Origin of the sequence: Streptomyces sp. TRM70350, from assembly GCF_019219825.1 — a bacterium.
In the GTDB taxonomy this organism is placed as follows: Bacteria; Actinomycetota; Actinomycetes; order Streptomycetales; family Streptomycetaceae; genus Streptomyces.
The window spans coordinates 1-113,684 of sequence record NZ_JAHUXH010000002.1 but is presented as its reverse complement, the minus strand read 5'-3'; the positions used below and the strand labels follow the sequence as shown (position 1 = coordinate 113,684).

The following is a 113,684-nucleotide window of genomic DNA, read 5'->3' as shown; positions in this document are numbered from 1 at the left end:
CTGGGACCGTCGGAGGTGCCCTGACCGCCGGTGCCGTGGCAGCTGGCGCAGCCGACGGCGTAGAGCTTCTTGCCCTCTTCGATGGCGAGGGACTGGGCGGTGTCATCGGCCTGCGCCTTACCCGCAGGCGCGAGCGCGGTGTACAGCACCCCCGTGGCCGCCAGCGCGAGGAGTAGGACGACGACCGCCGCCAGCGGATGGCGTCGTCGTGCGGAGAGCTTTTTCACGGATTACCCCGGTGTCAGGATCTTCTGCGTCGAGTCTTCTGGATTGCGCGGGAACGGGTCCCGGGCTACTTGATCATGTAGATCGTGGCGAAGAGGCCGATCCAGACGACGTCGACGAAGTGCCAGTAGTAGGACACGACGATGGCGGCGGTCGCCTGCTCGTGGGTGAACCTCCGGGCCGCGTAGGTACGGCCGAGGACCAGCAGGAAGGCGATGAGTCCGCCCGTCACGTGCAGGCCGTGGAAGCCGGTGGTCAGGTAGAAGACCGAGCCGTACGGGTCGGAGGAGAGCGTGAGGCCCTCGTGCTTGACCAGCTCGGTGTACTCGAAGACCTGACCGCCGATGAAGATGGCACCCATCACGAACGTGACGATGAACCACATCCGGAGCTTCTTGACGTCACCGCGCTCGGCGGCGAAGACGCCCAGCTGGCAGGTGAGGGAGGAGAGCACCAGGATCGTGGTGTTGGTCGCCGAGAACGGGAAGTTCAAGGCGTCCGCCTTATCACTCCAGAACTCGGGCCCTGTCACCGATCGCAGGGTGAAGTACATCGCGAAGAGGGCCGCGAAGAACATCAGCTCGGAACTCAGCCAGATGATGGTTCCGACGCTGGTGAGGTTCGGCCGGTTGACCGACGGGTGCGCGTGCCCGGTATCTACTGTCGTTGCTGTCGCCACGACCGACATTATGTCGGTCGCTTATCCCGCCCTCACCCCGGGGGGTGCCGTTCGGAGTGTCTCCTCGCTTCGGACTGGTGTTGACGTGGTGTTCAAGGGAGTAGCATCCGCGTCACGGGCCTTGCCGTACGACGCCGAAGTCACGGAGGAACCATGCAGCCGACCGCCACCGTGCTGGTCTACAGCGACGACTCCAACACCCGCCAGCAGGTGCGGCTCGCGACCGGCCGCCGGCCCGCTCCGGACGTCCCCGTGGTGGAGTTCGTCGAGTGTGCGACTCCGGGCGCGGTCATCAGGGAGCTGGACAAGGGCGGGATCGATGTCTGCGTCCTGGACGGCGAGGCCGTGCCCATGGGGGGCATGGGGGTGTGCCGGCAGATCAAGGACGAGGTGTTCGACTGTCCGCCGGTGCTGCTGCTCATCGGGCGGCCCCAGGACGCGTGGCTGGCCACGTGGAGCCGGGCCGACGCGGCGGTGACGTTGCCGGTGGAGCCGGTGGAGTTCGCTTCGGCGTTGGCTGGGTTGTTGCGGTCCAAGAGGCTTATGAGCGCCTGAGGGGGCGTTTCGGCCGGTTGTGTGGCGACTGCGGCCTCTGGGGGTCCCTCGCGCGGTTCAGACGCTCTGCGGTCGTAGTCTCGCCCTCTCCACCTCCGTGGGTCCCTCCGGGTCGCCGGTGACCAGGGCGCTGCCCTTGCGCCATTTCGCCCAGTCGACGTTCCAGTCGCCGAAGCCGTTGCCGAACGGTTCCATCGTGTGGCCGGAGGAGTTGACCACCTTGACGATGTCGCCGGGGCGGACGGTCTCGTAGAACCAGGCGGCGTTGCTGGTCCTCATGCCGATGCAGCCGTGGCTGACGTTGGCGGAGCCCTGGTCGCCGACGGACCAGGGGGCGGCGTGCACGTACTCGCCGCTCCAGGTGACGCGGGTGGCGTAGTAGACGGGCAGGTCGTACGACTCCGAGGTGCCCGCGGCGATGCCGACCGTGGTGCCGCGCATGCGGACGAAGTACTCCTTGCCGATGACCACCTTGATCCCGTTGCGGGTCTCGAAGCCGGGCTTGCCCATGGTGATCGGAATGGTGTTGATCTCCTTGTCGTTCTTGTAGACGGTCATGTGGTGGCTGGAGGCGTCCGCGACGGCGATGATGCGGTCGCCCGTGGTGAGCTTCAGGGGCTTGGCGGTGCCGCCCCACAGGCGGTCGTTGATCTTGATCCCGTCGAGGTTGCTGAGCACCTGGATGGTGGCGTTGGTGGGCCAGTACTCCTTCGGCCGGTAGTGGAGCTTCTTGTCGTCGACCCAGTGCCAGGAGCCGTCCACGACGGGGCTGGAGACCACCTTCAGGCCACGTTCCACGATCGCGCGCTGTGCCTTGTCCTTGACGGGCTGGCTCAGGTCGGCGGTGACGGGCTGGCCCACGCCGTACTTGCCCGCCTGGGGGCCGAAAGTGACGTTCAGCCGCTGCTTGGCACGGGGCTTGCCGGTGTCGAAGGTGACGACCCGGCGGCCGGGCGCCCCGTCCTCGTCCTCGGTGCTCACCCGGACCGTGTAATGGGCATCGGCGGCCAGCGGTGAGGTGCTGTGCCAGCGGCCGCCGTCGGCGGAGAGTTCGCCCGAGACATGGCGGCCGACGGCGTCCGTGGCTGTGACGTCCGTGATCCGGCCCTCGTCGCCCTCGACGGTGATCTCCAGGGGCTTGTCCGGGTCGGCCTTCTGCCCGGCCTTGGTGGGGCCGTTGAAGGAGATCTGCTCCGCCGCGTCGTACGGCGTGGCGGACAGCGGGTTGCCGTCGCTGCCGCAGGCGGTGACGCCCACGCCGAGGGCGATCACCACCAGCGTGCAACCGGCGACTCTGCTGGTGCGCGATGAGTGGCTCATGCCTTCACGCTAGGAAGGTTCGTCAAGCTCGGCGCGGTGAGTCATCCGGACGAGTGATTCGTATGGGGAAACTTACAGAACGAAGAAGCCCGGACCCTCCTGACGGAGTGTCCGGGCTTCTGGAGCGCTCGGCGCTGCTTACTGGGTGCGGTTCTCACCGCGGTAGTACTCGAAGACCCAGCCCCAGAGACCGATCAGGAGCAGCGGGACGGAGAAGTACACCAACCACCAGCCGACCGCCACCCCGAGGAAGGCGAGGGCGCCGCCGATGCCCAGGGACAGCGGCTGCCAGCTGTGCGGGCTGAAGAAGCCCAGCTCGCCCGCGTCGTCCGCGACGTCGGCCTCCGTGTTGTCCTGGGCGCCGGTGTCGACCCGCTTGGCGGTGAAGCCCAGGTAGAAGCCGATCATGATGGCCAGGCCGAAGGCCAGGAAGAGGGCGGTGGTGCCGGCCGGCTCCTTCGACCACAAGCCATAGACGATCGCCATGGCGAGGATGAAGACGCTCAGCCACATGAACATCTTGCCCTGGATCTTCACTTGCCGGCCTCCTTGCCACCCGCGAGGGCGCTGGCACCGTGCCCGCCGTGGTCGAGTTCCTCAAGCGCGGCGATGTCGGGGTGGTGCAGGTCGAACGCCGGGGATTCACTGCGGATCCGCGGCAGGGTGAGGAAGTTGTGCCGCGGCGGCGGGCAGGAAGTGGCCCACTCCAGCGACCGGCCGTAGCCCCACGGGTCGTCGACGCCGACCGGCTTGCCGTACTTGGCCGTCTTCCACACGTTGTAGAAGAACGGCAGGATCGACAGGCCGAGCACGAAGGAGCTGATCGTCGAGACCGTGTTCAGGGCGGTGAAGCCGTCGGCCGCCAGGTAGTCGGCGTACCGGCGCGGCATGCCCTCGGCGCCCAGCCAGTGCTGGACCAGGAAGGTGCCGTGGAAGCCGGTGAACAGCGTCCAGAAGGTGATCTTGCCGAGCCGCTCGTCGAGCATCTTGCCGGTCCACTTCGGCCACCAGAAGTGGAAGCCGGAGAACATCGCGAAGACGACGGTGCCGAAGACGACGTAGTGGAAGTGCGCCACCACGAAGTACGAGTCGGAGACGTGGAAGTCCATCGGCGGCGAGGCCAGGATGACACCGGTCAGACCACCGAAGGTGAAGGTGATCAGGAAGCCGGTCGCCCAGAGCATCGGCGTCTCGAAGGACAGCGAGCCCTTCCACATCGTGCCGATCCAGTTGAAGAACTTCACACCGGTCGGGACGGCGATGAGGAACGTCATGAAGGCGAAGAACGGCAGCAGCACACCACCGGTGACGTACATGTGGTGCGCCCACACCGTCACGGACAGACCCGCGATCGCGATGGTGGCCGCGATCAGACCCGTGTAACCGAACATCGGCTTGCGGGAGAAGACCGGGATGACCTCACTGATGATGCCGAAGAACGGCAGCGCGATGATGTACACCTCTGGGTGGCCGAAGAACCAGAAGAGGTGCTGCCAGAGCAGCGCTCCACCGTTGGCCGAGTCGAAGATGTGCGCGCCGAACTTGCGGTCCGCCTCCAGTGCGAACAGCGCCGCCGCGAGGACCGGGAAGGCGAGCAGGACCAGGACACCGGTCAGCAGCACGTTCCACGTGAAGATCGGCATGCGGAACATGGTCATGCCGGGGGCGCGCATGCAGATGATCGTGGTGATGAAGTTGACCGAGCCGAGGATGGTGCCGAAGCCGGAGAGGGCCAGACCCATGATCCACATGTCGGAGCCGATGCCCGGCGAGCGGACCGCGTCCGACAGCGGCGAGTAGGCGAACCAGCCGAAGCTCGCCGCGCCGTTCGGAGTGAGGAAGCCGCCCACCGCGATCAGCGAGCCGAACAGGTACAGCCAGTAGGCGAACATGTTCAGCCGCGGGAACGCCACGTCGGGCGCGCCGATCTGCAGCGGCATGATCCAGTTCGCGAAACCGGCGAACAGTGGCGTCGCGAACATCAGCAGCATGATCGTGCCGTGCATCGTGAACGCCTGGTTGAACTGCTCGTTCGACATGATCTGCGTACCCGGGCGGGCGAGCTCGGCGCGCATGAGGAGCGCCATCACGCCACCGATGACGAAGAACGCGAACGACGTGACCAGGTACAGCGTGCCGATCGTCTTGTGGTCGGTGGTCGTCAGCCACTTCACCACGACGTTGCCGGGCTGCTTGCGCCGGAGAGGCAGTTCGTTCTGGTAAGTGCCGGCCTCGGCCGCGCCTGCGGGTTCGTTGACGATACTCACAGGATGTTCACCTCCCGGTTCTTCTCGTGGTCCGTCTGCTCGGTGCCGGCGGGAACGTAACCGGTCTGGCCCTTGCGGGCGAGTTCCTGAAGGTGCTGCTCGTAGCGCTCCGGAGAGACGACCTTCACGTTGAACAGCATCCGGGAGTGGTCGACGCCGCACAGTTCGGCGCACTTGCCCAGGAAGGTGCCCTGCTTGTTGGGGGTCACCTGGAAGGCGTTGGCGTGGCCGGGGATGACGTCCTGCTTCATCAGGAACGGCACCACCCAGAAGGAGTGGATGACGTCACGCGAGGTGAGGACGAAGCGGACCGTCTTGCCCTCGGGGAGCCACAGCGTGGGGCCGGGGTTGCCGGTCTGCGGGTTGCGCTCACCGGGCGTACCGCAGGTGTAGACACCGCCCGCGTTGTCCGGGAAGTCCTTCTTGTAGCGGTCCGGGACCGCGTCCAGTTCCTCGGCGGTCTTGGCGTCGCCGGTGGAACCTTCGACGTTCTCGATGTAGTTGAAGCACCAGCTCCACTGGAAGCCGACCACGTTCACCGTGACGTCGGGCTTCTTGGACATGTCCAGGAGCTTCGACTCGTCGCGGGCCGTGAAGTAGAAGAGGACCGAGACGATGATGATCGGAACCACCGTGTACAGCGCCTCGATCGGGACGTTGTACCGGGTCTGCGGAGGGATCTCGACCTTGGTGCGGCTGCGCCGGTGGAAGATCGCACTCCACAGAATGAGGCCCCACACCAGCACGCCGACGGCGAGCGCGGCAGCCCAGGATCCCTGCCACAGGGAGAGGACGATCGGCGCCTCTTCCGTGGTGGGGGTGGGCATACCAAGGCGGGGGAAGTCCTCCCATGTGCAACCGGTGGCGGTCGCCAGGACCAGGCCCGCGGTCAGTGCCTGCAGCAGCTTCCGCCGCATCGGGCGCCGCGGCGAGCGGTCGGAGCCGTTGGGACTCACGTAGCGCCTTCCCGAGAGTCTCGCCCGCGCTTGTTGGCTGCGGCCTTCTCGCTGGTCGGTCGCCGCCCTGCGTCGGGCAGGGGTTTGGATGTTTATGCGGACCAAACCCTAGCCGACGCCCTCCGGGGGTTTGCGAGGAGGGGTGCCTAGTAGCTCGGGTGGTTCGCTGGTTTGGCGGCTGCGGGTTCGCTGTGGCGTGTCGCGCGGTTCCCGGTGCCCCTGAGGGACGCCGATCCACACGGCGTTCTAGCGTTGGCGTATGGCTTACTTCGACGCCGCCTCCGCTGCTCCTCTTCATCCTGTTGCCCGGCAGGCGCTGCAGGCCTCCCTCGACGAAGGGTGGGCCGACCCCGCGCGGATGTACCGGGAGGGGCGGCGGGCGCGGATGCTGCTGGACGCCGCTCGGGAGGCCGCCGCCGAGGCTGTCGGGTGTCGGCCGGACGAGTTGGTGTTCGCCTCCTCCGGGACGCGGGCCGTGCACACCGGTGTCGCGGGCGCGTTGGCCGGGCGTCGGCGCGTCGGGCGCCACCTGATCGTGTCAGCGGTCGAACACTCCTCGGTGCTCCATGCGGCCGAGGTGCACGAGGCGGACGGCGGTACGACCACTCAGGTGGCGGTGGGCCGCGAAGGCGCCGTGCGTGCGCAGGCGTACGCCGAGGCGCTGCGGCCCGAGACCGCGCTGGCGTGTCTGCAGTCGGCCAACCACGAGGTGGGCACCGTGCAGCCGGTGGCCGAGGTGGCGTCGGTGTGCCGTCGGGCCGGGGTGCCGCTGCTGGTGGACGCGGCGCAGTCGCTGGCGTGGGGGCCGGTGGAGGGTGACTGGTCGCTGCTGACGGCGAGTGCGCACAAGTGGGGCGGGCCGTCGGGGGTGGGGCTGCTGGTGGTGCGCAAGGGGGTGCGGTTCGCGCCGCAAGGGCCCGCGGACGAGCGGGAGTCGGGGCGGGCCGCCGGGTTCGAGAACATCCCGGCCATCGTCGCGGCGGCGGCTTCGCTGCGGGCCGTACGGGCCGAGGCCGCCCAGGAGGCGGTACGGCTGCGGGAGCTGACGGACCGGATCCGGGCGCGGGTTCCGGAACTGCTGGGGGATGTCGAGGTGGTGGGCGATCCGGTGCGGCGGCTGCCGGGGATCGTCACCTTCTCGTGTCTCTATGTCGACGGGGAGACGCTGCTGCACGAGTTGGACCGCGCCGGTTTCTCCGTTTCGTCCGGGTCGTCCTGTACCAGCAGCACGCTGACGCCGAGCCATGTGCTGAAGGCGATGGGGGTGCTGAGCGAGGGCAACGTGCGGGTGTCGCTGCCGCTCGGGGCGGCGGAGGAGGACGTCGACCGGTTCCTTCAGGTGCTGCCGGGGTCGGTCGCGGCGGTGCGGGAGAAGCTCGGGGCGCCGACGCCCAGCACGGTCGCACGGGAGGACGCGCTCGTCGTGGACGCGGTCGGCAAGCTGTGCCCGATCCCGGTGATCGAGCTGGCCAAGGTCATCGGGGACGTGCCGGTGGGCGGGACGGTGCGGGTGCTCGCGGACGACGAGGCGGCGCGGCTGGACATCCCGGCGTGGTGCGCGATGCGCGGGCAGGAGTACGTGGGTGAGGAACCGGCGGACCACGGCGTCGCCTACGTGGTCCGCCGACGGGCGTAGTCAGCTCAGTTCAGGTGGGCCCGGACCTCGGCGGCGGCGTCATGGCCGTACGCCTTGGTGAAGCGGTCCATGAAGTGGGCGCGGCGCAGCGCGTACTCCTGCGTGCCGACGGTCTCGATGACGAGCGTGGCCAGCATGCAGCCGACCTGGGCCGCGCGCTCCAGGCCGACGCCCCAGGCCAGGCCGGACAGGAAACCGGCGCGGAAGGCGTCGCCGACGCCGGTGGGGTCGGCCTTGCGCTCCTCCTCCGGGCAGCCGACCTCGACCGGGTCCTCGCCGGCCCGCTCGATCCGGACGCCCCGGGCGCCGAGGGTGGTGACGCGGTGGCCGACCTTGCCGAGGATCTCCTCGTCGCTCCAGCCGGTCTTGTTCTCGATGAGGCCCTTCTCGTACTCGTTGGAGAAGAGGTACGTCGCCCCGTCCAGCAGGATGCGGATCTCCTCGCCGTCCATGCGGGCGATCTGCTGGGAGAAGTCGGCGGCGAACGGGATGTTGCGGGAGCGGCACTCCTCGGTGTGCCGGAGCATCGCCTCCGGGTCGTCGGCGCCGATCAGGACGAGGTCGAGGCCGCCGACGCGGTCCGCGACGGTCTTCAGCTCGATCAGGCGGGCCTCGCTCATGGCGCCGGTGTAGAAGGAGCCGATCTGGTTGTGGTCGACGTCCGTGGTGCACACGAAGCGGGCGGTGTGCAGGGTCTCGGAGATGCGCACGGAGGCGGTGTCGACACCGTGCCGGTCCAGCCAGGCACGGTACTCGTCGAAGTCGGCGCCGGCGGCGCCGACCAGGATCGGCCGGGTGCCGAGCTGGCCCATCCCGAAGGCGATGTTGGCGCCCACGCCACCCCGGCGGACATCGAGCTTGTCGACCAGGAACGACAGCGAGACCGTGTGCAGCTGGTCCGCGACGAGCTGGTCGGAGAAACGGCCGGGGAAGGTCATGAGGTGGTCGGTGGCGATGGAGCCGGTGACTGCGATGCGCACGGCGTGGAATCTCCCGGGTGGAGGGGGTTGGCGATCCACGCTACCCGGTTGCGGCGGTGGCGCTGAAGCGGATGGCCGGATGGTGTGGGGGGACGGCCAGGAGTCGGCCAGGTGTCGACAAAAGGACGGCGGACGACTGCGAAGCCGCCAAAACTACCCGATAGTAGATCTTTCTTCGCCCGCCCCGGCGTGCCTACGGTGCCGCTATGACGAAACTCGACGACCCGGCCCCCACCCCCGCCGACCTGGAAGGCGACCTGGCCTCGCTGCGCGGCGACTGCGCCCGGATGGTCCCGCACTGGTCGGCCCCCGAACGGGGCGCCACCCGCCCGGTCCCGCCGTCGCTGATCCACGGCGTGACCGTGCCGCCGAAGTCGGCCCGGCTGCTGGACGCGATGTCGGACTACGGCGACTGAGCCGACCGCTCCGGGAACCGCGCGCTCCCCCGCTGCGTCCCATCGCTGTCCCCCGTAAAGGGGATACGGGATACGACCCACCAGCGTGAGCTGTGCAGCCGAAGGAGCGATGCGGTGAACACCGAGCGACCCGACAACGACGACGACGTCGCGGGCGGGACCGGCGCCGCCGAGCCGACCGACGACGGGCGGGACAGCCCGCGGACCTCCCCGCGGGGCTCGAAGGACGCGCAGGGTTCGGGGGGCGCGCAGGCGCGGGGAGGCGCGCAGCCCTCGGAGCAGACGCAGGGCTCGGAGCAGACGCAGGCGTCGGGAGGCGCGCAGCCCTCAGAGCAGACGCAGGGCTCGGAGCAGACGCAGGCGTCGGGAGGCGCGCAGGCCTCAGAGCAGGCGCAGGGCTCGGAGCAGACGCAGGCGTCGGGAGGCGCGCAGGCCTCAGAGCAGGCGCAGGGCTCGGAGCAGACGCAGGGCTCAGGCCAGGCGCAGGCGCCGGGAGGCGCGCAGCCCTCGGAGCAGACGCAGGGCTCGGAGCAGACGCAGGCGCCGGGAGGCGCGCAGGCCTCAGAGCAGGCGTCGGGCTCGGGGGACGCGGGGTCTTCACGGGACGCCGAAGCCTCCGTCGGCGTGCAGGCCTCGATCGGCGCGCAAACCTCCATCGGCGCGCAAGCTTCAGAAGGCTCGCAGGCCTCGGAGGAGGCGCAGGCCTCGGAGGATGCCGAGGAGGGCGTCGACCGCGACGAGCCGGACGTCGCCCGCGGCGAGCGCGGCGAGCGCGGCGCGGCTCGGGACGAGCACAGCGCGACTCAGGACCAGCCCGGCACGGCTCAGAACGAGCACAGCCCAGCTCAGAACGAGCACAGCCCAGCTCAGGAGCAGCCCGGCACAGCTCAGAACGAGCACAGCCCAGCTCAGGACCAGCCCAGCGCAGCTCAGGACCAGCCCGGCACAGCTCAGGACCAGCACAGCGCAGCTCGGGGCGTCGCCCGCACGGGCGAGGGCGACGCGCCCGGCGCCCGCCGCCCCGTCCGCCGCCGCTCCCCCGCCGTCATCGCCTCCGTCGCCGCCGCCGTTCTGCTGGTCGGAGGCGGCGGGGCCTACCTCACGGCGTCGGCCGGGGGCGGCTCCGGCGGCGGTACGGGGCCCGGTGCCCCGGCGGGGAACGGCACTCCCCCGCCGCTCGCCCTCGACGGCTACTCCTCCGGCGCCCCGAACGGCATCGCGCCCGGCGAGCCCGACCCGAACGGCGTCACCTACTGGGCCGACGACCGCCTCCCCACCGGCCCGCGCTCGGCGGCCGTGCACTGGCCGCAGGGCGAGGTCACCAAGGAGGAGGTGGCGCGGCTCGCCGAGGCGCTCGACCTCGCGGGGACGCCGGTCGCCGAGGGGCAGGCCTGGAGGATCGGGGGCCAGGACGGTCAGGGCCCCGGCCTCCAGGTGAACCGGCAGGCGCCCGGCACCTGGACCTTCCACCGGTACGCCCCCGGCACCGACAACTGCCAGGGCACCACGGCGTGCGCCAAGAACCCCTCGGCCGGTTCCGCCGATCCGGTGAGCGAGGAGGCGGCGAGGAAGGCGGCCGCGCCGATCCTGAAGGCGGTCGGGCAGGACTCCGCCAAGGTGGACGCCGGCCAGGTCATGGGCGCGCGGCGGGTGGTGAACGCCGATCCGGTGGTCGGCGGGCTGCCGACGTACGGCTGGCCGACCGGGGTCACGGTCGGCGCCCAGGGCGAGGTGGTGGCCGCGAGCGGCCAGTTGACGGCGCCGGTGAAGGGGGCGACGTACCCCGTGCTGAGCGCGGAGCGGACGCTGGAGCTGATGAACGCGGCGCAGGCGCCCACCCCGCGCGGCGGGATCGGCGGCTGCACCGGGCCCGTACCGCTGGAGGAGGACGAGCCCTGCGAAGAGGCGCGCACCGCGCCGCCCCCGCGGGAACGGATCGTTGTCGAGGACGCGGTGTTCGGGCTGGCCTCGCACACGGTGGACGCCCGGCCGGCGCTGGTGCCGTCCTGGCTGTTCGAGGTACGGGCGCCCGGGGCGCAGGACGGCTTCACGGTGACGTATCCGGCGATCGACCCGAAGTACCTGACCCGGTGGGGCGGGGAGTCCAGTCCGCGGCCGTCGGATCCGGGGGACGCGCCGCGTACCCGGGACGTCCGGGTGGAGGGCTACACCGCCGAGGGCCGGGAGCTGACCGTGAGCTTCACGGGCGGGGTATGCGCCGACTACGAGGCCAAGGCGGTCGAGGGGCCCGACAAGGTGACCGTGACGGTGACCGAGAAGCCGTGGCCGGACAAGGTCTGCATCCTGATCGCCAAGGTCCACTACCGGACCGTGCAACTGGACGAGCCGCTCGGTGACCGGAAGGTGGTCGGCTCGGACGGCGAGAGCATTCCGCTGCTGAAGCCGGGAGCCCGGCTTCCCGGGTAGCCGGCACGGCAGCACGAAGGCGGCGGCCCCGCACAAGGGGGGCCGCCGCCTTCACTGTGGGTCGCGTGGCTCGGCTGAACGCGTGGCTCAGCTGAAGGAGTCGCCGCAGGCGCAGGAACCCGTCGCGTTCGGGTTGTCGATCGTGAAGCCCTGCTTCTCGATGGTGTCCACGAAGTCGATGGTGGCGCCGCCCAGGTACGGAGCGCTCATCCGGTCGGTGACGACCTTGACCCCACCGAAGTCCTTCTCCACGTCGCCGTCGAGCGAGCGCTCGTCGAAGAAGAGCTGGTAGCGCAGGCCGGAGCAGCCGCCGGGCTGGACGGCGACGCGCAGCGCGAGGTCGTCGCGGCCTTCCTGGTCGAGCAGCGCCTTGACCTTGGACGCGGCGGCGTCGGTCAGGATGATGCCGTCGGTGACGGTGGTGGTCTCGTCCGATACGGACATCTACATCTCTCCCGGGTTGTACGGAGACTGCTTGCCGACGGTTGCAACCGGCGGGGCCGCGGATTCATTCCGGGGCGGGCCCGTGTCTTTTCTCCTTGGCGTCCTCTTCATGCTCGCACATGCCTCCGTGAGCGCACAGCAGCCTGTGGACAACCGGACAACGCCGTACGACTGGGAGGTGTCAGGATTCACGTCACATCGACGCTATGGCCATCGTCAAACTGACGTGAAGCGGTTATGATAGATAGCGTCATTTCGACGAAAAGTCGAAAAGGTGTCCCGTATGTCCCGCCGATCCGGCTCCCCCCGGGTCGGCGAGCCGCAGAACAGAAAGGGTGCGTGTCGTGACCACCGCCCAGACCCAGGAGCTCGACGTACAGCCGACGCCCCTCGCCCTGCTGCTGCTCGGCCGCGAGGCCGACCCGAGGAGCGAGCGCGGCGTCGAGTGTCCCGGCGACCTGCCCTCGCCGTCCGACCCCGACCTGGTCGAGCGCGCCCGGGCGGCCAAGGAGAAGCTGGGCGACAAGGTCTTCGTGCTCGGCCACCACTACCAGCGCGACGAGGTCATCCAGTTCGCGGATGTCACGGGCGACTCCTTCAAGCTGGCCAGGGACGCGGCCGCGCGCCCCGAGGCCGAGTACATCGTCTTCTGCGGCGTGCACTTCATGGCCGAGTCCGCGGACATCCTGACGTCCGACGACCAGAAGGTCGTGCTGCCCGACCTGGCCGCCGGCTGCTCGATGGCCGACATGGCGACGGCCGAGCAGGTCGCCGAGTGCTGGGACGTGCTGACCGAGGCCGGGATCGCCGAGCAGGTCGTGCCCGTCTCGTACATGAACTCCTCCGCCGACATCAAGGCGTTCACCGGCAAGCACGGCGGCACCATCTGCACCTCGTCCAACGCCAAGCGGGCCCTGGAGTGGGCGTTCGAGCAGGGCGAGAAGGTGCTGTTCCTGCCCGACCAGCACCTGGGCCGCAACACCGCCGTGCGGGACATGGGCATGACCCTCGACGACTGCGTCGTCTACAACCCGCACAAGCCGAACGGCGGCCTGACCGCCGACGAGCTGCGGGCCGCGAAGATGATCCTGTGGCGCGGCCACTGCTCGGTGCACGGCCGCTTCAACCTCGACTCCGTCAACGACGTGCGCGCGCGCATCCCCGGCGTGAACGTGCTGGTCCACCCCGAGTGCAAGCACGAGGTGGTGTCGGCGGCGGACTACGTGGGCTCGACGGAGTACATCATCAAGACCCTGGAGGCGGCCCCGGCCGACTCCAAGTGGGCCATCGGCACGGAGCTGAACCTGGTCCGCCGCCTGGCGAACCGTTTCGCGCCGGAGGGCAAGGAGATCGTCTTCCTCGACAGGACGGTCTGCTTCTGCTCGACCATGAACCGCATCGACCTGCCCCACCTGGTCTGGGCCCTGGAGTCCCTGGCCGAGGGCAACCTGGTCAACCGCATCGAGGTCGACAAGGAGACGGAGGCCTTCGCGAAGCTGGCGCTGGAGCGGATGCTGGCACTGCCGTAGCCTCCGGCGGTGCACCGCGTGAAGAGGGGGCCGCACCTGAGGTGCGGCCCCCTCCGGCCTGGTCACTTGCGCTCCGGCCGCATTGCAGACAGCTCGGGGTCAGTCCACCCTTGGACGAACCAGCCCCGACTCGTACGCGATCACCACCAGTTGCGCCCGGTCGCGGGCGCCCAGCTTGGCCATGGCCCGGTTGACGTGCGTCTTCACCGTCAGCGGGCTGACTTCCAGACGTTCGGCGATCTCGTCGTTGGAGTGGCCGCCCGCGACCTGGACGAGGACCTCGCGCTCCCGGCCCGTCAGCGCGTCCAGCCGCTCGGAGCGGGCGAGGTCGCGGTCGGTGTCGTGGAGGTCGCCGCCCTGGGCGAGGAAACGGGCGATCAGGCCCTTGGTGGCGGCCGGGGACAGCAGCGCCTCGCCGCCGGCCGCGACCCGGATGGCGGTGAGCAGCTCCTCCGGTTCGGAGCCCTTGCCGAGGAAGCCGGAGGCGCCCGCGCGCAGCGACTGCACCACGTAGTCGTCGACCTCGAAGGTGGTCAGGATGACGATCCGGACGTGGGCGAGTCCGGGGTCGGAGCTGATCATGCGGGTGGCGGCGAGCCCGTCGGTGCCGGGCATCCGGATGTCCATCAGGACCACGTCGACGCGCTGCTCCTTGGCCAGCCGTACCGCCTCCGCGCCGTCGGAGGCCTCCCCCACCACTTCCATGTCGGGCTCGGAGTCGACGAGCACACGGAAGGCGCTGCGCAGCAGCGCCTGGTCGTCGGCGAGCAGGACACGGATCGTCATACGGGGTCCTTCGCTGGGGCGGTGCGGGTCTTGACCGGAAGGATCGCATGCACGCGGAAGCCGCCGCCGTAGCGGGGACCGGTGGTGAGGGTGCCGCGCAGGGCGGTGACGCGTTCGCGCATGCCGAGCAGTCCGTGGCCGCCGCCGGAGCCGGGGCCGTCGTCCTCGCCGGAGCCGTTGTCGAGGACCGTGATCTCGATGTTCGGCCCCACGCGGACGACGCTGACCTCGGCCTTCGCCGCCGTACCGGCGTGTTTCTGGACGTTGGTGAGGGCTTCCTGGATGACGCGGTACGCCGCCAGGTCGACGGCGGCGGGGAGGTCGGTGCCGTGGTCGGCGCGGGCGACCTCGACGTGCAGGCCGGCGCTGCGGAAGGTGCCGACCAGTTCGTCGAGGCGGTCCAGGCCGGGGGCCGGTTCGGTCGGGGCCTCGGGGTCGTCGGACTGGCGGAGCAGGCCGACGGTGGCGCGCAGTTCGTTGAGCGCGGAGCGGCTCGCCTCGCGGACGTGCGCGAGGGCCTCCTTGGCCTGGTCGGGCCGCTTGTCCATGACGTGCGCGGCGACCCCGGCCTGCACATTGACCAGGGCGATGTGGTGGGCGACCACGTCGTGCAGGTCGCGGGCGATGCGCAGCCGTTCCTCGGCGACCCGGCGGCGGGCCTCCTCCTCGCGGGTGCGTTCGGCCTTCTCGGCACGCTCGCGGATGGCGTGCACGAAGTCCCGGCGGCTGCGGACCGCGTCGCCGCCGGCCGCGGCCATGCCGGTCCAGGCGAACACGGCGAGGTTCTCCTGGGCGTACCAGGGCAGCGGTCCGGCGAGCATGGCGGCGCCGGTCAGCAGGGTCATGGTGAGCAGGCCGACGCGCCAGGTGGTGGAGCGGTCGGTGGTGGCGGCGACCGTGTAGAGGGCGACCACGGCGGACATGGCGACGGGGGCTCTGGGGTCGCCGGTGACGAACTCGACGACGCAGAGGGTGCCGGTGAGGCCGAGGACCCGCATGGGGGCGCGGCGGCGGAACACCAGGGCGGCGGCGGCGAGCCCCATGAGGACGAGACTGAGGATGTCCGGGGTGCGCAGCACCCAGTCGACGCCGTGCTTGCCGTGCGGGTCCACGAGGGAGCCGGCCACCATGCAGACCAGTACGCCGGCCGCCAGCGCCGCGTCCAGCGCCGTGGGGTGTGCCTTCAGCCCGCGCCGGGCGCTTTCGAGGGTGCTCACGGCTGTCAACCGTACGGGGTTGTCAGCCGCCCGGGATCAGGCCGTCGTCGCTCAGCATCTCCCGGACGTCCTCCAGCGTCGCGTCGGGGGACGGCAGGATGAGGTCCGAGGGTTCGAGGGAGTCGTCCGGGAGGGGCTCGCCCATTTCGCGGACCTTGGTGAGGAGGTCCTGGAGGGTGCGGCGGAAGCCGGGACCGTCGCCGTGCTCCATTTCCGCCAGGAGCTCGTCGTCCAGCTTGTTCAGCTGGGTGAGGTGGCTGTCGGCCAGCCTCACCTGCCCCTCCCCCATGATCCGTACGATCATGTCGCCCTCCGGTGGGTGACTACTGCTTGTCGAAGCGCGGAGTGTCCTGCGGCTGCTGCTGGGACTGCGTCTGGGACTGGGACTGGTCCTTGCCGCCCTCGATGGCCTGCTGGCCACCGGTGCCTCCGGCCAGCTCCGCCTTCATCCGCTGCAGCTCCAGCTCTACATCCGTACCACCGGAGAGCCGGTCCAGCTCGGCCTGGATGTCGTCCTTGGCCATGCCGGTGGGGTCGTCGAGCGCGCCGGAGGCGAGCAGTTCGTCGATCGCGCCGGCCCGGGCCTGGAGCTGGGCCGTCTTGTCCTCGGCCCGCTGGATGGCCATCCCGACGTCGCCCATCTCCTCGGAGATGCCGGTGAAGGCCTCGCCGATCCGGGTCTGCGCCTGGGCCGCCGTGTACGTCGCCTTGATCGTCTCCTTCTTCGTGCGGAAGGCGTCGACCTTGGCCTGGAGGCGCTGGGCCGCCAGGGTGAGCTTCTCCTCCTCGCCCTGGAGCGTCGCGTGCTGGGTCTCCAGGTCCGTCACCTGCTGCTGGAGGGCGGCCCGGCGGGAGAGCGCCTCACGGGCCAGGTCCTCACGGCCCAGCGCGAGCGCCTTGCGGCCCTGGTCCTCCAGCTTGGTCGACTGGGTCTGCAGCTGGTTCAGCTGGAGCTCCAGGCGCTTGCGCGAGGTCGCCACGTCCGCGACACCACGGCGGACCTTCTGGAGCAGCTCCAGCTGCTTCTGGTACGAGTAATCGAGGGTCTCGCGCGGGTCCTCGGCCCGGTCAAGGGCCTTGTTCGCCTTCGCGCGGAAGAGCATCCCCATACGCTTCATGACACCGCTCATGGGCTTCGCGCGCCCCCTTCTGACGGACTTCCAGCTCACAGCTCTGCGACAGAACCCACAGTACGGGCCCTGCATCCATTACCGCACTGTTCGGGGACGGATGCGCTCATCCCCAAGGACGACTGAGTGCGCTCCTGCTCCGGCCTAGGGAGTAGGTGACCCCTGGGTATGACCCGAGGGCCCGAAGGCGTACACATCGTCCCCTCTGTCCCCTTAGAGACGACTGGTGTTGCGGGATCGTTCCCCGCGGGACTGGGGTCCATGCCCCGGGACCCCGTACCCTTGGGTTTTGTGTTCCGTAGCCGTGCCAAAGAAGAGAAGGCCGCCGGCGCCGCCCAGGCGCAGCTGACCGACTCCAAGCAGCCCCGTGACCCGCAGGCCCCGAAGGGCCGGCCGACGCCCAAGCGCAGTGAGGCCCAGTCCCAGCGCCGCAGCGTCGCCAACACGTCGATGACACGCAAGGAGGCCGCCAAGCGGCAGCGCGAGGAGCGGCGTGCCGCGCTGGAGCGGCAGCGTAAGGCGCTGGCGGGCGGTGACGAGCGGTATCTCCCGGCGCGCGACAAGGGTCCGGTGCGCCGGTTCGCCCGCGACTTCGTCGACTCGCGGTTCAACATCGCGGAGTACTTCCTGCCGATGGCCGTGGTCATCCTGGTGCTGAGCATGGTGCGGGTGCCGGCGCTGCAGAGCATCGCGCTGCTGCTGTGGCTGGTGGTGATCGTGCTCATCGTCCTGGACTCGTTCGTCACCGGGTTCCGGCTGAAGAAGCGGCTGGCGGAGCGCTTCCCCGACGAGAACAGGCGCGGCGCGGTCGCCTACGCGCTGATGCGCTCCCTCCAGATGCGCCGACTCCGGCTGCCCAAGCCGCAGGTCAAGCGCGGAGAGCGGCCCTGAGCGCGACGTCTTTCCCGGGGGGTGCGGCGGACGCCCGGCTGAGCGGGCTCGGCGGGTTGCGTGACGTCGTACGGCAGGAACTGGTGGCCCGGCAGCTCGACGAGCAGATAGCCGGGCGGTTCCCGGTCGGGCAGCGGCTGCGGGTGCTCGACGTGGGGATGGGCCAGGGCACGCAGGCGCTGCGGCTGGCCCGGGCCGGGCACCAGGTGACCGGCATAGAGAAGGACGCGACGATGCTCGCGGCGGCGCGGTCGGCGCTGACGGAGGAGCCGGAGGGGATCCGGGAGCGGGTACGGCTCATCGAGGGGGACGGCCGGGACACGGGCGTGCACTTCCTGCCCGGCAGCTTCGACGTCGTGCTCTGTCATGGCGTGCTCATGTACGTCGACGATCCCGATCCGCTGCTGGCGGGGCTGGCGCGGATGCTCGCACCGGGCGGGCTGTTGTCGCTGCTGGTGCGCAACGGGGACGCGCTGGCGATCCGTCCGGGGCTGTCCGGCGACTGGGCCGCGGCGCTCGCCGCCTTCGACACCACGGCGTACCGGAACCGGCTGGGCCTCGACGTCCGGGCCGACCGGCTGGCCGCGCTGACGGCCACGCTCGCCGGGATCGGGGCGCCGCTGCACGCCTGGTACGGCGTGCGGGTCTTCACCGACACGGCGGCGGACGGGGCGGACGTCCCGGCCGATGTGGAGACGCTGCTGGCGGTGGAGGAGCGGGCCGGGCGGACGGATCCGTACCGGGGGGTCGCGGCGTTGCTGCATCTGTGCGGGGTACGCGGCTGAGCGCCCCGCGGGAAGTGCCGCGACGGGCTGTCGATCGGCTGCGGGCCCTTCGTGGCCGGTGGCGCAGTTCCCCGCGCCCCCGCGGGGCGCTGCCGAATCGGCACCGGCATGATCCGAACGACAGGCCCTGAGCCCGTTCGGGCGTACAGCGCGGGCCCTCATCCCGGCCCGGAAGCCAGACTCGGGGCATGAAAGCTCCCCCTTTCCGGGCGCCGCGCCTCGCCGTGGGTCTGTTGTGCTGCCTCGTCCTGGTCTCCGTCTCCGGGTGCACCGGGGTTGGCCCGGCGGGGCAGCCCGAGCAGACGGCCACGCCGACCGCCGCGCCGACGGTGGCGAACGAACTGCAGAACGCCTACCAGAGGGTGATCAGCAACGTCCTGCCGTCGGTCGTACAGATCCAGGGCCGCACTGCTCTGGGCTCCGGAGTGGTGTACGACGACGAGGGCCACATCGTCACGAACGCGCACGTCGTCGGTGAGCAGCGAACGTTCCAGGTGACGACCGCCAACAGCGAGGAGCAGCTCCGCGCCCGGCTCGTCTACTCGTACCCCGAGCAGGACCTGGCCGTGGTGAAGCTGGACCGGCCCCCGGAGGGACTGCGGCCGGCGACCTTCGGGGACTCCACGAAGGTCGAGGTCGGACAGATCGTGCTGGCGATGGGGTCGCCGCTCGGGCTGTCGTCGAGCGTGACGCAGGGGATCGTGTCGGCGACCGGACGGACCGTCACGGCATCCGGCGACGACGGTCCGGGGGTGACGATCGCCAACATGGTGCAGACGTCGGCGGACATCAACCCGGGCAACAGCGGGGGCGCGCTGGTGAACCTCGCCGGGCGGGTCATCGGCATCCCGACGCTGGGCGCGACCGACCCCGGCATCGGGGAGGTTCCGGCGCCCGGGATCGGGTTCGCGATCCCGGCGTCGACGGTGAAGACGATCGCCGATCAGATCATCGAGGAGGGCCGGGTCACCGAATCGGGGCGGGCGGCGCTCGGCATCACGGGCCGTACCGTCCTCAACGACGACTACCGGCCCGCCGGGGTGGCCGTCGTCGAGGTCCGCTCCGGCGGGCCGGCGGACAAGGCCGGCATCCGGTCCGGGGACATCATCACCAGGTTGGGTGACACGGACATCACCACCATCACGTCACTCGCCGAGGCGCTGGCGCCGCTGCGGCCGGGGGACCGGACGACGGTGACGTTCAGCCGGAACGGCCGGGAGCGGACCGTGGAGGTGACGCTGGGCGAGCAGTGACAAGGGCGGCCCGCGCGGGCCGCCCCGCCCCGTCCCGTTAGGCCTGCTCGGCGTGCAGGCTCATCGGCCCGTAGATCTCGGTGCCGTCCTCGAACAGCCGTACCTGGTCCGCGCCTCCGGCGAGCAGGTCCTTCCAGTGCTCCCCGATCCAGGACTCGGCGTCGCCCTGCGTGGTGAACTCCTCGGGCTGCACCGCGGGCTGGACCTCCGTCCCGTCGGCCTTCTCGAACCGCCACGTCCATGCCACCATGTACGCCTCCCAGCTGTCAGCACCTGCAGAGCCGGAACCGGACCTTGATCCGGCTCCCGCCCCGAGCCTATGCGCTCCGCTGGGTGAGCCGTTGTCGGACGGCGGGGGATCGGTCACACCGCGCCGGCCGCCGGGGGCTGCCGCTCATGGATCGGTCCCGTGCCGGTAGGGGCGTCCTGGCTCAAGAGGAGCCCCTTACGGCGTCCCGGGGGCAAGACGGGCGGCACCGCCGGGACCCTCAGGGCACCCCAGATGCCCCGCACAGCACCCCAGACACCCAACACGAGCAGCACCACCCGCCCCCCACCACGTCCCGCGCGCGCAGGGCAGGCGATGAGCGGCGAAAATCGGATCGTGGAACTGACTCTGCTCGGCACCGGCGCCCCCGCGGGACTCCCTCGTCCCGACTGTCCCTGCGCTGCCTGCGCCACCGCCCTCGGCGCGGAGGCGCGGGCGGCCACGGCCGTGCTCGTGGACGGGGCGATGCTGTTCGACCTGACCCCGGGTGCGGCGTTCGCGGCGGCGCGGGCGGGCCGGTCGCTGGCGGGAGTACGGCAGGTGCTGCTGTCGCATCCGCACAACGGGCCGCCGATGGAGGTGCCGGCCGGGCTGCCGCAGCCCGGGCGGGTGCCGGACGGGCGGGAGTTGGCGCTGCTGACGGGGCATCGGGTGCGGGCGCTGGCGATGGACGCGCCGGGCACGGGGTACGCCGTGACCGGGCCGGACGGGCAGCGGTTGGTGTATCTGCCGCCCGGGTGTGCCCCGGCCGGGCTGGAGGAGGGGGGCGTGGCGGCGGGGCCGTACGACATGGTGCTCGCGGACGTCGTGGGGCGGCCGGACGCGCTGGCGCGGTTGCGGGCGGTGGGGGCGGTCGGGCCCACGACGGACGTCATCGCCGTACACCTGGATCACGACGTGCCGCCGGGGGCGGAGTTGCGGCGGCGGCTGGCCGCGGCGGGGGCGCGGGCCGTGCCGGACGGGGTGAGTCTGGCGGTCGGGGCGTACGAGGACGTGCCCGACGTGCCGCGGCGGACGCTGGTGCTGGGTGGGGCAAGGTCGGGCAAGTCGGTGGAGGCGGAGCGGCGGCTGGAGGCGTTCCCCCATGTGCTGTACGTCGCCACGGGCGGCACCCGGGGCGGGGACGGGGAGTGGGCGGAGCGGGTGGCCGCGCACCGGGAGCGGCGGCCGGGGTCGTGGCGGACGGTGGAGACGTGCGACCTGGTACCGCTGCTCGCGGAGGACGGGCCGCCGCTGCTGATCGACTGTCTGTCGCTGTGGCTGACGGACGCGATGGACGCCGTCGGGGCGTGGGACGACGCGGAGTGGGCGGACGGCGGCGAGAAGGCGCTGCGCGAGCGGGTGCACGCGCTGACGGAGGCGGTGCGGGGCACGCGGCGGGTGGTGGTCGCCGTGTCGAACGAGGTGGGTTCCGGCATCGTCCCGGCCACGGCGTCCGGCCGACGGTACCGGGACGAACTGGGGCGCCTGAACGCGGCGTTCGCGAGTGAGTGCGAGCAGGTGCTGCTGGTGGTGGCGGGGCAGACCGTGGTGCTGCGGGGCTGAGGGGGGCGCCCGTGCCCTACGGCACCGGGTTCTTGCGGGCGATCACCCGGTACGCGTTGGAGAAGCCGGTGCGGCGCAGCACGGGCGCCAGGGTGTGGTCCAGGGCTGCCGCTGTCAGGCGTACGGGGATGGTCGCGGGCGTCAGGGCTGCGCGCGCGGTGTGCTGCAGCACGGTGGGCGGGGTGGCTCGCCAGGGGGTGTCGGGGGAAGGGAGGGCCTGGGCGAGGGCTCGGGTTGCCGCCGTGGCGAGGTCGGTGGGGGTGTGGGGGGTGCACTCGTCCGTGGCGAGGACCGTGCAGTTGTGGGATTCCAGGGCCTTGTGGACGTTGGGGAGCGGGATGAGGTGGACCTGGCCGGGTTGCGCGTGGCCGGGCCACCACTTGCCCAGGAGTGCGGCGAACGCGCTGTGCGGGTTGGTCAGTTCGAGGATGAGGTGTCCGCCGGGGCGGAGTGCCGCGATCGCCGCCAGGAGTTCCTCGCGGGGGGACGGGCACTGTTCCAGGCGGTGGAAGACGCTCACCACGTCGTAGCGGGCACGCAGCTGGGCCAGGAGGCCTGGGGTGGTGAGGTGCCCGACGTAGGCCTCCTCCACGCGTTCCGTCGCGCGGGCGCGCAGGACGCGCGGGGTGGGGTCCGTGCCGTCGAAGGAGGTGTACGGGAGCAGCTCCTGGGCGACGGCCGGGAAGTCGCCGTCGCCCGTACCCACGTCCAGCCAGCTCTCCGGCTCCGGGAGGTGCAGCATCGCCCGGACGCGCTGCCGGTTGCGGCGCCGGGAGGGCGGGCGCTCGTACTGGTCCCGGTCCCGGTGGTAGAACGCCATGCCCTCCGGCGTGAGACCGGGGTTCTGGAAGACATGCGCGCAGTCGTCGCACGCGTCGAGGGTGAACGTGCCCGGCTTGCGCTGGATCACGTCGGGTGCCGTCAGGCGCGTGGTCAGGCGCTGCCCGCCGCACCAGGGGCAGCTGTCGCGGCGCGGTGCGTGGAAGCGCTCGGTGCCCTGGGCGAGTTCGGCGAGGTACGTGGCGCGGCGCAGGTCGATCTCCGGTGCGGCGAGAGGGGCGGACGACGACATGGGCGGCTCCCGGGGCGCGACGGACAGGGCGGGGAGGGGCGTACGACAATCCGCTGCAAAACGGAACGTATGGGATCGCGATCTTGGGTGCAACGACGTCGTGGGGTCGTGGTCGCCATGTGGCGCGGTCCTGTTCGATCGGGGCCGGTACTGTTCGGCGAATGAGCTCGCTTAATCTCGACGACTTCACCGATCTGATCGAGCGCCCCGACGGCGGGGTGCGCCGCGACGCGGAGGCGCGCCGGGAGCGTCAGATCGTGCCGCCCGGTTCGCTGGGGCGCCTCGACGACCTGGGTGAGTGGCTGGCCGCGGCACAGGGTGCCGTACCGGTGCGGGCGGTGGAACGGCCGCGGGTGGTGCTGTTCGCCGGTGACCACGGTGTCGCGGAGCTGGGGGTGTCCACGCGGCCCGCGGGGAGCGCCGTGGAGCTGGTGCGGGAGGTGCTTCGGGGCGGCCGCCCGGTGTCCGTGCTGGCCCGGCGGCTCGGCGTGCCGGTGCGGGTCGTGGACATGGCGCTGGACTGCGATCCGCAGACGCTGCCCGCGGATGTCGTGAAGCACCGGGTACGGCGTGGCAGCGGGCGGATCGACATCGAGGACGCGCTGACGGCCGAGGAGGCCGAGGCCGCGTTCCGCGCCGGGGTCGCGGTGGCCGACGAGGAGGCCGACTCCGGTACGGATCTGGTGGTGCTCGGCGATCTGAGCGTGGGCGGGACCACGGTGGCCGGGGTGCTCGTCGCCGCGCTGTGCGGGACCGACGCGTCGGTGGTGACCGGGCGGGGCGGGCTCGCCATCGACGACCTGGCGTGGATGCGCAAGTGCGCGGCGATCCGGGACGCGTTGCGGCGGGCGCGGCCGGTGCTCGGGGACCAGCTGCAGTTGCTGGCGACGGTCGGCGGGGCCGATGTCGCGGCGATGACCGGGTTCCTGCTCCAGTGCGCGGTGCGCAAGACGCCGGTGATCCTGGACGGCGTGGTGGCGGCCGCGTGTGCGCTGGTGGCGCAGCGGATCGCGTTCCGGGCGCCGGACTGGTGGCTGGCCGGGCACAACAGCGGGGAGCCGGGGCAGGCCAAGGCGCTGGACCGGATGGCGCTGGAGCCGCTGCTCGACCATGGCGTGTCGGTCGGGGAGGGCGCTGGGGGTCTGCTGGCGCTGCCCCTGGTGCAGGCCGCGGCGGCGTTGGCGGCGGAGCTGCCGGAGCGGCCGGAGGAGCCGGAGGAGCCGGAGGAGCCGGAGGAGAAGGAGCCCGCCGAGGAGCTGGAGGCAGAGCTGGAGGCAGACTAGGGGTGCGGTCTGAGGAGTGCGGTCTGAGGTGCAGGTCACTCAGGTCGCGGTCAACTTTCGGCCGGTTTCGGGTGGTCTCTGTACGTGTCGCTACGTATCCGCACCCGCCGCACCCCCGGAGCCGCCCCCGATGAACCCGCTCGCCCGCTGGGCCCGCGCCGAATGGGGGCCGCTCCACCGGACCGTCCGTGCGGGGCTGCGCGCGCGGCGGGCGCGGGCCGTGGCGATGGCGATCGGGGCCGTCTGCCTCACCGCCCTGCTGCACTTCGTGCACGGCCGCTCGTGGGGCTACCAGTTCGTGCAGAACGTCGGGGCCGTCCGCGCCGAGGACCCCCTCTGGCTGGCCCTCCTGCGCACCCCCCTGTCGCTGTTCGTGCCCGCCCTCGGCCTGCCGGTGTGGGGTGCGCTGCTGCAGATCCTGCTGGTGTTCGGCATCGCGGAGATCTGCCTCGGACGATGGCGCACCCTCGCCCTCGCCTACACCGCCACCCTCGCCGGAACGCTGTACGCCCGCCTCGGCATCGCCCTCGGCCCCGGCCACCCCCTCGGCCTGCCCGCCTCGGACGCGCAGGTCGTGGACACCGGCCCGTCGGCCGCGGTCGTCGGCCTCGCGGTGTACGTCGGCTGGCGCTACGGAGCGTACGTCACCGCCGGGGCGGTCGTCGTCGCGATGGTGGCCGAGGTGGTGGTGAAGGAGAACCTGGCCGGCAAGGAGCACCTCGCGGCGATCGCGGCGGTGCTGGTGCTGTGCGCGGTGACCGCGCCGCGTCAGCGGGTTTCGAGGGAGCGGGTGGGCTCGCGGTCGGGTGTGCCGCCCAGCCAGTCCTGAAGCCTGCGGGTGGGGCCCAGCCAGCGGCGGTCGTGGTGGTAGGCGCGCAGGCGTGCTCTGGCCCGGGCGCGGGGACGGCGGCGGTAGAAGCGTTTCGCCCAGGGGGATCCGGGGCGGGCCAGCCGGATCGCGCCGAACAGGGCGAGGAAGGGGATGATCACGCCGAGGATGGCCAGGCGGGCCTTGCCCTTGACGAGGGCGATGAGCGAGAGGAGGAAGGTCACCGCGACCGTGGAGATGACCGAGCCCCGGTTCTGCAACTCGTCCTCGTCGAGGTCGTTGACGCCGAAGGGCGAGAATCCGGCCACCCACAGGCCGACCAGCGCGGCGGTGAGCACGACCGCCTCGACGCTCTTGCGGCCCGCCTCGGTCCAGTACACGTCGTCCAGATGCAGGATCAGCGCGAACTCGTCCAGCACCAGGCCCGCGCCGATCCCGAAGAGCACGGCCGCGAGGTAGGAGCCGAAGCCGTGCCGGCCGCCGGCCACCGCGCCGAAGCCGCCGACGAGGATGAGGATGACGCCGGGCACCACGTGGTGGACGTGCACACCGCCCGTCTTGACGTTGCGGAAGGGGCCCCTGCCCGCCCGGATCATGCGGGTGATCAGCCGGGTGATCAGGAAGGTCAGCACGAAGGCGGTGAGGGCGAGCAGCAGGGGGAGCTTGCCGGGCTCGACGATGTTGCGTTCCAGCCAGTTCCCCATACGTTCAAGTTTGCCCAGGATTCCGGTGAAATGCTCCGTGAGCGGTCGCGTACCCTGCCGGGATGTCCCTGATCCCGCCCGTGCACGGCCTGCGCTTCGCCTTCGGCATCCTCACCGTCCTGCCGGTACGGGTGACCCGCTGGGACCGGGACACCGCGCGCGGCGGGATGCTCTGCGCTCCCCTCGCCGGGCTGGTCGTCGGCCTCTGCGCGGCCGGTGTCGGTCTGCTGCTGCTCCTGCTCGGCGCGGGCCCGCTGCTCGCCGCCGTCGGCGGCGTCGCCGTCCCCGCCGTCCTCACCCGTGGCCTGCACCTGGACGGCCTGGCCGACACGGCGGACGGGCTGGGCAGCGGCAAGCCCGCCGAGGACGCGCTGCGGATCATGAAGCAGTCGGACATCGGCCCGTTCGGGGTGCTCACCCTGGTCTTCGTGCTCCTGGCCCAGGTGGCGGCCCTGGCACAGGTCTACGACGGCTCCTGGGCCCGGGGTGCGCTCGCGTCGGTCGTCGCGGCCACCGCCGCCCGCCTCGCGCTGACGCTGGCCGCCCGCGCCGGGGTGCCGGCCGCCCGGCCCGACGGGCTGGGGGCGGCCGTCGCCGGGGTCGTCCCGGTCCGCGGGGCGGTGGGCGTGACGCTGGCCGTGACCGGAGGTGCCGCGGCCGCCGGGGCGCTCTTCGGGACGTACGACGTCCTGCGCACGGCCCTCGCGGTGGTCGCCTCCGCCGTGGTCGCCGGCCTCCTGCTGCGGCACTGCGTGCGCCGGTTCGGCGGGGTCACCGGCGATGTGTTCGGCGGTCTCGCCGAGACGGCGGCCACGACGGCACTGCTGGTGCTCGTCCTGGGCTGAGGCGCCTCAGCAGGTCCGGTGTGCGGCTCGGGAGCGGCGTCCCTCTCACCCGAACCCGACGCGTGTGACTCGGCTCATGGGGTGCGAGGATCAGTACATGGCCACGGCGCCACCGAGAGGTGAACGTCCGCGGGAATGCCCGAAGGGACAGCGGGCGTAGGCTCGTGCCAGGTCAATACCTGTCCAGGTACAGACTCCACCACACGAGGGATCCAGGGTCGGCTGTCGGGCCCGGCCGCCCCGTCCCTCGGCCACAGGAACTTCACATCGGAAGCGAGATTTCACCACCGTGACTGCTCTCACTCTCAGCACCGCCGCGGCGCCCGGCCTGCGGGCCGACGCGATCGTGATCGGTGTCGCCAAGGGCGACAAGGGCCCGGTCGTCGCACCGGGCGCGGACGCCGTGGACAACGCGTACGACGGCAGGCTCGCCGGCGTCCTGGAGACCCTGGGCGCCTCCGGCGCCGAGGGCGAGGTGACGAAGCTGCCCGCCCCGGCCGGTTTCAAGGCGCCGCTCGTGGTGGCGGTGGGCCTCGGGGCCCGGCCGGAGAAGGACGCGGAGTACGACGCGGAGGCGCTGCGCCGGGCCGCCGGGGCCGCCGCCCGTGCGCTGGCCGGTGCCAAGAAGGCCGCCTTCGCGCTGCCGGTCGCGGACGCGGCCTCGGTCGGCGCGATCGGCGAGGGCGCGCTGCTGGGCGCCTACTCCTTCGACGCGTACAAGGACAACGGCAAGGACAAGAAGAACGGCAAGGCGCCGCTCGCCGAGGTCACCGTGCTCGGTGGCAAGCCCCGCGACAAGGCGTTCAAGGCGGCCGTCGAGCGCGCCGTCGCCGTCTCCGAGGAGCTCAACCGCGCCCGTGACCTGATCAACATGCCGCCGAACGACCTCAACCCGGAGGCGTTCGCGGCGATCGCCCAGACCGCGGCCAAGGAGCACGGCATCAAGGTGCAGGTGCTCGACGAGAAGGCACTGGCCAAGGGCGGGTACGGCGGCATCCTGGGCGTCGGCGCCGGGTCGGCGTCGGCGCCGCGGCTGGTGAAGCTGTCGTACACCTCGTCGAAGGCGAAGAAGCACCTCGCGTTCGTGGGCAAGGGCATCACGTACGACTCGGGCGGCATCTCACTGAAGCCTGCCGGTCACAACGAGACGATGAAGTGCGACATGAGCGGGGCGGCGGCGGTGTTCGCGGCCGTGATCGCCGCGGCTCGGCTCGGGCTGGAGGTCAACGTCACCGGGTGGCTGGCGCTGGCCGAGAACATGCCGTCCGGGTCGGCCACGCGGCCGGGTGACGTGCTGCGGATGTACAGCGGCAAGACCGTCGAGGTGCTGAACACCGACGCCGAGGGACGGCTGGTGCTGGCGGACGCCCTGTGGGCGGCGTCGGAGGAGAAGCCGGACGCGATCGTGGATGTGGCGACGCTGACCGGGGCGATGATGCTGGCGCTGGGGAACCGGACGTTCGGTGTGATGGCCAACGACGACGCGTTCCGCTCCGCGGTGCACGAGGCCGCGGAGGAGGTCGGTGAGGCCGCGTGGCCGATGCCGCTGCCGGAGCATCTGCGCAAGGGGATGGACTCGGCCACCGCCGACATCGCCAACATGGGTGAGCGGATGGGTGGGGGGCTGGTCGCCGGGCTCTTCCTGCGGGAGTTCGTGGGCGAGGGCATCACGTGGGCGCACCTCGACATCGCCGGGCCCGCGTTCAATGAGCAGGGGCCGTTCGGATACACGCCGAAGGGTGGTACGGGGTCCGGGGTGCGGACTCTGGTGCGGCTGGCCGAGCTGACCGCCGCGGGCGATCTGGGGTGAGGTTCGCCTGAGGGGTCCTTGCACTATGAGCGTCCGATCAGGTCGCGTGGTCTGGTGCCGTGCATCGCAAGGCGCCGGAGCGCCCTGGTAGCGGAGCCACCTGGGCGTTTCGGCAACGCGGCGAGGTGCGGTGCCAGGCCGCGCGACCCGGGCGGGCAGAGTGCAAGGACCCCTAAGAGCCGGTCCGTTCCGTGGTACGGCGGGTGCGGGGAGTCCGTGGTGGGTCGCGCAGTTCCCCGCACCCCTGGCGGCGCTGCCCTTCCGTCACCCTCATCTGAGCGTGGGGCGTATCACACCCCGGCCCCGCGTCTCGTTGTGTGCTGACAGGTGCGAAGATGGGGCTCGGCAGGACAGGGCCCCACCGAAGGGCCGAAGTAGAGCGGCCGGACACCAGCCGCCTGCCGGTCACCGCAGACCGGCGTACGGCGCACATGCATGGAGGACGTGACGTGGCGAACGACGCCAGCACCGTTTTCGACCTAGTGATCCTCGGCGGTGGTAGCGGTGGTTACGCCGCGGCCCTGCGCGGGGCGCAGCTGGGCCTGGACGTCGCCCTGATCGAGAAGGACAAGGTCGGCGGCACCTGCCTGCACCGGGGTTGCATCCCCACCAAGGCCCTGCTGCACGCGGGCGAGATCGCCGACCAGGCCCGCGAGAGCGAGCAGTTCGGTGTGAAGGCCACCTTCGAGGGCATCGACGTCGCCGGGGTCCACAAGTACAAGGACGAGGTGGTCTCGGGCCTGTACAAGGGTCTGCAGGGCCTCATCGCCTCCCGGAAGGTGACCTACATCGAGGGTGCGGGGCGGCTGTCCTCCCCGACCTCGGTGGACGTGAACGGTCAGCGGATCCAGGGCCGCCATGTGCTGCTGGCGACCGGTTCCGTGCCGAAGTCGCTGCCGGGTCTGGAGATCGACGGCAACCGGATCATCTCCTCGGACCACGCCCTCGTCCTGGACCGCGTGCCGAAGTCCGCGATCATCCTCGGCGGCGGTGTCATCGGTGTCGAGTTCGCCTCCGCGTGGAAGTCCTTCGGCGCGGACGTCACGATCATCGAGGGCCTGAAGCACCTCGTCCCGGTCGAGGACGAGAACAGCTCGAAGCTTCTTGAGCGCGCCTTCCGCAAGCGCGGCATCAAGTTCAACCTGGGCACCTTCTTCCAGAAGGCCGAGTACACGGCCGACGGTGTCAAGGTCACCCTCGCCGACGGCAAGGAGTTCGAGGCCGAGGTCCTGCTGGTCGCGGTCGGCCGCGGTCCGGTCTCCCAGGGCCTGGGCTACGAGGAGGCCGGGGTCGCCATGGACCGCGGTTACGTCCTCGTCGACGAGTACATGCGGACCAACGTCCCGACGATCTCGGCGGTCGGCGACCTGGTCCCGACGCTCCAGCTCGCGCACGTCGGCTTCGCCGAGGGCATCCTGGTGGCGGAGCGGCTGGCCGGTCTGAAGGTCGTCCCGATCGACTACGACGGCGTGCCGCGGGTGACGTACTGCCACCCCGAGGTCGCCTCCGTCGGCATCACCGAGGCCAAGGCCAAGGAGATCTACGGCGCGGACAAGGTCGTCGCCCTGAAGTACAACCTGGCGGGCAACGGCAAGAGCAAGATCCTGAAGACCGCGGGCGAGATCAAGCTCGTCCAGGTCAAGGACGGCGCGGTGGTCGGCGTGCACATGGTCGGCGACCGCATGGGTGAGCAGGTCGGCGAGGCCCAGCTGGTCTACAACTGGGAGGCGCTGCCGGCCGAGGTCGCCCAGCTCATCCACGCCCACCCGACGCAGAACGAGGCGCTCGGCGAGGCCCACCTGGCCCTGGCCGGCAAGCCGCTGCACTCCCACGACTGACGCTCTCGGTCATCGGGCGCGACGACACAGACTTCCGCAATTCGTAAGGAGCAACCGAAACCATGGCGGTTTCCGTAACCCTTCCGGCGCTCGGCGAGAGCGTCACCGAGGGCACCGTCACCCGCTGGCTGAAGGCCGAGGGTGAGCGCGTCGAGGCCGACGAGCCGTTGCTCGAGGTCTCCACCGACAAGGTCGACACCGAGATCCCGGCCCCGGCCGCCGGTGTGCTGGCCTCCATCAAGGTCGCCGAGGACGAGACCGTCGAGGTCGGCGCCGAGCTGGCCGTGATCGACGACGGCACCGGCGCGCCGGCCGCCGCTCCGGCCCCGGCCGCCGAGCAGGCCGCCCCACCCGCTCCGGCCCCGGCCGCCGAGCAGGCCGCCCCGCCCGCTCCGGAGCCGGCCCCGCAGGCCCAGCCGTCCGCCGAGCAGGCCGCTCCCGCCCCGGCGCCCACCGCCGAGGCCGCCGCCGGCGGCGGTGCCGCCGAGGGCACGGACGTGGTCCTGCCCGCGCTCGGCGAGTCCGTCACCGAGGGCACCGTCACCCGCTGGCTGAAGTCGGTCGGTGACACCGTCGAGGCCGACGAGCCACTGCTGGAGGTATCCACCGACAAGGTCGACACCGAGATCCCGGCGCCCGCCTCCGGCACGCTGCTGGAGATCACGGTCGGCGAGGACGAGACGGCCGAGGTCGGCGCCAAGCTGGCCGTCATCGGCGCCCCGGGTGCGGCTCCGGCCGCTGCCCCGGCTCCCGCCGCCCCGGCCCCGGCGTCCGCCGCCGAGGCCCCGGCCGCGCCCGCCCCGGCCGCTCAGGCTCCGGCCGCCGAGGCCCCGGCCCCGGCTCCGGCCGCCGAGGCTCCGGCCCCCGCGGCCCCCGCCGCCCCGGCCCAGCCCGCGGCACCGGCTCAGCCCGCCGCCCCGGCCCCCGCTCCGGCCGCTCAGGCTCCGGCCCCGGCCGCTCCGGCGCCCGCCGCCGCGCAGCCGACCGACGAGGGTGCCTACGTCACCCCGCTGGTGCGCAAGCTCGCCGCCGAGAACGGCGTCGACCTGGCCACCGTCAAGGGCACCGGCGTCGGCGGCCGGATCCGCAAGCAGGACGTCCTGGCCGCCGCCGAGGCCGCGAAGGCCGCCGCCGCGGCTCCGGCTCCGGCCGCCGCCGCTCCGGCCGCCGCCGCGAAGAAGGCGCCGGTCCTGGAGGCCTCCCCGCTGCGCGGCCAGACCGTCAAGATGCCGCGCATCCGCAAGGTCATCGGCGACAACATGGTCAAGGCCCTGCACGAGCAGGCCCAGCTGTCCTCCGTCGTCGAGGTCGACGTCACCCGCCTGATGAGGCTGCGCGCCCGGGCCAAGGACGCGTTCGCGGCCCGCGAGGGCGTCAAGCTCTCCCCGATGCCGTTCTTCGTCAAGGCCGCCGCGCAGGCGCTGAAGGCCCACCCGGCCATCAACGCCAGGATCAATGAGGCCGAGGGGACCATCACCTACTTCGACACCGAGAACATCGGTATCGCGGTGGACTCCGAGAAGGGCCTGATGACCCCGGTCATCAAGAACGCCGGTGACCTCAACCTCGCCGGTATCGCCAAGGCCACGGCGGAGCTGGCCGGCAAGGTCCGCGCCAGCAAGATCACCCCGGACGAGCTGTCCGGCGCGACCTTCACCATCTCCAACACCGGTTCGCGCGGCGCGCTGTTCGACACGATCATCGTGCCGCCGGGCCAGGTCGCGATCCTCGGCGTCGGCGCCACGGTCAAGCGCCCGGCCGTCATCGAGACGGAGGAGGGCACGGTCATCGGCGTCCGCGACATGACCTACCTGACCCTCTCCTACGACCACCGCCTGGTGGACGGCGCCGACGCCGCCCGCTACCTGACGGCGGTCAAGGCGATCCTGGAGGCCGGCGAGTTCGAGGTCGAACTCGGCCTGTAAAAACGCCCTCGGCGCACACACTGATGCCCTCGCCCCGGAAATCCGGGGCGAGGGCATCGCCGTTTGTTCGGGGCGCGGGGAACTGCGCGACAAGCCACCCACAACGCGCACCCGCCAAGCCACAGAACCCCCACCCCACTAGGCGTGTAAGCCTCGTCTCACCTGCACCAAAGCGCCCCCATGCGCCCCTCCCCCGCACGAGGACGGCCTTATTGTCTAATCGTCAAACGCGCCCTAAGGAGCCCTCATGACCGCGCCCGTCATCCACTCGCTGCGCGAACAGATCCGCGAGCACATCCTGGAAGGGATCATCAGCGGGCGCTGGAAGCCGGGCGAGCGGATCGTGGAGCGCCGGATCGCCACCGAACTGGAGGTCAGCCAGACCCCGGTCCGCGAGGCGCTGCGTGAACTGGAGTCGCTGCGCCTGATCGAGTCCGCGCCCAACAAGGGCGTACGGGTGCGGAACCTGACCGCGGCCGACCTGGAGGAGAGCTACCCGGTCCGGGCCGGTCTGGAGGCCATCGCCGCCGAACTCGCGGCGCACAAGCTCGCCGAGGACTGCTCCGCCCTCGAACCGCACGTCACCGCGCTCTACGAGGCCGACCGCAAGTCGGACGGCACGGCCCAGGTCCGGCACACGGTCGCCTTCCACCGCGAGCTGGTCCGCGCCGCGGGCAACTCGGTGCTGCTGCACACCTGGGAAGGGCTCGGCATCGAGGTGTTCACCGCGCTGTCGATCCGCTGGCTCGGGACGGTGCAGCAGTCCTACGCCGAGGAGCACGAGGAGCTGGTCGCGGCCTTCCGGCGCCGGGATCCGCGGATCGCGGAGATCGTGAAGGCCCACGTCCTGGGGTGCGCGCCGCGCGCGTAGGCTCATCGGGCGCTGGGCGATGCTGCCGCCCTGGGGCCTGATGGTGCTGCTGGGCAATCCGTCCTCGGGCGGCGCCGTGTCCTGGCCGCTGCTGCCGTCCGTGCTGGGGGCGATCGGGCGCCGGCTGCCGCCCGGCGCCTCGGTCAACGCGCAGCACACGGCGTCGCACCGGCACCCCCGGCGGGCGCGAGAGGCAAGCGGCGCACGCGGCCGCATGAGGGGCGGGGCACAAGCGAGCACCCGGGCACTCAAACGCGCCCTCACCTGCGTAAACCCAGGAAAAACACGGCACCGGGTGCCCGAGTCCGAGGCACCGCGTGCCTATTTCCTCGTGATCAAGAGGTTTTACGGGTCAACCCTTTGATCGATCATCGATCAGGGAGTTACAGTCCTCGACGGGCTCCCACCCGAGCCTCACGCCCTGTCCTGCCAAAGACCAAGGGCACCCCGAACCCTTACCGATGAGGGAACCCCCTTCGACTGAGGAAGGCGGCGACATGACCGACCCCAACGCCATCCAGCCGAGCGAGCTCGACCAGCTCCCGGACCGCGACCCGGAGGAGACCGCCGAGTGGCAGGCCTCCCTGGACGCCGTCGCCAAGGCGGCCGGGCCGCACCGTGCCGCGTACCTGATGCGCCGCACGCTGGAGCGCGCCGAGGGCACCGGCATCGCGCTTCCCAAGCTCCTTGAGACCGACTACGTCAACACCATCCCCACCGCCGCCGAGCCGTCGATGCCCGGCGACCCGGAGATGGAGGCCCGGATCACCGCCTGGAACCGCTGGAACGCGGCCGCCATGGTGACCCGCGGCAGCAAGTACGGCGTCGGCGGCCACATCGCCACCTTCGCCTCCGCGGCCTGGCTGTACGAAACCGGCTTCAACCACTTCTTCAAGGGCAAGGAGGCCGACGGCTCGGGCGACCAGCTCTACATCCAGGGCCACGCCTCCCCCGGCATCTACGCCCGCGCCTTCCTCGACGGCCGCCTGAACGAGCACCACCTCGACAACTTCCGCCGCGAGGCCGGCGGCAACGGCCTGCCGTCGTACCCGCACCCGCGCCGTCTGCCCTGGCTGTGGGAGTTCCCGACGGTGTCGATGGGCCTCGGCCCGCTCTCCGCGATCTACCAGGCGCGCTTCAACCGCTACCTCACCAACCGCGGCATCAAGGACGTCTCCGCCTCCCACGTCTGGGCCTTCCTCGGCGACGGCGAGATGGACGAGCCGGAGTCGACGGCGGCGCTCGCGCTGGCCGCGCGTGAGGAGCTGGACAACCTCACCTTCGTCATCAACTGCAACCTGCAGCGCCTCGACGGCCCGGTCCGCGCCAACTTCAAGATCGTGCAGGAGCTGGAGGCCCAGTTCCGCGGCGCCGGCTGGAACGTCGTGAAGACGCTGTGGGGCTCGGCGTGGGACGAGCTGCTGCAGCTCGACACCACGGGGGCGCTGGTACGACGCCTGCGCGAGGTACCGGACGCGCAGGTCCAGACGTACCAGACCCGCGACGCCGCCTACATCCGCGAGGACTTCTTCGGCAAGGACCCGGCGCTCGTCGAGATGGCGAAGCTGCTGAGCGACGACAAGATCCTCGACTGCTTCCACTTCTCGCGCGGCGGTCACGAGCCGCGCAAGGTGTACGCCGCGTACAAGGCCGCCGTCGAGCACAAGGGCGCGCCGACCGTGATCCTGGCCCAGACGGTCAAGGGCCACACGCTCGGCGAGGGCTTCGCGTCGAAGAACGCCAACCACCAGATGAAGAAGCTGACGGTGGACGAGTTCAAGACGATGCGCGACCTGCTCGGCCTGCCGATCGCGGACAGCGCGTTCGTCGACGGCGTGGTGCCCTATGGCCACCCGGGCGCCGACTCCCCCGAGGTCCGCTACCTCCAGGAGCGCCGCGCCGCCCTCGGCGGTCCGGCCCCGGCCCGCCGCGTGCACCCGGTCGCGCCGCTGCCCGCGCCCGCCGAGAAGGCCTTCGCGTCCTTCGACAAGGGCTCCGGTTCGCAGAACGTGGCGACCACCATGGCGTTCGTCCGCCTGGTCAAGGACCTGGTCCGGGACAAGGAGACCGGCAAGCGCTGGGTGCCGATCGTCCCGGACGAGGCACGCACCTTCGGCATGGAGAGCCTCTTCCCCTCCCTCGGCATCTACTCGCCCAAGGGCCAGACGTACGAGCCGGTCGACCGCGACCAGCTGATGTACTACAAGGAGGCCAGGAACGGCCAGATCCTCAACGAGGGGATCACCGAGGCCGGTTCGATGGCCGACTTCATCGCCGCGTCGACCGCGTACTCCACGCACGGCGAGCCGATGATCCCGTTCTACATCTTCTACTCGATGTTCGGCTGGCAGCGCACGGCCGACCAGATGTGGCAGCTCGGCGACCAGCTCGGCCGCGGCTTCCTCATCGGCGCCACGGCGGGCCGTACCACCCTGACCGGTGAGGGCCTGCAGCACGCCGACGGCCACTCCCCCGTCATCGCGGCCACCAACCCCGCCGCTCTGACGTACGACCCGGCGTTCGCGTACGAGATCGCGACGATCGTCAAGGACGGTCTGCGCCGCATGTACGGCGAGGCGGCGCCGGGCGAGGACCCGAACGTCTTCTACTACCTCACCGTCTACAACGAGCCGCTGCCGCAGCCCGCGAAGCCGCAGGGCCTCGGCATCGACGAGGGCATCGTCAAGGGCCTGTACCGCTTCAACACGGCGGAGTCGGCGGGTGTGACGGTGGCGGCGAACGCCCCGCGCATCCAGCTGCTCGGCTCCGGTACGGCGATCCACTGGGCGCTGAAGGCCCAGGCACTGCTCGCCGAGGAGTGGGGCGTGGCGGCCGACGTGTGGTCCGCGACCTCCTGGAGCGAGCTGCGCCGGGACGCGCTGGAGGCCGACGCGGCGCTGCTGCGCGGCGAGGAGCGGGTGCCGTACGTCCGTCAGGCGCTGCAGGGCGCCGAGGGCCCGGTGCTGGCCGTCTCCGACTACATGCGCCAGGTTCCGGACCAGATCGCGCAGTGGGTCGAGCAGGACTACTCCTCGCTGGGCGCCGACGGCTTCGGCCTCTCCGACACCCGCGAGGCCGCCCGCCGCCACTTCGGCGTCGACGCGGAGTCCATCGTGGTCGCGGCCCTGGCCCAGCTCGCGAAGCGCGGCGAGGTCAAGGCGACGGCCGTGAAGGAGGCACGCGACAAGTACGGGCTGTAGGCCCGGCCACCGACAGGCCCCCGCCTCGGTGGGGGCCTGCTGCATCCCGATCGCGCAGTGGGTCGAGCAGGACCACTCCTCGCTGGCCGCCGACGGCTTCGGCCTCTCCGACACCCGCGAGGCCGCCCGCCGCCACTTCGGCGTCGACGCGGAGTCCGTCCCCCTGTCGCCGACAGGCCCCCGCCTCGGTGGGGGCCTGCTGCATGATGTGCTCCATGCGTGCTGCCCGGCTGATCAAGATGGTGCTGTTGCTGCAGTCCCGGCCCGCCATGACCGCCGCCGAGCTGGCGCGGGAGCTGGAGGTGTCGGAGCGGACGGTGACCCGGGACGCGCAGGCGCTGTCGGAGGCCGGGGTTCCGGTCTACGCCGACCGGGGGCGGGCCGGCGGGTACCGGCTGATCGGCGGGTACCGGACGCGGCTGACCGGCCTGCACCGCAGTGAGGCCGAGGCGCTGTTCCTGTCCGGGGTGCCGGGGGCGCTGCGCGAGATGGGCCTTCAGGACGCGGCCTCGGCGGCCCGGCTGAAGGTGTCGGCGGCGCTGCTGCCCTCCCTGCGGGACGCCTCCAGGACGGCGGCGCAGCGGTTCCACCTGGACGCCCCGAGCTGGTTCAAGGAGCCCGGGACGCCCGAGCCGCTGCCCGCGGTCGCGGACGCGGTGTGGGACGACCGGCGGATCACGGCACGCTATCGCCGGGGGGACAGCGAGGTGGAGCGGGAGCTGGAGCCGTACGGGCTCGTGCTCAAGGCGGGCGTCTGGTACCTGTGCGCGCGGGTGGCGGACCGCGGATCCTTCCGGGTGTACCGGATCGACCGGTTCACGGCGGTGGAGGTCGGCGAGGAGCGGTTCTCGCGGGACCAGGGGTTCGAGCTGCCCGCCTTCTGGGAGGAGCGGGCGGAGCAGTTCGCGCGCTCCATCCTGCGCGCCGAGGTGGTGGTACGGCTGTCCGGGGAGGGCGTGCGGAGGCTGCCGTACGCCCTCGATCCGCGGTCGGCGCGGGACGCGCTGGCCGCCGCGGGCACCCCGGACGACGACGGCCGGGTGACCGTGACGCTCCCGGTGGAGTCGGAGGAGGTCGCGCACACCCAGCTCTCCGCCCTCGGACCGGAGGTCGAGGTGCTGGCGCCCGAGGGGCTGCGGGAGCGGTTCGCCGAGGACGCGCGGCGGCTCGCCGATCTGTACGGGACATAACGATCCGCCGCACTCCGCGTGCGCCCCACCCGTGAAGGCCCGATGCTTGTGCCGTGATGGACGAGACGGAGTTCTGGGAGCTGATCGACGCCACTCGCGAGGCCGCCGAGGGCGATCCCGAGGAGCAGGCCGACCTCCTCGTGGAACGGCTCCTGCAGCTGGACCCGGAGTCGGTCCTCGACTTCGCCCGTCACTTCGAGGTCCGCTACCACCGCGCGTACACCTGGGACCTGTGGGGTGCCGCCTGGGTGCTGCTCGACGGGGCCAGCGACGACGCCTTCGACTTCTTCCGGTGCTGGCTGATCGGCCAGGGCCGGGAGGTGTACGAGGGCGGGGTGCACGACCCCGACTCGCTCGCCGACCTGCTGGACGACTTCGACGAGGAGGTCGACGGCGACGGCGAGGAGCTGGGCTACGCGGCGGACGAGGCCTACGAGCAGCTCACCGGCACCGTCGCCCCCGACCTCGGCATCGCGCCGGCGGCCGCCGAACCGGAGGGCACGCCGGTCGACTTCGAGAACGAGGCGGTGCTCGCGGAGCGGTATCCGCGCCTGTGGGACCGGTTCAGGGAATGAGTCGGCGCCCGGGGTTCAGGCGACCCTGCGGCGGCTGGTGTCCGTCGGCATGTACGCCTGCGTCCGGTCGGCCTGCACCGCGTGGCGCAGTGGTGCCGCGTTGGCCTGGTCGAGTGCCGAGGCCGTGACGGCGGCCGGGCCGAGGACGATCGTCGCGACCTCGCAGAGCACGGTCCGGGGCGCGCGCAGGACCCCGTTCCACGTGTCGGTGTTGCCGCTCGTGATCCCCACCTCCGGTCGGCTGGTGACCCGGACGGTAGGGCGGCCGGATCTGTGCGCCCTGCGTGGCGGCTGTGGCCTTCCTGTGGGGTTCACGGCCGCCCCTGCAACCGGGCGGCCAGGTCCCTGATCTCCGGCAGCCGCGCGGTCAGGGCGGCGCCGGGGCAGGTGGTCATGTAGCCGTCGTTGTGGCCGGCCAGGGCGGGCAGCGTGGCGGGCGTGCCGGCGGCGAAGCGGCTGTGGCTGTTGCTGGAGATCAGGCGGACATCGGCGCGCGGGTCGGTGCCCGACAGGCCCAGTTTCCAGGCGGCCAGCGCGGCGATCGCCTCGGTCATCACGCGCGGCACCTCGGCGCCCGCCGTGAAGGTGCCGATGGCGGCGATGCCGGTGGTGCGGTGGTTGAAGCCCAGCGTGTGGGCGCCGGTGACGGGGCGGTCGACGCCGCCCGCGCGGCCCTCGTAGATGGTGCCGCAGCGGTCGACGAGGAAGTTGTAGCCGATGTCGTCCCACGCGCGGGTGCCGGTCTGCCCGGCGTAGAGGTCGCGGATGATGCGGGGCGTGTCGGCGCAGCGGTAGGTGTTGGGCGAGTCGGTGTGGTGCACGAACACGGCGACGACCTTGTCGTCGTAGCGCGGCGGCGGCTGCTTGCGGGGCGTCCCGCCCTGGCCCAGCCAGGCCGCCCGGGGGACGACGGGCGGCCTGGGGGCGGTGTGCGGGGCGGTGGCGCGGGCCGCGGCGAGCGGGTGGGCGGTCCGGGAGGCCGTCACCGACCGGTCCACCATGTACGCGCACCACACCAGGGCGGCCACTGCCGCGAGTCCGGGCAGACAGCACACCAGCACCGCGGCAGGGCCGGATATGCGCACGGTGCGTCGCCGTGGGCCCCGTGTGCTGCGCTTGCCACCTCGGAGGACAGACATGGTCCCACTGTCGGCCCGTGCGCATCCGCCCGCGATGTGTGCTGTGCCACCTGGTGGAACCATCGTCCGGGTCGGTGACGTTTTTCGGGATACACGCACAGTGGCCGGTTCCCGACCGGCGTCGCCCGCGTGGCTGATCATTGGGCCCGTCCGGCACGTACTAAGGCGTGCTGGGGCGCGTACCCGCGCGCACCGACGGGGACTGGGGAAAGGCGGCTCCGTGGACCTGCTCGACATCCTGCTGGTGCTGGTGATCCTGGTGTACGCCGGGTCCGGCTACCGGCGCGGGCTGGTGGCCGGCTGTGTCTCGCTCGCCGGGTTCGTGGGCGGCGCGGCGATCGGCGTGTGGATCCTGCCGTGGGTGATGGACCTGGTGTCGCCGGGGACGACGGCGGCGACGGTGACCGCGGTGCTCACGGTGCTGGTCCCGGCGGTGGTGGGGCACGAGCTGGCGGGGCGGCCGGCGCTGCGGCTGCGGCGGGAGCTGGCCCGGGGGCCGCTCCGGGTGGCCGACGGGGTCGGCGGGGCGGCGGCCAACTCGGTCGCCGTGCTGATCGTGGCGTGGGTGGCCGCGAGCGTGCTGGCGGCGTCCTCGTCGCCGCTGCTGACGGGCGCGATCCGGGACTCACGGCTGCTCGGCGCGGTGCAGAGCGCGATGCCGGACACCACCCCGGCGTGGTTCTCGCGGGCCACGTCGGCGCTCACCGAGGCGGGCTTCCCGCAGGTGTTCAACCCGTTCGAGAACGAGTCGACCGCCGAGGTGGCCAGGCCCTCCGGCGACAGCGTCACGGCTGCCGCCACCAACGCCGCCAAGCTGAGCTCGGTGAAGGTGGAGGGCGTCGCGGACGGCCAGGGGCGTGAGGGCAGCGGGTTCGTGTACGCGGCCGAGCACGTGATGACCAACGCGCACGTGGTGGCGGGCATCGACGAGCCGACCGTCCGGGTCGGCGGGGTCGGGCCGTCGTACGAGGCACGGGTGGTGCTGTTCGACCCGGACAAGGACGTGGCCGTGCTCTACGTCCCCGACCTGCGTGCGCCCGCCCTGGAGTTCGACGACGACGCCGAGCGGGGCGACGCGGCCGTGGTCGCCGGTTATCCGCAGGACGGCGGGCTGGATCTGCAGGCGGCGACGGTCGCGGCCCGGGTCCGGGCGACCGGCCAGAACATCTACAACGACGAGAACGTCACACGCGAGATCTACTCGATCCGCTCCACGGTCCGCCCGGGCAACTCGGGCGGTCCGCTGCTCACCACCGACGGCAAGGTGTACGGCGTGGTCTTCGCCCGCTCCACCTCCGACGCCGAGACGGGGTACGTCCTGACGGCCGCCGAGGTCGCCGGTGACGCGGCGCGGGCGGCGGACGCGACGACGCCGGTGGACACGGGCGCGCTGGTGTCGTCGTAACGCCCGGGCACCGCGAGGCGGCTCAGAGGAAACGGCCCATCAGCACGTCGTCGGCGTACTCCCCGTCGAGGAAGAACTCCTCCGGCAGCACCCCCTCCACCACGAACCCCTCGGACTCGTACAGCTTGCGCGCCGGGGTGTTGTGCCCGAGGACCCGCAGGGTGATCCGGCGGGCCCCCTGCCGCCGTGCCTCGTCCTGCACGGCGCGCAGCAGCGCCCGGCCGACCCCGGCGCCACGCGTCTCCTCGGCGACGACCAGGCCCTGGATCTGGCGGACGTGCGCGTTGCTCTCCAGCGGCGTGGGGAAGCCGAGCCGGATGTAGCCGACGACGGCTCCGGCGAGTTCGGCGACGAGATGGTCGCGCGGCCCGAAACGGTCGCTGAAGAAGGGGTCGTACGGCGGCCTGGGGCGCGGCTGGACGGAGTGCAGCGCGGACCAGCACCGGCGGTCGAGCCGCCCCAGCGTCTCCTCGTCGGAGTACCTGGCGTGACCTATGTACGGAACCGGCATGACGTCACTGTACGGCGGCCGGACGACGGCCCTTCCGGCCTTTGTGCGGCGTTGACCGGCAGTATGGGCCGCATGGAACGAATCGCGGTGGCCGGCGCGTCCGGTCTCATCGGCAGTGCGCTCGTGCGGTCCCTGACCGCCGAGGGGCACGAGGTGGTGCGCCTGGTGCGCCGGGAGCCCCGGGCGGCGGACGAGGTCCGCTGGGACCCCGAGGGCGGGTTCGTCGACGCGGCCGCGCTCGCCGGGTGCGACGCGGTGGTGAACCTGGCGGGCGCCGGGGTGGGAGACCGCCGCTGGACCGAGGCGTACAAGGCGCGGATCCGCGACAGCCGGGTGCGCGGTACGGCGACGCTGGCCGGGGCCGTCGCGGGGCTGCCGGCGGAGCGGCGGCCGCGGGTGTTCGTCAGCGGCAGCGCGATCGGCTACTACGGGGACACCGGGGAGCGGGCCGTCGACGAGGAGGCGCCCCCGGGGGCCGGTTTCCTGCCGGAGCTGTGCGTGGAGTGGGAGTCGGCCGCGGCGCCCGCGCGGGACGCGGGGGTGCGGACGGTGTTCGCGCGGACCGGGCTGGTGGTGTCCCGCAAGGGCGGTGCCTGGGGGCGGTTGTTCCCGCTGTTCCTGGCGGGTCTCGGGGGGCGGCTCGGGGACGGGCGGCAGTACTGGTCGTTCATCTCGCTGCACGACGAGGTCGCCGCGCTGCGGCACCTCATCGACCGGGAGGACCTGTCCGGGCCGTTCAACCTGACCGCCCCGCAGCCGCTGACCAACCGTGAGATCACCGCGGCGATGGGGCGGGTGCTGCACCGGCCCACGCTGTGCGCGGTGCCGGCGCCGGTGCTGCGGGCCGTGCTGGGCGAGATGGCCGGGGATGTGCTGGGCAGCCAGCGGGTGGTGCCGAGGCGACTGCTGGAGTCGGGGTTCGGCTTCGCGTTTCCGGGGATCGAGGAGGCGATTCGGGCGGCAAGGTGAGGCCGACACCATGGCCCTGCATGACCGTATGCGACCGCTGTGCGACCGTGCCCTGTTCATGCGCGACTGCCCCTGACTGGACGCGGCCCTAACCTCGACCCGAACTCGGGTATCCCCGAAGCCGGTTGAGGGCATCAGCTCTCCACCGGCCGCGCAACGTCGAGGAGGGGCACGTGCTTGAGCCCGTGTATCAGGCGGACGTCGTCGTCGTGGGAGCCGGGGTCGCCGGTCTCGCCGCGGCGCATCGGCTGACCGGTGCAGGAATCCCGACCACCGTTCTGGAGGCCGCTCCTTGTGTGGGCGGGCGGATGGCCACGGAGAAGGTCGACGGCTTCCGGCTGGACCGCATCGGACAGCTCCTGTTCACGTCGTATCCCGAACTGCGTCTGACACCGGGGCTCGACGCGCTGGCGCTGCGCGCGTTCACCCCGGGTGTGCTGCTGCACAGCGACGGGCGCCGGCAGCGTGCGGGCGCCCCGGCGGGTGGCCGGAGCGCGAGGGGCGCACTCCATGCCGTACGCGCCCTTGCGAGCGCCCCCCGTTCGACGGCGAGGCCGGTCACGGGGAGCCGGGCACTGGCGGGGGCGCCGCTGGGCAGTGCCGTGGACCAGGCGCGGCTCGGGGCCGCGCTGGCCCGGATCGGCGCCATGCCGGTCGAACGGCTGCTGTCCCGACCGGAGTTGCCCGCCGGTCAGGCCCTGGCGGCGCGCGGGCTGCCCGCCCGGACGGTCGACGGCTTCCTGCGCCCGCTGCTCGCCGCCCTCTTGTGCGACCCCGAGCTGACGACGTCCAGCCGGTGCGCGGACCTGGCGCTGCGGGCGTTCGCGGCGGGGCGCATGTGTGTGCCGGAAGGGGGCGCCGAGGTGCTGCCGGAGCTGCTGGCGCGCGGGTTGCCGCCGGGGACCGTGCGCACCGGGGTGCGGGTCACCGGCGTGTCCACGACGTCGGTGAGCACGGCCGAGCACGGGGAGTTCCGGTGCCGGGCGGTGCTGCTGGCGACGGACGCGCGGACGGCGGCCGAGCTGCTGCCGGGGCTGCGGGTGCCCGACTTCCATCCGGTGACGGTGGTGCACCACACGACCGACGAGGCGCCACAGACCGGGGCGTCGCTGCTGCTGGACGCCGACCGGGGCGGGCCGGTGGCGCACACGGCGGTGGTCAGCGCGGTGGATCCGACGCGGGCGCCCCAGGGGCGGGCGCTGGTGTCGTCGACGGTGCTGGGGGCCGCGCCGAGCGATGTCGACACGGCGGTGCGGATGCATCTGGCCCGGCTGTACGGCACGTCGACGGCGCGGTGGGAGACGCTCGCCGTGCACCACACCGCCGAGGCCGTGCCGGTGATGCGGCCGCCGCATGATCTGCGACGGCCGGTGCGGCTGCTGGCGGGCCTGTACGTGTGCGGCGACCACCGGGACACCAGCACGGTCCAGGGCGCGCTGCACTCGGCCCGGCGGGCGTCCGCGGCGATCCTGGCGGACCTGGGGGCGGCGGGCTCGCTGCACACGGCGGACCCGGCACCCACGGCCCGGGCGGCGTGAGGGACAGGCGCGGCCTGAGGGCGGCGGGTCCACTGCACACGGCGGACCCGGCACCCACGGCCCGGGCGGCGTGAGGGACAGGCGCGGCCTGGGGGCGGCGGGTCCACTGCACACGGCGGACCCGGCACCCACGGCCCGGGCGGCGTGAGGGACAGGCGCGGCCTGAGGGCGGCGGGTCCACTGCACACGGCGGACCCGGCACCCACGGCCCGGGCGGCACAAAGGACAGGCGCGGCCGGTCGCGGACGGGGTGCGGCCGGCTCGGCACCGCCGGGAGCCGTCGCGGTGGTTGACCGCTGTGGCGGCGGCCCCGAACGACCGGCGTCGGAAGTGACCCGCGCGGGAAGGACCGGCGCTCGCCATGCCGTGGCGGCGGCCCGAGCACCGGTTGATCAGCTCAGCGCCGCCACACGACGATCCCGCTCAGCTCAACGCCGCCACCTTGTCCCGGTACGTGCGTACCGGTGCCGCGTCCTTGTAGGGCTCCAGGCGGCGTTCGAAGTCCTTGACGTACTCCATCGCCCGCACCGACCGCATCTCCGCCGCCTGACCGGCCGCCTCGGCGGCCAGTTGGCAGGCCTGGTCGAGTTCGCCGAGGCCGAGGCGGGCGGTGGCGAGGACGACGCGGCAGAACAGGCGGCTGCGGGCGAAGCCGGGGGGCCGCAGTTGCAGCGCGCGTTCCGCGTGCTGGGCGGCGGCGCGGAACTGCTGCAGATCCCGGTGGCAGTGCCCGAACTCGTCGGCGAGCTGCGCCTCGTCGAAGAACCGCGCCCAGTACGGGACGTCGTCCCCGGGCCGGGCGGCCTCCAGCGCGCGCTCGGCGCGGACGAGGGACGCGGTGCACGCCCGCACCTCCCCCAGCACCCCGTGCCCCCGCGCCTCGGCGGCGTGCAGCAGCGCCTGCACGACGGGGGGCGCGGAGCTGCCCACCCCCTGCTGGGCCACCCGCGCCAGCTGCACGGCCTCGCGCCCGTGGCTCAGATAGACGGCCTGCCGGCTCATGGTGACCAGGACGTACGCCCCGTACGCCCGGTCCGCGGCCGCCTGCGACAGCCGCAGCGCCTGCACGAAGTACCGCTGCGCGAGGCCGTGCGCGGCGATGTCGTACGACGTCCAGCCGGCGAGCCGGGTGAGGTCGGCCGCGGCCGCGAACAGCCGGCGGCCGGTCTGCTCGCCGTAGGTGCCGCGCAGCATCGGTTCGAGCTCGTGCTCCAGGTAGCGCACCAGCGCCTGCCGGGCGTGGCCGCCGCCGTAGGCGTTGTCGAGGGTGCGGAACAGCTCGGCGACCGAGCGGAGCGCGGCGATGTCGCCGGCGGTGACCCGGTGGCCGGGCCCGCGTTCGGCCCGGCCGCGCTGCTGGGGCACCGCCGGGCGGCCCTGCGCGGGCACCCGGGCCGGGGACTCGCCCCGGGCGACCTTCTCGTCGGCCCGGCCGATCAGCCAGTCCCGGCTGGGGACGACCAGTCCGGCCGGGGTGAAGGCGATCTTGCGCAGCTCGGCGTGGCTGCCGGAGTCCTTGCGCCACAGTCCGCTGACGATGTCGACGGCCTCCTCGGGCCCGGCCGCGAACTCCAGCCCGGCGTACACCGGGGCGCAGGCGTCCAGGCCCAGGTCCTGGGCGGTGAGGCGGCGGCCGAGCCGGCGGGTGAACACCTCGGCGATGAGCGCGGGGGTCGTTCCCCTGGGCTGCTGTCCGCGCAGCCAGCGGGTGACGGATGTCTTGTCGTATCTGAGGTCGAGTCCGTGTTCGAGGCCGAGCTGGTCCACGCGACGGGCGAGACCTGCGTTGGAGAACCCCGCTTCTGCGATGAGCGCGGCGAGCTGGCGGTTGGGAGTGCGCTGCGCGGGTCGTTCCGTCATCTGCGGTGCGGTCTCCTGCCTTCGGGCTTTCGGCGGCTTGCGCCGCCGTGCTGCCCGGATTGCCTGTGAGCAGCCCTTATGGCCTCGTGAACGGCGCGAATGTAGCGGAGAGTGAGCAGCTGATCGCACACTTCGACGTTCATTCATCCGATCGTGTGAGGATTGCCCCCAGGGCTGACGCGCCTCGGACAGTCGTACAGTGACGTGGGCGGGTTTCATGCCTTACGACCTTCTAGGGAGGCGCTTGCCGTGAGTGAGTTGCGGTTCGTCCGTATGGGATTCGGTGCGGACGCCGTCGAGTACCAGGAGGCGTGGGACGAGCAGCGCCGGGTGCACGCGGCACGGTTCGCCGACGAGATGCCCGACACCGTGCTGCTGCTGGAGCACCCGCCGGTCTACACCGCGGGCCGGCGCACGGCGGACAACGAGCGCCCCCTCGACGGCACACCGGTCGTCGACGTGGACCGCGGCGGCAAGATCACCTGGCACGGCCCGGGCCAGCTGGTGGGCTACCCGATCCAGAAGCTCCCGCGCCCGGTGGACGTGGTGGCGCATGTGCGGCGGCTGGAGGAGGCCCTCATCCGCACCTGCGCGGAGTTCGGCCTGGAGACGACCCGGGTCGAGGGCCGCAGCGGGGTCTGGGTCCTCGGCGACCCGGTCGAGCAGCGCCCGTCCGTCGGCGGCCTGTCCCTGGACTTCGACCCCCGCCTGCACGACGAGGAGTTCGACCCGCGCCTGAACGGTCCGGAGTACGCCCCGTCCAACGCGGGCCAGCGCCGCGAGGACCGCAAGATCGCCGCGATCGGCATCCGGGTGGCCAAGGGCGTCACCATGCACGGCTTCGCGCTGAACGTGAACCCGGACAACAAGTGGTTCGACAAGATCATCCCCTGCGGCATCCGCGACGCGGGCGTCGCCTCCCTCGCGAACGAGCTGGGCCGTGACATCACGGTCGAGGAGGTGGTCCCGGTCGTCGAGCGCCATCTGAGGGACGTCCTGGAGAACGCGGAACTGAAGCCGCGGGTGATCGAGAAGGCGACCGCCTGACGCCGGGAATGGGCCCTGCGGCGATGGGGTTGGCCTGACAGCAGGGCTCAGTAAACACGGGCGTACCCTGGTGTACGCCGAAGAATCGAAGCACAGGGAGCCGGTCGTGTCCGCAGTCGCACCCGACGGACGCAAGATGCTGCGCCTGGAGGTCCGCAACAGCCAGACCCCCATCGAGCGCAAGCCCGAGTGGATCAAGACCCGGGCGAAAATGGGCCCCGAGTACACGAAGATGCAGAGCCTCGTCAAGAGCGAGGGCCTGCACACGGTCTGCCAGGAAGCCGGCTGCCCCAACATCTACGAGTGCTGGGAGGACCGCGAGGCGACCTTCCTCATCGGCGGCGACCAGTGCACCCGGCGCTGCGACTTCTGCCAGATCGACACCGGCAAGCCCGAGGCGCTCGACCGCGACGAGCCCCGCCGGGTCGGCGAGTCCGTGGTCACCATGGACCTGAACTACGCCACCATCACCGGCGTCGCCCGCGACGACCTTGAGGACGGCGGCGCCTGGCTGTACGCCGAGACCGTGCGCCAGATCCACCAGCAGACCGCGCACCGCGAGGCGGGCCGGACCAAGGTCGAGCTGCTCGCCCCCGACTTCAACGCGGTCCCGGAGCAGCTTCAGGAGGTCTTCTCCTCGCGCCCCGAGGTCTTCGCGCACAACGTCGAGACGGTCCCGCGGATCTTCAAGCGGATCCGCCCCGGCTTCCGCTACGACCGCTCCCTGAAGGTCATCACCGCGGCCCGCGACTACGGCCTGGTCACCAAGTCGAACCTGATCCTCGGCATGGGCGAGACCCGCGAGGAGGTCAGCGAGGCGCTGAAGCAGCTGCACGACGCCGGGTGCGAGCTGGTCACCATCACCCAGTACCTGCGCCCGTCCGTGCGCCACCACCCGGTGGAGCGCTGGGTGAAGCCGCAGGAGTTCGTGGAGCTGAAGGAGGAGGCCGAGCAGATCGGCTTCTCCGGCGTGATGTCCGGCCCGCTGGTGCGCTCCTCGTACCGCGCCGGGCGGCTGTACCAGATGGCCGTCGAGAAGCGTGGCACGTACATCGCGGCCCAGGCCGTCTGACACGGCGTCACCCCCCCTGCCCCGTACCGGGCGTGGCAAGCGTGTGAATTCGCGCACAAGCGACTACCCGCGAGTAGTGGCCGATACGACGCGGTCCTGACCGTCCTCGCAGATGAGGGCGTACGTCAGGGCCGCGTCGGCGTTCGGGAGCGCCGCATCAAGGCTTCACTGGTGTTTGACCGGTCGGACACGCCCTGGTAACACCAATCAGTGACGCTGGCCTCACGCCACGTACACCCGTACCAGCAGCCACTCGAGGGGGGACCTCCACCATGCAGGCCGCGCCCGTTCGCGCCACCGCCATCCCGTCCTTCACCACCGCTCTGCGCGCCGTGGAGTCGCTGCTGATGAGCAGCGGCCAGCGCACCGCCCGCCGCAACGCCTGGACCTCCGTGCTGGAGGACCGCCGCCGGGCCAAGGACCGGGTCGAGGCGCAGCGGATCGTGGAGCAGGCCCTCGCCCGTCGCTCCTGAGAGGCGCACTGCCGTCGAAGGCGGTTCGGGAGCCACGTAGACTTCGTGGCATGGCGAGGAAGGAAACCGCAGCGGACGCTGCGAACCCCGGGCGACTGAAGCAGATCGCTCTGACCTACAAGATGACCCGCAGGGCCGACAAGAAGATCGGTCTTGTGCTCGCGGCAGTCGGAATCGTCACCTTCGGTGTCTTCCTCGCGATCGGTTTCTTGATCGGTCACCCCATCTATCTCGGCATCCTGGGCCTGTTGCTCGCCTTCCTCGCGACGGCGATCGTCTTCGGCCGCCGCGCCGAGCGGGCCGCCTTCGGGCAGATGGAGGGCCAGCCGGGCGCCGCCGCGGCCGTGCTGGACAACATCGGCCGCGGCTGGTCGACGACCCCGGCGGTGGCGATGAACCGCAGCCAGGACGTGGTGCACCGGGCGGTCGGCAAGGCCGGCATCGTGCTGGTCGCCGAGGGCAACCCGAACCGGGTGAAGTCCCTGCTGGCCGCCGAGAAGAAGAAGATGAACCGGGTCGTCGCGGACGTGCCGGTGCACGATCTGATCGTCGGCACCGGCGAGGGCACGGTCGAGCTGAAGAAGCTGCGCACGACCATGCTGAAGCTGCCGCGTGTGCTGACCGGGCCGCAGGTGACCGCCACCAACGACCGGTTGCGGGCGATGGGCGACCTGATGAGCAACATGCCGCTGCCGAAGGGGCCGATGCCCAAGGGGATGCGGCTGCCGAAGGGCGGGCCGAGACCTCGCTGACCTCGGGGGACGCGGATCACCAGTACGGGCTGGGCCCGGGCGCGTGGGGCGCCCGGGCCCAGCCCGTACTGCCTGCCGGGGTGACACGCCGTCGAACGGAGCATCCGGCCGGTAATCGGCTGATGCGCTCCTAGCCTTCGGAATGTGACAAAACGCCATATCACCTATCTCGCATGCGCGACCGCGCTCCTCGGCGCGCTCGTCGGTACCGCCCCCGCGTCCGCCGCCCAACGGATCCATGTGGTGAAGCCGGGTCAGTCGATCCAGCAGGCGGTGAACGCCGCCCAGACCGGCGACACAGTGCTCGTGCTGCCCGGCGTCTACCACGAGAGCGTCACGGTGAAGACGCCGGGACTGACCCTGCGCGGCCTGAGCCACCACGGCAACGACACGGTGATCCAGCCGGTCCAGAAGAAGGCCGCGGCCGGCTCCACGAAGGCCACGCGGAACAACAAGAAGGCCACCATCAACTGCGCCGAGGCCGGCAACGGCATCTGCGTGATCGGGGAGAAGGACAAGGCCCTCCCGGACGTCACCGTCGCCGATCTGAAGGTGACCGGCTTCTCCAAGATCGGCCTGTTCTCCCTGGGGACCGACCGCCTGACCGTCCAGCGGGTGATCGCCGAGGACAACGGGCAGTGGGGCATCGCCCAGGAGCACTCCACCCGCGGTGTGTTCCGCCAGAACATCGCCCGGGGCAACGGTGACGCGGGGCTGTTCCTCGCCAACAACGTGAAGGCCGAGGTGGGCGCCACGGACAGCAGGGGCACCGTGATCGAGCGGAACCGCCTGGAGGACAACCGGATCGGCCTCACCGTCCGCCGGCTGCGCAACCTCGTCGTGAAGCGCAACTATCTCACCGGCAACTGCGCCGGCATGTTCGTCGTCGGCGACGAGAACAAGCCGAAGGCGGGCGCCCTGACCGTCAGCCTCAACCGCGTCGAGCGGAACAACAAGTACTGCGCGAAGACCGAGCGGCTGCCCTTCCTGCAGGGCTCCGGCATCGTCCTGACCGGCGCCGAGAGCACCCTGGTCTCAGGGAACGTGGTCACCGGCCACTCGGGCGAGTCCCCGCTGTCGGGCGGCATCGTCCTGTTCAAGAGCATGGTGGGCGTCACCAGCGAACGGAACCTGATCACCGGCAACTATCTGCTGGACAACGCCCCGGCGGACCTCGTCAACCAGGAAGCCACCCAGAGCGCCAACACCTTCGACGACAACTCCTGCGGGGCCTCGCGGCCCGCGGGTCTGTGCTGACCGGACGCCCGTACCCCATCCGCGCAAGGAAGGAAGGCGGCACATGACCGCACCATCCCCCGAGCTCTCGGCTCCTCCCCCACCCCCGCCGCCCTCGATGCGGCTGAGAGAGCTCGTGTTCGGGGCGGCGTGTGCCGCCGCCGTCCGCGCGGCCGCCCGGCTGGGCGTCGCCGACGCACTGGGGGACGCCCCCATGACCGTGGAGGACCTCGCGGCCGCGGTGAAGGCCGAGCCGAAGCCGCTGCGCCGGCTGCTGCGCGCCCTGTCCTGCTACGGCGTCTTCGCCGAGCGGCCCGGCGGCGCGTTCAGCCACACCGAGATGTCCAGGCTGCTGCGCGAGGACGACCCGAACAGCCTGCGTGACATCGCCCTGTGGTGCACCGAGCCGTGGACCTGGGACGCCTGGCCGAAGCTGGACGAGGCGGTGCGCACCGGCCGGAACGTCGTCGAGGACCTCTACGGCAAGGAGTTCTTCGTCTACCTGAACGAGGACGCCCCCGAGTCGGCCGACGTCTTCAACCGCGCGATGACGACCTCCAGCGAGCAGTCGGCCCGCGACGTCGCCGCGCTGCTGGACCTCTCCGGCGCCTCGTCCGTCGCGGACCTCGGCGGCGGCCAGGGGCACGTGGTGGCGAGCCTGCTGGACAAGTACCCGTCGATGGCGGGCTTTCTGCTCGATCTGCCGCGGGTGGTGGACAACGCCGTGCCGCGGCTGCGCCAGGGCGGCGACCTCGCCGGCCGGGCGCGCATCGTGCCCGGCGACATCCGGGAGTCCGTCCCCGTCAAGGCCGACGTCTACATCATCAAGAACATCCTGGAGTGGGACGACGAGTCCACGGCCAAGCTGCTGCGCAACGTGATCGAGGCGGGCGGTCCCGGGACACGGGTCGTGGTCATCGAGAACCTCGTCGACGACACCCCGTCGATGCGCTTCAGCACCGCCATGGACCTGCTGCTGCTCCTGAACGTCGGCGGGGCCAAGCACACCACCGACAGCATGGTCGGGCGGCTGACCGAGGCGGGCCTGACCGTCGGCGACATCCGGCCGGTCAACCCCTATCTGCACGCGTTCGACTGCACGGTCCCCGCGTGAGCGAACCTTCCTCGAAAGAACACCGGTGCCGGGCCCGCGTCGGACGCGGGCCCGGCACCGGTGGCCTGACGAGGGTCAGGCGCGGGCGTCGCGCTCCCACAGGTAGAAGCGCTGCGCCATCGCGTCCTTCGGGGACCGCCAGGTCTCCGGGTCGTATGCGCTGACGTACGCCGAGAGGCGCTCGCTGACCTCCTGGAACTCGGGGTGCGAGGTGACCTTCGCGATGGCTGGTCCGGGTTCGCGTTCGGACTCGATGAGGTGCATGTACACATCGCCGAACTGGAAGAGGCTGCGCCGGACGACGCCGACGAGGTGCGGCAGCTCTCCCCGGTCGGACTCCGCGAACACCTTGGCGATGTCGGGGGCGGAACCCGGGGCCATGCGGGCGACGATCAGGGCCTGGTGCACGGTTCTTCTCCTGTCGTCCGGCTCAGTCGGCCAGGGCCGGGGCGGGCCGGTGACCGGCGGCCGCCTGCTCGATCTTGTCCCGGATCAGGGCCATCTGGATCTTGGAGTTCTTGTTGATGTTGTCGGTCATCCAGGCGTCGTCGACAGGCGCGTCCGGCTTCATCGCGAAGTCCTGCGTCCAGATCATCCGGGTGCCGGCGGGTACCTCCTCGTACCGCCAGTGGATGTTCATGTGGGCGAAGGGCCCCGTCTCGACCCGGCGCGCCTTGACGGTGAGGGTGTCGCGGTCCGGCTCGCGCTCGGAGACCCAGCTCCAGACGGTGCCGTTGTCGTCCGGGTGCATGGTCAGCCGGAACGTCGTCCTGTTCCCCTCCCGGGAGAGGATCTCGACGGACGCGTACTCGCTGAACAGCTGCGGCCACCGCTCCAGGTCGTTGGTCATGTCCCAGACCAGGTCCAGCGGGGCGGCGATGGTGATCTCGTTCTCGGTGTGTCCTGCCATCTCAGGCTCCTGCCATCAGGGTGCTGTTGACGAGGTTGAGGAACTGCTGGGGCGTCTTGCAGCGCTCCGCGTCGACCGGCAGCGGGGTGCCGTGCACGTTCTCCAGCTCGCCGACGATGCCGAGCAGGCCCAGCGAGTCGACGCCGAGGACGTCGAAGCCGGTGTCGGGCTTCTCCTGGAGCTGCTGCGGGCTGACGGTGACCCCGGCGGCCTTCTTCATGAGCGCGGCGAGTTCTTCCACGGTGATCTGGGACATGTGCCTTCCTCCTTTGCTGTGCTCACTGCGCGGCGCCGTGCCGCAGCACCAGCGCCGAGTTCGACCCCATGAGTCCGCGGCTGAGGACCAGTGCCGTGCGCAGCTCGGCGGCCCGGGCCTGGCCCGTCACGAGGTCGAGGTCGTGGCAGACGTCGAAGACGTTCGGCGTCGGCGGGATCAGGCCGTGCTCCATGGCGAGCACGGCCGCGGCGGTGTCCAGTACGGGGGCAGCGCAGTACCCCCGGCCGGTTCCGGTCTTCGGCGCCGTGACCGGCACCCGGGTGCCGCGCTCGCCGAGGACGTCGGCGAGCGCCAGCGCCTCGGCCCGGTCCGCCTCCGGCACCCCGAGTGCGTCGGCGAAGACGACGTCGATCTCCTCGGGCGCGCAGTCGGCCTCGTGAAGGGCCCGCCGGATCGCGTGGGTGAGACCTTCCCGGGACGCCGCCCAGCGGGAGGCGCCGGTGAAGGTGGCCGCGTGGCCCGCCACCACGGCCCGGACCTCGGCGCCGCGTTCCCGGGCGGCGCCCGCCGCCTCGACCACGAGCATCGCGCCGCCCTCGGCCGGCACGAACCCGCACGCCGCGTCCGTGAACGGGCGGTAGGCCCGGGACGGATCCGTCTCGCGGCTCAGTTCCTCGTAGCCGAGCTGGCAGACCACCGAGTACGGCGCGAGCGGCGCCTCGGTGGAGCCGGCCACGATCACGTCGGTGCCGCGTCGCACCGCCCGGGCCGCGTGCGCGAGGGCGTCCAGGCCGCCGGCCTCGTCGGAGGCGACGACCGAGCAGGGCCCCTTGAAGCCGCGGCGGATGGACACCTGGCCGGTGCTCGCGGCGTAGAACCAGGCGATGGACTGGTACGGCCCCACGAACCGGCTGCCCTTGCCCCACAGTCGCTGCAGCTCACGCTGGCCGAACTCGCCGCCACCGGAGCCGGCGGCGGTGACCACGCCGATGGAGTACGGCGCGTCGGGGGTGTCGGCCAGCCCGAGCCGGGCGTCGTCCAGCGCGAAGTCGGCCGCGGCCATGGCGTAGTGCGTGAACCGGTCAGTCTGGACGAGGAAGCGCTCCTCGATCGTCGCCGCCGGGTCGAAGGCGCGGACCTCACCGGCCACCTTGAGGGGAAGGTGCTCACAGCCCTCGCGGGTGACCCGGTCGAGGACGCTGAGGCCTTCCCGGGTGGCCTTCCAGAAGGTGTCGGTGCTGGTGCCGTTGGGCGCGACCACCCCGATGCCGGTGATCGCCGCACGCCGGTCCTGTGGTTCGCTCATCCTGTCCTCACTCCCTTGGCCTGGTCAGGACCACCGCGGACTGGAAGCCGCCGAACCCGCTGCCCACGGACAGCACGCTGGTCAGCTTGCGTTCACGCGCGACGCGCGGGACGTAGTCCAGGTCGCACTCGGGGTCGGGGATCTCGTAGTTCGCGGTCGGGGGCACGACCTGCTTGGCGAGGGCCAGCACACAGGCGACCAGTTCGATGGCGCCGATCGCCCCGAGGGAGTGCCCCACCATGGACTTGATGGAGCTCATCGGGGTGTCGTAGGCGTGGTGGCCGAGCGCCCGCTTCACGGCCGCCGTCTCGTGGCGGTCGTTCTGCCGGGTGCCGGAGCCGTGTGCGTTGACGTAGTCGATCGCCGTCGGGTCGAGCCGCGCCTGGTCGAGGGCGGTGTCGATGGCCCGTGCCATCTCCAGGCCCTCTTTGGTCAGACCGGTCATGTGATAGGCGTTGCCGAAAGTGGCGTAGCCGCCGAACTCGCAGTACACGTGGGCACCGCGGGCCCGGGCGTGCTCCAGTTCCTCCAGGACGAGCACCGCGCCGCCCTCGCCCATGACGAAGCCGTCACGGTTGTTGTCGAAGGGCCGGGAGGCGTGCGCGGGGTCGTCGTTGTTCGGAGAGGTGGCCTTGATCGCGTCGAAGCAGGCCATGGTGATCGGGGAGATCGGGGAGTCCGAGGCCCCCGCTATGCATATGTCGGCCCGGCCTTCCTGGACGGTGTGGAAGGCGTACCCGACGGCGTCCAGGCCGGAGGTGCAGCCGGTGGACACGGTCTGCACGGGCCCATGGGCGCCGAAACGTTCCGCCACCGCGGAGGCCACGGTGCTGGGCGAGAACGCCCGGTGCAGCTGTGGCTCCGCCTCGGTGTGGTCGACGTCCCAGCGCTGCCCGCGATGGCTGACCAGGACGTAGTCGTGCTCCAGCCGGGTGGTGCCGCCGACGGCGGTGCCCAGCGAGACCCCCACCCGCCAGGGGTCCTCCCGGCCGAGATCGAGCCCCGAGTCCCGTACCGCTTCCGCGCCGGCGACCAGGGCGAACTGTATGTACCGGTCCGCCCGTTCGACCTGTTCGGCGTCCAGGCCGTGGGCGGCAGGCTCGAAGTCGCACTCGGCGGCGATCCGGGACCGCAGACCGGCCGGGTCGAAGAACGTGATGCCCCGCGTCGCGGTACGGCCTTCGGCGAGCAGATTCCAGAACGCCGGTACGCCGATCCCGCCCGGAGCCACTATGCCTATGCCAGTGACCGCCACGCGCCGGGTCATGACCGGACCTGACCTCGGTCGTGGGCGGTACCCGCCGCAGCGGGCTCCGTGGCCACCGCGGCGGCCCCGATGACCTCCGTCTCCTCCGTGTCGACGTGTCCCAGGCTGGGGCGCGGGGCCAGCGGCCCCAGGTGGAAGACGATGCGCGCCTCCACGTTGCCGACGTTCCGGAAGCGGTGGCGCATGTGGGCGGGGATCATCAGGCCCTGCTCCGGCCGGAGCGGGTGCGGCTCACCGTCCAGGTCCACCTCCAGCTGCCCGCAGACGACGTACACGAACTCCTCGGAGTACGGGTGGTAGTGCTCACCGATGCGGTCGCCGGGCTGCACGATGGCCACGCCCATGAATCCGCTGGTGGAGCCCACCGTGGTCGGGGTGAGCATGGCGCGCAGATCGCCGCCGCGCCGGGTGTTGGGCTCGACCTCGCTGAGGTCCACGATCTTCGGAATGGGTTTGATCACGACGTTCCTCCGTGGGTGTGCTGCGCCTGACGGGGTCAGGCGTCCGGCGAGCGGCGGTCGGTGATGAGCTCCATGCGGGCGGCGCCGCCGTCCAGCAGGGCGTTCAGCGGGGCCTGGGACCCCGGCTCCGGCAGGGCGGCGTCGGCGTCCAGGCCGGGGCGCACGTCGACCAGCCGTACGACGACGTCGTCGCGCTGGAAGATCGTGCTGCGCAGGACCGGGCAGGTGGGGTCCTCCGCCGCCTCCTCGTCCCGCCGCGCGAGCGCCTCGGCCAGCTGCATCCCGCTGCCCGGCCGGGCCGGGTAGTACAGGGCGTACCGCTCGCCCTCGGGCAGTTCGTCCACGCTGACGTGGTGTACGGCGGGCAGCGCCGCCCGGGTGAAGAAGACGCGCGCGGACTCGTCGTCGCTGAGATCCCGCTCCTGCTCCAGATGCGGGTTGATGGCCTCCTCGACCGCCCGTACCTCGGGCTGCCGGGCGACGTGCCGCAGTGCCACGAGCAGGTCGCCGCGGACCTCGATGGCCCGCACGACCCGGTTGCCGTGCATGAACAGGGAGGTGCGGACCAGGCGGGTGGTCTCGTCGACCCGCGTCTCGGGCGAGTCGTAGTTCGCGAGGATCTTCGCGACCTGAGGCTCGCTGCCGGGTTTGACCGTGAAGGTGAGCGCGTGGCGGATCACGCCGTCGCCGATCCGGGGGGCCACCTGCAGCCGACGCTGTGCCACGTCGCCGGTCGCCGCGCCGCCCGTCTCGCGGACGACTTGGAAGCGCAGCGAGCGGGTGTCCCGTACACAGCTGTGCAGCGGCCGCACCATCTGCACGTGCTCCTCGCTGTTCACCCAGGCGAGGAACGGCGGGGCGCTCTCCCACTCACTGGTGATGAGCCATTGGGAGGGATTCTCGATGGACTGGCACAGCTGGTCGCTGATGTGGCCGGGCACCGAGGCCACCTGGTTGCACAGTTGCTCGTATGCCTCCAGGAACTGCTGCTGGGCACCGTTGTATACGTCGACCAGCAGGACGACCCGGAGGGGGGACCCGTCGAACACGGACTGGGAGACCCGTTTCGACATCTGTCGCGTCAGCTGCTGCGAATCCTTTTCCGACGTGGTGGTCATGCTGCGCAATCTCCTTCTCTGGAGGCAGAGGCGAACGCCGGCCGCCGATGACGCGACGTCAGCGCTTCTTGATCCTCTGCCGGTCCCCCTCAGTGCGCGACTCGCGTGAACCACGCGGGTGATAGATCACGCGGAACCCCTTCGAGAGGGCATGAAAACTCCAACACCCCCACCCCCCACCACTGCCTCAGGAGTCCTTGATGCAGCAGAAAGCCGATCACCAGGTTCCCGTCCTCGTCGTGGGCGGCTCTCTGGTGGGCCTGTCCCTGTCCCTCTTCCTGGGTCGTCTCGGCGTACGCCACATGCTCGTCGAGCGGCATGCCGGAACCTCGATCCACCCACGCGGCCGCGGCAACAACGTGCGGACGATGGAGCTGTACCGGGTGGCCGGCATCGAGCCGGACATCAAGACGGCGGCCGCCCTCCTCGCGGACAACCACGGCATCCTGCAGACCCCGACCCTGGTCGGTGACGCCGGGGAGTGGCTGTTCAAGGAGATGGACCCGGGCGGCGGCCTCGCGCGGTTCAGCCCCACGGGGTGGTGCCTGTGCAGCCAGAACGACCTGGAACCGGTGCTCAGGAAGGGGGCCCAGGCACTCGGCGGCGACCTGCGGTACTTCCACGAGCTGGAGTCCTTCGAACAGGACCCCGAAGGAGTGACGGCGTTCGTCCGGGACCGTGACAGCGACGAGCTCTACACGGTCCGGGCGGACTACCTGGTCGCGGCCGACGGCCCGCGCAGCCCCGTCCGGCACCGGCTCGGCATCGGGCAGAACGGCCCCGGCGACCTCTTCGCCAACGTGAGCGTCACCTTCCGGTCGAAGCTGCTCGCCGATGTCGTCGGCGACCGGCGGTTCATCTGCTGCTATCTCACCAACCCGGAAGCCGACGGCGCGCTGCTGCCCGTCGACAACAAGGAGCACTGGGTCTTCCACGCCCCCTGGCACCCGGAACACGGCGAGACGCTGGAGGAGTTCACCGAGGAACGGCTCCAGCGGCACATCCGCCAGGCCGTCGGCGTCCCCGACCTCGACGTCGAGATCACCGGAAAGGCGTCCTGGCGTGCCGCCGAACGGGTCGCCGAACGGTATGCGGCCGACCGGGTCTTCCTCGCCGGGGACTCCGCCCACGAGATGTCCCCGACCGGCGCCTTCGGGTCCAACACCGGGATCCAGGACGCCCACAACCTGGCCTGGAAGCTGGCCGCCGTCCTCGACGGCTGGGCCGGCCCGGGGCTGCTGCAGACGTACGACGCCGAGCGCCGGCCCGTCGCCCTGGCCACCAGCGCCCGTGCCTCGGCCCGCTCGGTGGAGCACAGCCACCCCGGTTTCGCCCCGCCCCCCGGCATCGGCGGCGGCAAGGGCGGCGGCATCCTCAACATCGTCCTCGCCTACCGCTACCCGCAGGGCGCCGTCGTGGGCGCCGACCCGGCCCAGCCGGTCGTACCCGACGGGATGCGCCTGACCGCGGAGCCGGGCAGCCGGGCCCCGCACATGTGGCTGCGCCGCGCGGGCGAACGGGTCTCCACGCTCGATCTCTACGAGCGCTCACTGGTGCTGCTCAGCGACGCCGCGTCGAGCGAGGGCGCGGCCTGGCACGCCGCCGCCCGGCGCGTCGCCGACACGGACGGCGTACGGCTGGACGCCTACCGGATCGGTGCGGAAGCGGGTGCGGAGCTGGCGTACGACGCGGAGGGCGACGACTGGGCGGAGGTCCACGGGACGTCGGCCGACGGGGCGGTGCTGGTGCGGCCGGACGGATTCGTGGCCTGGCGCTCACCCGGCGCGGTACCGGACCCGGAGGCCGAGCTGCGGCAGGTCCTGGCAGCGGTCCTGCACCGCCGCTGAACCCGCCGAAGGCCACCCGCACCGAGCACTGCGGGTGGCCTTCGGCACGTCGAGGGCCGGAGCCGCGGCGTGCGGAGACCCCTGGGATGCGGAGCTTCCTGACTGGCCGGAACCCCGGCCTGCGGAGACCCCCGGCCGCCCGGAACCCCAGCCTGCGCAGACCCCCGGGCTGCCGGGACTCCCAGATTGCGGAGACCCCCGCCCTGCGGACCCCCGGCTACCCGGACTCCCAGCATACGGAGACCCCGGGCTGCCCGGACTCCGAGCCTGCGCAGACCCCCGCCCTGCGGACCCCCGGCTACCCGGGCTCCCGAACTGCGGAGGTTCCCGGCCACCCGGACTCCCAGCCTGCGTTGAGCCCCGCCCTGCGGGGGGACTCCCGGCTACCCGAACGCCCGGCCTGCACAGACCCCCCCTGCGGTGGGGACCCCCGGCTACCCGCACTCCCAGCCTCCACAGCCCCCGCCCTGCGGACCCCCGGCTACCCGGACTCCCAACATGCGGAGACCCCGGGCTGCCCGGACTCCGAGCCTGCGCAGACCCCCGCCCTGCAGAGCCCCCCGCTGCCCGCACCCCCGGAGGTCAGATTCGTACTTCGACCGTGCTCGCGAGCCGGTCGTGCAGCCCGCGGCCGTCTCGGTCCCAGATCAGGGCGGGGACGGCGAGGCAGAGCAGGATCGTGCGGAGCAGGGCGCGGCCCGGGTGGACGGTGCCGGTGTCGAGGGCGACCACGCGCAGGCCGAAGAGGCGCTTGCCGGGGGTGACGCCGATCGTGCCGACGGTCAGGACGCTCATGACGAAGAAGATGAGCAGGGCCCAGTTGCCGGTCGTCTGGCCGTAGCCGTCCGTGATCAAGCTGTATGCGATCATGAGGCACAGACCCCAGTCCACGGCCAGCGCGCCGAGCCGTCGGCCCGGGCGGGCGATGGAGCCCGGCCCCTCCTCGGGCAGACCCAGCTGCTCGCCCCGGTAGCCGAAGTCCGCACCGGCGTCCTCCATGGCCGCGCGGGGTCCGGAGAGCCATGATCCGATTGCTTGCCTCTTGTCCACCCGACAAAGGTACTGCGCCCGAATTTGACCGGGGTACGCCGGGGCCGGTACGCGTTACCGTGGAACGGAGCCGGTTAACTTCTGCGAAACAAATGGGTCACGCCCGAGAAATGACGCGTCCCTAGGGTCGAGGTCAGCGTGTGCCACCGCACTGGCCGCACGAACGAACTACCACCCCGGCGGGACGGTCGGGAGTAGGAGGAGCTGGATGTTCCAGAACGCCGACGAGGCCAAGAAGTTCATCGCGGACGAGGACGTCAAGTTCATCGACGTCCGCTTCTGCGACCTGCCGGGCGTCATGCAGCACTTCACGGTGCCCGTCGAGGCGTTCGACCCGGACGACGAGCTCGCCTTCGACGGATCCTCGATCCGCGGCTTCCAGGCCATTCACGAGTCCGACATGGCCCTGCGCGCCGACCTGTCGACCGCCCGCGTGGACCCGTTCCGCCGCGACAAGACGCTCAACATCAACTTCTTCATCCACGACCCGATCACGGGCGAGCAGTACTCCCGTGACCCGCGCAACGTGGCGAAGAAGGCCGAGGCGTACCTGGCCTCCACCGGGATCGCCGACACCGCGTACTTCGGCCCGGAGGCCGAGTTCTACGTCTTCGACAGCGTCCGCTTCAAGACGTCCGAGAACGAGTCCTTCTACCACATCGACTCCGAGGCGGGCGCCTGGAACACCGGTGCGCTGGAGGACAACCGCGGTTACAAGGTCCGCTACAAGGGCGGTTACTTCCCGGTCCCGCCGGTCGACCACTTCGCCGACCTGCGCGCCGAGATCACCCTGGAGCTGAACCGCGCCGGTCTGCAGGTCGAGCGCCAGCACCACGAGGTGGGCACCGCCGGCCAGGCCGAGATCAACTACAAGTTCAACACGCTGCTCGCCGCCGCCGACGACCTGCAGCTCTTCAAGTACATCGTGAAGAACGTCGCCTGGCGCAACGGCAAGACCGCGACCTTCATGCCGAAGCCGATCTTCGGTGACAACGGCTCGGGCATGCACGTCCACCAGTCGCTGTGGAGCAACGGCGACCCGCTGTTCTACGACGAGCAGGGCTACGCCGGCCTGTCGGACACCGCCCGCTACTACATCGGCGGCATCCTCAAGCACGCTCCGTCGCTGCTCGCCTTCACCAACCCGACGGTGAACTCGTACCACCGCCTGGTACCGGGCTTCGAGGCGCCGGTCAACCTGGTGTACTCGCAGCGCAACCGCTCCGCCGCGATGCGCATCCCGATCACGGGCTCCAACCCGAAGGCCAAGCGCGTCGAGTTCCGCGCGCCGGACTCCTCCGGCAACCCGTACCTGGCCTTCTCCGCCCTGCTCCTCGCGGGCCTGGACGGCATCAAGAACAAGATCGAGCCGGCCGAGCCGATCGACAAAGACCTGTACGAGCTGGCTCCCGAGGAGCACGCGAACGTCCCGCAGGTCCCGACCTCCCTCGGCGCCGTCCTCGACTCCCTGGAGGCCGACCACGAGTTCCTGCTCCAGGGTGACGTCTTCACGGCCGACCTGATCGAGACCTGGATCGACTACAAGCGCTCGAACGAGATCGCACCGCTGCAGCTGCGTCCGCACCCGCACGAGTTCGAGCTCTACTTCGACGTGTGATCGACGACGTGTGATCGACGACGTGTGATCGGCCTGTGATCGGCGTCTGACATGCGGTGAGGGCCGCCACCTGAAGTGCTTCGGGTGGCGGCCCTCAGCCGTGGCTTTGGGTCGCCGGAGTCGCTGCCGCCTCAGCGCACCACGATCACCACAGGGCCTGCGCCGAAGGGATGGAACCGGTGGTCGAAGCGGTCGAAGAAGTCGAAGTAACCGAAGTGGCCGTGGTGACCCCGGTCCCGGTAGTCCCACCAGTCGTCATCGCCCCAGTTCGCGGGCACGGTGGTGGGCGTGGCCGGGGTCGCCGCCGAGGCCGTACCGGCTGTGCCGATCGCCGCGCCACCGGCCATCAGTACGCCGACGGCGGACATCGCGAAGAGACGCCGAACGCGTGGTGCTTTCATGGAAAAACCTTCCTTCCATCCCATCGTGCGGAGCACGAGCCGGACGGATGGCCGCGGCCGCAGCAGGGACGTACGGCGCGGTCGTCGGTGTTGCCGCCTGAGTACGAGGCGTACATGTCAGCCGCGACGTGCGGCACGGGGGCGGCCGGATGGTGAACAGGGATCTCGCCGACAATGGGCACATCCCGGGTTGCCGCTCCTACTGAAAAGGCTAAGCCCGCCACCGATCATTCGGCATCCTGAACGCCAAGGGGCGCGGAACGCACGTGCGCCGTCGTGGGGGGCAACCTTTCGGCTTCCCAGGAATCCTGCGCACGGGGGATCATCGACTCAGAGACTGTTGTTCGAGAGAGGTAACGGGGATGCCCGAACAGGACGACGCGGACCGGGAGTTCGACCTCAAGTGGGCGGACAGCGCCGAGCACAAGGAGCCCTCGGCGCGGGCCCGGATGCTCGCCGAGCGCTGGAAGCACGATCCGCCCGGGCCGGTGCCGTTCCGGCCGGAACCGGAAGGGCGGGCGCCGCGGCGGTCGTCGTGGATATCGACGGCCGTGGTGCTGGGGTGCGTGGTCGCGGTGATCCTGGTGCTCGGCTACCTCAATTTCCGGGCGCCCTACTGATCCTTTGCCGGTCCTGGGACTGATCACGACCGCTTCATGGGGCGGGACGGGTGCACACTGGGCAGTGGGACGAGTGCCTGAACGCAGGATGGTGTTCCATGCACAGCCGCTTCCGGAGTGACCCGAAGCTGACCGCGCGGATGACGGTCACGCTCTTTCTGCTCGGATTGTTGTACGTGGCGTTCATCGCCGCGTTGATCGCGCTGCTGAAGTCCTGGGTGCTGGTCGTGGTGATCGCGGCGGCGCTGCTGGGCGCGCAGTACTGGTTCTCCGACCGGATCGCGCTCTACGCGATGCGTGGGCGGGTCGTGGAGCGGGAGGAGTATCCGGAGCTGCACGGCGTGATCGACCGGCTGTGCGCGGTGGCGGACATGCCGAAGCCGGTGGTGGCCGTGTCCGACATGGACATGCCGAACGCGTTCGCGACCGGGCGCAACGCCGACCACGCGGTGGTCTGCGTGACCACCGGGCTGCTGCGGCGGCTGCAGCCGGCGGAGCTGGAGGGCGTACTCGCGCACGAGCTGTCGCACGTGGCGCACAAGGACGTCGCCGTGATCACGGTCGCGTCGTTCCTGGGTGTGATCGCGGGGCTGATCGTGCGGTTCGCGTTCTACTCGCAGATCTTCGGCGGGCGGCGCGACCAGAACACCGCCGTGATCTTCATGGGGGTCATGGGCGTCTCCGCCGCCGTCTACGCGATCAGCTTCCTGCTGATCAGGGCGCTGTCCCGGTACCGGGAGCTGGCGGCCGACCGGGCGGCGGCGCTGCTGACCGGGCGGCCCTCGGCACTGGCGTCCGCGCTCACCAAGGTGTCCGGGGACATCGCGCGGATCCCGACGAAGGACCTGCGGACGGCGCAGGCCTTCAACGCCTTCTACTTCACGCCGGCGCTCGGCCGTGGCTCGGATGTCGCCCGGCTGTTCTCCACCCACCCGAGCCTGGAGCAGCGGCTCGAACAACTGGGGCGGATCTCCGCCGAGTTGGGCGAGGCGGCGCCTCCCGGAAAGGCGTGAGCATGGGATTGCTGGACATCCTGCTCGGTCGTACGAAGCCGGTCGCGCCCGACCTCGACCAGCTGTTCGCGCTGCCCTCGGCGGCGGTGACCCTGGAGGCGGCGGCCTCCTTCACGCCGACCGGGCACGGCGCGGTGTGCTTCGCGACGGTCGAGGGGGCCGCGTTCGACCAGACGCACCGGGAGGTGCGGGCGCTGCTGGACGCGGACACCGATCGGACCGGGCCACCGGTGGAACTGGAGCGGGACGCGTACGGCTATTCCTGGCTGGTGTCCCGCCGCGCCCCCGACGAGCTGCCGCTGCTCGTCAACGATCTGCACGCGGTGAACAGCTCCATGGAGATCAACGGTTTCGGGCCGCAGCTGCTGTGCTCGCTGGCCGGTTTCCGGGACGATTCGGGGCGATCGCTGGCGCTGGTCTATCTCTACAAGCGCGGCACCTTCTATCCGTTCGCGCCGCTGCCCGGTGCGGGGCAGCGGCGCGACAACGCGCTGGAACTTCAGGTGAGGGCCGCGCTGGCGGGTGATCTGCGGATCGAACAGGATCTGGGGCGGTGGTTCCCGGTGTGGGGTGCGCCAGGGCTCTGAGCCTGTCCTACCTGCCCCGTCCTGCTTGCTCCGTCCTACGTGCTCCGCTCCCGCTCCTGACGGCGGGCCTCCAGCGGCCGCTCGCGGCGGTAGCGGCGCTCCCACTTGGCCTGCTGGTCACGGCGCTCGCGGTATGCCTGGTAGGTCGTGGGCGCGGGCCCGGGCGACGAGGGGTTCGAGGTCGAGGACGTCGAGGACGCGTCGCGCCCGTACTGCACGTAGAGGAAGAGCAGGGCGACGGCGGCGAGCCAGTAGAGGTGGTTTCCGAATCCCAGGACGACCAGGACGACCGTCCCGGAGATCACGATGGTGCCCATGACGGGCCTCCCTGGGAGGTGTGTTTGCGGTGCACCGAGAGTAGCGCCAGGGATGTGGGGGGCCGCATCTCCTTTTTCCCTGCGGCGTTGCGGCTGCCCCCGGGGCCGCGGAGTCGCCACTGCTCATGTCCCAGGCCGGACGACTGCTCGATCGCGGCCACGAGCGGAGTGAACGAGCGCGGCCCGCACCAGGACCAAGCGAGCACGGCGAGCAGATGAACTCGGCGCCCCGCGACAAACGAACCGAGCGATCGCAGCACACCAGGCACCGCGGGCAGCGAGCGCGACGAGCGGACGCGCCAGACACCACAGCGAACATGCGGAATCGAGCGGGCACACCCACACACCACGAACGAACGAACGGAGCGACCGTGCGCCCGAAGGCGCCAGAAAAGGCGGGGTGAGGAGTGCGCCGGGCGCCCTCGGCAAGTGGGCGGCGCCCGGCGCTCGGCTCACCGTGTGTAGCGCAGCAGCGCCCGCACCATGTGGCACGTCGTGTCGGACGGCGGGTGGACGCCGATGAGTTCCGCGGTGTCGCGGATCGTCTCGTTGCGTGCCTGGTTCGGCACGTACACCCCCGAGTCGAGCAGCGCGATCGCAAGGCGCATCGCCTTGAGCCGGCGGTTGTGCGAGATGTACCACTCACGCGGACGCCCCGGCGGCAACGGCCGCTTCTCCAGGACGGGGCGCTTCGCGGTGAACTGGGTCGGCAACGGCTTCGGCTTCAGTGCGGCAGCGGGCACAGGCATCCTCCTGTCGCGGTCAGGGTGCCGACCGGACACCCCGGCGACACCCTCGAACACTGCTTCAATTCTACTGGCCCCCACTGACAAAAGCCCCTGGCCACAAGGGCTTTCGGGGGTGCGGTGACGCACGTGGAAGACGGGTTTCGAGGGCCTTCTCGGCGTACCGTGGCCGCATGGAAATCTGGATCAACCCCGCCTGCTCCAAGTGCCGCAGCGCCGTGAAACTGCTCGACGCCGAGGGCGCCGACTACACCGTCCGCCGCTACCTGGAGGACGTACCGACCGAGGACGAGATCCGCGACGTACTGGACCGTCTGGGCCTGGAGCCCTGGGACATCACACGCACCCAGGAGGCCGTGGCCAAGGAGCTGGGTCTGAAGGAGTGGCCGCGTGATGCCGCCGCGCGCGACCGCTGGGTGACCGCCCTCGCCGAGCACCCCGGGCTCATCCAGCGGCCCATCATCACCGCCGACGACGGCACGGCGGTCGTCGCCCGCACCGACGAGGCCGTGCGGGAGGCGCTGTCCCGTTGACTCCGGTGTGACGCACGCTACTTCAACGTACTCCTGTGGCCACTGAGTAACCTCGTTCGGGATCTCGTACATAGCGGCGTACGCTCCCCTACCTCCCAGGAGGCGCGCATGTCGCGTAGGAGAACTCTCAGTACGAACAAGAAGCTGGCCCTGCTGGTCAGCGTGGCGTCGGTGGCGGGCGGTGGTGCCTTCGTCATGGCGAGCACATCGAACGCCGCGCAGTCCGCGGCGGACTCGACGGTCTGCCAGGGCCTCGCCACCGCCCTCGGCAACAACCAGCGGTTCATCGAGGGCCAGCGGGCCGATCCGGACGCACAGTCCGCCGCGCGGATCGCCAACCGCGAGGCCGTCATCGCCCAGATCCAGCGTCAGCAGGAAGCGGCCGGGTGCGAGGTTGGGGAGTCGGCTCAGGGCTCCCAGACCGCACAGCCCGGCCGGCAGGGCGAGGACGCGGGTCAGGGCGACGGCGGTGGCGCCGTCGCCTCCGGAGAGCAGGTCTGCAACGGCTCCACCGTCACCCTCTCCGGCGAGGGCGGTGCCCCGGCCGCGTCGAGCAACCAGTTCCCGGCGGGTACGAAGCTGAAGGTCACCAACCTGGACAACAACAAGTCCACGACGGTGGAGGTCACTTCCGTCTCCGGCAGCTGTGTCCTGCTCAACAACGCGGCCTTCGAACAGGTCCGCGAGCCCGGCAAGTTCCTGATCCGCCGAGCCGTGATCGAGAAGGTGGGGTGAGGAGGGGTCCTGCTGCTCGCGGCCGCGAGCAGCAGGACCGGCACGTTCCCGCCCCTCACCCCCAACCCCATCGCATACGAGCCGCCCCACCGCCCTGTCCGTCCGCGTCCGCGTCCGCGTCCGCGACCAGCACATTCGCACCACCGCCGCGCACGCGCCGCGGCCTCACAGCGTGAGGTGGGCCACAGCACCACCAGGTAACACGGGGTTCACAAACGGGCAATGATCGGGAAATCGCCTGTTGACAGGCTGCCGGGCAAGCAGAAAGCGGTGCCGCAGCGCCGCAGCACCCGCAAGCGCGCCCAGACCCACCCCCGAAGGATGTGGCCCGTGACCTTCAAGGCTGAGTACATCTGGATCGACGGCACCGAGCCGACGGCCAAGCTTCGTTCCAAGACGAAGATCCTGGCCGACGACGCCAAGGGCGCCGAGCTTCCGATCTGGGGCTTCGACGGGTCCTCCACGAACCAGGCCGAGGGCCACGCCTCGGACTGCGTGCTGAAGCCGGTCTTCTCCTGCCCGGACCCGATCCGCGGCGGCGACGACGTCCTGGTGCTGTGCGAGGTCCTCAACACGGACATGACCCCGCACGCGTCCAACACGCGTGCCGCGCTGACCGAGGTCGCCGAGAAGTTCGCCGCGCAGGAGCCGATCTTCGGCATCGAGCAGGAGTACACCTTCTTCGACGGCTCCCGCCCGCTCGGCTTCCCCGAGGGCGGCTTCCCGGCCCCGCAGGGCGGCTACTACTGCGGTGTCGGCGCCGACGAGATCTTCGGCCGTGAGATCGTCGAGGCCCACCTGGAGAACTGCCTGAAGGCGGGCCTGGGCATCTCCGGCATCAACGCCGAGGTCATGCCCGGCCAGTGGGAGTTCCAGGTCGGCCCGCTGTCCCCGCTGGAGGTCTCCGACCAGCTGTGGGTGGCCCGCTGGCTGCTCTACCGCACCGCCGAGGACTTCGGCATCTCCGCCACCCTCGACCCCAAGCCGGTCAAGGGCGACTGGAACGGTGCCGGTGCGCACACCAACTTCTCGACCAAGGCGATGCGCGAGTCCTACGACGCGATCATCACCGCCTGCGAGTCGCTCGGTGAGGGCTCCAAGCCCCTCGACCACGTCAAGAACTACGGCGCGGGCATCGACGACCGCCTGACCGGCCTGCACGAGACCGCCCCGTGGGACAAGTTCTCCTACGGCGTCTCCAACCGCGGCGCCTCGGTCCGCATCCCCTGGCAGGTCGAGAAGGACGGCAAGGGCTACATCGAGGACCGCCGTCCGAACGCCAACGTCGACCCGTACGTGGTGACCCGCCTGCTGGTCGACACCTGCTGCTCCGCCCTGGAGAAGGCCGGCCAGGTCTGATCCGTCCCACGGCTCCGTCAGGGGGCGCCCGCCGACTCGGTGGGCGCCCCCTGCTCGTGTCCCGGCCGACCGGCAGCCGCCACGATCTGCCCTCGGCAGATCCGCTTCCCCCCGCGCCCCTCCCCCGGGCAGAGTCACCCCCATGAGACTGCTGATGCTGGGTGGTACGGAGTTCGCGGGCCGGGCCGTCGTCGAGGCCGCCCTCGGGCGGGGCTGGGACGTCACCGTCTTTCACCGGGGGACGCACGCGGCCCCGCCCGGGGTGCGGGAGGTGCTGGGGGACCGCACCGCGCCCGACGGGCTCCGCCCCCTGCAGGCCGGTGCGTGGGACGCCGTCGTCGACACCTGGTCGGCGGCGCCTTGGGCGGTGCGGGACGCGGCACGGCTGCTGCGGGACCGCGCCGGGCGGTATGTGTACGTGTCGAGCTGCTCCGTGTACGCCTGGGCCCCGCCCGCCGGGTACACCGAGGACGCGCCCCTGGTCGAGGGCGCCGAGGCCGGCGCGGACCACACCGACTACGCCCGCGACAAGCGGGGCGGCGAGCTGGCCGCCGTCGAGGCCTTCGGCGCGGACCGTTCCGTGCTGGTGCGATCCGGGCTGATCATCGGGCCGTACGAGAACGTCGGCCGCCTGCCCTGGTGGCTGGGCCGTATCGCGCGCGGCGGGCCGGTCCTGGCGCCGGGGCCGCGGGAGCTTCCTCTCCAGTACGTCGATGTCCGCGACCTCGCGGAGTGGATCCTGGGGGCGGTGGAGCGGGAGCTGAGCGGGCCGTACAACCTGATCAGTCCGCAAGGGCACGCCACCATGGGCGAGTTGCTCGGCGCCTGCGTGGCCGCCGTCGGCGGGACCGCCGAACTGCGCTGGACCGAGCCCGGGGTGATCCTGGACGCGGGCATCGAGCCATGGACCCAGCTGCCGGTGTGGGTGCCGCCGGGCAGCGACCTGCACGACGCGCTGCACAGCGCGGACGTGTCCCGGGCCCTCGCGACCGGGCTGCGCTGCCGACCCGTCGAGGAGACCGTCGCCGACACCTGGCGGTGGCTCCAGGACATCGGCGGTACGGCGCCCATGCGGCCGGACCGGACCTCGAAGGGACTCGCTCCGGAGGTGGAGGCTGAGGTGCTCGCGGCCGCGGAGGGTGAACCTGGCGCGACCTCCTGACCGCTCCCGCTCCCGCCACCACGGGCGCCCATAACGGATACCCGCTCACTCACTCACCGTGGAGGATCGACAACTCCCGGTACAACAGGGGCAGTTGGTTCCACAGTGCCCTCACGAACTTCTCATCAATTTCCGGGACGGCTGAACACCCGTGGGACGGCCTCCGTATGGAAGGGAGCCGCTTCACTCCTGTCGGGCGCCTCGATGCTGCCCCGCAAGGAAGTCAGAGGAGTTCCATGGGACGCAATACACGAAAACGCCGTACGCCGCTGGCCACCAAGGCCATTGCCGCATCGGCGGCCCTAGCGCTCGGTGGGGGCGGGCTGGTCTGGGCGAACTTCTATGCCTCGGCACACGAGGAGAACCGCTGGTCGAACAACACCAGGTCAGCAGGGGCCCAGATCGCCACGATCTCCTGCCCCGACGTCGGCCTGAAACTCAGGAAGGTGCCGAAGCAGGCGCGCTACGGCGTCGCCAGGGAACTCGCCAACCTGGACAAGCAGATCACCGACGCGTACACCCGTCTCGCCTCCACGCGGCAGGCGCAGGCGGGCGACCCGGCCTTCGTCCAGAACGCGATCCTCGGGCCGCTGAAGTCCAAGCGCGTCGCGGCCATCGACCGGATCAACATCAACATCCAGCGTGTGGGCGGCACCGCTCCGAGAGGACTGGAGCAGCTCGCGTCGTGCAAGGGCGTGCCGGCCGAGCAGCCGCAGCCCAACGACGGCAACGGTGACCAGAACGACGGCGGTCAGGACAACGGTCAGGACAACGGTCAGGATCAGGGTCAGGACAACGGCCAGGACAACGGCCAGGACAACGGCAACGGTCAGGGCCAGGTCGGGGACAACGGCAACGGTGCCGCCGGCCCGGTGGCCGCCGACTTCGTCGACATCACCACCGTCCAGCCGAACACGCCCCCGGCGAACGGGAACGGGCTCAAGGCGAACGGGGACACCGGTTCGACGGGCAGCTTCACCACGTTCTGCGGTGTCAACGAGAACAACAACTTCAACACCGACAACCTGATCGTCGCCCCGGGCGTCGACAACGGCGCGCGTCACACGCACGACTACGTCGGCAACCAGGGCAACAACGCCTTCGCCAGCGACCAGGACCTGGACAACGCCGAGACCAGCTGCCAGAACCAGCGTGACAAGTCCACCTACTACTGGCCGGTGCTCCGTCTCCAGGACGGCACCGAGGAGTTCGACCAGAACGAGCTGGGCGGTGGCGCCGAGGGCAACCTCGGCCGGATCCTGAAGCCCGAGACGGCCGAGATCAAGTTCGTCGGCAACAAGCAGGGCGACGTCGTCGCGATGCCGAAGTTCCTGCGCATCATCACCGGCGCCGCCAACGCCTTCACCGGCGGCGACGCGAACGCCAACGCCTCCTGGAGCTGCACCGGCTTCGAGGACCGGCAGCTGACGGACAAGTACCCGATCTGCCCCGAAGGCAGCAAGGTGGTCCGCACGGCCAACTTCCAGAGCTGCTGGGACGGCCAGAACATCGACAGCGCCAACCACCGCGCCCACGTCGACTTCGTCGAGGCGGACGGCTCTTGCGCGAACGGCTTCCAGGCGATCCCGCAGCTGCAGATCCGGCTGGTGTACGACGTTCCGGCCCCGACCTTCGAGAACGGACAGGTGAAAACCCCGTTCGCGGTGGACGGTTTCCCGGAGGAGCTGCACAAGCCGATCACCGACCACAACGACTTCATCAACGTCATGGACGAGGACCTGATGGACCAGGTGGTCGACTGCATCAACAGCGGTCAGGACTGCCAGTGACCCGGTAGTCGGTGACCATGCAGAAGGCCGGCGGTGGGATCCCCACCGCCGGCCTTCTCGTGTTCCGGCGCCGGAACGCCTCAGTGGCCGGAATGGTCGGCACCGATCTCCAGCGTCCCCCCGAGCTCCCCGCCCAGGTCCCTCACGACGTCCTGGTGGCCGACGGCGACCCACTTGCGGCCGACGAGGAAGAAACCCCCCATGCGCTTGGACTCGTTGATCCACTCGCGCTGGCCACGGTCGGTGGCGAAGGTGGCGAGGATGTACTTCTCGTCGCCGTCCTTGCAGATGGCCTGGCGGAGCTCGTCGGCGTCGATCTGGATGTTCGGCGTGCACTTGACCTCGGCGGCCAGCTGTTCCAGGCTGCCGGTCGCCGTCTCTGCCGCCGGGTCACCGCTGGAGCCGCAGCCCGCGAGCGCCAGCACCGCAACCGCACCGCTCACGGCGAGCTTCGGACGGGTCAACCTCATCTGTTCCTCCGGTCGGTCGGGAAGGGCACAAGCCTGCGCCCCCACTTCGATACGGCTGCGGATCGCCCGGTGCTCAATCCGGCCGCCCCGGACGCGCACTCGGTCGACCGCGGACCGCGCGGCGCGCGTTCGTCAACCCCGTGGACGCACGTCACACGTCGGCGGTGACCTCACGCCGATTCGCTCGTTCTGCTGAACGTGCAGTCACAGGATGTCGCCCCGCGCCCCACGTCTTCCCCCTCCGCCCCGGTCGTCGACGTCGAGCAGGCCGAGGCCGCGCTCGTCGAGCACTATCCGCGGCTGGTCCGCCTCGCCTATCTGGTGCTGCCGCCCGGTCTGGGCCGCAACCGGCGCGTCCTGACCGCGCACGCCCTCACCCAGCGCGCTCTGCCCCGCGGCCGCGCCGAGGCCTCCGTGATCCCGGCACAGTCCACCGGCCGCGACGGCGACCCGGGCTACGCCTTCGTCCGCCTCCAGGTGCTGCGTACGGCACTGGAGGCGGGCCTGCCGCTGAGGCGCAGGGCGTGGCCCAAGCGGTCCCAGCTGCCGCCGCTGCTCCCCCAGGTGTGGGGGCTGCGCCTGTTCCCGCGCTCCGGCGGAGCCGAAGAACTCGCCCTCGACCAGCGCCTGTCCGCGCTCTCCGCCGCCGCCCGCGCCGCTTACGTCCTGCGCGGCCTGGAGCGGCTCCCCGACAGCGACGTCCACCACGTCCTGCGCACCGCCGGCGTCACCGACCCGGACGCCGCGCTCCAGGAGGCCGACGGCGTCCCCGCGCAGTACCCGCTGCTCGACTCCCCCGAGTTCGACCCCTGCTCGCTGCAGGCCCGGCCCACCGACCTGATGCGCCGCCGCCAGCACCTGAGGGCCGCCCTCGCCGGCGCGGCGGCCCTCGCCGTGTGCGGGGTGCTGCTCGCCCTCCCCGGCGACGGCTGGGGCCCCGACGGCGCCGCGGCACCGCCGTACGCGCAGAACCCGGCAGCCCAGGCGGCCCTCGACCCGAGCAGGCTGCTGAAGGTCTCCCCCGTCGCCTGGCAGTCCGCCACCCGCACCGACTTCTCCGTCTGGCCCGCGCGCGGCGACCTCACCACCGACCGCGCGCTGCTGCGCCGCGCCCTCGCCGTGTGGGCCCGCCCCGGCGAGACGGTCCGGGTCTCGGCGACCCCCGGCACCCCGTCCGGGGGCCCGCCCGGCCCGCCCCAACTGCTCTACGCCGGAAACGTCGACAACGCGCGCGTGGTGATCTTCTACGACGGTCTGCGCATCGCCCGCTACGCCGAGCCGAAGGACGGCACGGCCGGCGCCGCCCTCGACTTCTCCCGCGTCGACGGCGCGACCCGCATCGAGGCGAGCGCGGTGCTGCTGAACCGGACCGACGGCAACGTCCGCTACCTGACCGCGCCCTGGGTGAGGAAGACGGCCGAGCGGGACCTGCTGAAGCCGGGTTCCGGCGCGATGGACCTCGCCCGCACCGACGGCGCCACCGCACCGCTGGCCAGCCCCGTCGCCCGGACCGGCGGCTGCACCTCCTGGAACGTCCTGCAGATCACCGACGACTCCGGTACGCGGCTGATGACCGACCTCGGCGAACTCGTCCCCGCCCGCCTCACCACCGGCCGCCCGGGCAAGACGCACGACGCGTCCGGGGCGGAGTCCCTGCGCACCTGGGCGCCGTTCGGCTGCTCCCTGGCCGACGTGCGCGGACAGGGCGTACGGTCGGTGAACGCCTGGCAGTACGCGACACAGCCGCTGCCCGACGCGAGCGGCACGGCGGCGTGGGTGTGCACGCGCGGGGAGACCTGGCGCGGCGGCGGCGAGCGGGTGCTGGCGCAGTTCCACACGCCGGGCGGGAAGTACGGGGCGGTCGCCGCGAAGGCGGAGAACGTGGCGGCGTGCGGGGCACGCGATCCGCAGGTGCTGGCCGGGGTGCTGTGGAAGTCCGAGGCGGGCTCCTGGTACCTGCTGGCGGCGGGCAGCCGGAACACCGCGTCGATCAGCACGACGGGCGGGGTGGAGCAGACCGCGCAGGGCAACCTGCTGGCCGCGAAGGCGAAGCAGGGCGCCCGGGCCGAACTGAAGGGGACCCTGGAGGACGGGCGGTCGATCAGCGGCCTCGGCTAGCTGACACCGGCGTCAGCAAGTCGCCGCGCAGGGGTTCCGCCGCGACTTACCCGTCAGTACATTGACGCCATGTCTCATAAGCAGGCCCGGGCGCCCCGCCCCGTAGAGTCCGAGCGCATACCGCTCAAGCCGCGGAAGGTGTCCTTCTCCTGGGAGGACACACCGCTGCACTGGGTGCCGGGTGATCCGTTCACCAGCCACACCATCAATGTGCTGCATCTGCTGCTGCCCGCCGGTGAGCGGTGGTTCGTGCATGTGTACAAGCAGGTGCTGCCGTACATACGGGACGACCGGCTGCGCGAGGACGTCATCGGGTTCATCGGGCAGGAGGCGATGCACTCGCAGGCCCACGACGAGGTACTGCCGCATCTGAAGGAGCAGGGGCTCGACCCGACGCCGTACACCGCGCAGGTCGACTGGCTCTTCGAAAAGCTGCTCGGCGACCGCACTCTGCCGCCGGGCCGGGCGCGCCGGTGGTGGCTGATGGAGCGGGTCGCGCTCATCGCGGCGATCGAGCACTACACCGCCTTCCTCGGCGACTGGGTGCTGAACGCCGAGGAACTGGACCGGCGCGGGGCCGATCCGACCATGCTGGACCTACTGCGCTGGCACGGCGCCGAGGAGGTCGAGCACCGCTCCGTCGCCTTCGACCTGTTCATGCACGTCGACGGCGGCTACGGGCGCCGCGTCCGCACCTGGGCGACCGCCTTCTCGGCGCTGGTGTTCCTGTGGCAGCGCGGGGCGCGTTTCTTCATGGCGAACGACCCCACGCTGCTCGGCGGACAGGCCACCTTCAAGGACTTCCACGTGCGCGGCAGGCGGGGCCTGCTGCCGACCACCGGTGACATGGTGAGGTCGATCCCGCGTTATCTGAGCCGCACGTATCACCCGTCGCAGGAGGGTTCCACCGAGCAGGCGGTCGCCTATCTCGCGTCCTCGCCCGCGGCCGTGGCCGCCGAGAAGGGGGGCGTGTGATGCCGAAGCTGCGTACTGCGGCGGTCGTCGCGGGGACCGCGCTGCTGGCCCGGCGGGCGATGCGGCGCCGGATCCAGGCCTCGCCGCTGTGGCCGATGCCCGCCCTGGCGGAGCCGGTCTCCGGGCGGCCGAGACCGCGGGCGCTCCGGCTCCTGGTCACCTCACGGGAGACGGTCGCCGAGGGGGTCGTACAACTCCGCCTCGAAGGGCACGACCTGCCGCGCTGGGAGCCCGGGGCGCATCTGGACCTGGTGCTGCCGTCGGGGCTGGTGCGGCAGTACTCGCTGTGCGGGGACCCGGAGGACACCTCGTCGTACACGATCGCCACCCGGCTGGTGCCGGACGGGCGGGGCGGTTCGCGGGAGGTGCACGAGCAGGTGCGGGAGGGGATGGAGATCGAGGTGCGGGGGCCTCGTAACCGTTTCCCGCTCGTCGCGGCGGACTCGTACGTCTTTGTCGCCGGGGGCATCGGGATCACGCCGATCCTGCCGATGCTGCGGGCACTGCCGGCGGGCGTGGAGTGGCGGCTGGTGTACGGGGGCCGGACGCGGGCGTCGATGCCGTACCTGGACGAGGTCGAGAAGCTCGGCGGCGGTCAGGTGACCGTGGTGGCCGAGGACGAGGCCGGACTGCCGGACCTGGACGCGCTGTTGGCGGATGTCCCGGGGGACGCCGTCGTGTACTGCTGTGGGCCGGAGGGGTTGACGGCCGCGGTCGAGGAACGGTTTCCCGAGGTGCGCCTGGAGCGGTTCGCGCCCCGGACGTCGTTGCACGGAAGCGGTTCCTTCGAGGTCGAACTCCGGCGCAGCGGGCGGACGTTGACCGTGCCCGCCGACAGCACCGTGCTCGCCGCCGTGCGGGCCGCGTTGCCGAACACCGCGTACTCCTGCGAGCAGGGCTTCTGCGGGACCTGTCAGCAGCGGGTGCTGGAGGGCGAGGTCGACCACCGGGACGAGTTGCTGACCGACGGGGAGCGGGCCGACTCGATGCTGATCTGTGTCTCGCGGGCGCGCGGTGAACGGCTCGTGCTGGATATGTGATCGGTTCCGGTGAACACCCTCGGTCGATCCTGTCCGTTCAAGGCTGGATCCGATCGGTAAGGTGTTCGTATGTCTACCGGGGTTCGCCGCAGAATGGGTGTCGAGGAGCGGCGGCAGCAGTTGATCGGCGTCGCCCTCGAACTGTTCAGCCGCCGCTCTCCGGACGAGGTCTCCATCGACGAGATAGCGTCCGCCGCGGGCATCTCACGTCCGCTGGTCTACCACTACTTCCCCGGCAAACTCAGCCTGTACGAGGCCGCGTTGCAGCGGGCGGCGGCTGATCTGGCGGGCCGGTTCGCCGAACCGCACGAGGGCCCCCTCGGCGCCCGGTTGCTGCGGGTGATGCGCCGCTTCTTCGACTTCGTCGACGAGCACGGCCCCGGTTTCTCGGCGCTGATGCGCGGCGGCCCGGCGGTCGGCTCGTCAACGACGAACGCGCTCATCGATGCCGTACGGCAGGCCGCGTATGACCAGATCCTTTCGCATCTCGGCGTCGAGGAGCCGCCCGCGCGACTGGAACTGGTCGTGCGGTCATGGATCTCGCTCGCCGAGTCGACGGCGTTGATCTGGCTGGACGGCCGACGCATCCCGCGCGCCGAGCTGGAGACCCAGCTCGTGCACGACTTCGCGGCGCTGGCGGCCGTCAGCGCGGCCTACGACGAGGAGATGGCGACGCTGATGCGCCAGGCCCTCAAGGACGAGCCGTCCGACGGGCCGTTCAGCGATCTGGTGGCCCGGCTGATCTCCCTCGCGTCCTGAGGAAACGTTTCTCAGGCCTCGAACTTCCGGTACGACGGGTCGAGCTCGCGCACCTCGGCCGACGCGTGCAGGTCGAGCCCCCCGGTGGGCTTCACATACTGCCGCAGCAGCTCCAGCACGGCCTCGGTGAGCCGGGCCTTGGTCTCGTCGGCACGCCCGGCCAGGAGGCCGATGTGCACATGCACCACGGCGTGCCCCTCGGTGTCGGGGCCGACCGTGGTGTCCTCGGTCCGGCGGAACTGCGTCTTGCACGCCGGGGGCTTCGCGGCCGCGATGTCGACCACGGCCGCGTGCAGCGCCCTGGCGAACCCCGGCCGGTCGAAGCCCTCGGCGAGCTGCTCGGAGTAGTCGACGGTGATCTGCGGCATGGGTGCTCCTGTTCTACGGCGGACAGGAGCACCCTACGCTCCGCGGGTGGTGCGGGGATTGGCCGTCTTTTGGGTGCGGGTGCGTCGTGGCTTGTCGCGCAGTTCCCCGCGCCCCTTCAGGGCGCTGCCCTGAGGAACACGGCCACCGTGCGGGCCGGGACGGTGAACGTGCCCGACTCCGCCGCGTAGGCCGAGCCCTTCACGACCGGGTCCGCGCCCGTCGCCTGGACCGGATGCAGGCGGTAGTCGGCCCCGGCCAGTGCCTCGACGCGCTGCTCCTGGCGCTCCGGCGTGGCGTTGAACACCACGACCAGGTCACCGAGCCGCATGGTGATCACGCCGGGCGTCTCGTCCCTGCCGGACAGCGGGAAGGAGAGCCGCCGCTGGACCTGCTCGGCCGTGTCGAGGGAGAAGGCGTTCTCCGTCGTACGGATCTTCAGCAGGTCCCGGTACGCGGCGGAGGCACCCTCGATCTGGGCGCACCCGACGCCGACCGAGCTCAGCAGCGGCTTGGCGTACGGCCACTTGGACCGGTTGTCGGCGGCCATCGGCAGTCCGCGTCCGAAGCCGTTGCCGTCGGCGCAGTTCCAGTGGACGGCGTTGAACCAGTCGCCGCTGTCGTAGGAGTTGCGGTCCAGGGACTTCGAGCGCAGCAGGTCGGTGCCGGCCTGGGAGAGAGCCGGGCCCTGGGAGAGGGTGGCCGTGGCCATGGCGAGGACCTGCATCCGGGCGCGGCCGGCTGCGCTCGTCGATGCGGGCAGCTTGAAGGCGAGCGCGTCGAACAGGGTTTCGTTGTCGTGGGCGTCGGCGTAGGCGAGGGCGTCGCCGGGGGCCGCCGCGTATCCGGCGGGCTGCCCGTTGTAGTCGACCTCGGAGCCCTTGACCTGCTTGCCGGTGGTGTCGGTGAAGCGGTATCCGGCGAGGTTTCCGGAGAGGCCGACCTTGATGAGGTCCTGGTAGTGCAGCAGGCGGGCCCGCTGCTCGGCCGGACTGCCGTTGCTCGCCGAGGAGTTGGGTTCGGTGTAGAGGCCGGACGCGAAGCCCTGGACGCCGGGGTCCTCGTCGAAGGGGCCGCCGCCGCGGACGGCGTCACGGGCGCGGTCGGAGAAGGTCGCGATCCCGGTACCGGCCATGTTCTTCTGCGTGGCCTGCTCGAAGCGGGCGTCGTCGGCGATCTCGCCGAAGTTCCAGCCCTCGCCGTACAGGATGATCTTCTTGCCGTCGACGCCGTCCTTCTCCAGGGTCAGCGCGTCGAGCGCCTCACGGACGGCGAGGATGTTGGCCTTCGGGTGGTGGCCCATGAGGTCGAAGCGGAAACCGTCCACCTTGTACTGCTTGGCCCAGGTGACCACCGAGTCGACGACGAGCTTGCCCATCATGGCGTTCTCGGGGGCGGTGTTGGCGCAGCAGGTGCTGTTCGCGACCGTGCCGTCCGCGAGGAGCCGCTGGTAGTAGCCGGGCACGATCCGGTCGAGCACGGAGGTGCGCGCCTGGCCACTGGCCGCCGTGTGGTTGTAGACGACGTCCATGACGACCCGCAGGCCGTCCTCGTTCAGCGCCTTGACCATCCTGCGGAACTCGACCGTACGGGCCGTACCGTCCGGGTCGGTGGCGTAGGAGCCCTCCGGGACCGTGTAGTGGAACGGGTCGTAGCCCCAGTTGTAGGCGTCCTTGGCGGCGATCGCGGACACACATTCCTGCTGCCGCTCGGAGTCCGCCGGGAAGGCGGCGAGGTCGCAGTCGACGGTCGCCTGGTCGGACGTCTTCTCGGGGATGGTGGCGATGTCGAAGGCCGGGAGGAGGTGGACGTGGGAGGTGCCGGAGTCGGCGAGCTTGCGCAGGTGCTTGCTGCCGTCACTGGCCCTGTCGGTGAAGGCGAGGTAGGTGCCGGGGTGCTTGGCCGTCCGGTCCTCGACGGAGAAGTCCCGGATGTGCAGCTCCTGGATCTGGGCGTCCTTCAGCGGCACGGCCCTGGGCTTGCGCAGTGACGTCCAGCCGCTGGGCTTCAGCGACGTGTCGGCGAGGTCGACGACGAGGCTGCGCTCGGAGTCGGCGGTGAGGGCGAGGGAGTACGGATCGGTGACCCTGTTGGTGACGACCTCGCGGACGCTGGGGGCCCAGACCTTCACGACGTAGCGGTACGGCTTGTTCTTCCAGGACGCGGGGCCGGTGACGGACCACACGCCGGTGGTGGCGTTCCGCCGCATCGGCTTCAGCGAGCCGTCCAGCTCAAGGGAGACGGACTGGGCCGTCGGTGCCCAGACGGACAGGGTGGGGCGGCCCTTGTGGAACGTCGGGCCGAGGTCGGCCTTCGTCGCGTCGTACAGATCGTCGAGTACGCCGGCGATCTGGACGCCGGTCGCGGCGAGCACGGCGCCGTTCGCCGCGCGCTGGGCGGCGACGACCTGGCCGCGCAGGGCCTCGCGGACCCGGTCGCGGTCGCGCGGGTCGACGGACCAGGCGGTGTAGTCCTTCAGGTGCGGGAACCTGGCCTTCTGGGCGTCGGTGAGGGCGGTCTTCGCAAGGCGGAGCCACTTGGCGCCGTCGCCGGTGAGCGTGCCGTTCTCGGCCTTGATCGAGCCGTGGGGCGAGTACAGCAGCTGGGTTGAGGCGGCCGCGTCGGAGCCGTTCCAGGCCACCGTGTTCCGGTCGATCCAGATCGCCTTGGAGGTCGTCGGATCGAGCGCGGCGGCGCTGCCCGCGGGCTGCGGCAGCAGGTACTTCTCCTGACCGCTCAAGAGCCACACCTCGTGACCGCCCGCCTTGAGGTCGAGCGACTGGTCGGCGGGCAGGTCCTTCTCGTCGCCCTTGTGGATGATGTAGCTGAGGCTGGTGGCACCCTCGGTGAGCGGCACCTCGAAGACCGCGCCATAGGAATCAGTCTTCACCGGCATCAGGGGCTTCGACCAGTCGGTGGGCTGCGCCGCGCCGGTCCAGACGTGGATGCCCCAGCCGTCGTAGTCGCCGTCGGCGCGGTGGTAGTGCAGTACGGCCTTGGACGTGTCCTGCGCCGGGTACTCCGGGCGTTCCGTGCGGACGGTGTCCTTGCCCTGCTCGATCCAGACCTCGCCGGTCTGCGTCACATCGATCGTGCGGTCGACGGAGACGTCCTTGTTGCCGTCCTTGTCGATGACCAGGAAACCGACGGTCGAGGCGCCGGGCCTGAGCTTGACGTAGGCGAAGGCGCCGTAGGCGTCACGGCCGATGAAGGGGTGACTGTCCGGCCAGGTGGTCGACTCCCCGTCGGCGAGATCGCCCCAGGCGTACAGGCCCCAGTCGGCGTAGTTCCCGTCGGGGCGGTGGTAGTGGACGATCGCGTAGTCGCGGGAGGAGGCGGTGGGGATCTCCTCGGCGGGCGGGGCGCCGGTGGTGGACACGGCCGTGGCACTCGCCGTACGGCCCTTGGAGTCGATCACCACGGCCTTGTAGCGCAGGGCGGTGCCGGGCTCGACGTCCTTGCCGATGGTGTGCGTGACCTTGTACGGGGCGTGGTCGGCGGAGCCGAGGGTGCGCCACTTGCCGTTGCCGGTCTGCGCGGCGAAGACGACGCGGTTGAGCTGCCCGCCGCCGACGTCGGCCGTCAGCTCGACGGTGCCGGTGGCGCCGGGGTCCGGGGCCTTCAGGGTGAGCGTCGGCTTGGTGGCGGGGGCGGGGAGCTTGCCGCTCGCCCTGTAGACGACGGCGGATCGGGCCGGGACGGTGACGGTCACCATGCGGTCGGCGTCGGACGTCAGGTGGTCGTCGGTTCCGTGGATCCCGTCGAAGCCCATGTGCGCCGAGCCGGTCGGGAAGGTCGCCGTCTTCGCCTCGGCGGCGTTGTTGAAGGCGACGACGTATTCGGTGCCGGTCTGCGCATCCGTGCGGGTGACGGCGTGGACGCCGGGGCCGTCGGCGGCGTACCGCTCGGTCTGGACCCCGTCGGCGAGGGCGGGGTGGGCCTTGCGCAGCTTGGCGAGAGCGCTGATCTGCCGGTAGAGCGGTGCGCCGGTGTCGTAGGCGTCGCTGGCGTGCGTACGGTCCGTGCCGAGCTGGTCGTCGTCGAGGTAGTCGGCGGTGGCGGAGGCGAACATCGTCTGACGGGCGTCCTTGTCGCCGCCAGCGCCGGTGAAGCCCTGCTCGTCGCCGTAGTAGATCACCGGGTTGCCGCGGCTGAGGAACATCAGCTCGTTGGCGAGCCGGGCCCGCCTGAGCAGCTCGGCGTCGGTCGCGTCCGGGTTGTCCTGCTTGAGGAAGGTCCCGATGCGGCCCATGTCGTGGTTGCCGAGGAAGGTGACCTGCTCGTACGCGTTCGCCGTGCCGGTCGTGTACTTGTAGTCGTCGGCGAAGACCGCTGCCAGCTTCTTGGCGCTGCCGCCCTGGGAGGCGTACGCGCGGGCCGCGTCCTGGAAGGGGAAGTCGAGCGTGGAGTCGAGGCGGCCCTGGGTGACGTACGGGGCGGTGACGTTGGTGTCGGCGGAGTAGACCTCGCCGAACATGAAGAAGTCGTCCCGGCCCTTCCTGGCCGCGTACGCGTCCAGGGCGGTGGCCCACTGGGTCCAGAACTCCATGTTGACGTGCTTGACGGTGTCGATCCGGAAGCCGTCGATGTCGAAGTCCCTGACCCACCTCTTGTAGATCTTCTCCATGCCCTCGACGACCTCGGGACGCTCGGTCCACAGATCGTCGAGACCGACGAAGTCGCCGTACGTCGCCGACTCACCGGCCCAGGTGGAGTCGCCGCGGTTGTGGTACATCGTCGGGTCGTTGAGCCAGGAGGGCACCTTGAGCTTCCGCTTGGCGCCGGGGACGACGGGGGTGCGCGGGAAGGAACCGGCGTCGGTCTTGGGGAACTTCCGCGTGCCGTCCGCGTAGTCGGCGTCGTCGAACGGCTCGCCGTCCTTGGTCAGGTACGGGAAGGCGCCCTTGGAGAGATAGTCGTAGGACTTCTCCTCGTAGTCGACGACGTCGGCGGTGTGGTTGGTGATGACGTCGAAGAAGACCTTCATGCCCTTGGCGTGCGCCTTGTCGATGAGGGTTTCGAGGTCCTTGTTGGTGCCGAAGTGCGGGTCGACCTGGGTGAAGTCGGTGATCCAGTATCCGTGGTACCCGGCGGAGGCGTGGGCGCCCTCCCCCTGCACCGGCTGGTTCTTGAAGATCGGGGCGAGCCAGATGGCGGTGGTGCCGAGGCCCTTGATGTAGTCGAGCTCGCGGGTCAGGCCCTTGAGGTCGCCGCCCTGGTAGAAGCCCTTGTCGGTGGGGTCGTAGCCGGTGGTGAGACGTGAACCGGTGAGTCCGCCGCGGTCGTTGCGCCTGTCCCCGTTGGCGAAGCGGTCCGGCAGCACGAAGTAGAACTGCTCGCGGGTGAGGTCGTGCCGGGCGGGCTCGGCGGCGAGCTTCGCGTCGGGCGGGGGCGGGGGCGGGGGCGGGGTGGCCGCCCGGGCGGCGAGGGGTTGGACGAGCGCTGCGGCGAGCGCGGCCACGGTGACGGCCGCGACCCGTCTGACATGGGCGGTACGGCGCGTGCGGGGCGCCGGCCATCTCGGTATCACGAGCGTGAACTCCTTGCGATTGCGGCTCTTTTGAGTCTTTTCAGTCCGACCCCTGCGCCGCGGCACGGCTTCGTCGCCGGGCGCCCGGCGCGACCGTATCGCTGACGAAAGGTTTACAGCAAGAGTGTTGAAACACTTAGCAAGAAGTTTCAGCACCGCCGGAAGGCCGGTTGGGCGGGGCCCAGCCGGACCGGAACCCCTCCCGGCACCGAACGGCTACGTTTCCGGGCATGTTCACGGGTCCCTCCTTCTACGAACCCTGGACACCGTCCGCCTTCGTGTGCGGCATACATGGCGGCCGGGCATGGCGTTGGCGGCGTTCGCGTTGCTGCGCGCCACCTTCGCCCTCCGGTCTCGCCCTCGCCCGGAACCCGAACGCCTGCCCCTGACCTCCCACAGGTGTCAAGGGGGCGGCCGGCCGGCGCCAACCGCCCCTTGCCCGGTCAGCAGCTCGACTTGCCCGCGTAGATCGCCAGCGCCGTGTTACTGCCCAGCGTCGCCGTGAACTGGCCGGAGCCGTTCACCGTCACCGTCGTGTTGTTCTGGACGTCGCAGTACGTCCCCGCAGGCAGCGACGTCTGGTACGTGCGGGTCAGCGACCCGGACTCGTGGTTGATCGCCACGAAACCCTTGCTGCCCCGCCCGAAGGCGATCGCGTCGCCGCCGTTGTCCCACCAGTTCGTCACCGACTCGCCCCGCGTGGCATTGCGGAAGGCGACCATGCGCTGGATCTCCGGCCAGGCGTGCTGGCACTTCCAGCCGTCCTGCCAACAGGCGTTGACATGGCCGCCGTTCGGCGGTCCGGCGTCGTGGTCGGTGAACTCGTAACCGGAGTTGATGTCAGGGGCGCCGTAGGGCCAGGCCAGCATGAAGACGTTGGCCAGCGTGTAGTTGGCCCCGTCCTTGTAGCTCAGCGTGGAGCCGTTGCGCTCGGTGTCGTGGTTGTCGACGAAGACGCCCGCCACGCCGCTGCTCATGTAGCCCCAGCCCTCGCCGTAGTTCTTCAGATAGGCGAGGTTCTCGTTGGTGAAGACCCGCTTGAGGTCGTAGGCGTACCGGAACTCCTGGACATCCCCATTGCCCGTGTACTCCGTCGGCTGGACCGCCTCTCCGCTGCCGTAGATGACCTCCTGCTTCCAGTAGACGGACGGATCGCTCAGCCGCGACTTGATGTTGGCCAGGTCGTCCGACGGCATGTGCTTGGCCGCGTCGATGCGGAAACCGTCGACGCCGAGGGAGAGCAGGTCGTTCATGTAGCGGGCGATGGCCCCGCGGACGTAGTCCTCGCCCGTGTCCAGGTCGGCCAGGCCCACCAGTTCGCAGTGCTGGACGTTCCAGCGGTCCTGGTAGTTGGTGATCTGGGCCGTGCAGTCGTCGAAGTCGAAGGAGGAGTACAGGCCGGGGTAGTCGTACTTCGTGTACGACGAGCCGCCCGTGCCGGTGCCGTTGCCTGCCGACATGTGGTTGATGACCGTGTCCACGACCACCTTCACGCCCGCCGCGTGGCAGGTGTCCACCATGTTGTGGAACGCCGCGCGGTCGCCGAGACGCCCGGCGATCTTGTAGCTCACCGGCTGGTACGACGTCCACCACTGCGCGCCCTGTATGTGCTCGGCAGGCGGGGAGACCTGCACGTAGCCGTAGCCCGCGGGGCCGAGGATGTTCGTGCACTCGCGGGCGACCGAGGCGAAGTTCCACTCGAAGAGAACGGCGGTGACGTCCTTGGTGCCGGGTGGGGAGGCGTCCGCAGCGGACGGGGTCATGACAAGGGCGCCGACTGCGAGTACGGCCGCCCAGGGGAGGGTTCTGCGTGCCATGTGGGGTTTCCTTCACCGTTGAAGGCTCTTGCTGAAAACTTTCAGCCAACTTGCGGTGACGGAGATGTTAAAGGCCCGCCGCCCGAAAGGGCAGCGGGCCGTACGAACTTCAATGAAAAATGTTGCGAGACGGCTTTCAGGACGCCGTCGACCACCACACCGTGGTGTCGGCCGGAACCTTCACCTCGCCGTCCGCCTCGCTCACCTCACCACTGGCGAGCAGCAGACGCCCGTACACCGGAGTCGTCACCGACTCCCCGCCGGTGTTCGCGACGCACACGAACTCGCCACGCCGGAAGGCGAGCACCCCCTCGGGCGTTTTCAGCCACTCGACCGTCTCCCCCGCGCCGAGGTCGGGCTGCGCACGGCGCGCGGCGAGCGCGGCCCGGTACAGCTCCAGCGTCGAACCGGCCACCCCCTCCTGCGCCTGAACGCTCAGCTCGCCCCACCCCTCCGGCTGCGGCAGCCAGCTGCCCCCGCTGCCGAAGCCGTACGACGACCCCGTGCGCGTCCACGGAATCGGCACCCGGCAGCCGTCGCGGAACCCGTCCTGCCCCGCGCCGCGGAAGTACGCCGGGTCCTGGCGCACCTCGTCCGGCAGGTCGACGACGTCCGGCAGGCCCAGCTCCTCGCCCTGGTAGATGTACGCCGATCCGGGCAGCGCCAGCATCAGCAGCGTGGCCGCCCGCGCCCGCCGGAGCCCCAGCTCGCGGTCACCGGCCTCGCGGATCTGCGTGCCGAGGCCGGGCGGGTTGGCGAAGCGGGTGGCGTGCCGGGTGACGTCGTGGTTGGACAGCACCCAGGTGGCGGGGGCACCGACCGGACGCATCGCCTCCAGGGTCCGGTCGATGACCCTACGGAGCTCCTTGGCGTCCCAGTCCGTGCCGAGGTACTGGAAGTTGAAGGCCTGGTGCAGCTCGTCCGGGCGGACGTAGTTCGCGGTCCGCTCGACGGTGGGGGTCCACGCCTCGGCGACGAAGATGCGCTCCCCCGCGTACTCGTCGAGGATGGTGCGCCACTGCCGGTAGATGGCGTGCACGCCGTCCTGGTCGAAGAACGGCATGACATCGTTGCCCAGCAGCTTCAGCTGCTCGTGGGAGCCCAGGTCGGGCAGGCCCTCGGCCTTCACCAGGCCGTGCGCGACGTCGATGCGGAAGCCGTCCACGCCCATGTCCAGCCAGAAGCGCAGGATGGAGCGGAACTCGTCGCCGACCGCAGGGTGTTCCCAGTTGAAGTCGGGCTGCTCGGGTGCGAAGAGATGGAGATACCACTCGCCGGGGGTGCCGTCCGGTTCGGTGACCCTCGTCCACGCCGGGCCGCCGAAGATGGACTCCCAGTCGTTGGGCGGGAGTTCGCCGTTCTTCCCCTTGCCGGGGCGGAAGTGGTAGCGCTCCCGGAGCGGGGAGCCGGGGCCTTCGCGGAGCGCCCGCTTGAACCATTCGTGCTGGTCGGAGGAGTGGTTCGGGACCAGGTCGACGATGATGCGCAGGCCGTGCTCATGGGCGTCGCGGATCAGCGCGTCCGCGTCCAGCAGGGAGCCGAACATGGGGTCGACGGCCCGGTAGTCGGCGACGTCGTACCCGGCGTCGGCCTGCGGGGAGGCGTAGAAGGGGCTGAGCCACACGGCGTCCACGCCGAGGTCGCGCAGGTACGGGAGTCGGGATCGTACGCCCTCCAGGTCGCCCATGCCGTCGCCGTTGCTGTCGGCGAAGCTGCGCGGATAGACCTGGTAGATCACCGCGTCGCGCCACCAGTCGCGGCGGCGGGCGACGGTGGCGACGGCGGAGGTCGGGGCCGGGTCGGTGGAGTACTGGCTCATGGCGTCCTTGATGCGTCAGGGAGTCATCGGGCGTGAGTGGGGCGGCTGTGCTGGGGGGAGAGACGAGGCGGCCGCGGTACAGCGGGGTCTGGGGGTCCTCCCTCTGGGGGAGGGCACCGCGGCCGCCACCCGCGCGGCACGGCGCGCGGGATTCTCGTACGGGCCGGTCAGCCCTTTGTGCCACCGGCGGTGAGGCCGGTCACCAGGTTCTTCTGCACGAGGTAGAAGAACGCGGAGACCGGTATCGCGATCAGTACGGCGGTGGCGGCCATCAGGTTGCGCTGGGCGTCGTGCTCGCTGACGAAGCTCTGCAGGCCGACCGCGAACGTGTACTTCTCGTCGTCCAGCAGGAACGTGGTGGCGAAGGCGACCTCGCCGAAGGCGGTGATGAAGCTGTAGAACGCCGCTACCGCCAGGCCCGGCCGGGCGAGCGGCAGGATCAGCCGCAGGAAGGTGCCGAACGGGGAGAGCCCGTCGACGCGTCCCGCCTCGTCGATCTCGAAGGGGATGGTGTCGAAGTAGCCCTTGAGCAGCCAGGCGCAGTACGGCACGGCCGTCGAGCAGTAGACGAGGATCAGGCCGAGGTAGGTGTCGATGAGCTGGAGTTCCGACAGGATCTGGTACATCGGCACGATCAGCACGGCGATCGGGAACATCTGGGTGACCAGCAGCACCCACATGAACTTCCGGTAGCCGGGGAAGCGCATCCGGGACACCGCGTAGCCGGTGGTGGCGGCGATGAGCACGCCGATGACCGTGGTGCCCAGCGAGACGACCAGCGAACTCTTCAGCCAGTCGAAGAAGTTCGTCTCCGTCAGGACGAACGCGTAGTTGTCGAACGTCATCTTCCCCCAGATGCGCCCGGGGTGCAGATAGTCGTCCTTGTCCGGGCCGAGGGACAGGAAGACCAGCCAGGCGATCGGGAACAGCGCGATGAGGCTGGCGACGGTCAGGATGCCGTGCGAGGCGAGGGTCCCGACGAGGCCGCGCTCACCGCGCCGGCGCGTCCTGCGCGGCGGGACGGAGGCGGGGGCCCGGTCCGCGGTGGCGGACTTCTCAACGGTCGTGATGCTCATGGGGACTCCTGCCTCAGATCGCGAGCTGCTGCTCATTGCGGTTCAGCCAGCGGCGGTAGACGGAGGTGAAGACGATCAGGATGGCCAGCAGCAGGATGCCGTAGGCGGCGGACTGGGCGAAGTCGCGCGGCTGCTGTCCGAAGCCGAGGTAGTACGCCCAGGTGACGAGGATCTGGGCGTCCGGGGCGGTGGTGCCGAACAGCAGGAAGATCACCGCGAACTGGTTGAAGGTCCAGATCACGCCGAGCAGGACGACGGTGGAGCTGACCGACCTCAGGCCCGGCAGGGTGACGTAGCGGAAGCGCTGCCAGGCGTTCGCGCCGTCCATCTCGGCGGCCTCGTACAGCGTGCGGTCGATCGACTGCAGGCCCCCGAGCAGCGAGACCATCATGAACGGCACACCGCACCAGGTGTTGACCATGATCGCGGCGAACCGCTGCCAGAAGGTGTCCTCCAGCCACTGCGGGCCCGGCAGCTGCAGCATGTGCAGGGCGGAGTTGATGACGCCGCCGTCGGCGAGCATGAAGCGCCAGCCGAAGACGGTGACGAAGGTGGGCACGGCCCACGGCAGGACCATGATCAGCCGGTAGAAGGTGCGGCCGCGCAGCTTCTGGTTGAGCAGCAGGGCGAGGCCCAGACCGATGGAGAAGTGCAGGCCGACGCAGGTGGCCGTCCACACGATGGTCCAGATGAAGTGCGACCAGAAACGGTCGTAGGCGGTCTCACCCCACAGGATGTCGGCATAGTTGTCGAAACCGATGAACTTGTAGGTGGCCTCGATCTCGTTGACGCCGATCGTGCGGGCCGTGTTGAGGCTGTTGGCGTCCGTGAGCGTCAGGTAGAAACCGTACGCCAGCGGATACAGCACCAGGACGCCGAGCACGACGACCACGGGGGCGATCATCGCGTAGGCGTACCAGTACTTCTGGTAGCTGCGCCTCAGGCGCTGAACGGCGACTGTCATGGTTCGACAACCTTCGTGTGGGTCTGCGGATCAAGGGGCGTGACGCACAGGCCGACGGCCGCTGGATCCGTCCCCCCATGAGTCAGGCGGATCCAACGGCCGGTCGGGGTCACTTGCTGAAGTCCGGCACCAGCTTGGCGATCGAGGTCTCGGCGTTGCTCAACCCCTTGTCCAGGGACTCCTTGCCGCCGGCGACCTTGAGCAGCTCGTCGTCGAGCGGGCCCCACAGCGAGCTGTACTCGGGCAGCGCGGGGCGCGGCTGGGCGGCGGCGAGGACACCCTGGTAGCCGGCGATGCCCGGGTCGGCCTTGACCTCGGCGGTGTAGGCGTCGTCGCGGGTGGGCAGCGTGGAGTTCTTCAGTGCGATGGTCTCCTGCGCCTTCGCCGAGGTCATGAAGTTGACGAACGTCAGCGCGGCCTTCTGGTGGGCCTCGTCGGAGCCGGCGTACACGGAGAGGTTGTGGCCGCCGGTCGGGGCGCCCGCCTTGCCGGTGGAGCCGGCCGGGACGGTGGTGATGCCCAGGTTCTCCTTGTCCTTGAACGCGGAGCCCTTGTAGAAGTTGGTGATCTCCCAGGGGCCCTGGATGATCGCGGCGACCTTGCCGTTGACGAACGCGTCCTGGATGTGGGCGTAGGCGTCCGCGGTGGTGTCGGCCTTGTGCAGGCCCTTGCCGTCGAAGAGGCTCAGCCAGGTCTCGTAGGCCTTCTTGGCCTCGGGCGAGTTGACGGTGATCTTCTTGGCGTCGGCGTCGACGGTGTCGGTGCCCTCGCCGTAGAGGAACGTCTGGGCGTAGTAGGCCTGGGTGGAGCCCCAGTAGCCGTCGACGCCGGTCTTGTCCTTGATCGTGGCGGCGGCCTTCTTCAGGTCGTCCCAGGTCTTGGGGGCCTCGACGCCGGCCTTCTGGAACAGTTCCTTGTTGTAGACGAGGGCGAGGGTGTCCGTGGTGAAGGGGACGCCGTAGGTCTTGCCCTCGTACTTGGCCTGCTCGATCAGGTTGGGCTTGAACCTGTCCTGGTCGGCGAGGGCCTCGGTGCCGTCCAGCGGCAGGAAGTAGCCCTTCTTGGCGAAGGCGGGGGTCCAGCCGACCTCGGAGCGCAGCACGTCCGGGGCGCCCTTGGAACCGGCGGCCGTGTCGAACTTGTTCTGCGCCTGGTCGAAGGGGACGTTGACGTACTTGACCTTGATGCCCTTGTTGGCGGCCTCGAACTCCTTGACCAGGGCCTGGTACGTCGGCGCCTCGTTGGTGGCGTTGGAGGTGTCCCACCAGGTGATGGTGACCGGCCCGTCGGCACTGTCGCCGCTGTCACTTCCGCCGCAGGCCGTCGCCGCGAGGGCGAGGGACGCCACCAGCGCGGTGGCCGCTATGCCACGCCGCATGAGTTCTCCTTGAGGGTGAAAGCCCGAGTGAGCAGGGGGTGGTCCCGTCTACCGCCCCTGTCTGTGTGCCGACTGCGCCGTTGCGGCGGCCGGGCGACGGTGAACGTAACAGCGATGCAAGCGTTGCGAAAGACCTTGCAGAAAAAAAGTGCAAGGCATCACTGAAGTTATCCGCACGTGACCTCCCGTCGATCGCTGTGAGACCGTTGTTCTGCGGGGTTGAGCGGGCACGGACCGTGCTGTGCAAGACTCTGCAAGCTCTTGCCATCCGTTTCCCGAAGGGACGCCATGCCGCAGCAACCCGCAGCGCGCCGGTCAACCGCCCGCACCCGGCGTCCGATTGGTGTGCAAGGCGACATACGGCCGGTACAGTCCAGTGCCGTGACCACACGGCTTGCCGACATCGCTGCTCAGGCGGGGGTGAGCGAAGCGACCGTCAGCCGCGTCCTCAACGGGAAGCCGGGCGTCGCCGCCACCACCCGCCAGTCCGTGCTGGCCGCGCTCGACGTCCTCGGCTACGAGCGCCCGGTACGGCTGCGGCAGCGCAGCGCGGGCCTCGTCGGCCTGATCACCCCGGAGCTGGAGAACCCGATATTCCCGGCCCTGGCCCAGGTCATCGGCCAGGCGCTGACCCGGCAGGGCTACACCCCGGTGCTGGCCACGCAGACCCCCGGCGGCTCCACCGAGGACGAGCTGACCGAGATGCTGGTGGACCGCGGGGTCGCCGGGATCATCTACGTCTCCGGGCTGCACGCCGACACCACCGCCGACATGCAGCGCTACGAGCAGCTGCGCGCGCAGGGCGTGCCGTTCGTGCTGGTCGACGGCTTCTCCCCGAAGGTGCAGGCGCCCTTCATCTCCCCCGACGACCGGGCGGCGATGACCCTGGCGGTCACCCACCTCGTCTCCCTGGGCCACACCCGGATCGGCCTGGCCCTCGGCCCGAAACGGTTCGTCCCCGTGCAGCGCAAGATCGAGGGCTTCGTGCGGGCGATGCAGGACCAGCTGGGCCTGAGCCAGGAGGCCGTCGAGTCGGAACTCGTCCAGCACTCCCTGTACACCCTGGAGGGCGGCCAGGCCGCGGCCACCGCCCTCATCGGCCGGGACTGCACGGCGGTGGTGTGCGCCAGCGACATGATGGCCCTGGGCGCGATACGCGCGGCCCGGCAGCTGGGCCTGAAGGTCCCGACGGACATCTCGGTCGTGGGCTTCGACGACTCCCCGCTGATCGCCTTCACCGACCCGCCCCTGACCACCATCCGCAAGCCGGTCCCGGCGATGGGTCAGGCGGCGGTGCGCACGCTGCTGGAGGAGATCGGCGGGACGCCCGCGCCGCACAGCGAGTTCGTGTTCATGCCGGAACTGGTGGTGCGCGGTTCGACCGCTTCGGCCCCTGGGGACCGGCATCGTCCCTAGGACGGAGAATCGCCGCTCCACTCGATACACGGGTACGAGACGAGCTTGGTACACGGGTACGAGACGAGCGCCTCCCGCGGCCGTAGAACGTGCGTGCTGAATACCACCCGGGGGTGATCGGAGCGGCACGTCTTGTCTGGCAGACTCTGTGCTCATGGGTGACACGACCGTGACGACACTGGAAGGCCGGGAAGAGGCCGTTCCGCACCCCGTCGCGGACGACACGGGGGCGGGTTTCCTGGATCGGCTGCGTACTCCGCGTCGGCCTCGGCTGTGGTTCGAGATCCTGTTGATCGCGGTGAGTTACTGGACGTACTCACTGATCCGCAACGCCGTTCCGGAGCAGAAGGCCGAGGCGCTGCGCAACGCCGACTGGATCTGGAAGGCCGAGCAGCAGCTGGGCATCGCCGTCGAGCAGTCCGTCAACCATGCCGTGAACTCGGTGACTTGGCTCATCGTCGGCATGAACTACTACTACGCGACACTGCACTTCCTGGTCACCCTGGGTGTCCTGGTGTGGCTCTACCGCGGCCATCCCGGCCGCTACGCGGCGACCCGCATGGTGCTGTTCGCGACGACGGGCGTGGCACTCGTCGGTTACTATCTGTATCCGCTCGCCCCGCCCCGGTTGATGAACGGCGGCCACTTCATCGACACGGTCATGGTCCACCAGACCTGGGGTTCGATGGCCTCCGGCGACCTGAAGAACATGTCCAACCAGTACGCCGCGATGCCGTCCATGCACATCGGCTGGTCCCTGTGGTCCGGCCTGACGATCTTCGCGCTGGCGACCGTCCCCTGGGTCCGGGTGCTGGGCGTGCTCTACCCCACACTCACCCTCGTCGTCATCGTGGCCACGGCCAACCACTTCTGGCTGGACGCGGTCGGCGGCATGCTGTGCCTCGCCTTCGGTTACGGAGTGGCACGCGTGTGGTACGGCACGCTGCCGTACGCACTGCCGCGCCTGGTCCCGAAGCGGACGCCGCTGGTGCCGAGACAGGCGTAGCCCTCTCCAGCACTACCCCTTGTAGAACAGCGACTCCACCACCCCCCGGGCCCGCCGGGCCGTGCGCCGGTACGCGTCGAGCATGTCGCCCACGTGCCCCGGCCCGTACCCCAGGTAGCGCCCCACCGCCGCCAGCTCCCGCGCATGCGACGGGAAGGTGTCCCCGGCGCGGCCGCGCACCAGCATCACGGCGTTGCGGACGCGCGTCGCGAGCACCCACGCCTCGTCCAGGATCCCGGCGTCCTCGGCGGAGATCAGCCCGGCGTCCCGGGCCGCCGCGAGGGCCTCACGGGTCCGGGTGGTGCGCAGCCCCGGCACCTGCCACCCGTGCCGCAGCTGCAGCAGTTGCACGGTCCACTCCACGTCGGACAGCCCGCCCGGCCCGATCTTGGTGTGCAGCTTGGGGTCGGCGCCCCGGGGCAGCCGCTCCGACTCCATCCGGGCCTTCAGCCGCCTGATCTCTCGTACGGCCTCCTCCCCGAGCCCCCGCTCCGGGTAGCGCAGCGGATCGATCAGCTCGGCGAAACGGCGGCCCAGGTCCTCGTCGCCGGCGACCGGTTCGGCCCGGAGCAGGGCCTGCGACTCCCAGACCAGCGACCAGCGGCGGTAGTACGCCTCGTACGACTTCAGGGTGCGCACCAGCGGTCCGGACTTGCCCTCCGGCCGCAGATCGGCGTCGATCAGCAGCGGCGGGTCGGCGCTCGGCAGTTGCAGCAGCCGGCGCATCTCGGCGACGACCCGGTTCGCGGCGTCGGACGCCTCCCGCTCGTCGGCCCCGTCCCGGGGCTCGTGCACGAACAGCACGTCCGCGTCGGAGCCGTAGCCCAGCTCGTGCCCGCCGAACCGCCCCATCCCGATCACGGCGAACCGCGTCGGCAGGGTGTCCCCCCAGCTGTCCCGTACCACGGCCCGCAGCGTCCCCGCCAGCGTCGCCGCCGTCAGGTCGGACACGGCCCCGCCGACCAGGTCCACCAGCGCGCCCTGGTCGGCCTCGGCGGGCTGGGCCTCGGTGCCGTAGGAGCCGACGATGTCCGCGGCGGCCGTACGGAACAGTTCCCGGCGGCGTACGCCACGGGCCGCGGCGACCGCCTGCTCGGCGTTGTCGGCGCGGCCGACCGCGGCGAGGATCTCCTGCTCCAGCTGGGCCCGCGGCCGTGGCTCCAGTCCCCCGCCGTCCCCCTCCCCGAGCAGCGCCACGGCCTCCGGGGCGCGCATGAGCAGGTCGGGGGCGAGCCGCCCGGCGGACAGCACACGGGCGAGGTTCTCCGCCGCCGCGCCCTCGTCCCGCAGCAGCCGCAGGTACCAGGGCGTCTTGCCCAGCGCGTCCGACACCTTGCGGAAGTTGAGCAGTCCGGCGTCCGGGTCGGCGGAGTCCGCGAACCAGCCGAGCAGCACCGGCAGCAGGGTCCGCTGGATCGCCGCCTTGCGGGTGATCCCGGACGCCAGCGCCTCCAGGTGCCGCAGCGCCGCCGCCGGATCGGCGTACCCCAGCGCGACGAGCCGCTCGCGTGCCGCCTCGGGGCTCAACCGGGCCTCGCCGGGGGCGAGTTGGGCGACGGCGTCGAGCAGTGGCCGGTAGAAGAGCTTCTCGTGCAGGCGCCGTACGACGGCGGCGTGCCGTTTCCACTCGCGGTTCAGCTCGGCGACCGGGTCGGTGCGCAGGCCCAGGGAGCGGCCGAGGCGCCGCTGGTCGGCCTCGCCCTCGGGGACGAGGTGGGTGCGGCGCAGCCGGTAGAGCTGGATGCGGTGCTCCATGGAACGCAGGAAGCGGTACGCCTCCTCCAGCTGCGCGGCGTCGACCCGGCCGACGTACCCGCCGGCGGCCAGCTCCCGCAGCGCCTCCAGAGTGGAACCGCTGCGCAGCGCGGCGTCCGCCCGCCCGTGCACCAACTGCAGCAGCTGCACGGCGAACTCGACGTCCCGCAGGCCGCCCGGGCCGAGCTTCAGTTCGCGCTCGACCTCGGCGACCGGGATGTTCTCGACCACCCGGCGCCGCATCTTCTGTACATCGGCGACGAAGTTCTCGCGTTCGGCGGCCTGCCACACCAGGGGGCCGACGGCGGCGACGTACTGCGCGCCGAGTTCGAGGTCGCCGGCGACCGGCCGGGCCTTGAGCAGGGCCTGGAACTCCCAGGTCTTCGCCCAGCGCTGGTAGTAGGCGAGGTGGCTGCTGAGGGTGCGCACCAGAGGACCGTTTCTGCCCTCGGGGCGCAGGTTGGCGTCGACGGGCCAGATGGAGCCCTCGACGGTGGTCTCGGAGCAGATCCGCATCATGTGCGAGGCGAGCCGGGTGGCGGCCCGCAGCGCCTTGCCCTCGTCGGCGCCCTCGACGGCCTCCCCGACGAAGATCACGTCCACGTCGGAGACGTAGTTCAGCTCGTTTCCGCCGCACTTGCCCATCGCGATCACCGCGAGCCGGCACAGCGCGGCGTCGTCGGGCGCGGCGGCGGACGCGAGGGCCAGGGCGCGGCGCAGGGTGGCGGTGGCCAGGTCGGCGAGCTCGGCGGCGGTCTCGGCGACGTCGATCGTGGCGCACACGTCACGGGCGGCGATGGACAGCAGACAGCGCCGGTAGGCGACGCGCAGCGCGACCGGGTCGGCCGCCTCGGCGAGGCCCCGCTCGAACTCCGCGACCCCCGGGTGCAGGTCACGCGGCTCGTACGTGACCAGCGCCCGCCAGTCGCCGAAGTGCCGGGCGAGGTGGTCGGCGAGGGCGGCGGAGGCGCCGAGCACACCGAGGAGGCGGTCGCGCAGGGGCTTGGAGCCGGTCAGGGTGTCGAGCAGTGCGCGGCGTGCGGTGGGGTCCGGCTGTGCCTCCAGCAGCCGGACCAGGCCGTGCAGGGCGAGATCGGGGTCGGCGGTGGCGCCCAGCGCGTCCAGCAGCACCGGATCGTCGCGGACGGCGCCGAGCCCGGCGCTCTCCAGCAGCCGCTCGGCGGCGGACGGATCGGTGAAGCCGTGCCGCAGCAGCCGTGTGAAGGTACTGCTTCTGCGCCCCGGCGTCATCCTCGCCCTCCCGTCCGGCTCCACGTGGTACGAGCCGAGCCTAACCGGCCCGCCTGTGACAGGCGCCGATGAGTTCCGCCGCCGTACGGGGTCTGTACTGGAAGGGGGCAGACCTGTGGCACGAGGAGGCACTCATGACCGGTACACGACCCCAGACCCTGCTCGACCCGCGCTACAGCGACGAGACGGCCACCGCGGCGTCCTGGCCGCAGGCCGAGGCGCTGCTGAGCGAGGCCGAGCTGTTCTGGATCTCGACGGTACGTCCGGACGGGCGGCCGCATGTGACGCCGCTGCTCGCCGTCTGGTCGGCGGGCGCGCTGCACTTCTGCACCGGCCCGGACGAGCGCAAGGCCCGCAACCTCGCCCGGAACCCGCACGTGGCCCTGACCACCGGCATCAACATCTGGAACAAGGGCTACGACCTGGTGGTCGAGGGCGAGGCGGTCCGCGTGACCGACGACGACCGGCTGCGCGAGCTGGCGGCGGCCTGGGAGGCGAAGTACGGCGACGTCTGGCGCTTCGAGGTACGGGACGGCTGCTTCCACCACGGCGCCGGACACGCGTATGTCTTTTCGGTGGCGCCGGACACGGTTTTCGGCTTCGGTAAGGGTGAGCCGTTCAGCCAGACCCGTTGGCGTTTCAACCTGGAGGACCACTGATGGACTTCACGCTCGAAGTGATCCCGCTGCCGGTGAGCGACATCGACCGGGCCCGCGACTTCTACCGCGACAAGGTCGGCTTCCATGTCGACATCGACCAGGAGGTCATGCCGGGCATGCGCATCGTCCAGCTGACCCCTCCCGGCTCGGGCTGCTCGATCGCCCTCGGCGACAGCATCTGGGACATGGCCCAGGGCGAGACCAAGCCGGAGCCCGGCTCCTACCAGGGCCTCCAGCTCTGCGTCGCCGACATCAAGGCGGCCCGGGCGGAACTGGTCGAACGGGGCCTGGACATCTCCGAGCCCGTCCAGTACGCCCCCGACGACGGCGCCACGTTCATGTACTTCAATGACCCGGACGGCAACGGCTGGTCGATCCAGGAGTACCGGCGACGGGCGACGGAGCCGTTGCACAAGGTGTTGGGGGACTTGGCAGGCCGCCAGCAGTAATGCCCTGCTTTTTGGGGCGCGGGCTGTATCGGTATGGGCTCCGCCGCGTGGGCGCGACCACCCCCACCGGCCCGCAAGCTGGAACACAGCCCGGGCCCCAACGGCGGACCCCTAATGCACCGGCAGGTTCTTCCGCAGCTCGAACGCCGTCACCCGGCGCCCGCCGGAACCGACGGGAGGGTGGCTCACGATCGGTGGCCTGTTGCCTGGCTGCCGACCGCCCGAACTTGGAAGCAATGCTTGACCTGCTCGGCTGGAACTTCCCGAGCGCCGCCGCGGCCTACTGGGACTGGGACGACACCACCGACTCCTGCGAGAAGCTCGACTTCTCCGCCGGCATCGGCTACCCGAAGAAGCTCACCGCAGGGTGGCGTACAACTTCTGGATCGCCGCCGAGAAGGGCACCAAGTCCAGCTCCCCGTACGACCTGGGCGCCCAGAAGATCAGCAACGACTGCAACGACCTCGGCATGGAGCCGGGCAGCTCCTGCACGGGCCGAACTACGACCGGCCGGGTTCCGGCACCGAGCCATTGGTGGGCAAGTCCCGCGGCTGGCGCGTGCCGAGTTGCGCGGGCTGGGTGCGGGGCGGCTCGCCCACCTACAAGGCGAACGGCACCTACGACTGCCCCGCCAACCGCTGGCGTCCGGCCTTCGAGGATGATGCGCGCATGAACGCACACGAACACCCGGGCGCCGATCGCAGCCGCCTCCTTCGCAGAGCGGGCCTGGCGGGTGCGCTTCTGCTCGCCGTACTGGCCGCGGTGCTGTGGCTCGGGGCCAACGCCATCGGGTCCAAGCAGTGCAGGGAGGACGGCCATGGGCTGCTTGTCGAAGGCGGCGGCACGTCCATGACCGAGCGGGGCTGCGAGGTCACGGTTCCGACCACCGCGGGCCGGGTCACCGGCCTGCTGCCCACGCTCAGCGAGCCGGTCGCGGGCGCGGCACTGATCGCGGGACTCGCCGGTACCGTACCGCCCAGCATCTGCCTCTGGCTGGCGACCCGACGTCCGCGCTGACGCGCCGGCCCTGTCTTCCCGGGTGTAAGAGATTCGCCACCCGTCCCGGGGCCCCGCCCGGGCCGGTGGGCGCGACAAACCCCCACCGGCCCGCAGTCGCCACGCGACCTTGCGCCCCCTCCTGGAAACGCGTTACAGCACCGGCAGATTCGGGAAGAACCGAACGACACAAGACCAAGATCTTCTTCACGCCTCCCTTCGAGGGTGGCCCTCTCATCCGCGCTTGAGCATCGTCTAATCTTCAGAGAAATAAGCTCATCCTGGATGAACGGTGACGGGAATGCCTCGGTGACAGATTCGATGAGCCCGTCAATATCTTCCGAGCTGTCACGGTCATCGGCCAAAGGCCCCAATAGCCGTAGCGCAACTCCTGGAGCCGGGTCATCTCCGGAAATGCTACCCCTAATGCACGCAGCAATCTCACGGATTGCGTCAGAGGCAACGCCTCCCGCTCCAACAGCCCTCGCCACCCTCAATGCCGGATTAAGAAATCGCTCCTTGTCCGACCCGCTTGAGTAGCAGCGTGATGCAGCTATATAGTTCGCCGCGGCCGAGACGGCGTTTTGGCGCACATTCCCAGCCTTCCTCTCAAACAAGAGGTGAAAGAGCCGGGGAAGCCCAAGAGGTGATTTTACGAGATCTGTCAGCCCTGACCATACCTCGACTATAGATTCCGGAAGGTTTTACACACGAGGCGGCGAGGAGATCCCGTCCGAACCCTCAAAGAATGGGTCAACTCGAACTCGCCATTTTCCGTCAATCTGGAGTACGTTCACATGGTAACCGAACGCCCACTCGACAGCTTTCTGAGATAGTGCCGGAAAGTCTGTCTCATCGAGGCCAGCCCCATCCCCGACTGGGGTACGACCACGAAGCGCCCCGATGGCATTCAGCGCACTTGGCTCCTGAGCTGCCTCATCGATCATCGAGGCCAGTTGGGCAAGCTGAGACTGCTTGTCATCCACGCAGGGAAGTATGAATCCCACCGGGACCAAGAGCTACCACTTTCCCTGCACGCACCCGGACAGTCTGTCCGGGTCTTCTCATGTCGGTTCTCTCAGTCTCGCACCAGCAACCGACGGCCACACGGCCAACTATCCGCCCAGTGACCCGCTCTGTACGGTGAAGCGGGCCCACAACCCGCAGGAGGCAGCACGTAATGCGTGGTCTTGGAGATCATCTCAGCGTCGGTGAGCTCATCGCGTTCTACCGCAAGCGTCGCGGCTGCACGCGGTCACCGGCGGCTCGCGATCGTCCGGGGTGTTCGTGATCGGCCCCCGAGGCTGCGGTCGGTGAGCCACTCGGGAGGGGGCGGGCGCCGGGCGTCGGCAACCCTGCGCTGCGCCTCCCGGCGCTCTTCGTCCGCGATCCACCAGTCGATCTGCGCCAGGCCCGCCGTCGGCTGCTGCACCAACACTTTCCGAGCGAAACGCAGCAGCTACAGACGGGACGGCGGTGCGGCACCTCGTTCACGGTCCGAGCCCACGTCCACTTGTAGTGAAAAATCGAACGAGCGATCTAATCGAGGACGTGGCCAGACACGGAGTCCCCCACCTCACGGAGCGGCAGGAACGCATCGTCCAGTGCATCCGAGAGTGGATCACCGAGCACGGGGAGGCACCGACCGTCGTAGAGATCGGCTAGGCGGTCGGGCTGCGCAGCCGAGCGTCCGTCCACGAGCAACTGGTGAAGATCGAAAAGAAGGGCGCCATCGTCCGCGAGCCCGGCCGCCATCGCGGCATCCGGCTTGCGCGATGAGACGGCTCTGGGTCAGCCCCGGGCCGCCCCGTCCGGCCACACGACATCGACCGGGAGTCCGGCTTCGCGAGCCTCCAGGACGGTGTCCGCCGTGCCTCCGCCCTTGCCGCTCGGCGGCTCCCCATTCCAGACGGCGACGAGACGGTCGGCGCGCTGGAGTAGCGTGCGGTTGGCGTCCTCGTACGCCGAGCGATTCGCGGTCTCATGGGGAAGCACCAGCACTTCGTCCGCAGCCTCGATGAGTCGGTCGAACGTCTCGGCGTGGTCGGGCTTGACCTTGTTCTGCCGGTAGTCCTGCGAGGGGATGACCGCCGCCAGGCGGCCGCCGAGTTCCAGCACGACTTCCGCGAACAGCGAGTCTGAGCCCTTGGCGATGCACGAGACACCGGTCAGGCCGCCGTCCACGTAGGGCTTGAGCGTCTCTCGCAGCGCATCGCGCACCAGGGGAATGCTGGCGTCGGTCAGGTCCATGTGCCCGGTCACGGCGATAGTGGTCACGTTGCTCCCTCAGCTGACAGCACTTCGCGGATCCGACTCCGCGCTTCGCCGACCGTACGCGATGACGACCGGCCCACGGTGTACGGGTATAGCTGGCTGAGCTGGGCCCGTACACGGGTGGACTGAGTGCGGGCAGCAGCGTCGACGGCACGGTGTGTCTGGTCGACCGCCTCAGGCACGTCGCCCATCAGGAAGTAGCACTCGGCGAGCCCGATCAGGTCCAGCGCATAGCTGCGCCCGGCTTCAGCGCCACGGGTCGTGAGAGCGCCACGGATGTGTTCGGCGGCGTCTTCGGCATGTTGCTGCGGGTCCTGGCGGGCCATATCCAGCAGTCGGCCACCGGTTACGCCCGCCAGCTCAGCATCGTCGAAGTACGTGATCCAGTACGGCTCTTCAGCCGCATTGGTTTCTGCGAGGGCCTCGGATCCCTCCGCAGTGGCCCGTCGGAACGCGGCCGAGCGGCCCAACGCCGCGTACGCCCACGCCTCGCGCGTGTGAAGCATCGCCCGTAGCCGTGGCCCTGCCGCCTTGCCCGCTCCCTTCTGCGCGAGGTGTACGAGTTCGAGGGCGTCCTGAGGGCGGTCCCGGTACAGCATCTGCCGCGCATACCTGCCAGCACATTGGCGCCGAACCCGGCGTCGCCGCCTGCGTGGGCGGCCCGCAACGCCAGCATGTAGTAGCTCTGCGCCTGCCTCTGCATCCCCGAGTCCCAGGCCATCGTCGCGGCCGTGCCCCCGAGGTGCGCCATCACCCGGAACAGACCTCGCTCGACATCAGGAGCCTGGTGCTCTTCAAGATGGCCGGCGACTTCGTTGAGCTGCCCGACAACGGCCTTACGGCGCAGGCCCCCGCCGAAGCGGTGGTCCCAGGCTCGGAAGGCGCGTGCGGTGGACTCCAGCTCCTGAACTTCGCGCTGGCCGATGCGACCCCGACGGTGCGCAGGTACTGACGCCGGGGCCGGCTGGAGCCAGCCTTCTACGGTGTCGAGCAAAGCGGCACCGGAGATGGCGGCTCCGGCGAGAGCGCGCGTAGCGGTGCGGCGGTCCATCACGAGGTCGCTCCTGGTCAGCTCTGCGGCCAGGTGTACGGCCGACTCGGGACGCCAGTGTGCGTCGTCAGGGGACCGCGTGGCCCGGGCCGTTGGCGGGTCTGGCGCGTCGGGTTGTCTCTCCCAAGACCGGTCGGCGAGTCCGACCATGTGCCCTGGGATGCGCAGTCCGTCTGCGATGCGGCAGATCACGTCGAAGCTGGTGACCTGTTGCTGCCCGCTGATGATCGTGCTCACCTTGCCGGGCGTGAGCTGGCAGGCTGACGCGATCCGGTTCTGCGACAGGCCGCCCCATTTCTTGATCAGGGCGAAAGCCGCGGCGAAGTCGTGCTCTGCCAGCGCTCGCTTCAGGTCGTCCCTTTCGAGGACTTCGGGGGCGAGCGGGCCGGTGGTGATGGCGTGCATGGGGGCCAACTTCCGCAGGGATCGTATGCGCATCCTCGCGCCGTACCGAACCAGAGAACGAGTGTATTACCGCCTCGGTAACCCCCGCCGGTCATCCCGGAGTTGCACGCAAAGGGACGACGCTCAATGCATGAGCAACACAGACCCCGGCGACCGCTCACGACGGCCCCGGGGCGTGGCCAACGCTGCTGAGGAGCGTCGACATGACGAACGTTACTGCCCCACCCCCGGGGCGCCCACAGGGCGCAAAGATGACCATCGAGGTCTTCACTGTCAGCCGCGACGGCATCGTGGTGGGCCCGCCTCGCGCCACGGTCAGCGTGCCGCACGACTACGAGCCCGCGCTGGAGCCCTGCAACACCCAGTTCCCGCCCTGCTCCTGCCCCCTGCACCGCAAGGCGGGTGCTGCGCGGTGACCGCCGTACCGGAACCAAGGGCCCTGCGGCCGGTTCAGCCTGAGCCAGGCGTGCTCGTACACCCCAGGTCCGACCGCCGGTTGGCGGTCGAGCACTGGCTGCTGTCGACGCTCTCGGAGCCCGGTCGGGCACGCGCGCAGTGGCAGGAGTACGGGGCGGCGCTGCTGCCCCTGGGCACCCTCTTCTCCGCCGTGCGGATTCCCGCGCGCCTGGTGGTCGCACTGACGGCGAGTACCGAGGCCTCCGAACTGGACGACTTCCTGGACCAGGCCCTCGATGGCGGCCCTGTCATCCGCGATCCGCATCACTCCCGCTACTACGCGCTGGTGCCGGCCGGCATGCCCGCGACATGGCGCCAGGCGGTGGACGACTGGCGGACGGTGGACGTCGACTGCCTCGGCCGCGACAGCTACCTCGGAGTGCCGCCGGTGAGCGCCGTCGAGTGCAACCCTCCGACCCACGCCCCGTACTGGTCGGTACCGATGTCCTCGCCCGGCATGCTGTGCGCGCCGCTCACCGTCGCCCGGCTGATCGCCGCCGGACGCCACTTGCTGGGGGAAGGGCTGGACGCGTGAGCGGCACCGAGGTCCGGGCGGCCGCCGAATTTCGCGTCTACAGCGACCACGTCTCCAATTGCCGGGAGTGCAGCGAACGGCTCCGAGTCCGCGATCCCGTCTGCGACGAGGCACAGCGGCTGGGGCCAGGTCTACCTCGCGGCGTATCGGAAGAGCGGCAGGGCGAATCGTGCCGAACGGTGAGCGCCTCACGGTCATGGTGTACCTCACCGCCCTTGTGGTCGTGGCCGGGCGCCTCATGTGGGGGATCGGCGTTCAGAGGACGGAGGGGATGGTCAGGTCCACGTCAGCCGCGCCCACAGATGCCCCTCCCGTCGCGGACCGCAAGCCGCGGTGGGAGGGGCCCCAAGTCTCTCAGGAGAGAGCACGTGTCTGATTCCACGTTCACCACCGCGCTGAAGACCGCGGCCACCTACATCGACGTGGCGGCCAACGCACACGGCGAGGAGAAGGCGTTCCTCGCGATCCAGGCCCTCAAGCGTATGTCCGCCGACAGCCATCACTTGGTGGAGGTCGGACCCGGTGGCGGTTCCGCCGTCGCCTACCTGGCCTCCCACCTGTCCATGACGCAGCCGCCCCTCAGCGACGTCCACCTCACCCTGGTCGAGGTACCCGGTGTGATGTCGGCGTCGCTGGGACAAGCCATGGACGCCTTCAACCGGGTCGGCACCTGCCGCCTGCTTACCGGCTTCGCCCAGGACATCAGCGCCCTGCTCACCGAACCGGTCCACGTCATCAGCGCGTCGGCGCTGCTCCACGAGGTCTACTCATACGGCGGCGGCTACGCCGGACTCCACTCGATGATCCGCACGGTTCCCACGGTGCTGAAGCCCGGTGGAATGTTCGCCTACCGCGACGTCTACGCGGTCAAGGCCGGATCGCTGCACGACCGAACACAGCAGACCTACACCTCCCGCTCGTGGATTCGGTTCCTGCGGATGTTCCTGCCGCAGTACTTGGATGAAGGTACGCACCCGTATCACAGTGCCGCCGACCTGGCGGTGTTACGTCAGGACTCGCGGATTGTGAAGCCGGAGGATCTGTCGGAGCGGACCAGTGTGGTCGCCACCGCCCCTGTCGGGATCTTCCGGGAAGTGCAGCGGCACTACATCACGCTACGTGACCATATCTGGCGTTCCGGGGTCCTCGGATTCCGCCCGTACCTTGAGGGCCCGCTGTCGGGCGACTGGATCGACGCCCGCTACGGCCACAAGCGGGTCCACTACGTCCTGACCGACAGCGACTGGCTGCCCGCCTCGCAGAAGACGATGCTGCTCGCCCTCAGCGAGCAGTACATGGACCACCACACGGTCGACGGGGACATCTTCGACGAGTGCACCGACATCGCGCTGAACGCGTTCCTGGCGCGCGCTGAGCAGGGCGATGGTGAGTGCGCCGACGTGTGGCGGAGCTGGGTCACCCGCGAGGGCCGGGAGACGTACGCGTACATGACGCTGGACGCTCTTCTCGCCGCCGTCGCCGTCCACTCCACCGAGGCCGCGCAGGAGCAGCGCACCGTCCTCATACCCGTCCGCCTGGCCGACGTGATGCGCAGGGATCGGGCGTACTACAACCGATACTTGCGGCGGGCGCTGCCCAACCCGCTGAGGGACGCGAAGCAGTTGGTGCTGTTCTCCAACGTCCCCGTCACAGACTCCGAGTCGTTGTCCGAGGGGATGCACTGCCTACAGCAGTGGTGCAGCAAGGGCAGCCTGGCCCGCGTTTACGCAGCGATCAACTCAGGAGGATGACGTGACCCGACCGATCGAGGTAGAACGCAAGAGGGAACTCGCCGACGGCGGCGAGGCGCTGACGCGGGTGCTGGCTGGCCTCGGCTGGATGCCGGACGCGCCGGTGTCGGAGGTGGACACGTACTACAGTCGCCCGGACGTCGACTACATGGTGACCGTCGAATGCCTCCGGGTGCGGCAGCGCGGCGACTTCGCGGAGATCACATACAAGCCGCCGTCCACCGAGGCCACGCACAGCATCGACAGTGTGATCTCGAAGCCGGAGACCAACGTCCACCTCGTGCCCGGTAGCGCCGAACACGCCGACCAGCTCCTGGAGAACATCGGAATGCGGCGCCTGGTCCGCGTCGAGAAGCACCGCACCACCTACCGGCACCGGTTGCACGCGGGCGTCACGGTGAGCATCGACACGGTGGCAGGCGTCGGTGCCTTCGTGGAAACAGAGGTGGTCAGCGCCGACTCTCTCGCGGCGGCGAGGACCGTTGCGGAAACCGAGACACAGCTTGGTGTGTCGGACTGCCCGATCGTCGACCTTCCGTACCGCGACCTGGCCCTCAACCACGCGCCTGCATGACCACACGACCGGCCCCGCTCGCCTGCTTCCCCGGTGAGAGAAAGGGGCACCGGGCCGAGCCCCGGAGAGCCAACCCGCCCGTCCGAGTCAGACAGGCGGGTGAAAAGACGGCAGCCCGCCGACGGGGGATGATCGGCGGGCTGCCCGTGGTGCGGCAATGGCTCAGTGGACGGAGTGCTCCTCCAGCGGGAACGTTCCGCCGACGACGTCCTCGGCGAACGCCTTCGCCGCGCTCCCCATCACCTCACGCAGATTGGCGTACTGCTTGACGAACTTCGGCACCCGCCCCCCGGTCAGCCCGAGCATGTCGGTCCACACCAGCACCTGCGCGTCCGTCTCCGCGCCCGCCCCGATCCCGACCGTCGGGATGTGCAGCGTCCGCGTCACCTCGGCCGCGAGTTCGGCCGGCACCAGTTCCAGCACCACCGCGAACGCCCCCGCGTCCTGCACGGCCTTGGCGTCCCGCAGCAGCTGTGCCGCCGCCTCCTCGCCGCGGCCCTGCACCCGGTAGCCCATGGCGTTGACGGACTGCGGGGTGAGCCCGATGTGGGCCATGACCGGGATGCCGGACTCGACCAGCAGCCGGATCTGCTCGTGGGACCGCTCGCCGCCCTCCAGCTTCACGGCCTGCACCCCGGCCTCCTTCACCAGCCGGGTCGCCGAGCGCAGCGCCTGCACCGGCCCCTCCTGGTAGGAGCCGAACGGCAGGTCGCCGACGATCAGGGAGCGCCTGGTGCCCCGTACGACCGCGGCGGAGAGCAGGGTCATCTCGTCGAGGGTGACGGGCACGGTGGTCTCGTACCCGAGGTGGCAGTTGCCCGCCGAGTCGCCGACGAGGATCACCGGGATACCGGCCTCGTCGAAGACGGACGCGGTCATCGCGTCGTAGGCGGTGAGCATGGGCCACTTCTCGCCGCGCTCCTTGGCGGCGGTGATGTCACGAACCGTGATACGGCGGGTGCCCTTGCCCCCGTACAGCGCCTTGCTGCCGTCGGAGGATTTCTGCGGTGCAGTCTGGGCAGCCGAAAGCTGCGTCATTGCAACGGCTCCTTACGTCATCTCGAGGCGCCCTGACGGCGTCCCCGGACCAGTCCCATGGTGGCACCTCGTGCCAAGGACGGCTAGGGGGACCCCCGTCACGCAAGGCACGCAAGGACGTAAGGAGAGCAGCAGAGCCGGGTAAAAAGTTTACGATACGGTACCGTCTCGTATCGTAATTTCCTAGGCTCGACGGCATGACTACTCCCGCCGTCCCCGGCACCCGGGTCCCGGAAGCGGTGCACCGGCGCCGCTGGGCCATACTCGGCGTGCTCATGCTGAGCCTGCTGATCGTGGTGCTCGACAACTCGATCCTGAACGTCGCCGTCAAGACCATCTCCACCCCCGCGCCGACCGGCCTGGGCGCCACCCAGAGCGAGCTGGAGTGGGCGATCAACGCCTACACCCTGGTCTTCGCGGGCCTGCTGTTCAGCGCGGGCCTGCTCGGTGACCGGCTGGGGCGGAAGAAGGTGCTGCTCGGCGGGCTCGTGGCGTTCGGCGCCGGGTCCGCGCTCGCCGCCTTCTCCGGCTCTCCGGCCGAGCTCATCGCCTTCCGCGCGGTGATGGGCTTCGGCGCGGCCTTCGTCATGCCGGCCACGCTCGCCGTCCTCATGAACGTCTTCGAGCGCGACGAGCAGCCCAAGGCCATCGGCATCTGGGCGGGCGGCGTCGGCCTCGCCATCGCGATCGGCCCGATCACGGGTGGGGTGCTGCTGGACCACTTCTGGTGGGGCTCGGTCTTCCTGGTCAACGTGCCGATCGTGGTCCTCGCCGTCGGCCTGATGCTCTGGCTCGTCCCCGACTCCCGCGACCCCAACCCCGGCCGGACCGACCCCGTCGGCGTGGCCCTGTCCGTCGTCGGGCTCGTGCTGCTCGTCTACGGCATCATCAAGGGCGGCCAGCTCGCCGACTTCACGGACGTGACCGTACTGGCCACCATCGGCGCGGGGCTCGCGGTCCTGGCCGCCTTCGTGATCTTCGAGAAGCGCAGCGACCATCCGTCCATCGACGTCAGCTACTTCAAGAACAAGGTGTTCTCGGCCGCGATCTCCGTCATCGCGCTGGTGTTCTTCGCGCTGATGGGCGTGACCTTCTTCGCCGTCTTCTACACCCAGAGCGTGCGCGGCTACTCGCCGCTGGAGACCGGTCTGCTGATGCTCCCCCTGGCCGTCGCCCAGATGATCTTCGCCCCGCGCGCCCGGCTGGTCGTCGACCGCTTCGGCCACAAGGCGACGACCACGGGCGGCATGCTGGTCATCGCGGCGACGCTGGCGGCGTTCGCCACGCTGGACGCGGACACACCCATCTGGATCCTGGAGGTCGTCTTCTTCCTCATGGGCACCGGCATGGCGCACATCATGACCCCGACCAGCGTCGTCATCATGCAGGCCCTGCCCCGCGAGAAGGCCGGTTCCGCCTCCGCCCTCAGCAACACCTTCCGCCAGGTCGGCGGCGCCCTCGGCATCGCGGTCCTCGGCTCGGTCCTCTCCACCGCCTACCGCACCTCGATCCAGGACAAGCTGACCCAACTCCCCGCCGCCGCCCGCCACAGCGCCGGCGAATCCATCGAGGCCACCCTCGCCGCCGCGGCGCGGCTCGGTCCCGAGGGCAGGGCCCTGGTGATCCCCGCCAACGACGCCTTCCTGCACGCCATGCATGTCACGGCACTGTGCGGGGCGGCCGTCGCCCTGGTCGGGGCGGCGGTGGTGGCGCTGTTCCTGCCGGGCAGGACGGCCCGGCAGCCCGCGGACAGTCGTGCCGCCGAGGCGGAACCGTCCTACGCCGGGAACAATGTCCCAGGACAACGAAGGGACACCGGACAGTGAGCCTCGCCGAAAGCCACCCCCGGCAAGAGGGCCCCGCCCGCGGCCGCCCCCGCAGCGAGGCCGTGGAACGCGCCATCATCGAAGGCACGATGCAGCTCCTGGAGGAGGGCGTCCCCCTCGCCGAACTCTCCATCGAGCGCATCGCCCGCACCGCCGGCGTCGGCAAGGCCACCATCTACCGCCGCTGGCGCGGCAAGGAGGAACTCTTCGTCGACGTCGTCCGCTCCGCCGAACCCCCCGACCCCGAACTCCCCGGCACGTCCATGCGCGACGACCTCGTCGTCCTCCTCGAAGCGCTGCGCCGCCGCGGCCTCGCGAGCCGCACCTCGGTGATCCTGCACAACGTGCACGCCCAGATGAAGGCCAGCCCCCGCATCTGGGCCGCCTACCACGACGCCGTCATCGCCCCCCGCCGCCGCATCGGCCTGGAAGTCCTCCGCCGTGGACAGCAACGCGGCGAACTCCGCACGGACATCGACCTCGAACTCGTCAACGACATCGTCGTCGGCCCCCTGCTCACCCGCTCGCTGCTGCACCCCGACGCCGAACTCCCCGAAGGCCTCGCGGAACAGGTCGTCGACACCCTGCTCGAAGGACTACGCCCCGTCAGTTCACCCAACGCGTAACCCGAATGTGCGCGTTTCGTCACAGAGGTCACTCCCGGTCCGCGAAACCGGAACTCCGGGCGCCGACTTGTTCGTCCTAAGTGCCCGTACGGCCGTCATGTGACGGCAGGATCGGGGCCGAACATCCCCTAGGGTCTTAGGCGCGGGGGACGACGGTGTGCACGGCAGGTAGCGAGGCGACGGTATGGCGCAGCAGGCGTACGTGACGGAGACGGCGGGTGGCGGCTCGGAACCCGAGCGCCGCGGATCTCGGCTTCGGCGCGTGGCGGCCCGTGTGACCGACGGCTGGCGCGGCGACCCCCGCATCTGGCGGCGCGGCCTGATCGTGGCCGTGCTCGCGGTGCTGCTCACCGTTGTGCTGGGCGCCCACGCCTACATCCCCAACAGCGTGGGCAACCTCGGCAGCCTCACCGAGACGTTCCTGCCCTGGCTCGGCCTGTTGGTCCCGCTGCTGCTTCTGCTGGCCCTGGTCCGCAGGTCCGCCACCGCGCTGATCGCGGTGCTGCTCCCGGCGATCGTCTGGCTCAACCTCTTCGGCGGCCTGCTCACCGACAAGGCCGCCGGTACCGGCGGTGACCTCACCGTCGCCACGCACAACGTCAACGCCGACAACGCCGACCCCTCCGGCACCGCCCGCGACGTCGCCGCGTCCGGCGCGGACGTGGTGGCGCTGGAGGAGCTGCAGGCGGCGGCCGTACCGACGTACGAGGCGGCGCTGGCGTCGACGTACCGGTACCACTCGGTGCAGGGCACGGTCGGGGTGTGGAGCAAGTACCCGCTCAGTGACGTCCGGCCCGTCGACATCAAGCTCGGCTGGACCCGCGCCATGCGGGCCACGGTGTCCGCGCCCGGCGGGCAGCTCGCCGTCTACGTCGCCCATCTGCCGTCCGTGCGGGTCAAGCTGGAGGCCGGGTTCACCGCCCGGCAGCGCGACACCAGCGCCGACGCGCTCGGCGAGGCCATCGCCGACGAGGCGCTGGACCGGGTGATCCTGCTCGGCGACCTCAACGGCACCATGAACGACCGCGCCCTCAACGCCGTGACCGCTCAGATGCGCTCCACGCAGGGAGCGGCGGGCAGCGGCTTCGGCTTCAGCTGGCCGGCGTCGTTCCCGATGGCCCGGATCGACCAGATCATGGTCAAGGGCGTCGAGCCGGTGAGTTCGTGGACGCTGCCGCAGACCGGAAGCGATCATCTGCCGGTGGCGGCGCGGGTGGACCTCGCAACCGGGTCTTGACCCGCTGGAATACCGGGCCCGCGAGACTTTGTTCCGTACTTGAACATATGATGGACGGAACTTCCCTCTGAAAGGCCCTTCATGCCCCTGGCCCTGCTCGCCCTCGCCGTGGGCGCCTTCGGCATCGGTACGACCGAGTTCGTGATGATGGGGCTCCTGCCCGATGTCGCGGACGACCTGCACATCTCGATCCCCACCGCCGGCCATCTGGTCTCCGCGTACGCGCTGGGCGTCGTCATCGGCGCCCCGCTGCTGGCCGCGGTCACCGCGCGGATGTCCCGGCGGACCGTCCTCATCGGCCTGATGGTCCTGTTCGTCGTGGGCAACGCCCTGTCGGCGTTCGCCCCCGACCACCACTGGCTGCTGGCCGCCCGTTTCCTCAGCGGTCTGCCGCACGGCGCCTTCTTCGGCGTCGGCGCCGTCGTCGCGACCACCATGGTCGCGCCCGAGCGCAAGGCCCGCTCCGTCTCGCTGATGTTCCTCGGCCTGACGGTCGCCAACATCGCGGGCGTCCCCGTCGCCACCCTCATGGGCCAGCACCTCGGCTGGCGGTCGACCTTCCTCGGCGTCAGCGCGATCGGCGTGGCGGCGATCGCGTCGCTGGCGGTGCTGCTCCCGCACGACCACACGCACGCCTCCGCGAGCGGGCTGCGCGGCGAGCTGGCCGCACTCAGGCCGCTGCCGGTGTGGCTGGCGCTGGGCACGACGGTCGCGGGCTTCGGCGCGCTCTTCGCCGCGTACAGCTACATCACGCCGATGCTCACCGACTCCGCCGGGTACGCCGAGACCAGCGTGACGCTGTTGCTGGCGCTGTTCGGCGTCGGTGCGACGATCGGCAACCTGCTGGGCGGCCGGCTGGCCGACCACGCGATGCGGGGCACCCTCTTCGGCGGCCTGGCGTCGCTGGTGGCGGTCCTCGCGCTGTTCCCGGTGCTCATGTCGGCCCAGTGGAGCGCCGCGCTGGGCGTGGCCCTGCTCGGCACGGCGGCCTTCGTCACCGGCTCGCCGCTGCAGCTGATGGTCATGGAGAAGGCGTCGGCGGCGCCGTCCCTGGCGTCCTCCGCCAACCAGGCCGCCTTCAACCTGGCCAACGCCGGCGGCGCCTGGATCGGCGGCCTCGCCCTCGCCGCGGGCTTCGGCACGACGTCCCCGGCGACGGCGGGCGCGGCGCTGGCGGTGCTGGGCATCGCGGTGGCGGGGGCGGCGTACGGGGTGGACCGCCGGGGCACTGTCACGAGGAGGGAACGCCTGGTGGCGTCCGGCATGCCAACGGAGTCGGAACCGGTACGGGGCTGAAACGCCCCAAGGGGCGCGGGGAACTGCGCGACCGGCCTCCGCACACGGTGCGACCGCGGCAGGACCCCGTGCCCCACGACGGGACGGCGCGACGCGTCCACGGGGCGGTAGCAGGCAACACCGGCCGGGCAACGCCCCAGGGGCGCGGGGAACTGCGCGACCGGCCCCCACGCACCCGCACCCGGCCACGCACCGCGCCCCACCCCGGCGCTACGCCGTCTCGCGCCACCCATTGGTGATCGGCAGCCGCCGGTCCTTCCCGAACCCCTTCGGCGAGATCTTCGTCCCGGGCGGATACTGCCGCCGCTTGTATTCGGCCGTGTCCACCATCCGCAGCGTCCTCGTCACCAGCTCCCGGTCGAACCCGGCCGCCACGATGGCGTCGGCCCCCTCGTCCCGGTCCACATACCGCTCCAGGATCGCGTCCAGGACGGGATAGTCCGGCAGGGAGTCCGTGTCGACCTGCCCCGGCCGCAGCTCGGCGCTCGGCGGCTTGCTGATGGAGTTCTCCGGGATCGGCGGCGTCTCGCCCCGCTCCTCGGCCGCCCGGTTGCGCCACCTGGCCAGCCGGAAGATCGACGTCTTGTACACGTCCTTGATCGGCCCGTACGCGCCCACCGAGTCGCCGTACAGCGTCGAGTAGCCCACTGCCAGCTCCGACTTGTTGCCGGGCGCCAGCACGATGTGGCCCTCCTGGTTGGAGACGGCCATCAGGAGCGTGCCGCGCAGCCGGGACTGGAGGTTCTCCTCCGCCAGCCCGGTGAGCCCCAGCGACCCCATGTACGCGTCGAACATCGGCTCGATCGCGACGGTACGGAAGTTCAGCCCCGTCCGCCGCGCCAGCTCGGCCGCGTCGCCCTTGGAGTGCTCGGAGGAGTACTTCGACGGCATGGACACGCCGTACACGTGCTCCGCGCCCACCGCGTCACACGCGATCGCCGCCACCAGGGAGGAGTCGATACCGCCGGACAGTCCGATGAGCACCGACTGGAAGCCGTTCTTGCGCACATACGCCCGCAGGCCCGTGACCAGCGCCGAGTACACCTCCTCGTCGTCGTCGAGGCGCTCGGCGTACCCGCCCGTCCGCTGGGGTTCGTACGCGGGCAGCGGCTCCTCGGACAGCACCAGCCGCTCGATGCGCAGCCCGTCGTCCACCACGCCGGTGGGGGCGTCGGGGGAGGCGGCCGGCAGGTCGAGGTCCAGGATCAGGCACTCCTCCGCGAACTGCGGGCCCCGCGCCACGACGTCCCCGTCCCGGTCGACCACGATCGAGTCGCCGTCGAACACCAGCTCGTCCTGCCCACCGATCATGGCGAGGTAGGCGGTGGTGCAACCGGCCTCCTGGGCGCGCTTGCGGACCAGTTCCAGCCGGGTGTCGTCCTTGTCGCGCTCGTACGGCGAGGCGTTGATGGACAGCAGCAGCCCGGCCCGCGCCGAACGCGCCGCGGGCACCCGGCCGCCGTCCTGCCAGAGGTCCTCGCAGATGGCCAGCGCCACGTCGACGCCGTGCACCCGCACGACCGGCATGGTGTCGCCGGGCACGAAGTAGCGGAACTCGTCGAAGACGCCGTAGTTCGGCAGGTGGTGCTTGGCGTAGGTGAGCGCCACCTCGCCGCCGTACAGCACGGCGCCCGCGTTCTGCGGGGCGCCGGCCGGCTGGCCGAACCTCGGCTGCGCGGTCTCGCTGCGGTCGAGGTAGCCGACGATCACGGGCAACTCCCCGAAGCCCTCCTCGGCGAGCCGCGCCGCCAGCGAGCGCAGGGCGGCGCGGGAGGCCTCGACGAAGGAGGAGCGCAGGGCCAGGTCCTCGACGGGATACCCGGTCAGCACCATCTCCGGGAACGCCACGAGATGCGCTCCCCGCTCGGCGCAGTGCCGGGTCCAGCGGAGGATCGTCTCGGTGTTCCCGGCGAGGTCGCCGACGCGCGAGTCGATCTGGTTCAGGGCGAGACGTAGTTGAGGCACGGGCCCAGTGTAATCGTCAGACCGACGCGATGGGGGGTGGCGTGGTGTGGGCCACCCCACGCCGCACCAGCCCACGCCACGCCGCCCACCCGGCGCCGTACTACTCCCGGGCCTGCGCGCCCCGCTCCTTCAGCATGTCCGCCATCAGCCGGATCTCCGACTCCTGCCCCTCGACCATCCCCCGCGCGAGCCGCTTCTCCACCTCCACCGAGCACCTGTCCACACAGCCCTCGGCCATGTGGACGCCGCCCTTGTGATGGTCCGTCATGAGCTGGAGGAAGAAGACCTCGGCCTGCCTGCCGTCGAGCCTGCCGAGCCGGTCCATCTCGGTGTCGGTCGCCATCCCCGGCATCAGCGCGCCGTCCTCGCCGGAGGCCATGCCGCCCATCCCCATCCAGCTCATCGGCGGCTTGGACGACACCTTCGGCAGCCCCCACAGATCCAGCCAGCCCAGCAGCATGCCGCGCTGGTTGGCCTGCGTCTGCGCGATGTCGTACGCGAGCCGCCGTATCTCCTCGTCGTCGGTGCGGTCGCGCACGATGTACGACATCTCCACGGCCTGCTGGTGGTGCACCGCCATGTCGCGGGCGAACCCGGCGTCCGCGGAGTCGGCCGCGGGCACCCCGGCGTCCGAGCCGCCGTCCTCGGCGACCGCGTACGTGATCCCGCCGACCGCGACGAGCAGCGCCGCCGCGGCCCCGGCGATCCATCCGGCCTGCGCGTGCCTCACTGGTCTCGCCTCACTGGTCCCGCCTCACCGCTGCCGTCACTGCGCCAGCCCGCCCGTGCAGGCCGCGCCCGGCTCGGGGGTCTGCTTGCCCTGGACGTACGTCTCGAAGAACTTGTCCACGTTCGGGTCGTCCGCGCCGGTCACCGTGCGCTGGTGGCCCCACGCCGACAGCATGATCGGGTCCTGCTGGTCCTCGACCGGACTCATCAACGTGTACGGCGTCTTCTTCACCTTCTCCGCCAGCGCGTCCACGTCGGCCTGGTCGGCCTTGCTCGTGTACGTCACCCAGACCGCGCCGTGCTCCAGCGAGTGCACGGCGTTCACCTTCGGTATCTCCTTGGCGTAGACATCACCGTTGCAGTTCATCCACACCTGGTTGTGGTCGCCGCCCACCGGTGGCTCCATCGGGTACTTCACGTCCGTGGTGACGTGGTTCTGGGTCAGCTTGCCCTGCCACGTCTTCACACCGTCCGCGCCGGTGACGAACTTGCCGGTGCTCTTGGAGTCACCGGCGGCGGTGTCGGAGTCCCCGGACTGCGACTGGAGCAGCACCACACCACCGACGACGAGACCGGCGACGACCACCACGCTGGCCGCGATGGTGAGGATCCGGTTGCGACGCTCGCGGGCACGCTCCGCGCGCCGCATCTCCTCTATGCGCGCCTTGCGCGCCGCACTGCTCGTGTTCTTGGCGGAACCCATGGGGCCGGCCCTTCTGGGAAGCGGAGGACGGACGGTGCGCTGATCGTAGTGGGCAAGGCCAACGATCTCGTAGGGGAGGCGCAGAAATGGCCGGGCATTACGGATGTCGGTCCGAGCAGGCAAGATGGGCTCAGGAGCCGTACACCTGCCGTACGTGAGGCGTTCAGGCCGGGGTCGGCCGGGCGATCAAGGTGCGCAACGCGCATGAAATGGTGTTGTGGTGGGATGCTCAGGAGCCCGACCGTCCCGTGTGCGGGAGACAGGCGGCCTGACCAGCAAGGATGGGGAATCGGAAGATGGACAAGCAGCAGGAGTTCGTGCTCCGGACCTTGGAGGAGCGCGACATCCGGTTCGTACGCCTGTGGTTCACGGACGTGCTGGGCTTCCTGAAGTCCGTGGCCGTGGCTCCGGCCGAACTGGAGCAGGCCTTCGACGAGGGCATCGGCTTCGACGGCTCCGCGATCGAGGGCTTCGCCCGGGTCTACGAGTCCGACATGATCGCCAAGCCGGACCCGTCCACCTTCCAGGTCCTGCCGTGGCGCGCGGAGACGCCCGGCACGGCCCGGATGTTCTGCGACATCCTCATGCCGGACGGCTCCCCCTCCTTCGCCGACCCGCGCTACGTCCTCAAGCGCGCCCTCGCCCGCGCCTCCGACCTGGGCTTCACCTTCTACACCCACCCCGAGATCGAGTTCTTCCTGCTGAAGGACAAGCCGGTCGACGGCACGGTGCCCACCCCCGCCGACAACTCCGGCTACTTCGACCACACCCCGACCAACGTCGGCATGGACTTCCGCCGCCAGGCGATCACCATGCTGGAGTCGATGGGCATCTCGGTCGAGTTCTCCCACCACGAGGGCGCCCCCGGCCAGCAGGAGATCGACCTGCGCTACGCCGACGCGCTGTCGACGGCGGACAACGTCATGACCTTCCGCCTGGTCATGAAGCAGGTGGCGCTGGAGCAGAACCTGCAGGCGACGTTCATGCCGAAGCCGTTCTCCGAGCACCCCGGCTCGGGCATGCACACGCACCTGTCACTGTTCGAGGGCGACCGGAACGCGTTCTACGAGTCCGGCGCCGAGTACCAGCTGTCCAAGGTCGGCCGCTCCTTCATCGCGGGCCTGCTGCGGCACGCGGGGGAGATCTCGGCGGTCACCAACCAGTGGGTGAACTCCTACAAGCGCATCTGGGGCGGCTCCGAGCGCACGGCCGGTGCGGGCGGCGAGGCCCCGTCGTACATCTGCTGGGGCCACAACAACCGCTCGGCCCTGGTCCGCGTCCCGATGTACAAGCCGGGCAAGACGGGCTCCGCGCGGGTCGAGGTGCGGTCGCTGGACTCCGGTGCGAATCCTTACCTCGCCTACGCCGTGCTGCTGGCGGCGGGCCTGAAGGGCATCGAGGAGGGGTACGAGCTGCCGCCGGGTGCCGAGGACGACGTCTGGGCGCTGTCGGACGCGGAGCGGCGGGCGATGGGGATCGAGCCGTTGCCGCAGAACCTGGGGGAGGCGCTGTCGCTCATGGAGCGGAGCGACCTGGTCGCCGAGACGCTGGGTGAGCATGTGTTCGACTTCTTCCTGCGGAACAAGCGGCAGGAGTGGTATGAGTACCGGTCCGAGGTGACGGCGTTCGAGCTGCGGAAGAATCTGCCGGTGCTGTAGGGGCAGGTCAGGGCGGGTTTCCGCTGATACGGCCATTGGGGCCGACGGTCGCGAACCGTCGGCCCCGCAGCCTCTCACGTGCCCTAGGCCGT

The 113,684-nt window shown here is 70.7% G+C and carries 104 protein-coding genes and 2 pseudogenes (1 of these 106 running past the window's edge); 58 read left to right on the top strand and 48 right to left on the bottom strand.

The annotated features are described in order from the left end of the window. Positions 1-227 carry the start of a c-type cytochrome gene (locus KWI83_RS03900; RefSeq protein ID WP_218512834.1) on the bottom strand. It extends 586 nt beyond the left edge of the window, so 227 of the gene's 813 nt are visible here — the first part of the coding sequence; it begins with the start codon at positions 225-227; its stop codon lies beyond the left edge, outside the window. 65 nt (positions 228-292) lie between these two features. Continuing rightward, on the bottom strand, positions 293-913 hold the full coding sequence (locus KWI83_RS03895) for a heme-copper oxidase subunit III (protein ID WP_218512833.1): 621 nt from the start codon (positions 911-913) through the stop codon (positions 293-295). A gap of 144 nt (positions 914-1,057) precedes the next feature. Here KWI83_RS03895 and KWI83_RS03890 point away from each other — a divergent pair, with 144 nt between their 5' ends. Then, complete coding sequence (locus KWI83_RS03890) at positions 1,058-1,459, top strand: hypothetical protein (RefSeq protein ID WP_218512832.1); 402 nt, start codon at positions 1,058-1,060, stop codon at positions 1,457-1,459. A gap of 57 nt (positions 1,460-1,516) precedes the next feature. On the opposite strand, the gene KWI83_RS03885 is transcribed toward KWI83_RS03890, so the two are convergent. The 4 genes from KWI83_RS03885 to coxB form a co-directional block, all read right to left on the bottom strand. Further along, a complete protein-coding gene (locus KWI83_RS03885) occupies positions 1,517-2,779 on the bottom strand; it encodes an Ig-like domain-containing protein (RefSeq protein ID WP_218512831.1) in 1,263 nt (420 codons plus the stop codon). 138 nt (positions 2,780-2,917) lie between these two features. Next, on the bottom strand, positions 2,918-3,316 hold the full coding sequence (locus tag KWI83_RS03880; RefSeq protein WP_218512830.1) for a cytochrome c oxidase subunit 4: 399 nt from the start codon (positions 3,314-3,316) through the stop codon (positions 2,918-2,920). After that, positions 3,313-5,046 (bottom strand): cytochrome c oxidase subunit I, encoded by a 1,734-nt coding sequence (gene ctaD / locus KWI83_RS03875; RefSeq protein ID WP_218512829.1) that lies wholly within the window; start codon positions 5,044-5,046, stop codon positions 3,313-3,315. The genes KWI83_RS03880 and ctaD overlap by 4 nt, the downstream gene beginning before the upstream one ends. Continuing rightward, positions 5,043-6,002 (bottom strand): cytochrome c oxidase subunit II, encoded by a 960-nt coding sequence (gene coxB, locus KWI83_RS03870; protein ID WP_218512828.1) that lies wholly within the window; start codon positions 6,000-6,002, stop codon positions 5,043-5,045. The genes ctaD and coxB overlap by 4 nt, the downstream gene beginning before the upstream one ends. Before the next feature lie 259 nt (positions 6,003-6,261). Between coxB and KWI83_RS03865 the strand changes: the two genes are divergently transcribed. Continuing rightward, positions 6,262-7,638 (top strand): cysteine desulfurase/sulfurtransferase TusA family protein, encoded by a 1,377-nt coding sequence (locus tag KWI83_RS03865; protein ID WP_218512827.1) that lies wholly within the window; start codon positions 6,262-6,264, stop codon positions 7,636-7,638. A gap of 5 nt (positions 7,639-7,643) precedes the next feature. On the opposite strand, the gene KWI83_RS03860 is transcribed toward KWI83_RS03865, so the two are convergent. Further along, positions 7,644-8,618: a carbohydrate kinase family protein gene (locus KWI83_RS03860; RefSeq protein WP_218512826.1), complete on the bottom strand. Its 975-nt coding sequence runs from the start codon at positions 8,616-8,618 to the stop codon at positions 7,644-7,646. Positions 8,619-8,824: 206 nt separating this feature from the next. On the opposite strand from KWI83_RS03860, the gene KWI83_RS03855 reads away from it, so the two are divergent. Both KWI83_RS03855 and KWI83_RS39890 read left to right on the top strand, forming a co-directional pair. After that, complete coding sequence (locus tag KWI83_RS03855; RefSeq protein WP_218512825.1) at positions 8,825-9,034, top strand: hypothetical protein; 210 nt, start codon at positions 8,825-8,827, stop codon at positions 9,032-9,034. A gap of 624 nt (positions 9,035-9,658) precedes the next feature. After that, entirely contained in the window at positions 9,659-11,461 is a 1,803-nt protein-coding gene (locus tag KWI83_RS39890; RefSeq protein ID WP_374106276.1) for a hypothetical protein, read from the top strand. 87 nt (positions 11,462-11,548) lie between these two features. Here KWI83_RS39890 and KWI83_RS03845 read toward each other — a convergent pair whose 3' ends face one another. Beyond that, positions 11,549-11,905, bottom strand: coding sequence for an iron-sulfur cluster assembly accessory protein (locus KWI83_RS03845; protein ID WP_006135694.1), 357 nt, complete (start codon positions 11,903-11,905; stop codon positions 11,549-11,551). A gap of 344 nt (positions 11,906-12,249) precedes the next feature. On the opposite strand from KWI83_RS03845, the gene nadA reads away from it, so the two are divergent. Beyond that, entirely contained in the window at positions 12,250-13,434 is a 1,185-nt protein-coding gene (nadA, locus tag KWI83_RS03840) for a quinolinate synthase NadA (protein ID WP_218512824.1), read from the top strand. A 99-nt stretch (positions 13,435-13,533) separates the two neighbouring features. Here nadA and KWI83_RS03835 read toward each other — a convergent pair whose 3' ends face one another. From KWI83_RS03835 to KWI83_RS03820, 4 genes are read right to left on the bottom strand one after another with little or no spacing between them, the layout of a single operon-like run. Further along, on the bottom strand, positions 13,534-14,220 hold the full coding sequence (locus KWI83_RS03835; RefSeq protein ID WP_218512823.1) for a response regulator transcription factor: 687 nt from the start codon (positions 14,218-14,220) through the stop codon (positions 13,534-13,536). Continuing rightward, on the bottom strand, positions 14,217-15,437 hold the full coding sequence (locus tag KWI83_RS03830) for a histidine kinase (protein ID WP_218512822.1): 1,221 nt from the start codon (positions 15,435-15,437) through the stop codon (positions 14,217-14,219). The genes KWI83_RS03835 and KWI83_RS03830 overlap by 4 nt, the downstream gene beginning before the upstream one ends. A 22-nt stretch (positions 15,438-15,459) precedes the next feature. Next, positions 15,460-15,741, bottom strand: a complete 282-nt coding sequence (locus tag KWI83_RS03825; protein WP_218512821.1) for a hypothetical protein — start codon at positions 15,739-15,741, stop codon at positions 15,460-15,462. Positions 15,742-15,760: 19 nt separating this feature from the next. Further along, entirely contained in the window at positions 15,761-16,567 is an 807-nt protein-coding gene (locus KWI83_RS03820; protein WP_218512820.1) for a PspA/IM30 family protein, read from the bottom strand. A 261-nt stretch (positions 16,568-16,828) separates the two neighbouring features. Here KWI83_RS03820 and KWI83_RS03815 point away from each other — a divergent pair, with 261 nt between their 5' ends. The 3 genes from KWI83_RS03815 to KWI83_RS03805 all read left to right on the top strand — a co-directional run bounded on the left by KWI83_RS03815 (position 16,829) and on the right by KWI83_RS03805 (position 19,496). Beyond that, the gene (locus KWI83_RS03815) at positions 16,829-17,458 is read left to right on the top strand and encodes a DUF3043 domain-containing protein (RefSeq protein ID WP_256361750.1); all 630 of its coding nucleotides are present in this window, start codon (positions 16,829-16,831) and stop codon (positions 17,456-17,458) included. Positions 17,459-17,541: 83 nt separating this feature from the next. Next, entirely contained in the window at positions 17,542-18,243 is a 702-nt protein-coding gene (locus tag KWI83_RS03810; protein ID WP_218513214.1) for a bifunctional 2-polyprenyl-6-hydroxyphenol methylase/3-demethylubiquinol 3-O-methyltransferase UbiG, read from the top strand. Positions 18,244-18,431: 188 nt separating this feature from the next. Then, a complete protein-coding gene (locus KWI83_RS03805; protein WP_218512818.1) occupies positions 18,432-19,496 on the top strand; it encodes a S1C family serine protease in 1,065 nt (354 codons plus the stop codon). Between the two features lie 37 nt (positions 19,497-19,533). Here the strand turns inward: KWI83_RS03805 and KWI83_RS03800 are convergent, their stop codons facing one another. Continuing rightward, positions 19,534-19,746, bottom strand: coding sequence for a hypothetical protein (locus tag KWI83_RS03800; RefSeq protein WP_218512817.1), 213 nt, complete (start codon positions 19,744-19,746; stop codon positions 19,534-19,536). Between the two features lie 354 nt (positions 19,747-20,100). Here KWI83_RS03800 and KWI83_RS03795 point away from each other — a divergent pair, with 354 nt between their 5' ends. Then, positions 20,101-21,309, top strand: coding sequence for a bifunctional adenosylcobinamide kinase/adenosylcobinamide-phosphate guanylyltransferase (locus KWI83_RS03795; protein ID WP_218512816.1), 1,209 nt, complete (start codon positions 20,101-20,103; stop codon positions 21,307-21,309). A 16-nt stretch (positions 21,310-21,325) separates the two neighbouring features. Here the strand turns inward: KWI83_RS03795 and KWI83_RS03790 are convergent, their stop codons facing one another. Then, entirely contained in the window at positions 21,326-22,381 is a 1,056-nt protein-coding gene (locus tag KWI83_RS03790) for a class I SAM-dependent methyltransferase (RefSeq protein ID WP_218512815.1), read from the bottom strand. Positions 22,382-22,542: 161 nt separating this feature from the next. On the opposite strand from KWI83_RS03790, the gene cobT reads away from it, so the two are divergent. Further along, positions 22,543-23,664: a nicotinate-nucleotide--dimethylbenzimidazole phosphoribosyltransferase gene (gene cobT, locus KWI83_RS03785; protein ID WP_218512814.1), complete on the top strand. Its 1,122-nt coding sequence runs from the start codon at positions 22,543-22,545 to the stop codon at positions 23,662-23,664. Positions 23,665-23,794: 130 nt separating this feature from the next. After that, positions 23,795-24,493, top strand: coding sequence for a hypothetical protein (locus KWI83_RS03780; RefSeq protein WP_218512813.1), 699 nt, complete (start codon positions 23,795-23,797; stop codon positions 24,491-24,493). Here KWI83_RS03780 and KWI83_RS03775 read toward each other — a convergent pair. Then, positions 24,433-25,197 carry a hypothetical protein gene (locus KWI83_RS03775; protein ID WP_218512812.1) on the bottom strand — a complete coding sequence of 255 codons (765 nt, stop codon included), beginning with the start codon at positions 25,195-25,197 and terminating at the stop codon, positions 24,433-24,435. The genes KWI83_RS03780 and KWI83_RS03775 overlap by 61 nt on opposite strands. 62 nt (positions 25,198-25,259) lie before the next feature. Here KWI83_RS03775 and KWI83_RS03770 point away from each other — a divergent pair, with 62 nt between their 5' ends. The 9 genes and pseudogenes from KWI83_RS03770 to KWI83_RS03735 all read left to right on the top strand — a co-directional run bounded on the left by KWI83_RS03770 (position 25,260) and on the right by KWI83_RS03735 (position 37,451). Next, entirely contained in the window at positions 25,260-26,042 is a 783-nt protein-coding gene (locus tag KWI83_RS03770; RefSeq protein WP_218512811.1) for an adenosylcobinamide-GDP ribazoletransferase, read from the top strand. A 289-nt stretch (positions 26,043-26,331) separates the two neighbouring features. Further along, positions 26,332-27,852, top strand: coding sequence for a leucyl aminopeptidase (locus KWI83_RS03765; RefSeq protein ID WP_218512810.1), 1,521 nt, complete (start codon positions 26,332-26,334; stop codon positions 27,850-27,852). Between the two features lie 449 nt (positions 27,853-28,301). Then, positions 28,302-29,690 (top strand): dihydrolipoyl dehydrogenase, encoded by a 1,389-nt coding sequence (gene lpdA, locus KWI83_RS03760; RefSeq protein ID WP_218512809.1) that lies wholly within the window; start codon positions 28,302-28,304, stop codon positions 29,688-29,690. Between the two features lie 62 nt (positions 29,691-29,752). After that, a complete protein-coding gene (gene sucB, locus KWI83_RS03755; protein ID WP_218512808.1) occupies positions 29,753-31,615 on the top strand; it encodes a 2-oxoglutarate dehydrogenase, E2 component, dihydrolipoamide succinyltransferase in 1,863 nt (620 codons plus the stop codon). Positions 31,616-31,862: 247 nt separating this feature from the next. Beyond that, positions 31,863-32,486 (top strand): GntR family transcriptional regulator, encoded by a 624-nt coding sequence (locus KWI83_RS03750; RefSeq protein ID WP_218512807.1) that lies wholly within the window; start codon positions 31,863-31,865, stop codon positions 32,484-32,486. Between the two features lies 1 nt (position 32,487). After that, positions 32,488-32,704: pseudogene (locus KWI83_RS38105) on the top strand (ABC transporter permease); the annotation flags it as partial. A gap of 279 nt (positions 32,705-32,983) precedes the next feature. Further along, positions 32,984-35,686 carry a pyruvate dehydrogenase (acetyl-transferring), homodimeric type gene (aceE, locus tag KWI83_RS03745; RefSeq protein WP_218512806.1) on the top strand — a complete coding sequence of 901 codons (2,703 nt, stop codon included), beginning with the start codon at positions 32,984-32,986 and terminating at the stop codon, positions 35,684-35,686. Positions 35,687-35,901: 215 nt separating this feature from the next. Then, a complete protein-coding gene (locus KWI83_RS03740; protein ID WP_218512805.1) occupies positions 35,902-36,876 on the top strand; it encodes a YafY family protein in 975 nt (324 codons plus the stop codon). Positions 36,877-36,932: 56 nt separating this feature from the next. Further along, positions 36,933-37,451 (top strand): DUF4240 domain-containing protein, encoded by a 519-nt coding sequence (locus KWI83_RS03735; protein ID WP_218513213.1) that lies wholly within the window; start codon positions 36,933-36,935, stop codon positions 37,449-37,451. 15 nt (positions 37,452-37,466) lie between these two features. Here the strand turns inward: KWI83_RS03735 and KWI83_RS03730 are convergent, their stop codons facing one another. Both KWI83_RS03730 and KWI83_RS03725 read right to left on the bottom strand, forming a co-directional pair. Next, positions 37,467-37,682: a hypothetical protein gene (locus tag KWI83_RS03730; protein ID WP_218512804.1), complete on the bottom strand. Its 216-nt coding sequence runs from the start codon at positions 37,680-37,682 to the stop codon at positions 37,467-37,469. 80 nt (positions 37,683-37,762) lie between these two features. Beyond that, entirely contained in the window at positions 37,763-38,590 is an 828-nt protein-coding gene (locus KWI83_RS03725) for a peptidoglycan recognition protein (protein WP_256361747.1), read from the bottom strand. A 220-nt stretch (positions 38,591-38,810) separates the two neighbouring features. Here KWI83_RS03725 and KWI83_RS03720 point away from each other — a divergent pair, with 220 nt between their 5' ends. Further along, positions 38,811-39,995 carry a MarP family serine protease gene (locus tag KWI83_RS03720; RefSeq protein WP_218512802.1) on the top strand — a complete coding sequence of 395 codons (1,185 nt, stop codon included), beginning with the start codon at positions 38,811-38,813 and terminating at the stop codon, positions 39,993-39,995. Positions 39,996-40,017: 22 nt separating this feature from the next. Here KWI83_RS03720 and KWI83_RS03715 read toward each other — a convergent pair whose 3' ends face one another. Continuing rightward, positions 40,018-40,506 (bottom strand): GNAT family N-acetyltransferase, encoded by a 489-nt coding sequence (locus KWI83_RS03715; protein WP_218512801.1) that lies wholly within the window; start codon positions 40,504-40,506, stop codon positions 40,018-40,020. Between the two features lie 72 nt (positions 40,507-40,578). Between KWI83_RS03715 and KWI83_RS03710 the strand changes: the two genes are divergently transcribed. Together KWI83_RS03710 and KWI83_RS03705 are read left to right on the top strand one after the other, a co-directional pair. Next, entirely contained in the window at positions 40,579-41,475 is an 897-nt protein-coding gene (locus KWI83_RS03710) for a TIGR01777 family oxidoreductase (RefSeq protein ID WP_218512800.1), read from the top strand. Positions 41,476-41,648: 173 nt separating this feature from the next. Beyond that, positions 41,649-43,013 (top strand): NAD(P)/FAD-dependent oxidoreductase, encoded by a 1,365-nt coding sequence (locus KWI83_RS03705; RefSeq protein ID WP_218512799.1) that lies wholly within the window; start codon positions 41,649-41,651, stop codon positions 43,011-43,013. A 423-nt stretch (positions 43,014-43,436) separates the two neighbouring features. Here KWI83_RS03705 and KWI83_RS03700 read toward each other — a convergent pair whose 3' ends face one another. Beyond that, the gene (locus KWI83_RS03700; protein ID WP_218512798.1) at positions 43,437-44,873 is read right to left on the bottom strand and encodes a regulator; all 1,437 of its coding nucleotides are present in this window, start codon (positions 44,871-44,873) and stop codon (positions 43,437-43,439) included. A gap of 249 nt (positions 44,874-45,122) precedes the next feature. Here KWI83_RS03700 and lipB point away from each other — a divergent pair, with 249 nt between their 5' ends. The 6 genes from lipB to KWI83_RS03670 all read left to right on the top strand — a co-directional run bounded on the left by lipB (position 45,123) and on the right by KWI83_RS03670 (position 50,567). Continuing rightward, complete coding sequence (lipB, locus tag KWI83_RS03695) at positions 45,123-45,920, top strand: lipoyl(octanoyl) transferase LipB (protein WP_218512797.1); 798 nt, start codon at positions 45,123-45,125, stop codon at positions 45,918-45,920. 106 nt (positions 45,921-46,026) lie between these two features. Further along, positions 46,027-46,992: a lipoyl synthase gene (gene lipA, locus KWI83_RS03690; protein ID WP_218512796.1), complete on the top strand. Its 966-nt coding sequence runs from the start codon at positions 46,027-46,029 to the stop codon at positions 46,990-46,992. 272 nt (positions 46,993-47,264) lie between these two features. Continuing rightward, positions 47,265-47,465, top strand: a complete 201-nt coding sequence (locus KWI83_RS03685; protein WP_141313554.1) for a hypothetical protein — start codon at positions 47,265-47,267, stop codon at positions 47,463-47,465. A gap of 50 nt (positions 47,466-47,515) precedes the next feature. Next, on the top strand, positions 47,516-48,217 hold the full coding sequence (locus KWI83_RS03680; protein ID WP_218512795.1) for a DUF4191 domain-containing protein: 702 nt from the start codon (positions 47,516-47,518) through the stop codon (positions 48,215-48,217). A gap of 144 nt (positions 48,218-48,361) precedes the next feature. Beyond that, on the top strand, positions 48,362-49,474 hold the full coding sequence (locus KWI83_RS03675) for a nitrous oxide reductase family maturation protein NosD (RefSeq protein ID WP_218512794.1): 1,113 nt from the start codon (positions 48,362-48,364) through the stop codon (positions 49,472-49,474). Positions 49,475-49,571: 97 nt separating this feature from the next. After that, complete coding sequence (locus tag KWI83_RS03670) at positions 49,572-50,567, top strand: methyltransferase (RefSeq protein WP_218513212.1); 996 nt, start codon at positions 49,572-49,574, stop codon at positions 50,565-50,567. A gap of 75 nt (positions 50,568-50,642) precedes the next feature. Here the strand turns inward: KWI83_RS03670 and KWI83_RS03665 are convergent, their stop codons facing one another. Genes KWI83_RS03665 through KWI83_RS03635 form a run of 7 tightly spaced genes read right to left on the bottom strand, consistent with a single transcriptional unit; the run spans position 50,643 to position 55,846 of the window. Beyond that, on the bottom strand, positions 50,643-50,975 hold the full coding sequence (locus KWI83_RS03665) for a TcmI family type II polyketide cyclase (RefSeq protein ID WP_218512793.1): 333 nt from the start codon (positions 50,973-50,975) through the stop codon (positions 50,643-50,645). A 22-nt stretch (positions 50,976-50,997) separates the two neighbouring features. Further along, positions 50,998-51,477 carry an SRPBCC family protein gene (locus tag KWI83_RS03660; RefSeq protein WP_218512792.1) on the bottom strand — a complete coding sequence of 160 codons (480 nt, stop codon included), beginning with the start codon at positions 51,475-51,477 and terminating at the stop codon, positions 50,998-51,000. Position 51,478: 1 nt separating this feature from the next. Beyond that, positions 51,479-51,733 (bottom strand): acyl carrier protein, encoded by a 255-nt coding sequence (locus KWI83_RS03655; protein ID WP_141313559.1) that lies wholly within the window; start codon positions 51,731-51,733, stop codon positions 51,479-51,481. Between the two features lie 22 nt (positions 51,734-51,755). Continuing rightward, the gene (locus KWI83_RS03650; protein WP_218512791.1) at positions 51,756-53,000 is read right to left on the bottom strand and encodes a ketosynthase chain-length factor; all 1,245 of its coding nucleotides are present in this window, start codon (positions 52,998-53,000) and stop codon (positions 51,756-51,758) included. A 7-nt stretch (positions 53,001-53,007) separates the two neighbouring features. Beyond that, complete coding sequence (locus tag KWI83_RS03645; RefSeq protein WP_218512790.1) at positions 53,008-54,267, bottom strand: beta-ketoacyl synthase; 1,260 nt, start codon at positions 54,265-54,267, stop codon at positions 53,008-53,010. Next, positions 54,264-54,728, bottom strand: a complete 465-nt coding sequence (locus tag KWI83_RS03640; protein WP_308121979.1) for a cupin domain-containing protein — start codon at positions 54,726-54,728, stop codon at positions 54,264-54,266. The genes KWI83_RS03645 and KWI83_RS03640 overlap by 4 nt, the downstream gene beginning before the upstream one ends. A 35-nt stretch (positions 54,729-54,763) precedes the next feature. After that, positions 54,764-55,846 carry a SchA/CurD-like domain-containing protein gene (locus KWI83_RS03635; RefSeq protein WP_218512789.1) on the bottom strand — a complete coding sequence of 361 codons (1,083 nt, stop codon included), beginning with the start codon at positions 55,844-55,846 and terminating at the stop codon, positions 54,764-54,766. A 200-nt stretch (positions 55,847-56,046) separates the two neighbouring features. On the opposite strand from KWI83_RS03635, the gene KWI83_RS03630 reads away from it, so the two are divergent. Beyond that, positions 56,047-57,693 (top strand): FAD-dependent monooxygenase, encoded by a 1,647-nt coding sequence (locus KWI83_RS03630; protein ID WP_218512788.1) that lies wholly within the window; start codon positions 56,047-56,049, stop codon positions 57,691-57,693. Positions 57,694-58,275: 582 nt separating this feature from the next. Here the strand turns inward: KWI83_RS03630 and KWI83_RS03625 are convergent. Then, positions 58,276-58,743 carry an RDD family protein gene (locus KWI83_RS03625; protein ID WP_218512787.1) on the bottom strand — a complete coding sequence of 156 codons (468 nt, stop codon included), beginning with the start codon at positions 58,741-58,743 and terminating at the stop codon, positions 58,276-58,278. 208 nt (positions 58,744-58,951) lie between these two features. Here KWI83_RS03625 and glnA (KWI83_RS03620) point away from each other — a divergent pair, with 208 nt between their 5' ends. Then, entirely contained in the window at positions 58,952-60,361 is a 1,410-nt protein-coding gene (gene glnA / locus KWI83_RS03620; RefSeq protein WP_218512786.1) for a type I glutamate--ammonia ligase, read from the top strand. A 131-nt stretch (positions 60,362-60,492) separates the two neighbouring features. Here the strand turns inward: glnA (KWI83_RS03620) and KWI83_RS03615 are convergent, their stop codons facing one another. Next, positions 60,493-60,762, bottom strand: coding sequence for a hypothetical protein (locus KWI83_RS03615; protein WP_218513235.1), 270 nt, complete (start codon positions 60,760-60,762; stop codon positions 60,493-60,495). Between the two features lie 362 nt (positions 60,763-61,124). Between KWI83_RS03615 and KWI83_RS03610 the strand changes: the two genes are divergently transcribed. The 3 genes from KWI83_RS03610 to KWI83_RS03600 all read left to right on the top strand — a co-directional run bounded on the left by KWI83_RS03610 (position 61,125) and on the right by KWI83_RS03600 (position 62,982). Then, entirely contained in the window at positions 61,125-61,382 is a 258-nt protein-coding gene (locus KWI83_RS03610) for a hypothetical protein (protein WP_218512785.1), read from the top strand. Positions 61,383-61,480: 98 nt separating this feature from the next. Beyond that, on the top strand, positions 61,481-62,395 hold the full coding sequence (htpX, locus tag KWI83_RS03605; RefSeq protein WP_218512784.1) for a zinc metalloprotease HtpX: 915 nt from the start codon (positions 61,481-61,483) through the stop codon (positions 62,393-62,395). A 2-nt stretch (positions 62,396-62,397) separates the two neighbouring features. Beyond that, entirely contained in the window at positions 62,398-62,982 is a 585-nt protein-coding gene (locus KWI83_RS03600; protein WP_218512783.1) for a hypothetical protein, read from the top strand. A gap of 35 nt (positions 62,983-63,017) precedes the next feature. On the opposite strand, the gene KWI83_RS03595 is transcribed toward KWI83_RS03600, so the two are convergent. Both KWI83_RS03595 and KWI83_RS03590 read right to left on the bottom strand, forming a co-directional pair. Next, positions 63,018-63,299 (bottom strand): hypothetical protein, encoded by a 282-nt coding sequence (locus KWI83_RS03595; protein WP_218512782.1) that lies wholly within the window; start codon positions 63,297-63,299, stop codon positions 63,018-63,020. Between the two features lie 452 nt (positions 63,300-63,751). Then, positions 63,752-64,042, bottom strand: coding sequence for a hypothetical protein (locus tag KWI83_RS03590; RefSeq protein ID WP_218512781.1), 291 nt, complete (start codon positions 64,040-64,042; stop codon positions 63,752-63,754). Positions 64,043-64,218: 176 nt separating this feature from the next. On the opposite strand from KWI83_RS03590, the gene KWI83_RS03585 reads away from it, so the two are divergent. The 5 genes from KWI83_RS03585 to KWI83_RS03565 all read left to right on the top strand — a co-directional run bounded on the left by KWI83_RS03585 (position 64,219) and on the right by KWI83_RS03565 (position 69,624). Further along, on the top strand, positions 64,219-64,578 hold the full coding sequence (locus KWI83_RS03585; RefSeq protein ID WP_218512780.1) for an arsenate reductase family protein: 360 nt from the start codon (positions 64,219-64,221) through the stop codon (positions 64,576-64,578). Positions 64,579-64,686: 108 nt separating this feature from the next. Further along, positions 64,687-65,313 (top strand): septal ring lytic transglycosylase RlpA family protein, encoded by a 627-nt coding sequence (locus KWI83_RS03580; RefSeq protein WP_218512779.1) that lies wholly within the window; start codon positions 64,687-64,689, stop codon positions 65,311-65,313. Between the two features lie 330 nt (positions 65,314-65,643). Beyond that, positions 65,644-66,672 (top strand): glutamine synthetase, encoded by a 1,029-nt coding sequence (glnII, locus tag KWI83_RS03575; RefSeq protein WP_218512778.1) that lies wholly within the window; start codon positions 65,644-65,646, stop codon positions 66,670-66,672. A 142-nt stretch (positions 66,673-66,814) separates the two neighbouring features. After that, positions 66,815-67,834: an SDR family oxidoreductase gene (locus tag KWI83_RS03570; RefSeq protein ID WP_218512777.1), complete on the top strand. Its 1,020-nt coding sequence runs from the start codon at positions 66,815-66,817 to the stop codon at positions 67,832-67,834. Between the two features lie 236 nt (positions 67,835-68,070). Next, positions 68,071-69,624: a DUF1996 domain-containing protein gene (locus KWI83_RS03565; protein WP_218512776.1), complete on the top strand. Its 1,554-nt coding sequence runs from the start codon at positions 68,071-68,073 to the stop codon at positions 69,622-69,624. Between the two features lie 80 nt (positions 69,625-69,704). Here KWI83_RS03565 and KWI83_RS03560 read toward each other — a convergent pair whose 3' ends face one another. Then, positions 69,705-70,094, bottom strand: a complete 390-nt coding sequence (locus tag KWI83_RS03560) for a hypothetical protein (RefSeq protein ID WP_218512775.1) — start codon at positions 70,092-70,094, stop codon at positions 69,705-69,707. Positions 70,095-70,292: 198 nt separating this feature from the next. Between KWI83_RS03560 and KWI83_RS03555 the strand changes: the two genes are divergently transcribed. From KWI83_RS03555 to KWI83_RS03540, 4 genes are all read left to right on the top strand, one after another. Then, a complete protein-coding gene (locus KWI83_RS03555) occupies positions 70,293-72,212 on the top strand; it encodes a hypothetical protein (RefSeq protein ID WP_218512774.1) in 1,920 nt (639 codons plus the stop codon). A 69-nt stretch (positions 72,213-72,281) separates the two neighbouring features. Then, positions 72,282-73,187: a metal-dependent hydrolase gene (locus tag KWI83_RS03550; protein WP_218512773.1), complete on the top strand. Its 906-nt coding sequence runs from the start codon at positions 72,282-72,284 to the stop codon at positions 73,185-73,187. Continuing rightward, positions 73,187-74,227, top strand: coding sequence for a PDR/VanB family oxidoreductase (locus KWI83_RS03545; protein WP_218512772.1), 1,041 nt, complete (start codon positions 73,187-73,189; stop codon positions 74,225-74,227). The genes KWI83_RS03550 and KWI83_RS03545 overlap by 1 nt, the downstream gene beginning before the upstream one ends. 69 nt (positions 74,228-74,296) lie before the next feature. Then, the gene (locus tag KWI83_RS03540; RefSeq protein ID WP_218512771.1) at positions 74,297-74,986 is read left to right on the top strand and encodes a TetR/AcrR family transcriptional regulator; all 690 of its coding nucleotides are present in this window, start codon (positions 74,297-74,299) and stop codon (positions 74,984-74,986) included. 11 nt (positions 74,987-74,997) lie between these two features. Here KWI83_RS03540 and KWI83_RS03535 read toward each other — a convergent pair whose 3' ends face one another. The 7 genes from KWI83_RS03535 to KWI83_RS03505 all read right to left on the bottom strand — a co-directional run bounded on the left by KWI83_RS03535 (position 74,998) and on the right by KWI83_RS03505 (position 87,936). After that, a complete protein-coding gene (locus KWI83_RS03535; protein ID WP_218512770.1) occupies positions 74,998-75,354 on the bottom strand; it encodes a 5-carboxymethyl-2-hydroxymuconate Delta-isomerase in 357 nt (118 codons plus the stop codon). Between the two features lie 116 nt (positions 75,355-75,470). After that, positions 75,471-80,882, bottom strand: a complete 5,412-nt coding sequence (pulA, locus tag KWI83_RS03530) for a pullulanase-type alpha-1,6-glucosidase (RefSeq protein WP_218512769.1) — start codon at positions 80,880-80,882, stop codon at positions 75,471-75,473. Positions 80,883-81,325: 443 nt separating this feature from the next. Beyond that, positions 81,326-82,699, bottom strand: coding sequence for an alpha-amylase family protein (locus KWI83_RS03525; protein ID WP_218512768.1), 1,374 nt, complete (start codon positions 82,697-82,699; stop codon positions 81,326-81,328). A 136-nt stretch (positions 82,700-82,835) separates the two neighbouring features. Then, positions 82,836-84,518, bottom strand: a complete 1,683-nt coding sequence (locus KWI83_RS03520; protein WP_218512767.1) for an alpha-amylase family glycosyl hydrolase — start codon at positions 84,516-84,518, stop codon at positions 82,836-82,838. A gap of 167 nt (positions 84,519-84,685) precedes the next feature. Next, complete coding sequence (locus tag KWI83_RS03515; RefSeq protein WP_218512766.1) at positions 84,686-85,594, bottom strand: sugar ABC transporter permease; 909 nt, start codon at positions 85,592-85,594, stop codon at positions 84,686-84,688. Between the two features lie 13 nt (positions 85,595-85,607). Continuing rightward, complete coding sequence (locus KWI83_RS03510) at positions 85,608-86,558, bottom strand: carbohydrate ABC transporter permease (RefSeq protein ID WP_218512765.1); 951 nt, start codon at positions 86,556-86,558, stop codon at positions 85,608-85,610. Positions 86,559-86,667: 109 nt separating this feature from the next. Continuing rightward, entirely contained in the window at positions 86,668-87,936 is a 1,269-nt protein-coding gene (locus KWI83_RS03505; RefSeq protein WP_218512764.1) for an extracellular solute-binding protein, read from the bottom strand. A gap of 381 nt (positions 87,937-88,317) precedes the next feature. Here KWI83_RS03505 and KWI83_RS03500 point away from each other — a divergent pair, with 381 nt between their 5' ends. Continuing rightward, entirely contained in the window at positions 88,318-89,352 is a 1,035-nt protein-coding gene (locus tag KWI83_RS03500) for a LacI family DNA-binding transcriptional regulator (protein ID WP_308121978.1), read from the top strand. A 154-nt stretch (positions 89,353-89,506) separates the two neighbouring features. Further along, positions 89,507-90,358, top strand: a complete 852-nt coding sequence (locus KWI83_RS03495; protein WP_218512762.1) for a phosphatase PAP2 family protein — start codon at positions 89,507-89,509, stop codon at positions 90,356-90,358. Positions 90,359-90,370: 12 nt separating this feature from the next. On the opposite strand, the gene KWI83_RS03490 is transcribed toward KWI83_RS03495, so the two are convergent. Then, positions 90,371-93,364 (bottom strand): bifunctional [glutamine synthetase] adenylyltransferase/[glutamine synthetase]-adenylyl-L-tyrosine phosphorylase, encoded by a 2,994-nt coding sequence (locus tag KWI83_RS03490; protein ID WP_218512761.1) that lies wholly within the window; start codon positions 93,362-93,364, stop codon positions 90,371-90,373. A 134-nt stretch (positions 93,365-93,498) separates the two neighbouring features. Here KWI83_RS03490 and KWI83_RS03485 point away from each other — a divergent pair, with 134 nt between their 5' ends. Together KWI83_RS03485 and KWI83_RS03480 are read left to right on the top strand one after the other, a co-directional pair. Further along, entirely contained in the window at positions 93,499-94,023 is a 525-nt protein-coding gene (locus KWI83_RS03485; protein WP_218512760.1) for a pyridoxamine 5'-phosphate oxidase family protein, read from the top strand. Beyond that, positions 94,023-94,472, top strand: coding sequence for a VOC family protein (locus tag KWI83_RS03480; protein WP_218512759.1), 450 nt, complete (start codon positions 94,023-94,025; stop codon positions 94,470-94,472). The genes KWI83_RS03485 and KWI83_RS03480 overlap by 1 nt, the downstream gene beginning before the upstream one ends. A gap of 357 nt (positions 94,473-94,829) precedes the next feature. Here the strand turns inward: KWI83_RS03480 and KWI83_RS38100 are convergent, their stop codons facing one another. Continuing rightward, complete coding sequence (locus KWI83_RS38100; RefSeq protein WP_256361744.1) at positions 94,830-94,964, bottom strand: hypothetical protein; 135 nt, start codon at positions 94,962-94,964, stop codon at positions 94,830-94,832. 42 nt (positions 94,965-95,006) lie between these two features. Here KWI83_RS38100 and KWI83_RS03475 point away from each other — a divergent pair, with 42 nt between their 5' ends. Then, on the top strand, positions 95,007-95,489 hold the full coding sequence (locus KWI83_RS03475) for a hypothetical protein (protein ID WP_218512758.1): 483 nt from the start codon (positions 95,007-95,009) through the stop codon (positions 95,487-95,489). A gap of 683 nt (positions 95,490-96,172) precedes the next feature. Here KWI83_RS03475 and KWI83_RS03470 read toward each other — a convergent pair. Then, positions 96,173-96,454, bottom strand: coding sequence for a hypothetical protein (locus tag KWI83_RS03470; RefSeq protein ID WP_218512757.1), 282 nt, complete (start codon positions 96,452-96,454; stop codon positions 96,173-96,175). Between the two features lie 490 nt (positions 96,455-96,944). Here KWI83_RS03470 and KWI83_RS39885 point away from each other — a divergent pair. Then, positions 96,945-97,247: pseudogene (locus KWI83_RS39885) on the top strand (hypothetical protein). Between the two features lie 12 nt (positions 97,248-97,259). Here the strand turns inward: KWI83_RS39885 and KWI83_RS03460 are convergent. Genes KWI83_RS03460 through KWI83_RS03455 form a run of 3 tightly spaced genes read right to left on the bottom strand, consistent with a single transcriptional unit; the run spans position 97,260 to position 99,198 of the window. Beyond that, positions 97,260-97,745, bottom strand: a complete 486-nt coding sequence (locus KWI83_RS03460; protein WP_218512756.1) for an SLOG family protein — start codon at positions 97,743-97,745, stop codon at positions 97,260-97,262. After that, positions 97,742-98,068: a hypothetical protein gene (locus tag KWI83_RS38095; RefSeq protein WP_256361743.1), complete on the bottom strand. Its 327-nt coding sequence runs from the start codon at positions 98,066-98,068 to the stop codon at positions 97,742-97,744. The genes KWI83_RS03460 and KWI83_RS38095 overlap by 4 nt, the downstream gene beginning before the upstream one ends. A 20-nt stretch (positions 98,069-98,088) precedes the next feature. Further along, positions 98,089-99,198, bottom strand: a complete 1,110-nt coding sequence (locus KWI83_RS03455; protein WP_256361742.1) for a helix-turn-helix domain-containing protein — start codon at positions 99,196-99,198, stop codon at positions 98,089-98,091. A 203-nt stretch (positions 99,199-99,401) separates the two neighbouring features. On the opposite strand from KWI83_RS03455, the gene KWI83_RS03450 reads away from it, so the two are divergent. The 4 genes from KWI83_RS03450 to cyaB all read left to right on the top strand — a co-directional run bounded on the left by KWI83_RS03450 (position 99,402) and on the right by cyaB (position 102,514). Continuing rightward, positions 99,402-99,614 carry a hypothetical protein gene (locus KWI83_RS03450; RefSeq protein ID WP_218513210.1) on the top strand — a complete coding sequence of 71 codons (213 nt, stop codon included), beginning with the start codon at positions 99,402-99,404 and terminating at the stop codon, positions 99,612-99,614. Between the two features lie 50 nt (positions 99,615-99,664). Beyond that, a complete protein-coding gene (locus KWI83_RS03445; protein ID WP_308121977.1) occupies positions 99,665-100,189 on the top strand; it encodes a hypothetical protein in 525 nt (174 codons plus the stop codon). Between the two features lie 368 nt (positions 100,190-100,557). After that, positions 100,558-101,940 (top strand): hypothetical protein, encoded by a 1,383-nt coding sequence (locus KWI83_RS03440; RefSeq protein ID WP_218512755.1) that lies wholly within the window; start codon positions 100,558-100,560, stop codon positions 101,938-101,940. Between the two features lies 1 nt (position 101,941). Further along, the gene (gene cyaB, locus KWI83_RS03435) at positions 101,942-102,514 is read left to right on the top strand and encodes a class IV adenylate cyclase (RefSeq protein WP_218512754.1); all 573 of its coding nucleotides are present in this window, start codon (positions 101,942-101,944) and stop codon (positions 102,512-102,514) included. A 162-nt stretch (positions 102,515-102,676) separates the two neighbouring features. Here the strand turns inward: cyaB and panB are convergent, their stop codons facing one another. Next, positions 102,677-103,552 (bottom strand): 3-methyl-2-oxobutanoate hydroxymethyltransferase, encoded by an 876-nt coding sequence (panB, locus tag KWI83_RS03430; RefSeq protein ID WP_218512753.1) that lies wholly within the window; start codon positions 103,550-103,552, stop codon positions 102,677-102,679. Positions 103,553-103,749: 197 nt separating this feature from the next. On the opposite strand from panB, the gene KWI83_RS03425 reads away from it, so the two are divergent. The 4 genes from KWI83_RS03425 (at position 103,750) to KWI83_RS03410 (ending at position 108,537) form a co-directional block, all read left to right on the top strand. After that, on the top strand, positions 103,750-105,378 hold the full coding sequence (locus tag KWI83_RS03425; RefSeq protein ID WP_256361741.1) for an MFS transporter: 1,629 nt from the start codon (positions 103,750-103,752) through the stop codon (positions 105,376-105,378). Continuing rightward, positions 105,375-106,004, top strand: a complete 630-nt coding sequence (locus KWI83_RS03420) for a TetR/AcrR family transcriptional regulator (RefSeq protein WP_218512752.1) — start codon at positions 105,375-105,377, stop codon at positions 106,002-106,004. Before KWI83_RS03425 ends, KWI83_RS03420 begins: the two co-directional genes overlap by 4 nt. A gap of 184 nt (positions 106,005-106,188) precedes the next feature. Next, a complete protein-coding gene (locus KWI83_RS03415) occupies positions 106,189-107,241 on the top strand; it encodes an endonuclease/exonuclease/phosphatase family protein (protein WP_218512751.1) in 1,053 nt (350 codons plus the stop codon). Between the two features lie 81 nt (positions 107,242-107,322). After that, positions 107,323-108,537, top strand: coding sequence for an MFS transporter (locus KWI83_RS03410; protein WP_218512750.1), 1,215 nt, complete (start codon positions 107,323-107,325; stop codon positions 108,535-108,537). A 210-nt stretch (positions 108,538-108,747) separates the two neighbouring features. Here the strand turns inward: KWI83_RS03410 and KWI83_RS03405 are convergent, their stop codons facing one another. The 3 genes from KWI83_RS03405 to KWI83_RS03395 all read right to left on the bottom strand — a co-directional run bounded on the left by KWI83_RS03405 (position 108,748) and on the right by KWI83_RS03395 (position 111,934). Next, positions 108,748-110,502, bottom strand: a complete 1,755-nt coding sequence (locus KWI83_RS03405; RefSeq protein ID WP_218512749.1) for an NAD+ synthase — start codon at positions 110,500-110,502, stop codon at positions 108,748-108,750. 100 nt (positions 110,503-110,602) lie between these two features. Continuing rightward, positions 110,603-111,232: a DUF305 domain-containing protein gene (locus KWI83_RS03400; protein ID WP_218512748.1), complete on the bottom strand. Its 630-nt coding sequence runs from the start codon at positions 111,230-111,232 to the stop codon at positions 110,603-110,605. A 36-nt stretch (positions 111,233-111,268) separates the two neighbouring features. Beyond that, a complete protein-coding gene (locus KWI83_RS03395; RefSeq protein ID WP_218512747.1) occupies positions 111,269-111,934 on the bottom strand; it encodes a DUF3105 domain-containing protein in 666 nt (221 codons plus the stop codon). Positions 111,935-112,230: 296 nt separating this feature from the next. Between KWI83_RS03395 and glnA (KWI83_RS03390) the strand changes: the two genes are divergently transcribed. After that, positions 112,231-113,592 carry a type I glutamate--ammonia ligase gene (gene glnA, locus KWI83_RS03390; RefSeq protein ID WP_218512746.1) on the top strand — a complete coding sequence of 454 codons (1,362 nt, stop codon included), beginning with the start codon at positions 112,231-112,233 and terminating at the stop codon, positions 113,590-113,592. Positions 113,593-113,684 lie beyond the last annotated feature (92 nt).

Bases quoted from the DNA above. Each gene is read 5' to 3' on its own strand.
- KWI83_RS03645 (WP_218512790.1), bottom strand. From the start codon at position 54,267: ATGACCCGGCGCGTGGCGGTCACTGGCATAGGCATAGTGGCTCCGGGC.
- KWI83_RS03395 (WP_218512747.1), bottom strand. From the start codon at position 111,934: ATGGGTTCCGCCAAGAACACGAGCAGTGCGGCGCGCAAGGCGCGCATA.
- KWI83_RS03585 (WP_218512780.1), top strand. From the start codon at position 64,219: ATGGAAATCTGGATCAACCCCGCCTGCTCCAAGTGCCGCAGCGCCGTG.
- KWI83_RS03455 (WP_256361742.1), bottom strand. From the start codon at position 99,198: ATGCACGCCATCACCACCGGCCCGCTCGCCCCCGAAGTCCTCGAAAGG.
- KWI83_RS03770 (WP_218512811.1), top strand. From the start codon at position 25,260: ATGTCCCTGATCCCGCCCGTGCACGGCCTGCGCTTCGCCTTCGGCATC.
- KWI83_RS03805 (WP_218512818.1), top strand. From the start codon at position 18,432: ATGAAAGCTCCCCCTTTCCGGGCGCCGCGCCTCGCCGTGGGTCTGTTG.
- KWI83_RS03610 (WP_218512785.1), top strand. From the start codon at position 61,125: ATGCCCGAACAGGACGACGCGGACCGGGAGTTCGACCTCAAGTGGGCG.
- KWI83_RS03820 (WP_218512820.1), bottom strand. From the start codon at position 16,567: ATGAGCGGTGTCATGAAGCGTATGGGGATGCTCTTCCGCGCGAAGGCG.
- KWI83_RS03825 (WP_218512821.1), bottom strand. From the start codon at position 15,741: ATGATCGTACGGATCATGGGGGAGGGGCAGGTGAGGCTGGCCGACAGC.
- KWI83_RS03545 (WP_218512772.1), top strand. From the start codon at position 73,187: ATGCCGAAGCTGCGTACTGCGGCGGTCGTCGCGGGGACCGCGCTGCTG.
- aceE (WP_218512806.1), top strand. From the start codon at position 32,984: ATGACCGACCCCAACGCCATCCAGCCGAGCGAGCTCGACCAGCTCCCG.
- KWI83_RS03740 (WP_218512805.1), top strand. From the start codon at position 35,902: ATGCGTGCTGCCCGGCTGATCAAGATGGTGCTGTTGCTGCAGTCCCGG.
- KWI83_RS03865 (WP_218512827.1), top strand. From the start codon at position 6,262: ATGGCTTACTTCGACGCCGCCTCCGCTGCTCCTCTTCATCCTGTTGCC.
- KWI83_RS03660 (WP_218512792.1), bottom strand. From the start codon at position 51,477: ATGGCAGGACACACCGAGAACGAGATCACCATCGCCGCCCCGCTGGAC.
- KWI83_RS03855 (WP_218512825.1), top strand. From the start codon at position 8,825: ATGACGAAACTCGACGACCCGGCCCCCACCCCCGCCGACCTGGAAGGC.
- KWI83_RS03505 (WP_218512764.1), bottom strand. From the start codon at position 87,936: ATGCGGCGTGGCATAGCGGCCACCGCGCTGGTGGCGTCCCTCGCCCTC.
- KWI83_RS03725 (WP_256361747.1), bottom strand. From the start codon at position 38,590: ATGTCTGTCCTCCGAGGTGGCAAGCGCAGCACACGGGGCCCACGGCGA.
- cobT (WP_218512814.1), top strand. From the start codon at position 22,543: ATGAGCTCGCTTAATCTCGACGACTTCACCGATCTGATCGAGCGCCCC.
- KWI83_RS03885 (WP_218512831.1), bottom strand. From the start codon at position 2,779: ATGAGCCACTCATCGCGCACCAGCAGAGTCGCCGGTTGCACGCTGGTG.
- KWI83_RS03710 (WP_218512800.1), top strand. From the start codon at position 40,579: ATGGAACGAATCGCGGTGGCCGGCGCGTCCGGTCTCATCGGCAGTGCG.
- panB (WP_218512753.1), bottom strand. From the start codon at position 103,552: ATGACGCAGCTTTCGGCTGCCCAGACTGCACCGCAGAAATCCTCCGAC.
- KWI83_RS03480 (WP_218512759.1), top strand. From the start codon at position 94,023: ATGGACTTCACGCTCGAAGTGATCCCGCTGCCGGTGAGCGACATCGAC.
- KWI83_RS03515 (WP_218512766.1), bottom strand. From the start codon at position 85,594: ATGAGCATCACGACCGTTGAGAAGTCCGCCACCGCGGACCGGGCCCCC.
- KWI83_RS03535 (WP_218512770.1), bottom strand. From the start codon at position 75,354: ATGCCGCAGATCACCGTCGACTACTCCGAGCAGCTCGCCGAGGGCTTC.
- KWI83_RS03410 (WP_218512750.1), top strand. From the start codon at position 107,323: ATGCCCCTGGCCCTGCTCGCCCTCGCCGTGGGCGCCTTCGGCATCGGT.
- htpX (WP_218512784.1), top strand. From the start codon at position 61,481: ATGCACAGCCGCTTCCGGAGTGACCCGAAGCTGACCGCGCGGATGACG.
- KWI83_RS03790 (WP_218512815.1), bottom strand. From the start codon at position 22,381: ATGTCGTCGTCCGCCCCTCTCGCCGCACCGGAGATCGACCTGCGCCGC.
- KWI83_RS03775 (WP_218512812.1), bottom strand. From the start codon at position 25,197: ATGGGGAACTGGCTGGAACGCAACATCGTCGAGCCCGGCAAGCTCCCC.
- KWI83_RS03550 (WP_218512773.1), top strand. From the start codon at position 72,282: ATGTCTCATAAGCAGGCCCGGGCGCCCCGCCCCGTAGAGTCCGAGCGC.
- KWI83_RS03570 (WP_218512777.1), top strand. From the start codon at position 66,815: ATGAGACTGCTGATGCTGGGTGGTACGGAGTTCGCGGGCCGGGCCGTC.
- KWI83_RS03685 (WP_141313554.1), top strand. From the start codon at position 47,265: ATGCAGGCCGCGCCCGTTCGCGCCACCGCCATCCCGTCCTTCACCACC.
- KWI83_RS03845 (WP_006135694.1), bottom strand. From the start codon at position 11,905: ATGTCCGTATCGGACGAGACCACCACCGTCACCGACGGCATCATCCTG.
- KWI83_RS03525 (WP_218512768.1), bottom strand. From the start codon at position 82,699: ATGGCACGCAGAACCCTCCCCTGGGCGGCCGTACTCGCAGTCGGCGCC.
- KWI83_RS03450 (WP_218513210.1), top strand. From the start codon at position 99,402: ATGACGAACGTTACTGCCCCACCCCCGGGGCGCCCACAGGGCGCAAAG.
- KWI83_RS03600 (WP_218512783.1), top strand. From the start codon at position 62,398: ATGGGATTGCTGGACATCCTGCTCGGTCGTACGAAGCCGGTCGCGCCC.
- KWI83_RS03800 (WP_218512817.1), bottom strand. From the start codon at position 19,746: ATGGTGGCATGGACGTGGCGGTTCGAGAAGGCCGACGGGACGGAGGTC.
- KWI83_RS03540 (WP_218512771.1), top strand. From the start codon at position 74,297: ATGTCTACCGGGGTTCGCCGCAGAATGGGTGTCGAGGAGCGGCGGCAG.
- KWI83_RS03750 (WP_218512807.1), top strand. From the start codon at position 31,863: ATGACCGCGCCCGTCATCCACTCGCTGCGCGAACAGATCCGCGAGCAC.
- KWI83_RS03595 (WP_218512782.1), bottom strand. From the start codon at position 63,299: ATGGGCACCATCGTGATCTCCGGGACGGTCGTCCTGGTCGTCCTGGGA.
- KWI83_RS03670 (WP_218513212.1), top strand. From the start codon at position 49,572: ATGCGGCTGAGAGAGCTCGTGTTCGGGGCGGCGTGTGCCGCCGCCGTC.
- KWI83_RS03735 (WP_218513213.1), top strand. From the start codon at position 36,933: ATGGACGAGACGGAGTTCTGGGAGCTGATCGACGCCACTCGCGAGGCC.
- KWI83_RS03715 (WP_218512801.1), bottom strand. From the start codon at position 40,506: ATGCCGGTTCCGTACATAGGTCACGCCAGGTACTCCGACGAGGAGACG.
- KWI83_RS03425 (WP_256361741.1), top strand. From the start codon at position 103,750: ATGACTACTCCCGCCGTCCCCGGCACCCGGGTCCCGGAAGCGGTGCAC.
- KWI83_RS03680 (WP_218512795.1), top strand. From the start codon at position 47,516: ATGGCGAGGAAGGAAACCGCAGCGGACGCTGCGAACCCCGGGCGACTG.
- KWI83_RS03890 (WP_218512832.1), top strand. From the start codon at position 1,058: ATGCAGCCGACCGCCACCGTGCTGGTCTACAGCGACGACTCCAACACC.
- KWI83_RS03520 (WP_218512767.1), bottom strand. From the start codon at position 84,518: ATGAGCCAGTACTCCACCGACCCGGCCCCGACCTCCGCCGTCGCCACC.
- KWI83_RS03655 (WP_141313559.1), bottom strand. From the start codon at position 51,733: ATGTCCCAGATCACCGTGGAAGAACTCGCCGCGCTCATGAAGAAGGCC.
- KWI83_RS03415 (WP_218512751.1), top strand. From the start codon at position 106,189: ATGGCGCAGCAGGCGTACGTGACGGAGACGGCGGGTGGCGGCTCGGAA.
- glnA (WP_218512786.1), top strand. From the start codon at position 58,952: ATGTTCCAGAACGCCGACGAGGCCAAGAAGTTCATCGCGGACGAGGAC.
- KWI83_RS03615 (WP_218513235.1), bottom strand. From the start codon at position 60,762: ATGAAAGCACCACGCGTTCGGCGTCTCTTCGCGATGTCCGCCGTCGGC.
- KWI83_RS03510 (WP_218512765.1), bottom strand. From the start codon at position 86,558: ATGACAGTCGCCGTTCAGCGCCTGAGGCGCAGCTACCAGAAGTACTGG.
- KWI83_RS03485 (WP_218512760.1), top strand. From the start codon at position 93,499: ATGACCGGTACACGACCCCAGACCCTGCTCGACCCGCGCTACAGCGAC.
- KWI83_RS03635 (WP_218512789.1), bottom strand. From the start codon at position 55,846: ATGACCACCACGTCGGAAAAGGATTCGCAGCAGCTGACGCGACAGATG.
- KWI83_RS03700 (WP_218512798.1), bottom strand. From the start codon at position 44,873: ATGACGGAACGACCCGCGCAGCGCACTCCCAACCGCCAGCTCGCCGCG.
- KWI83_RS03565 (WP_218512776.1), top strand. From the start codon at position 68,071: ATGGGACGCAATACACGAAAACGCCGTACGCCGCTGGCCACCAAGGCC.
- KWI83_RS03580 (WP_218512779.1), top strand. From the start codon at position 64,687: ATGTCGCGTAGGAGAACTCTCAGTACGAACAAGAAGCTGGCCCTGCTG.
- KWI83_RS03495 (WP_218512762.1), top strand. From the start codon at position 89,507: ATGGGTGACACGACCGTGACGACACTGGAAGGCCGGGAAGAGGCCGTT.
- KWI83_RS03780 (WP_218512813.1), top strand. From the start codon at position 23,795: ATGAACCCGCTCGCCCGCTGGGCCCGCGCCGAATGGGGGCCGCTCCAC.
- KWI83_RS03835 (WP_218512823.1), bottom strand. From the start codon at position 14,220: ATGACGATCCGTGTCCTGCTCGCCGACGACCAGGCGCTGCTGCGCAGC.
- KWI83_RS03815 (WP_256361750.1), top strand. From the start codon at position 16,829: ATGCCCCGGGACCCCGTACCCTTGGGTTTTGTGTTCCGTAGCCGTGCC.
- sucB (WP_218512808.1), top strand. From the start codon at position 29,753: ATGGCGGTTTCCGTAACCCTTCCGGCGCTCGGCGAGAGCGTCACCGAG.
- KWI83_RS03560 (WP_218512775.1), bottom strand. From the start codon at position 70,094: ATGAGGTTGACCCGTCCGAAGCTCGCCGTGAGCGGTGCGGTTGCGGTG.
- KWI83_RS03650 (WP_218512791.1), bottom strand. From the start codon at position 53,000: ATGAGCGAACCACAGGACCGGCGTGCGGCGATCACCGGCATCGGGGTG.
- glnA (WP_218512746.1), top strand. From the start codon at position 112,231: ATGGACAAGCAGCAGGAGTTCGTGCTCCGGACCTTGGAGGAGCGCGAC.
- KWI83_RS03630 (WP_218512788.1), top strand. From the start codon at position 56,047: ATGCAGCAGAAAGCCGATCACCAGGTTCCCGTCCTCGTCGTGGGCGGC.
- KWI83_RS03895 (WP_218512833.1), bottom strand. From the start codon at position 913: ATGTCGGTCGTGGCGACAGCAACGACAGTAGATACCGGGCACGCGCAC.
- KWI83_RS38095 (WP_256361743.1), bottom strand. From the start codon at position 98,068: ATGGCCCGCCAGGACCCGCAGCAACATGCCGAAGACGCCGCCGAACAC.
- KWI83_RS03490 (WP_218512761.1), bottom strand. From the start codon at position 93,364: ATGACGCCGGGGCGCAGAAGCAGTACCTTCACACGGCTGCTGCGGCAC.